Here is an 86270-nt window from a genome sequence, read left to right as displayed (position 1 = left end):
AACCCGCTCTGGGCGAACCTTTACTACATTGCCATCAACCGATCGAAGGCTGAAGTCAGCGCGCACTACATTCACTCGCACAGGATCTTTTCGCTGATTGTGTTTCCAGCCTCGACGGTCCTCGCGCTGGCCATGCCGGCGCTCGTGCCGATACTGTTCGGCCGCGAGTGGCTGGAAGCGATACCTTCCATTATGATCATGGTGCTTGCTACCCCATTCGGAAACCTCGGCGCCTTCCAAACAGCGGTTCTTTTCGCCCGGAATCGCGGAGGGCTCGTCGTTACGGGCCTGGGGGTTACGATGGTCTTTCGGATCCTCGTGGTTCTGCTCGCTTGGCCGTTCGGTATCTTCGGCCTCTCGGTTGGTCTGGCCGCCACCAACGTCCTTTACTTTGTGGGGACGATCGTTTTCATCGCGCCGATCGTCGGAGTCCCGCGGCTACCGCTCTTGCGGGTGATCGCATCCCCCCTTCTTGCAAGTGTCGCTTGCGGTGCTGCTTTTGCGGTGCTTGCGGGCCCTGAGGCAAGCTTGCTTCGCCTGATCGGTGCGGGCGCTCTTTCCCTGCCGGTGTACCTCGTGAGTCTGCTGCTTTTTGATTTTCGCTTGGCATTATCTGACCTGAAGTCGGCTGCTGGGATCCTCGGCTTCAACGGCAAGCTGCCCGTGGCGGGCGTTGAAACATGAAAGAATGGGCTGCCATTTTGCTGGCTGCCACTGCGAGGCAAAGCCGTAACCGGATGGCGGCATGGCCGTGTATGGCGACAGTTCTCTTCTAGCGGATGCTAGCCGAAGCGATATGGCCCTGGGAGCCGTCGGTGGTCGGCAGGAGCTCGCCGAAACCTACACTCTTGCAGTGCGGCGAGCTCCCTCCAGGGCTCCAATACAACCGTGCGGCAAAACACCGCACGCATTATGGCGCGAATTTTATGCCGCAGCGCCGGAGCCCAACAACCGCTCGCGACTCCGTTTACCGCTAAGCAAGGTTTTGCCGCTAAACGACCCTCGCGCAAAGGCCGGTCCACGCGCGATCCTCTTCACGGTGATCTTCCACCATGCACCAGTTTCGCATCCAGATTGCAAAGATTCGGGCGCTTCATCTGATCGCTGCGGCGGCTTTGGCAGTTTCGGTCTCGGTTCAGCTGCTCGCAGGCATTTTTCCCGGATCAGTTCTCAACGCCATTGCCATCGCGTGGCGCGTCGAGACATGGGGCCTGGTCATCGCATTGCTTGCCACTCTCGCCGGCGCCCATCGACTTGGTTGGACACGCCGGCAGGTCGAGGCGCGCGACGAGGCGCGTGCCCATCTGGTCGAAAGAGACAGCCTGACGAATGCTTACTCCCGCTATCGCTTCATGGAGCTTCTTGAAGAGAAGCTAAAACGAATCCGCAGCCAACAGATGGCCGGCCAGGCGCCGGGCGAATTCACGTTGATGCTGATCGATGTTGATCATTTCAAGAAGATCAACGACACCTTTGGTCATGCGGCCGGCGATCAGGTGCTCAAAACGGTCGTTCAGGTGGCGGCAGCAAGGACGAATTGGACCGTTGGCCGTCTTGGTGGCGACGAGTTCGCGATCATCATCGAGGACACGGATTATCGTCATATCCTTGGCGACACGACGAATTTCATGCAAAAACTAGCGGAATTGTTGCGCAAGGAAAATGAGAAGAACGGCTATGATGGCGTCTCGATCGGCCTTGCGCAGGCGCCCCTTCATGCTGGCCTCGCCGACGCCCTTCTGACATGCGCCGATATCGCGCTCTATCAGGCCAAACGCAACGGCCGCAATCAGTTTGCCTTCTTCGATTCAGATATGCAGCGCACGCAGATCAGGGAGCGGCTGGTGGCTCGGGAACTGCGCGCCGCCATTCTCCTCAACCATCTTGCCGTTTACTATCAACCGATTGTCGATCACGAAAATAGCATTGTTAGCGCCGAAGCGCTGGTGCGCTGGCACGATCCGGTACGCCGCGTGGTAATTCCGCCTAGCGAGTTCATCCCCATTGCGGAGCAATCCGGCCTCATCGACAGTCTCGGCGAATGGGTATTCCGGCGGGTTTGCAAAGACTACGCTCGAAGTGGTTTCAAGTCGATCGCCGTTAATGTCTCCGGGGCGCAGCTCATGCACGATCAGCTCGTGCCAATGCTGCGCGAGGTTCTGCGAGAAACCGGCTGCAGCGCTGAGAACTTCGTGCTCGAAATTACGGAGACGGTGGCACTGAACGCGACCCCGACGGTCATCAACACCGTATGCCAGTTGAAGGAAATGGGATTCCGGCTCTCGCTGGACGATTTCGGAACCGGCAACAGCGGCTTCGCCTTGATGCGCGAACTGCCTTTCGACATCATCAAGATCGACAAGAGCTATGTTCAGAAGCTCGGCGACGATGCGATCGCCCAGGTTTTTGTTTCCGGGATAGGCAGGCTCGGTGAGATGCTCGGTTTCGAAGTGGTCGCTGAAGGGATCGAGTCATCCGAGCACAAGCTCTTGGCGCGGGGCGCTGGTTCGACGCGCTTCCAGGGCTACCTGTTCGGCAAGCCCGAGCCGTTGCCCCAGGCGGAGCCGATCGCGGCTCAAGGATAGCCCACAAGAGAAAGCCGGATTGTCACCACGCGACCTGGGCGACGAGGTACGCTCGCAGGCGGCCCCCTTCGAAGAGATGCGGAGACTGAGATCGGGTGAGAATAAAGTGGTAGCTATACCTTTGGTCGCGTTGCTTTTCCATCGTGTTTGTATAAGCTTTTAAAGTATTGTTTTTCACAGCAACTGTGAACACGAGTAAAATGCGTAAGAAAATCCTGATCAATGGCAAGTTCCTGCTGGCGGCGCTGGAAGGCATGCCCCGCGTCGGGCGGGAAATAACAACGGGTTTCGATCAGCTGTTGGAACGCCCGGAATACCAGGATATCACCATAGAGCTTGTCGGCCCTAAGGGTACCGCATCGCAGGCAAGCTATCGCAACATCAAGATTGTCGAAACGGGGCGCTTCAAAGGTCCGTTCTGGGAACAGTTCACCCTTCCCTGGTATGCCAAGGGCACTTACTGCCTGAACTTTACCGGCACGGCGCCGCTCATCAAAAGCAACGGCTGCGTGGTGGTGCATGACGCCCAGTTCCGATCGACCAGCAAATCACACAGCCTGAAGAGCTTCGTGCTCTACAATCTGATCACCACAGTCGTCTCGCGTCGGTATAAGACGATCATCACAGTGTCGAACTACGCCAAACGGGAGATCCAGGACTTCAATGTCACCCGCAGGAGCGATATCCATGTGGTGCCCAACGGCGTTGACCACGTGCTGCGCTTTACCGCCGATCCGGGCGTTCTCGGCAAGTATGGCTTGGCTGATAAGGGCTATGCGCTCGCAAACAGCTACATCTACGCCCATAAGAACGTGAAGACCCTGCTGGAGGCGTTTTCCAAGGGGCCATCCGACTTTCCCTTGGTGCTCTTCGGATCCTCCAAGCGGGAAGATTATGATGCCCATGGCATCCCCGTCCCTCCGAATGTCAAATTCCTGGGCAGGATCTCCGACGTCGAACTTGTCTCGCTGATGGCGCGGGCGCGGATGTTCTTGTTTCCATCGACGACGGAGGGGTTTGGCTTGCCGCCATTGGAAGCCATGCAGCTCGGCTGTCCGACGATCTGCGCCAAGGCGGGCGCCATGCCGGAAAATTGCCGCGACGGCGCCCTTTATGCGGACCCGTTTTCAGCGGCCGACTGGGCCGACAAGATCATTGCGCTTTGGAACGATGAGGCGGAGCAGGCCCGCCTGTCCGCCGCCGGTCGAGTGGCAGCGGAGCGTTTCAGATGGCTTTCGGCTGCAAGGGACTATCTGGATATTTTGCGTCAGGATGCTTGATGGGAATGATTTCCGCAGTGCCTGGCTGATCCTTTGCCATGGCCATGAACGTCGGTTCGTCGATGTGAGGACCTGTGGGCATTTCGATCATGCGCCAGATCACACTGTTGACCGGCCACCACGCAAGATTCTTGACATAGTCGATGAATGTAAAGCGATAGCCATGTTGAGCCAGCGTGGCCAACATCTCGTCAGCCCGTTCCCTTTGCCCTGTCAGCCGCCAGCGGACCGTGAGCCGGCACATCTGGCCGAGCCAGTTTTGCAGGGATTGGCGATAGCCCTTATCATCGTCAAATGCTGCGCGCCCGTAGTGGTGTAGCACATGCATGTGGACCAGTTCACGTTTTATGCCCTTCTTCTTAAGCTCCTTGCCGGTGACGCTCTCGTCGTGAGCCCGGTTGTAGACCAGCGGCTCGGGAATGTAGGCAAACTTGCCGCGCAAGGCACAGCGCACCACAACATGCGGATCGGGTGACCAGTAGTCGTCAATGAGATTTCCGCGCAGGTCATCATGCATGCGTATGAAAAAATGGTGATAGGCGAGCCAGGCAGTTCTGCCACGCATCATTCCTTGAACGATTTCCCTGCCGTCGTGCACAAGTGTGCCCTGCGGCATGCGCGCCCGTCTCACGAGGTCGGCGAAGACATCCTGACACAGGACCACCTCTATTTCTGGATCGGACTGCGCGACGTCGACAAATCGCTCGATGCAATCCGCCCGCACAAGGTCATCGGCACACAGAAGCTTCGCATAGACCGCGTCGGCAGGTACATGCGAAAAGGCCTTGTTCCAATTTTCCGGCAGCGGCAGCACGTGCTCGTTAGTAAATTCCAACACGGGAATGCGCTGACCCTTGAAACTTTCGATGACCTTTGCGGAATCGTCGGTGCTGGCATTGTTGAGAACGACATGGACGATGTTCGGGTAGGTCTGCGCCTGAACGCTCGCCATTGCTCTGGCGAGATATTTGCCGCCATTGTAAACCGGGGTAACGATTGCCACGAGTGGCATGTTCGCCGGCGTCAGAGGTGCAGTCGTCGCGCTCATATTGCTCCTCACCTTTCACCCGTATACACTTCACAAACGAGGGCTCGTCGAACGATCGGCGACAGGCCCTCCGTTCACTTCACTCTGCCGCCTGCATGACCGGCAGCGGGAAGAACACTGCGTCCTGCTCCGCATAGAGCTGATCGATCAGACGTCCTTCGGGTCTGTCGATGTCGGCGAAGGTCAAGGGCTGATCCTTCGGAATAAACTTATTCACCGTACATCCAACTGCCAGGCCAATCGGAATGAGCCCTTCGGAGCGGACCGTTTCGATGTTTTCCAACATGCCGTAGGCCGCGTAACCGCCGAATTCGTCAATGAGGTCGCCGGGCGTAAGATCCTTCTTGGCCAGCGCGACTATTCCAACACTCGGGCCTGCTTTCGGTGCTAAAGTCGGATCCTCGAAGAGCACAGCGCGGGCGATCGACCCCGGCACCTCGAAATGGCAGAGATGATAGGGCGCGTAGAAGCAGTAGTAGGGGCCTGGGCCCATCTTGTAGTAATTGAGGAAGTGCGCCTGCTTTTGATCGCCATCGGTCTGTTTAGCCAGCACAAAGACCCCGGGCCCGGGGCGCGCGCCCATGACGTAATCGACGTAGCCCGGTCCGTCGCCTATCTGGTCGAGGTACTCACTGAAACCCGAAATCGTTTCTTCCAGCGGCACGAGTGGTTTATAGGGATCGCCGCCGGAAAAATCCGGCCCGATCATGCCGCGCTTGGCGACCTTCATGCCGGTTCCGTTGGCAATCACCGCCTGTTCGAAGGAAATCTTGGTGCCGTCGGCGAACGACGTCACCATGGCGGCCTTCAGTCCCCATTTAGCGGCAAATCCGGCCTGCGTCGCAGGCGTCCGGTACGGATCGTAAAGCCCCTTGATGTTTCCGCACAGCACAGCTTTCAAGCCGATCCCTTCGACATATCGAACAAGGTTCATCTGCGCACCGGGCTGATCACCATCAGCCGCCGTGTAGACGACACCCCGCTCGTCCGCTTTTTTCTTGAGGATCGGGCCGATCGTTCCGTCGAGTTCAGCATTGACTTGTACGATGTGTTTGCCGCCGTTGATTGCGGCAATGACCGCCCTTGCGGCAAATTCCATCGAACCGGTCGCCTCAACGAAGGCATCAAGGCCCGCCGCGTTGGCTATGAAGTCGGCATTGGTCGTGATGGCTGGCGTCCCGGCGGCAATCGCCGCGTCGAGCTCAGCTTGCGTCTCGCACCGGACCGGCTCGATGCCAAGATCGGTGAAGGCTTCCTCAGCATGTTCTATCGTGCGATTTGAAATCGCCGCCATGCGCATGCCTGGCGTGGAATTCACGATTGTCCGGGTAATCGCCTTTCCCTGGACACCCGCGCCGACCATGCCCACAAGGACCGGACGGTTTTCGGCCTCACGTCTTTTTAGAGCGTTATCAACGATAATCATGACACTTGATCCCCAGCCTGCAATTTCTGACCTAGTCGCGCCATACCTTCCATGGCGCTCCGCTTTGCCATTTCGCCTCCAAGGCCATTTTGTCCCGGAGGGTATCCATGCTTGCCCAGTAGCCAGTGTGGCGGAAGCTCGCGAGCTGGCCTGCCTTGATCATGCGAGACATTGGATCGTCCTCCCACATCTGATGATCGCCATCGATAACCTCGAAGACTTCTGGTTCACAGACGAAGAAGCCACCGTTGATCATACCGCCATCCGTGGCGCCCTTTTCCCGGAACGCCTCAACATGTGTTCCATGCTCGGATAGACGAAGCACGCCGTAGCGGCCCGGCTGCGACACCGCCGTCAAGGTGCACCACTTGCCCTGCTGTTTATGGAAGGCGAAAAGATCGTGGATGTTGACGTCCGACACGCCGTCCCCATAGGTCAGCATGAAAGTGTCTTCGCCGAGATACTTTCGGGCCCGCTTTATGCGGCCGGCCGTCAGGGTTTCGATCCCGGTGTCAATGACCGTGACCTTCCACTTCTCCGCTTTCGCCTCAAGCCATTCGACGCTGCCTGTTGCGAGGTCGATCGTGAAATCAGTGATGCTGGCGTAATACCTCAGGAAATAATCCCGGATGTAGTCGACCTTGTAGCCGCCAAGCACGACGAAGTCATTGTAGCCATAGTAGCTATAGATCTTCATGATGTGCCATAGGATCGGCTTGCCGCCGATTTCCGCCATTGGCTTCGGCCGGATGGATGTTTCTTCACTGAGCCTCGTGCCGAACCCGCCGGCCAGCATTGCGACCTTCACCATAACCCCACCCCTCTACGCCACTTATTGAGCCGCTCTCACGGTCTCGACGTTCTGCCACTCCAGGTCACGGTTGAGACGTTCGCTGGCGATATGCCCTTGCAGAACAACGAGACGGATCAGATTGGAGCTTCGGAAGTCACCGTCCTGGAAGTTCATGCGTGTCAGCCCGGCGATGAGATTTTGTACGGACTGATTTAGATCGACCACAGGCTGGTGCGATGGCGCGAGCTGCTCGTACAGGCTGAAATCAGCCTGGTACGAGCGGCTATCAACCGGTGCTTTGTGATTGATTGAAATCCTTGTTCCAGGAACGGCCGCGGCGACTGCCTCTGCCAAATCCTTGACTTGATAGTTGCTTCGGTTCGAGCCGGCATTCACCGCGAGATAACGTCCGCCGTTTTCTGCCACTCGGTCGATCGCCCATTCCATGGCGCGCGCCATGTCGGCAACATCGATCATCGGCCGCCAAGGCGTACCGTCCGAAAGAACGGTGATCTCGCCGCGAGTCAGAGCGCAGGCGACGTAATCATTGAGCACGAGGTCCAGACGCAGCCGGTCTGACATGCCACACGCCGTGGCGAACCTCAGGCACGTGATGACCATATCCGTCCGGAGATTTTCCAGCTCTTTTTCCGTACCGATCTTCGACTTGGCATAGGCGGTAATCGGATTGAGCTCGTCGGTCTCCTTGCGCGGCCCGCCTTGCGCGATGCCATAGACACTGCACGAGGACGCGAACACGAAGTTCTTCACGCCAACCTCTGCCGCATATCTGGCCACCATAACCGCGGAATCCTGATTGATTTCCTTGGTCACAGCCTCGAACTGGTTTCCCATCGGATCGTTTGAAATGGCGGCGAGCTGAATAACGGTATCATACCCTTTCAGCATGTCCTTGCTGATCGCTCGGACGTCACCATAAAACTGCTCGTCAAGGCTTCGTTCGGGAAGCACCGTCACGCCGGTTAGGCAGTGGGCGAAGTACGCATTGTCAAACCCGTGAATGACGGCATCAGGACGCGCCGTGCGCAGGTACTTTGCGACGACCGGCCCAACGTAACCCATATTGCCAATGATCAGTATTCTCATCGTTACCGAACTCCCGAGCCCTCAAGTGTGAAAATGCAAGCATCCATCGACGTGCCGCCGCTCCCCGGTGTTTGCGGGGGAAGACCATTAGTACACGCTACGTCATTCAAGTGAGAAAACTGTTCGATGAAGGCGACTATAGCAGTCATGACGCAACGACTCCCAACGCACTGCAATGTCAGTCGAAAAGATATAGCCAACCCCATTTTCCATCTTCAAATAAAAATTGGGTAATGGGTAGACTTTGTAATAGTAGTACATACAGCATTATTTTAGTCAACGGGAGCCCGTAGTAACTTTTTACTACAGTGAAAGTGGTATGTAACCTGATCCTATGTACATGAAATTTGTGAAAATCATGACGGTCAGTGCTGTTGGAGATTATATCGTCAATTGTTGTATAACTGAGACGTTGCCCGTTTTTTTAGAAACGGTGAGTAATATAGATGTGAGATTTTACAGTCAGTCGTGGAATGGCAAGATCCTGCTAACCACGTCTTCCGGCAGCGCTTGCGGTGGAGGCCCGGCCCCATACTCTTGCAACTCCAATCAGGAGTTCGAGAGTGTCCTCTGCCAAACATCAATCGGCCGCGCACCATCACGCCAGTGAAGAGAATGTCCCGCGGCGGCATCCGCTGATGGAGTCATTGCGCAGCCGGTCGGGACGCGCACTGCGGATCTTGGCGACACCAATTCTCCTTGCCATCGCGATCGTGGCCATATTCCGGCCGGATGTCTATCCCGACTTCCATGACGACGTCTGAGAGGCAGGCCGGCCGCCGCCGTGTAAATGCCATCGCCCTAACCCCCCAGACTTAATTAGCGAGTTGTTTAGTTCGATGTACTCGGCACTCACTCGGCCGGGTTCTTCGAGTATCTCACGTCTTTACGTATGTAAAAGTAAACGCGGTATCCAAGGCCGTCGGGCGAGTTTTAAGCCGTTGATCTGCGTGTTTTATCTATTTCAACGATAATAGAACAACTTAAAAGAACTTCAAAGAACTTCGGTGTGTTTGTTTCAAGGAAGGTGATTTCAGATCTTGTTATGAAGTCTTGTAGATAAAAAAATTTAGGAACCAAATCCTGAACTTTAGCCTACTTAACCAAAAATCATCTATACTACTTTCATTTCAACCGGTATTGTATTAACAATTAATTAGCCGCCAGGCGTCTCGCTCGAGATTAGTACGGTTGGTCTTTATGCGGGGCATTACTCGCATGAATCCTGAAGATAAACGGGATCGAGGTAGGTGATGCAGCAAAGGCATGTTGTTTTCGGTGGATCGGGATTTATCGGAACACACCTCATCCGCCATCTCGTGGCGGCCGGCGATCATGTTATTTCGGTCGATAAGAGGCCGCCGCGCCACGTCTTCGACGGAGTAGACTACAGGCTTGCTGACGTGCGCGACCTGTCCAATCTCGCGCTCGAGGGCCCGATTAACCGCTTTTACAATTTGGCGGCCGTTCACACGACGCCCGGGCATCCCACCCACGAGTACTATGACACCAACATCAATGGCGCACTGCAGGTTACAAAACTTGCGGAGCACTGCGGCGTCGACGAGATCGTGTTCACCAGTTCAATCTCGGTCTACGGCCCGAGCGAGGATATCAAAACAGAAGACAGCATTCCGGCCCCGGTTTCCGCCTACGGCTATTCCAAGCTCCTTGCTGAACATGTCCATGAAGACTGGCTTCATCGCAATGAGGCCAGGAAGCTGACCGTCGTTCGGCCGGCGGTGGTGTTCGGGCCCGGAGAAGACGGCAACTTCACGCGTCTCGCGAAACTCTTGCGGAAGGGATTTTTTGTCTATCCGGGCCGCAAGGATACGGTCAAAGCGTGCATTTACGTGGAAGATCTTCTGGAGGCGATCGCGTTCGCGCATCGGCGGCCGGAACGCTACGTCCTGTTTAACGCGGCGTATCCAAATAGATACACCCTCGAAGACATCGTAGGGACGCTTATTCGCAATTACTTTCCGAAGACGCGTGAGTTTCTGCTGCCCGGCGGCGTCGTCACGGTCGTTGCAGCAATGCTCAGGCCGGTAAGCGTGGCCAACGTTGGGATTCATCCCGACCGAGTAACGAAGCTTGTTCGGTCAACGAATATCTATCCCAAGTGGCTTGAGGGGAACAGTTTCAATTTTCCAAAGTCCCTCGATCCCGTTCTGGCTCGCTGGGAGAAGGAAACAGGGGGCACTTTCGTCTGAGCGAGTGGGGACCTCTCGCTTAAGGTGCAGAGCCGGTGGCAAGAATTCGGGAGAAGTGCAGGCGCAGCTAATTGGGGCGTAGTAGGGGGCGTAGTTGTTCGAGTATCAGATTTCTGCCGCTGCTTTCGAAGGTTCGGAGACATCGGGCGAACCGGTCAGGGTATGCGCGCGAAAATTCGCGGCGTCTGGTGATGCTTGGGATGATTTTGCCAAGGCCTGCGACGCCTCGTTCCGATGCAGCTTCACCGCAACCAGTCTTTGGCAGCTTGAGCATCATGTCCTTTCCAGACTTGAACGCTTCGAACTCATGCTGCAGGTCGGTCGGCACCCAATCAAGATAGGCCAATGTGCTGTCGGAAAAGGTCGAAGCCACATCATATTTGCCGACACCATTCAGCTGCTGCCTGCGTTTGAGAGCTTCTGGCCGGAATGCATGCAGGCATTATTGCAGTACCTGGGACCTGGGCGTTATCAGTATGGATCCGAGTGGACGCTGGCGCCATGCCGCGCCGAGGAAATTCGCGGGCTTGCCGGCGTCGGCAATCTGAACGCCCGGAGTGTCGATGTGCAGGCAATCGACTTTTCCCAATGGCCGACATTCGAGGATTACTACAAGTCCGTCAGTACAAACGCGCGGCGGAATGTCAAAAAGGCGGCGGCGACTTACGACCAGCTCGTGGTTCACGAGCAGAGGAGTGCTGGCGTCTTTGTCGACCTTTTTCCTCTTCAACTCCTGCGCTATCGGCTTTTCTGCCGCAAGGGCGTGAGAGCCTCTCTTGCTGGTCTGCTGCTCCGTTCCGCGTTTCGTACGTTGGCTACCGCCAGGTATACGTTTTCGGTTTGCCTTGCGAACAAATCGCTGCCGATCGCGCGTTATCTCGGCATCGAATTTGGCCGTAACAGCTACTACCTGGAATCGGCAGCCGAAGGGGCACATCCGACCGCCTCATCGCACCTGTTGAAACTTATGATCTCGCGAGCGTTCGAACATGGGGAAGGGCGGGGCAAGTTCGTGATGGGGCCCGATGATTACCGCCAGCATGGGCAAGCTGCTTGGGATGGTCTCGTGCGATCGCGTAAGCAGTGGAAAGCAACGCCCCATCCGACGTCGGTCGTAAGCTTCGTGTACGCACCGGTGCTTTGACCGCGCTGAACAGACTGGGACAGGGGCGTGCCTTCAAGCGGCAGCGATCATCTCGCATCCCGCCGGAAATACGCTGCCCTTGGCTTGAGGAGGCTAGAATGCAGCTTTCGACTTTGCCCGGCAAGATAACGCAATATGGCGATCACACTCTGATCATCATGGGCGACGGACGAACGCGTTACGTGGTTTGCGTATGGGGCGACGCGCATTTGATTCCCGCCGAAAGCCGGGGCGACGACTGTCTCGAACATCTCGACGTCATAGAGCAGATTGCGAGCCGAAAGGTTGAGAAGGGTGGAGTCGCCTTCGACGGCAGGGTCTGGATCACGGTTGCCGATCTTTCTGCCGCAACGGCAGAGAGTGCCACTTCGGCTTCAAGGCTGGGGCCTGACTAGCTAGAGCTCCAGGATCTTGCTTGGCTTAATATCGCCTTTGACGAGATCACAGAGCGCGCGGATATTTCCGGCAAGGCGGCCACGCCGGTCGACCCAGGGCTCGGGCCTGAAGACGTGTGCAAGGTTGGCCAGCAGATTGCGCAGGATCCCGGCCCAGGCGTGGCGCGAGGATACAGTCCCCTTGCGAACCAGATAAACGCGATTTGCGACTTGGGAGTAGCCCAGCCTGCGTCCCGGCGTGCGGCCAGAGCGCTTGAAGCCGAGATGTACTCCCCTTAGAGCAGAGGCACGGACGATCCGCCCGAACGGCGCCAGCTGACGTGAGAAATCGACATCTTCCCACCAGGCGTACAGGGGGAGATTTTCATCGAAGCGCAGAGAATTCGTTCTGACCGGCTCCATACGGATGATCATATTGCATCCGTATGCATTATGGACGTCGACAAATTCGTTTGTGATGGCTGTGGGTGCCTTCTCGAGTATTTCCTCGCCCTCGGCATAGTCCCAACCGGGGCCGAGGATACCGTCGGCGATCACTGTGCCGGTTGCCACGGCAATTCCAGGTACCTTGGCGAATAGCTGCGCCGTTTGTGCGACAAAGTCGGGTGCCGGTAAAAAATCGTCATCGAAGAAAATCACGATATCGGCATCGCATGCTTCGATGATTGTGTTTCTTTGTGCGGGCAAGCCAGGCGGGCCGCTCAGCACGCTAATCGGAATTTCCGATGAACGCAGCGCCACTTCATCGACATCCTCCGGCTTTCCGGGGCTGATCAAAATTTGATCCGGAAGGCGCGTTTGACGCGACAACCCGAGAACTGTCTTGGTCAAGATATGACGGCGGTTGGATGAGGCAAAACCTACGGCAATTCGCATGCCTTCCCCTCAGTGAGATCTACAGAAAACATTCCACTCACTCCGACATCGCTCGCCGCAGTCGGCATTTCTGTATTTATTGATAATGCAAAAGATAAAAAAGTCTAGATAAATTAGTCAGATGATAATTCGAATAAATATAATTGGACATATTCTGTAGATGATGATTATCTAGACTTAATAGCCGCGGCTGACGGTAAAGTATGGCGGAATACTACCTTTGTGAGAGTTCTTAGGTAAACTCCGGCACCAAGCGTTAGGGGTGAGCTTGCTTGCATGAAATGCTAAAGACGAGCTGCCGATTGTTTTGCCTTACTGACCAAAACACCTCAAAGACGCTGCCACGGATTGTTACAGCATGACACGGCCGATCTATATCAATGGTAGGTTCCTGGGCGCGCAGTTCTCTGGTGTACAGCGGACTGCCGTCGAGCTAGTCAAGGCGCTGGATCGTATTTTGGCACAATACAGCGCAGGCGGATGCCCGAACTTCTCTGTTGAGTTGCTCCATCCGCCGGGTATTAGAGCTGCGCCCGACTTTCGATTTATTTCCGTGCGCGAGGTCGGATCACGAAGCGGCCAGTACTGGGAGCAGATCGAGCTGCTGAAGGCATCCAGAGGCGGCACGCTTGTCAGCCTTTGCAACGCCGCGCCGCTTCTCAAGCGCGATGCCTTTACCATGGTGCATGATGCTCAAGTCTACACCGCCCCGGGATCCTATGGCGCATTGTTCCGCTTATGGTACAAGGTGGCGCAGCCGATCATGGGCCGTTTGCACCGGCGTGTTTTGACGGTCTCGCAATTTTCACTCAATGAACTCGTCGCCTTGAAAATTGCCCCGCGCGGCAAGATCAATTGCATTCCGAACGGTTGTGACCATGTCCTGTCACTCGAAGCAGATCCGTTTGTGCTTGAGAAGTTCGGGCTCCAGGAAGACAATTTCACGGTTTCTCTTGCCAATACCCAGCCGCACAAGAATATCGGTCTCCTTCTCAGGGCCTTTGAGGACGAGCGGCTCGCCGGGCACACTCTCGTCTTGTTCGGCTCGGCAAGCGCTGCCGACTTCACCGGGCGCGGTTATCGCATTCCCGCAAATGTCCGCTTTCTCGGCAAGGTGACGGACCGGGAATTGGCGGGTTTGCTGAAAAATGCCACAGCCTTTGCCTGCCCGTCGCTGACGGAAGGATTTGGGCTGATGCCCCTTGAGGCAATGGCGCTTGGCTGTGCCGCGATCATCGCCCCCTGTGGCGCGCTTCCGGAGGTCTGCGGCAATGCTGCGCTGAGTGCGGATCCGCACGTGCCTGGGGAGTGGGTAGCCCAGATTACGCAGTTGCTGGGCAGTCCAGTTTTGGCTGAGGAGCTTCGGCAAAAGGGATTTCGCCGGGCAGCGCTGTTTTCCTGGGACGCGTCCGCCAAGGCGCTTCTGGACCTTCTTGTCGATGAACGTAGAGATTAGGAGTCACGGTTGAACGAGAGCCTCCGCAAATCGATCCTGTCACAGCGCCTCGAAAAGCTTGCGCCGCGTGAGCTCGACAGTAACGACAACGCGCACATCGAGCGCTTCTTTGCCGTCGTGCGGCGCCAATGGCGCGTTGCCGCGATTTTCACGGTGTTGTTTGTGGCCGGCAGCATCTTTTATGTTAAGCGGGCAGAGCCGCTCTTTACCGCCTCCACGAGTGTCCTTATCGACAGGCAGGAGGGCAATCTCGTCGGCCAGCTGACAACAATCGGCACCTCGCTCGAAGATGACAGTTCAGTCATCAGTGAGGTCGAACTCCTAAAATCGAAGGCGATCGCCTACGCCGTCGTCGACAAGCTCGATCTCGCCGAGGATCCGGCATTTCTTGCGCAGCAGAAAGAGAGTTTGGCACGGGCTGCGATTGGCTCGATCGTATCGCTTGGCCGGGCGATCCACATTCTCGATCCTGCTCCAGCGACAGAAGAGTCTATAGAAAACCGGCGTCGCCGGGCCGTAGGCATCGTAGAACAGAACATGTCGGTTGCGCGCGTTGGCCGCTCTTACGTTCTCTCCCTTTACTACACATCGCCTTCACCCGAAATGGCGGCTAAAGTGGCGAGCACCTTTGCCGACGTCTATATGGTCGACAAACTCAACTCGAAATTCGAAGCGACAAGACGAACGAGCGATTGGCTGCAGGAACGCATCGCGGATCTCGGCAAGCTGGCAACCGACTCCGACCTTGCAGTGCAGATGTTCCGGGAGAAGAAGGGGCTCGTGACGTCGGATGGAAAGTTGGTCAGCGACCAGCAGCTGTCTGAGTTGAACAGCGCATTGATCGTCGCCCGTTCCGACACCGCCCAGGCGCGAGCTCGCCTCGAGCGCATCAGGGCTATCCTGGCGAAGGGAAATAGCGAGGGGATTGTCTCCGAGGTCCTGCAAAGTCCGATCTCGAACGATCTCAGAGCAAAATACCTACTCGCCTCGAAACTGGAAGCAGACATTGTCAGCCGCTTTGGGGAAGACCACTACCAGGCAGTGCGGCTGCGTCAGGAGATGGCTGAGTATCAACGGCTGATGTTTACGGAGCTTGGCCGAATTGCCGAAAGCTATGAGAGCGAACTGGGTGTCGCGGAAGCGCGCGAGCGCGAATTGTCAAACAGCGTCACTCAAGCCGAAAACGTTGCCACGGAAGCAAACAAGAACCAGGTCCAGCTGCGCGAGCTCGAGCGGCAGGCCGATGCCTACCGCAAACTGCACGAGACATTCCTGCAGCGGTATCACGAATCTGTCCAGGAACAATCCTTCCCCGCAACGGAGGCGCGCATCATCGAGCGGGCCGAAGTTCCGACGGCGCCGAGCCATCCGCAAAAGTCGCTGATTGTCGCGCTCGCCGGCTTCCTAGGGGCCATTTTCGGAACGGGAGTAGGGGCCATCCGCGAAGTTCGCGACCGCTTCTTCAGGACGGCGGAACAGGTGCGTGAGGAACTGGGCGTCGAATATCTCGGCTCGGCGCCCATTATTCCATCGCGTAAGGTCACGCGAACCATCTCTGACGACCAGAGGGACCGCGAAGACTCGGTACGTGAAATCCAATCGCTGAACTCGATCACGGAATATGCCACGAGCAACCCGATGTCGATGTTTGCCGAAACGCTCAGAAGTTCAAAAATCGCCATCGATCTTGCTGCCATGAACGACATCCGCAAGGTCGTAGGGTTCATATCAGCGCTGCCGGGTGAAGGAAAATCAACCGTTGCCATAAATTTCGCGTCGCTGCTGGCTTCGCAAGGCACAAAGGTTGTCTTGATCGATGCGGATTTGCGCAACCCCGGCTCGACCCGGCTTCTCGGCAGCGAAGCGGAAGTCGGTCTGGTGGACGTCGTCATGGACAACGTCCCAATCGAAAGAGCGCTTTTGACCGACCCCAAGACAGGACTTGCCTTTTTGCCTTCGGTCATCAAGCGGCGGATCCCCAATTCGGCCGACTTGCTAGCGTCGCCGGCAATGACAGCATTGCTCAACAAACTGACCAAACAGTACGAGTATGTCGTGATCGATCTGCCGCCCCTTGGGCCGGTCGTCGATGCCCGGGCGATCGCTTCGCGTATCAGCAGCTTTGTCTTGGTTGTCGAATGGGGACGGACATCAAGGCGCATGGTGAAGAGCGCGCTTCTTACGGAAACAGAGATTACCGGCAAATGTGTTGGTGCCGTTCTCAATAAGGTTGATACAAAGCGGCTTAAACTCTATCGCGCTTATGGATCGTCGGAATACTATTACTCAAGATATAACAATTATTACAGAAGCTGATCTGATAATAGGGAACAGTATGCATTGACTTTATCAAAGTGTATTGTAGTTTGCAGTCGCCTGAATATTTAGACTTCGTTGATGCATGCGGAAGGGGATCCGGTGCTTTGACGCCTAGTTTGTTTCCGGGGGGAGGGATGGGGCTCACCTTTGCCGTTGGCTCATTGGACGACGGCGAGGTGAGTCTCGCCGTGTGCCTGCGTAACGCCTTTTCTCTCGCTAGCAACAGGAGCGCGGTGGCCATGAAAAGTCTTGCGTCCAAGAAGCAGCGAATTAACGTATTTGTACACCTGGCTGCAGGACACGATGCCCACGAGTGGAACCGGCGCTGGAAGGACAAGACGCTTGTCGGGATCAACGACCCCTCTCCGTACGGCTATGCCCGGGCAAACCTCATGGGATGCGACGTCCGCTTCTCGAGCGCGGCGGCAGAGGGTTTTGCCAGTAAAGCTTTTCGCCTGGCGCTGCGGGTAATCCTTGGCTTCGACCTGATTCATGCCAGGCGTAACGCCAAGGCTATGCTTGCTGCGGACGTTGTGTGGACACATACCGAGTCCCAGTTTCTGGCAGTTTCGGCCTTGCTGAAATTCACGAGGCCCCCATCGGAAAAGCGGCCAAAGATCATCGGCCAGGCCGTCTGGCTACTTGACCGGTGGAGGAGGCTTCCGCGTCCGCATCGCATGCTTTACCGGTGGCTGATCCGTGAGATCGACCTCCTGACGGTGCATTCTCCTGAAAACGCAAAGATAGCGCGGGAATTGTTTCCCAACACGCGCGTGGAAGTCGTGCTTTTCGGGATACCGAACGAAAAGCGAATGCCGATCGAGATCAGGCCGGCCCACCCAATTCGTGTGTTAAGCCTGGGTAACGACCGGCATCGTGATTGGGATGTCGCGGTTCGCGCACTTGCCGGCCGATCCGATGTGGAACTGACGATCGTCTCCTCGACTGCCCGTCCGCAGATTTCCCCGGGCACGCGAAACGTGAGGATCCTCGAGGTCGCCGACAACCTGGAACTACAGCGCCTTTTCGAAGAGGCGACGCTGATGCTTGTTCCGTTGAAACCGAACAAGCATGCGAGCGGGATCACTGTTCTGCAGGAGGCGGCCCTGATGGGTTTGCCGATCATCGCAACCGACACCGGCGGCCTGCGGGCCTATTTCGACGACGACGCGGTCGTTTATCTCCCGCCGTCCGATCCCGCAGCCATAGCATCCGCCGTTACACGCGTCGGAAGACAGCCAAAACTGATGGAAGAGCTCGCGCTCGCTGCCCAGAGACGTGCCTCATCGGCTGAGCTCGGCTGTGGCTCCTACATTCGTCGCCACGTCGATCTAACCAAGGATTTGCTTCAGATCGCGAGCTAACGATCCATCATATCGCTTCAGTTAACGGGAGTATCTGACATGCGTTTCGGGAGTTTTGTGTTTCTGGCGTCCGTATCCATCGTTGCCGCCAAACCTGCCGCGTCGGCCGAAGCTGGGCATCTCGACCTTTGTCCGCTGGAGCCGGCATTCATGGAGGACTTCAACGACCTGAGTATCGCCGCATGGGACATCGGGGACAAACGCTGGATCGCGCATACGCCATGGAACGGGGACTTCGGTGACGCTCAGTTTACCGATCCGGGGGAGAATTTTCCGTTCACGCTCAAAGACGGTATCGCCTATATCACTGCCCGCAAGGACGATACCGGGAAATGGCGGTCCGGGCTCCTGGCTTCGGCAGACCCCAATACTAAGGGCTTCGCGCTACAATATGGATACTTCGAGATCCGCACGAAGCTTCCATCGGGTCCCGGCGTTTGGCCCGCCTTTTGGCTGGGCACCAGCGAGCCGCGCGATCGTCAGGAGCCGAGCTTGGAAGTGGATGTGATCGAGTACTACGGTCATGATCCCGCCTCCTTCCAATCCGCCTACCATATCTGGCACAAAAATCCCGTGCGCAGCGATCACGAGTTGCACCACACCAAAGTTGAACCGGAGAGCCTGACCAAGGAGTTTCACACCTATGGTGTCCAGGTCGATCCGGAAAATATTACCTACTATTTCGATCGAGGGGAGATCTGGAAGGTGAAGACCCCCGAGACTCACAAGATGCCGTTGCTGTTGATGGCGAACTTGGCGCTCGGTTCAGGCTGGCCAATTGATCAGACGCCGAACCCGTCTGTCATGGCGATCGATTATATTCATGCTTACAAGTTCAAGTCTGAGTCTGAAAGATCACTTTGCCCGCCAAGTTGAAGAATGAAGGCTAGTATTTAGCGCTATAGTCGAATAATATCGGCGTACGCCGATAGGATATATTATTCGCCAAAAGTTTCTTTTTAAAACATCTCCTCTTGCTATTGAACCGGCGGGAATTATCCTTGTCGTTAATGGAGAGAACTCTGCAGGGCAAGATGGAAACAACCCTCAACTCGAAACTCATCGATGCCATCGCATATGACGAGAAAACCCAAAGGCTGCGAATATTCATGTCCAACGGACAAAGGCGTGAATATCAGGACGTTCCAGCGAGCGTCGTGAAAAAATTGGCCGCGGCCAGGTCTCCCGGTCATTTTTACTCCAACGAGATCCGCGGAAAATATCGAAGTCTTTAACTTGGCGGATTCGTTGATGAGCCAATTCCCGTGCTTTTGAAGCAAATCGCGCGTGCATGGCTTGTGTATTCTGGAATAATTACAAGTATTACGGATTTATATCCGAGCCATCTCGCTAGATGAGTTACTTTCTTGCCATGTACGACGCAAAGCAGCCATTCGGTCGTAAATGTAACAAAGCAACGTAAAGCAGAAAATAATTCAATTTAAGCTTTGTAAAGTACTTGTTAATAGACTTTGTTTGTGAGACGTTAAACTGACAAATCTTTGGTTCGTCGGTCGTCACGGGTAGCGTGGATTCGGGGGGAAGATGAAAGTTGCGCTAGTTCACTATTGGCTAGTAGGAATGCGCGGCGGTGAAAAAGTCCTTGAAGAAATGTGTAGGCTTTTCCCCGACGCCGACATTTTCACACTTGTCATAGACAGGAAAGCGATCTCGCCGACAATTCTGCGTCACCCGATAAAAACTTCATTCCTGCAAAAGATCGGCGGCGCAAAGCATTATCAAAAAATGCTGCCGCTCATGCCCTTCGCCCTCGAGGCCTTCGATCTGACCGGCTACGATCTTGTCATTTCAAGCGAGGCAGGTCCGGCAAAATCCATCGTCACGCGGCCGGATGCCGTGCATATTTGTTATTGCCATTCGCCGATGAGATACCTTTGGGATTGCTCCCAGCAGTATCAGAACAATGCAGGAAGAGTGTCCCGGTTCGTCATGCAAATGACGTTTCCCATGCTACGCCAATGGGACCTGGCGAGCGCGACGCGAGTGGATCATTTCGTTGCCAATTCGGCCTTTGTCGCGCAGCGCATCCGGAAATTCTACCGCCGCGATGCATCGGTCATCCACCCTCCGGTCAGCGTCGAGCGCTTCTGCATCGCCCGCGAGGTCGATGACTACTATCTGTGCGCGGGCCAGATTACCCCGTACAAAAAAGTGGAGCTCGCGGTTGAAGCCTGCACAAAACTGGGCCGCAAGCTGATCGTGCTCGGTTCCGGAGCAACCAAACAGTTGAAAGCGAAAGCCGGCCCCAGCGTCACCTTTCACGAGAAGGTGGACGACGCGACGATGGAATATCACCTGTCGCACTGCAAGGCGCTGCTCTACCCGGGCATAGAGGATTTCGGCATTGTACCATTGGAGGCGATGGCGAGCGGCCGACCGGTGATTGCCTACGCCCGCGGTGGAGCTCTCGAAACGGTTATCGAAGGCAAGACCGGCTGGTTCTTCGCCGAGCAAACAAGCAGTTCGCTCTGCGAAGCGATTGTTTCCTTCGAGGCAAACCAGCACCTGTTCGAGCCGGAGGAGATCCAACGTCACGCGCAGTCGTTCAATACCGCGCGGTTCCGGCAGGAACTTACGATGTTCGTGAACAATGCCATGGATCGCTCCGAACTGGCGCCCGTCAAAAGGTTCAAGTTGCGCGACGATAGCGTCGGTGCGGTTATCGCGAAATTTCCGGTCCCGGCGAACCCCAAGAGCTTAAACTGAATTGGACAGTCTTCCGATCGCTATATTCTGGCTCGGAGCCGTGACCTGCATCGCAATCGGCCCGGTTGCGATCATTTATCTTCTTTTTATCTCCCTACCCTTCGGCGCGTTCGCGGTTGTTCCGCCCGCACTTTCGGCGGGCATGACCCTCACGCCCGCGCCCATGGCAGGACTGCTGCTGATTGCGCGCGTATTTCTGTCGTACAAGGCGATCGATTTCATGGCATCGATCGTGGTGAAGCCACAGCGCTTGACCGTTCTCCTCTTGTTCTGGCTCGTTGCATTGGTGACGACGATGTTCATGCCCCGGCTGTTCGCACGGCAGGTGGAAGTCATTCCGCTGAAAGTCGATCTGATTTCCACAGCCGCCTTTTTGGAGCCCACCAGCCAGAACATATCGCAACTGGTCTATATGACGATTTCAGTTCTGACGGTTTGTGCCTTCACCTTCGTCCTGCGCGAGCGCGCAGCCCGCCAACATGCTCTTCGGGCGCTCTGTATCGGGGGCGCTATCATGGTTGTCGCCGGCGCCCTCGATTTTGCCAGCCAGTACGCGCCAATCGGTCCGCTGCTTGAACCCTTCCGGACGGCGACATATTCGCTTCTGACCGATGCCGAGATCCTGGGCAGCAAGCGAGTCGTCGGGTTGATGCCCGAAGCATCCGCCTTCGGCGGCATGACGCTGACCTTCCTTTCGGCGATCTACTTTTTCCGGCGCGCCATGCCTCAGTCATACGTCCGCAGCGGATGGGTACAGGCTACCCTCGTGCTTCTTTTGGTGTTTATCTGGCTATCAACCTCATCGGCCTCCTATGTCGGTCTGTTTGTGTTCTTCGTGGCTGCAGGAATGGAATGGCTTTGGCGCGGAACAGTGATCGTCAGAGGATCGCGGTTGCGTCGCGGCATGACAGCCGAGTTGCTGGTCGTGACGGCCATTCTGGTGATCGTGGCGATCGTCACCGTCGTGGACACGGCAATATGGACGCCACTCCTTACCATGCTCGACGAGACGATCCTTCAGAAGAACACCACGAGTTCGTTCGAAGAACGGAGCATGTGGACGGCGACGTCCTGGCAGGCGTTTCTAAGCAGCTATGGGCTTGGGGTCGGCCTAGGGGGCACACGTGCTTCTAATTCCGTCGTATCGATGTTGAGCAATGTCGGCCTGTTTGGCGGCATGCTGTACTATGGCTTCGTCATGCTGACACTTCTCCACCCCTTGCCGCCCGACGACGATGAGGGGGCGGCGGTGCTGCATGGCGCGCGATGGGCCTTCATCGCACCGTTTGCGACTTCGGTATTGGGTGCTACCACGCCGGACTTCGGAACCTTCAACGCTTGGCTTTTCGCAATGGCACTCGCCGGATCCGCCAAAGTGGCAGATCCTGTACGAAAATATCCTCGCCTTGCCGGATAAGATTTATCCAGCAAACCCCAGCCAGAGCTCAATCCACTGCGCCGGTTCATCAGCCTCCAGCAACAGCGGCCGCCGGCGCGGTTCGTCGCCGCGGTGTCATCGTCGGAGCTTTCGGCCTGAAGCGGACCAGAACTTCGCGTCCGTCCGCCGAGGCCTGGGTGCGTTCCAGCTCGTCGCGCTCGCGAACGGCTTCCATCCAATGCTCAAGATCGCTGCCGTCCAGGCGTCCGCATTGTTCCCAGAGCGCGTAGGCACGCTGGGCGATCCATTCGTCCCTGTCTTGACCCTTCATTTTACTGTCCCTTTATTTTAATGCAGCGAGGCTGCTTCTGAAAACTGTGTTTCACCAAGTATTTCAAGGAGGTGGCTGCGCGCCCGGTTCACTCGGCTCTTGATGGTGCCGACCTCGCAATGGCAGATCACGGCTGCTTCCTCGTAACTCGTGCCTCCCACGACCAGCAGCAACGCATCGCGGTGCCGCGCGCCGAGCTTATCGATCGCAGCCTGCACCTCGCGGGCTCTCAGGGACCAGTCCTGTGTCGATTTCACCGGCACCTGACATTCGCTAAGATCGCCGACACAGCCGACAGGTTCGCGCTTGCGGCGCTTGTAGCTGCTGCAATAGGTGTTGCGCATGATTGTGAAGAGCCAGGATTTTAGGCTGGTGCCGTCCTGGAACTGTTCGAGATGGCAGAGAGCTTTTGAGACGGTCTCCTGCACCAGATCGTCGGCGTCGTTTTCAACGCGCTCGAAACGTCTCGAGAATGCTTTAAGTGCTGGAAGTAGCGAGATAATTTCCGCTTGGGAGGCGCGGTTCCGTTCGAATGAAGCCGTTGGCATGGCATTTCTCCTTCTTAGCTGGAGCAATGCCTGCGCAATAAGTGTGTTCCCGAGAAAGTTTTTGAGTACGTTAGCGTACAACCGCTATTACTGCTGACGCGAAAGCGGGGTTCCTATCAGTCGCAGGTATTCCTCTTCCGCAGCTCCGTAGGAGCCGTTGGCTTCCTCAATCAGGCCTTTGCGGTTGAGGATGGTGATCTGTCCTCGATTGGCGCGGATATAGCCTTTGCCCTCAAGGATGTGGACTGCCACGGTGACGCCCGGGCGCCTCACGCCCAGCATGATTGAGAGGAATTCATGCGTCAGCGAAATTGTGTTGCCATCCATGCGGTCGTGGACCATCAACAGCCAGCGCGCCAGGCGCTCCTCCAGCTTTGAGTGGCCATTGGCGAGGACCGTCGACGACATCTGCGCCATAAAGGCTTGAATATAGGCAAGCAGCCTGGCTCGGAGCGTCGAACTGGCGTCGATCGCCTCCTGGAGCTTCGTTGAGGAGATGCGAAAACCGGTTCCGGATACCTGCATGAATGTCATGTTCGGCGATTGCTCGCCGCCGAGCACGATGGCAGCCCCTGTCATGCCCTCGCGCCCGGCGATACCCACCTCGATGTCACGCCTGCCCGAAAGCCGGGCCACAATCGAGGCCAGTCCCGACTCCAGGAAAACGACATAGTCGGCCGGCTCATGCGCCTTCTCAATCTCGTAGGGAATATCGAGCGTCACGTATTCGAGGTGAGGAGCGAGAAGCGCCAGATCCCTTGCATCCATACTTTTCAGAAGTGCATTGCGGTATTGTCGGTCTTCAGTCGGCATTCGTTTCCCCTCGGCGGACAAGAATTGCCCGACTCGATGGAAATGGACCCTAGCGCCTTGAAATTACAGCACAACCGACTGTCTTCTATCGTACAAACTTCGTAGCGTGTTCGCGGGCGTCGTGTGCTGGGCAGAGCGGCATTCGAATGACAAGAGTGCCTGCTCAATCGGGCTAGGCTGGTGATCGTTTCAAAGCTCGAGCAGCGCATAGGGCCGGCCGGTCGGCTTTTCGATGTGCGCCGCCACGTTGAAGACTGGAGCTCCGCCGGGTGTGCGACCCTCGTAGGTGCCGCGATGAGCGTGGCCATGCACGACGGCATTCACTTTGAAGCGGTCGATCGTTTCGGCAAGGCGCGATGATCCGAGAAAGGGATAAATTTCAAGCGGTTCGCCGGTGACCGTCTCGACAATCGGTGCATAGTGCAGAATGACCACCGAGCGATCGGCGCGCACCTGGCGCATGGCATTTTCCAGCCGCATCGTTTCTTCGACGCTCTCCGCGACCATCGCCTTGATTGCGCTTTCCCCGAACGAGCCGAGCATATGCCGGCCGAAGCCTCCGACGAAGCCCTTGACGCCGACGAAGCCGACCCCCTCGATTTCCACTGTTTGACCGTTCAGAAGCTTCACTCCCGCATCCGTGAGAATGGAGCATATTTCCTCGACGTGACCGCTTTCGTGGTCGTGGTTCCCGAGAACTGCAACGACCGGCACCGAGCAATTCCGGAGGTCGACGGCAAGCAACTCCGCTTCCCTGGGTTTGCCCAGGTCGGTCAGATCGCCTGCGATGACCAACACGTCCGCAACAGATGAGATTTCGCCGAACAGTTCCTTATAGGACTTGCCGCCATCTTCCCTGACATGAAGATCGGCGACGGCTGCAATTTTGACCGTGTTGCCGCTATCACTCATCCTTCTTCTCCCAATCGCCGCGCAGTTCGCCTTCGCCGCCGACATCGGCGAATCCCCATTCCTTGACATCGATTTCGAAATCGGCCCGGGAATACATGCGGCCGCGGCAAATTCTCATCTGCGGAAGGGGCAGTTCGCGCTGAGCAGCCAGGCGGTCGAGCAATTCATCGAGCAGCCACTGCGGAATCTTGTCGCGCTCCGTCGGATAGATCCAGCGGAAGTTCAGGAGGTGGATAAGCAGCACCTCCCAGTGCACCTCCATGTAGCCGAGCAACTTGCGCCAATCGATCTTGTCGTGGGCGCGAAGGATCACATGGGCAACATCCGCTCCATCGTACCGATGGCGAAGCTGGATGAAGAACTTCGACCACAGCAATTCGGTCGGGCTGACGATCCAGACCGGGCAGCCGCACATCTCAACTTGCCTGGCATCCTCGAACCAGTCCTCGCCGACGGGCATGGTGCCATTGGAAGAGGCAAAGATCACGTCGAAGAAATGCTTGCCCTGAAAGATCTTGCCAAGCCACCGCTCGTCCTCAACCTCGACCGCATAGCCCCTTTCCTTGAAATGGCCGAGAATGCGGGCGTAGTCACCGGCCTTGCAGAAGATGTCGAAATCCTTGGTCTGGCGGGAAATACCGGTATAGGCGCAAACCGCGTAGGTACCGGCGACGAGGAAGGGAATCTTACAGTCAACGAGTTCTCTTATCGCCTCGGCGACGAAAGGCTCGGCATCGGGATCTATGAGTTGGGGCATCGCCCTGGCCTTCATGAGCGCAGGGTTGGGCCTGCCCTTCTTGGTCCCGGTCGAGGCGTTCATCGTTCATCCTTTTTCGTGAGACAGCCAGGTCCAGTATGCGGCTTGCGCGGTGTCATCGGGGGCTTCAGGACGGTTGCTTCCCTGCGTTCTCGCCTTCATCGTAATTCACATCCCAATCCTTCTCCGGCTTTTTGCTTCCCGGTGGGTTGCGATGCACGGTTGCGTCGTCGGAATGGGTGATAACGCGCGGTTTGGCGCTGCTGACGCCACTGTTTTTCGCGCCCTTGCGTGTCCGGGCGAATTGCCCTTCTGCGTCCTTGCGGATTTTATCCTTGTCGGTCATCGCCGGCTCCTTAAAGCACATGTTCAAGCCGCACCGGCGGACGGCGCTTGGCTGCCATCAAGAGGTCGAGTTCTATCGAAGACGGACCAAATCGCTTGAAAAGATTCTTCGCTTGGTCATCGTCGAGACCATATTTCTCAGCAAACTCATGGAGGCTGTAGGGACGCCCGCGCACAGTCCGGCTTCGGCGCGCGGTTTCGCGAATCTGCGTCATGGATTTCTCCCCAGGCTGTTGAGCAGGAAGAACCGCCTATTGCCCCAAAAAGTTCCGCAAGGCCTCAAATGCGCTTTCAAGAAGTATCGTCAACCGGGGCACTTTTCCGTGGAAGACTGCGCCGGCGACGGGAGCCCTAAAACCTCTCGCAGTTCGAGGCGTTTAGCAGCGTACTCGGGAAGCTATCCATGAAGAAAGTCATCGCCGTCGTCCTCGTTGTCATGCTCGTTGGAGGAGGGTGGATCTTCATGTTTGAACGCGACTCCGCTACGGTCCCGATCGAGCAAGGTTACGGCCCGTCGCCGACCTTGCCTGCGCCGAACCCTACGCTGATTCCGACGCTCAATGTGGCCGAGGCGTCGAGCTGGCCGGACGGGGTCACGCCAAAGGCCGCTGGCGGTCTGAAGGTGGAGGCCTACGCCAAGGGTCTCGACCATCCGCGCTGGATCCACGTGCTGCCGAACGGCGATGTGCTGATTGCCGAAAGCAACAGGCCGCCAAAGGGCGGTGACGTCGGCTTCAGTATCCGCGGCTGGGTCGAACGCGCGTTAATGAGGCGAGCCGGCGCTGAGGTGAAGAGTGCAAACCGTATTACCCTGCTCCGTGACGCCGATCACGACGGGACGGCGGAGATGCGGGCGACTTTTCTGAAGGGCCTCAACTCGCCGTTCGGCATGGCCTTTTCCAAGGGCACGCTCTACGTCGCCAACACCGACACGATCATGGCTTTTCCCTACGAAGAGGGGCAGACAGCGATCACTGCCCCAGGTGAGAAGATCGCCGATCTGCCCGCGGGCCCGATCAATCTCCATTGGACCAGGGATATCATTGCCGGCCTCGATGGCGCCAAGCTCTACGCCACCGTCGGCTCGAACAGCAATGTCGGCGAAAACGGTATGGATCTGGAGAAGAACCGCGCATCGATCCTCGAAATCGATCTTGCCACAAAAGCCGTTCGCGTTTTCGCAAGTGGCTTGCGCAATCCGAACGGACTTGCCTGGGAGCCACGGACCAACGCACTCTGGGTCGCCGTCAATGAACGGGATGAGATCGGCAGCGACCTGGTTCCCGATTACATGACCTCGGTCAAGGAAGGCGGCTTTTATGGCTGGCCCTACAGCTATTTCGGCCAGCACGTCGACAGCCGCGTGAAGCCGCAAAATCCCGATCTGGTCGCCAGGGCGATCGTTCCCGACTATGCCCTTGGTCCTCACACCGCCTCGCTCGGCCTTACCTTCAATACGAGCAACCTGTTCGGCCCGGAATATGTGGGCGGCGCCTTTGTCGGCCAACACGGTTCGTGGAACCGCAAACCTCGCAGCGGCTACAAGGTCATCTTCGTTCCCTTCTCCGACGGCAAGCCGTCCGGTCCGCCGCGGGATGTGCTGACGGAATTCATCGGCCCGGACGACAAGGCGCGTGGCCGTCCTGTTGGCGTCGCCATCGACATCAAGGGCGCACTGCTGGTTGCTGATGACGTCGGCAATACTATTTGGCGGGTTTCACCGGCTTCGGCGCAATGACGGAGCGCCCGACAGATAGGGCTCCCACAAAATAGCCGAACGTAGGGCTCCGCCTTGCTTTCCTTCTGGGCGCTTTGGCCCTATCCTAGGATATCTTTGTCAATATCATGAGCTTCTTTTGTTTCTGGAAATTGTAATCGTGGTCATGCTCACCGTTCTGAACGGTGTGCTTGCAATGTCCGAACTTGCCGTCGTTTCCTCCCGTCCCGCCCGCCTCCGGGTACTAGCCGATCAAGGCAGCCGCGGCGCTGCCCAGGCGATCAAACTTGCCGAACACCCAGGCCGTTTTCTCTCCACCGTTCAGATCGGCATTACGCTCGTCGGCGTCCTTTCGGGCGCCTTTTCGGGCGCGACCCTTGGCGGCCGCCTCGCCAATTGGCTGGCCACGCAGGGCCTTTCGCCGGCTGTCTCCGACGCGGTTGGCGTTGGTGCGGTCGTCGTCGCGATCACCTACCTCTCGCTGATTATCGGCGAACTGGTGCCGAAGCAGATTGCCCTGCGCGAGCCTGAAACGGTTGCCAGCAGGATGGCTCCGGCCATGGCCGTACTTTCCAAGCTCGCTTTGCCCCTCGTCTGGCTTCTCGACGCTTCGGGTAAGCTTGTGCTTACGCTTCTCGGACAATCGGGAAAGGGCAGCGATGGCGTGACCGACGAGGAGATCAAGACCGTGCTCGCCGAAGCACAGAGCGCCGGCGTGATCGAGAGCGAGGAATCCGCGATGATTTCCGGCGTGATGCGCCTCGCGGACCGGACGGCGAGAGCCTTGATGACGCCCCGTCGTGATGTCGAGGTCATCGATATCGAAGACAGCCTTGAGGAAATTCGCAAGCAGTTGCATCAGACGCGCCGCTCCCGCCTGCCGGTTCGCCGTAACAGTTCAGACGAGGTGCTTGGCGTCCTCTTCGTCAAAGACTTCTACGATGCGCTGCACACGCATGGTCATGCCAGCATTCAGTCGCTGACCCATGAAGTGCCGGTGATCTCGGATCTTTCGACCGCCACGCATGTCATTCAGGCGATCCGGAAATCGCCGGTTCACATGGTTCTTGTCTACGACGAATACGGCCATTTCGAAGGCATCGTTTCTTCCGGCGACATCATGGAGGCAATCATGGGTGCGCTGCAGGAAGGACCTGCCGACGAGCAGGCGATCGTCCGCCGCGCCGATGGCTCCTACCTTGTTTCGGGCTGGACCCAGATCGACGAATTCGCGGAATTCATGCATTTCAAGCTCGACGACGATATTGAATTCCAGACAGTGGCCGGCCTCGTGCTGGAGGAGCTGAAGCATCTGCCGGAACTCGGCGAAAGTTTTGTGAAGGATGGCTGGCGCTTCGAAGTCATCGATCTCGATGGCCGCCGTGTCGACAAGATCCTTGTTTCCCCGGAGCTTGAACAAGCCGCAGAGCGGACAGCATAGTTCCTCAGTCCAGCGAAGAGCAGTCGGTGGATCGCGCTTTGGCGCCACCCGCCGAGGCATCTGGTCTGACCAGCTGATCGTATCACGAAATCTCCGGGCCAGCGCCTGCGGCCTAGGGAACAGCGGTTGCTTGCGAATCTGCAGCACAAGTATCCTTGACAACAATCCTTCTTGAGTGTCTGGTTTGACCAGGTTGGGAGAAAATGGATGCTGCCAGCATGGCGGCTTTGCAGGAGGAGGCGTCAATGCTGAGATTTGCCGTCGTCGGAATCGACCATGGGCATACGTTCGATCATGTAAAGGGATTGCTTGCCGCGGGCGGGGAATTTGTTGGCTATTGCCCGAAGACGTCGGTTCCGGCGCTGCTCGAAAATTTCAAGAAGACATATCCGGACGCGCCGCAGATCGACCGTGAGACGATTTTCGCCGATCCGACCATCGACGTCATCTGCATCGCCGCCATTCCTCGCGATCGCGCCGGCCTTGCGATCCGGGCCATGAAGGCCGGCAAGGACGTGATGACGGACAAGCCCGGCGTCACCACCTTCGAGCAGCTCGAAGAAGTGAAAAAGACGGTCGCCGAAACCGGCAAGATCTTTTCGATCTGCTTTTCGGAGCGCCATTGCGTGCGCTCTGCCGTCAAGGCTGGAAAGCTGGTCAAGGAAGGGGCGATCGGCAAAGTGATCCAGACCCTCGGCGTAGGCCCGCACCGGCTCCAGCTGCCAACGCGGCCGGACTGGTTCTTCGATCCGGAGGCCTTCGGCGGCATCATTGTCGATATCGCCTCGCATCAGATCGACCAGTTTCTTTTTTATACCGGCTCGACGAGCGGCGAAGTGGTTGCAAGTTCCATCGGCAATTTCGGCATGCCGGAAAAGCCGGCGTTCCAGGACTTCGGCGAGGTGCTGCTTCGCTCGGACAAGGCCGCCGGTTACGTCCGCGTCGACTGGTTCACGCCCGAGGCGCTGCCGACCTGGGGCGACGGTCGCCTGACCATTCTTGGCACGGAGGGCTACATCGAACTTCGCAAATACATCGATATTTCCGGCCGCCCCGGCAAGGATCACCTGTTCCTCGTGAACGGCAAGGAAAACACCTACATCGATTGCAGCGGCGAGAAGCTCGACTATTTCGAGGCGTTCACCGCGGACGTGCGGGACCGCACGGAGACGGCGATGACCCAGGTTCATGTTTATGAGGTTTGCCGTCTTTCGCTCGAGGGGCAGACCAAGGCTGCGCGGATCGGCGGACGATAGGAGGAGATACCATGACGAACAAATTGCGCGTCGGCGTCATCGGTGCCGGTATCGCTTCCCGGCACCTGAGCGGTTTCGACTGGAACAAGGATCTTTTCGAAGTGCCCGTCCTGTGCTCGCTGGACGAAGACCGCGGGCGCGAACTCTGCGCCAAGCATGGCATTCCCGAATATACCCAGAACGTCGACGAGCTTTTCGCCCGCAATGACCTCGACATCATCGACATTGCGAGCCCGCCGGATTCGCATTTCGAGTTCTGCCGGAAAAGCATCGAATCCGGCAAGCATGTGATCTGCGAAAAGCCGCTCTTCGGTTCGATCGCCGAAGTCGATGAGATGAGCGACATCGTTGCCCGCTCGGGCGGCGGGAAGCTGATGCCGATTTTCCAGTACCGCTATGGTTCCGGCCTGCAGAAGCTGAAGCGGCTCATCGAACTTGGTCTCACCGGCCAGCCGTTCATGACGACGATCGAGACGCACTGGTGGCGCGGACCCGACTATTACGCGGTGCCATGGCGCGGCAAGTGGGCGAGCGAGCTTGGCGGCGGCCTGCTCGGCCACGCGATCCATGCGCATGACATGCTGAACTACGTGCACGGCGCCTGCGCCGAAGTCTTCTCCTATGGTGCGACCCTCGTAAATCCGATTGAAACGGAAGACACGGCGGTCCTTGCGGTCAAGATGCAGAACGGATCGCTTGCCGCGCTTTCGATGACGCTCGGCTCGCGCAAGGAAATCTCTCGCCTGCGTTTCTGCTTCCGCGATGTCGTCGCCGAAAGCATTCTCGAACCCTACACGATGGGCCGCGACCCCTGGACCTTCAATGCCGGGACCGAGGAGCACCAGAAGCGCGTCGACGACGCGCTGGCAGGTTACGAAGTCAAGGAAGACGGCTACACCCGTCAGTTCGAGCTCTTCCACCAGGCGATCGTGGAGGACAAGGAGCCGCCGGTGACGCTCCAGGACGCGCGCAATTCACTGGAACTGGTGACGGCGGCCTATCATTCGCAGCGCACCGGCCAACCGACGCCCCTGCCGATCACGGCCGAGCACCCGCTTTACCGCTCGTGGCTTCCTGAGGAGGAGCGGCGCTTGGCCGCCGGCCGCTGACCGCGGCGCAACAAAAATCGCGTCATCCGCTAGGGTGACGCGCTAAGGAGACCCTTCATGGAGGCAGCTCGACCTGCGCTCCGGCTTCAAGGCGAACAGCGACTCTACCAGGTCGTCGCACGCCGGATCTTGCGCATGATCGAGGCAAATGCCGGAAAGCCGGACTGGCATATGCCTTCGGAACGCGAACTGGCCGAAGAGCTGGAAGTGAGCCGCCCGGTCGTTCGCGAGGCGGTCATCGCGCTCGAGATGCGTGGCATCGTCGAGGTGAAGGGCAGGGCGGGCATCATCGTGCGCCCTGTTCGCGGCAAACAGGTTAATTTCGACATGCTCCCGACGGATGCCGGCCCCGGCCCGTTCGAGCTCCTGGAAGCGCGGCTTGCCGTGGAGGCGAGCGCAGCTGCCATCGCCGCCGAGCGCGCGACGAATTACGACATCGCCGTGCTCGAGGACTGTATCTCCCGAATGGAGCAGGAAACGGATGCCGTGGCGCTCACCGAAAAGGGCGACCGCGACTTCCACCTGACGATCGCCCGGATGACCGGGAACGCCGTCATCTTTTCCATGGTCGAAGCCCTGTGGACACAGCGCGATGAATCCCTGATGTGGAAAAAGCTGCACGAGCACATCCACGCGCCCAGCGTCCGTCCGCTCTGGATCGGCGACCATCATGCGGTGCTGGCGGCGTTACGCCTCCGCAATCCGGATGCCGCCTACAAGGCCATGGCCCGGCACATCCGCAATGTCAGCGCCGAGCTGATGGAGGCCGATGAACGCGGCCGGCTTGCGCCCGATCCGGAGAAGGCGGGCGAGGCAAAGGTATGATAACCGAAACGCCGCCTCCCTCACGCATTTAAGAGCAGGAAGACGGACCCGCGCCGTTTGGCGCAGGTCCTTCCAGCCGGTCAGGATGGTATTGCCCCCAGCGCATAGAGGATCCCGCGGAGCTCCGCCAGTCCGCGCATGCGGCCGATGGCGGGGTAGCCCGGGGTGACGGTCTTGTTGAGATCATCGAGCATGCGGTGGCCGTGGTCGGAGCGGAAGACGATTTCATCCTTCGCGCCGCGCTTGCGGTCTTCGGCCACGAGCTCCTTCAGGACTGCGACCATATCGACATCGCCCTCCAGATGAGCGCTCTCATGGAACGTCCGGCCATCGGCTTCGCGTTTGGTGGCGCGCAGATGCGCGAAGTAGATGCGCGAGGCAAAGCGGCGGGCGATTGCCGGCAGGTCGTTGTCGGCGCGCACACCAAGGCTGCCGGTGCAGTAGCACATGCCGTTCGCCGGCGAGGGAACGGCATCGAAGAGGGCGGCGTAATCCTCGGCGCTGGATGCGATGCGCGGCAGACCGAAGAGCGAACGCGGCGGATCGTCCGGATGCAAGGTCAGCTTGACGCCGCGCGCTTCGGCGGCCGGCGTGACGGCCTGCAGGAATTCGATGAGGTGCTGCCGAAGCTTGGCGGCGTCAATGCCTGCATAAGACACGAGCTTGTCGCGGAAGGCGGGAATGGTCAGTGGCTCGGTGGTCGAGCCGGGCAGCGCCGAGGTGATGTTGCGCGTAATGTCGTCAATCTCTTCTTGCGTCATGCTCTCGTAAACTTCGCGAGCACGCTTCTGGTCTTCTGCCGAATAGTCATCGCCGGCACTCTGGCGCTGTAGAACGAAGAGATCGAAGGCAGCGAAACGCTCGTGATCGAAACGCATCGCGGTCGCACCGGTCGATGTCACATAGTCGAGCTCGGTGCGTGTCCAGTCGACAACCGGCATGAAGTTGTAGCAGATGATCGGGATCCCGCAGGCGGCGACGGCTTCGAGGCTTGCGATCCAAGCTTCGATTTCGGCTTTGGCCTTCCCGCCTTTGCGCTTGACCGCATCGGGGATCGGGATGCTCTCCACCACGGACCATGTAAGGGACGAACGGCCGGGCGGGGTGGTCTCGATCATCGACTTGCGTTCGCCGACTTCACTTTCGGTCCAGGCGCGTCCGATCGGCACTTGATGCAGCGAGGAAACGATGTTCGTCGCGCCCACCTGGCGCACGTCGTCCAGGGTGACGGGAGCCTCAGGCCCGAACCATCTCCAACCTTGCCGCATCTGTCTCCTCCTTGTTTGTCTCTTTGCTTATTGATCAGCCGGATCCGCCTAGCAGAAATAATCGGGATGGCGTGCCCGAAGCTCGGCGACGTCAGGGATGACGGCGCTCAAATGGTGAAGCATGGCGGCTCGCGCTGCCTCCACGTCATGGGCTGCGATCGCGTCGCGGATCACCTTGTGCTCGTGAACGACATTGTCCATGCGACCCAGGGCCGGAAGCGTCAGCCGCCGGGCCCGGTCGATCTGTACCTTGACGGTCTTCAGGATGGACCAGATCCCTGGATAGCCGGCGATCTGCGTTATCGCCTCGTGAAACGCCTCGTCCTCTTCATGGAAGTTGGACGCATCGCCGAGAGCCGCGAGCGCGTTTTGCCGGGCGATAATGGAGTCAAGCTGCGCGATATGCCGCGGCTCGGCAATTCTGGCGGCACTTTCGACGGTCGTGCTCTCGAGCGCCTTGCGGATGACGACTGCCTCCGGGATTGCCGATACAGGGACGCGTGAAACGACCGTGCCTGATTGCGGAAAGATATCGACGAGACCGCCGTCGGAAAGCCGAAGCAAGGCTTCACGTACCGGTGTGCGGCTGACGCCGAATTCTTCGGCGATGCGCTTTTCCTGAAGAACCATGCCAGGCGCCATGCGCAGCGATACGATATCCGCATGCAGCCGCTCGAAAATGGCATTCGCTGTCGTCACGCGGCGCAGCTTCCGCGGTCTTTCCGGCAGAGCCGGAAAGTCGATCGCTTCGGAGCTGGATGCCTGCCGCATGAAATTTCCTTAACGTTGACTCTCTCGTGCATACTAGTATATCAATTCAACTGCATTGCCAAGACGCGCCGGAAGGAGCGGCGCTCTTGATAAGGATATTGGAGATTTCTGCAGATCTTGGGAGGCAGGCGTGGCTGGGGTTTTGCCCGGGTAACTGCCGCAGAGGAGGAGAGAACATCATGAAAATTACGCGCAGAACATTTGTCGGAACGGCGGCCGGCGTTGCCGTTGCAGGCATGCTGCCCACCCGGCTTTTCGCCCAGGCGAAGAAGCCGGCGAGCCCGGTGACCATTACCATTGCCGACGTCGCCGGCAATCTGGCGCTGACGCAGGGCATGTTTGAAGCCTATGCCTCGGAAAAGGCAGATTGGGTTTCAAGCTTCGCCTTCACCAAGGCTCCGGCACCCGAGTTGCCAGGCAAGATCAAGGCGCAGCAGGCGGCGGGCAAGGTCGATATCGATCTCGTGCTGACCGGGACGGATGCTCTTTCGGCCGGTCTCGACCAGGACCTGTGGATCGATCTCGCAGCCCACAAGGCCGAGCTTCCGAATCTGGAAAGTATTTTGCAGCCGCAGGCCTTCAAGATGCAGGCGCTCGCCAAGGATCATGGCGTCGTCGTCACCTACTATCCGTCAGGCCCCTTGCTCGAATACATGCCGGACAAGGTCGCGACTCCGCCGAAGACGGCACAGGAGCTTCTCGACTGGACGAAGCAGAACAAGAACAAGTTCCTCTATGCCCGCCCCGCCAATTCCGGTCCCGGCCGAACGCTGCTGATGGGCCTTCCCTACCTGCTCGGCGACAGCGATCCCCGCGATCCGGTCAACGGCTGGTCCAAGACCTGGGAGTATCTCGCAGCTCTTGGTGAAAACATCGAATATTATCCGACGGGTACTGCGGTGGTCTTCAAGGAACTCGGCGAAGGCACCCGCGACATGGTCGCGACCACCACCGGCTGGGATATCAATCCGCGTGCCCTCGGCATCGTTCCAGCGGAAGCCAAGGTGCAGAAGCTCGACGGCTTCCACTGGGTCACCGATGCGCACTACGCCGTCATTCCGAAGGGCGTTTCCGATGAGAAGATGGCCGTTCTCATGGATGTCATCAACTACATTCTGCAGCCGAAGCAGCAGGCGATTGCCTATGACGCCGGCTACTTCTATCCGGGCCCGGCAGTAAAGGACGTCACGATCGACATGGCGCCGCAGGAAAGCCAGGACGTGATCAAGGAGTTCGGCCGCGAGGAATATGCCGACTGGATCGCGAGCAATCCGCTCGAAGTGCCGCTGGAGCCGAAGCAACTCGTCGACGCCTTCCGCATCTGGGACGAAAAGATCGGCGCCAAGAAGGGCTGATCGAACAAGACGGCGCCGCCTCTTTTGGCCGGCGCCGCTCTTTTCTTACAGAGAATGGAGTTTGCGTTGAATTCGCCGGTTAACAACACAGCGCTGTCTTCGCGCAACAATGCCCGTCTCGAACTCGATGGCTTGCGCCGGTCCTTCGGGACGTACAACGCCCTCGACGGCATCGACCTGGCGATCGAGCCGGGTGAATTCATCGCCCTGCTCGGTCCCTCCGGCTGCGGCAAGTCGACGGCGCTCAATTGCATCGCGGGGCTGCTTGGGCTTTCGGGCGGCGAAATCCGCCTCGGCGGCAACCGCATCGACCAGCTGGAACCGGAAAAGCGCGGCTTCGGCATGGTGTTCCAGAGTTATGCGCTTTTCCCGCACATGAGCGTGCGCAAGAATGTCGGCTTCGGCCTTGCCATGCAGGGCATCAAGGGAGCGGAGGCTGACAAGCGCATCAATGACGCGCTGGCGCTCGTCCGGCTCGAAAGCCAGGCGGAAAAGTTGCCCGGCCAGCTTTCCGGCGGCCAGCAGCAGCGTGTGGCGATCGCCCGCGCTGTCGTCATCCGTCCGCCGATCGTCCTGATGGACGAGCCGCTTTCCAACCTCGACGCCAAGCTGCGCCTGGAGATGCGCGCTGAAATCCGAGGCATCCACGACCAGATCGGTTCGACGACCATTTATGTGACCCACGATCAGGACGAGGCGCTGTCGCTCGCCGACCGCATCGTGGTGATGAGCCAGGGACACATTCAGCAGATCGGTTCGCCGCAGGACCTCTACCAGCGGCCGGTCAACCTCAATGTTGCCGATTTCATGGGCTTTCGGACGCGCATCGCCGGACGTGTCGTTTCGGTTTCCGGCGACGAGGCTGAGATCGAGGCAGCCGGCGCCCGCTTGACCGGCACCATGCGGATGCCGCTTCAGGTGGGCGATGCGGCGGTGCTCTCCGTCCGCCCGGAAGATCTCGTTGCAACCTCGGACGGGGCGGGGATTCCGGCGACCGTGACCAGCATGGAATATCGCGGCCGCGCCTTCTTCGGCATGGCGACCGCGAAGGATGGATCGGACCTCTATTTCCGGGCCGATGACGTTCTGCCGCGGGGCGCATCCACCTCGCTGCAGCCGGTAACCGGCAGGGCGCTTGTCTTCAAGGGGGCCGCTAAGTGAGCGGGCCGTCGCTTCGCACCCGGCTTGCCGCCCGCGGCCTCGACGGCACGACGATGCTGGTGCTGCCGGGGCTGATCTTCATGATCGCGCTCTTTGTCTATCCGTTCCTCTACGGCGTCGCGGACTCGCTGACGCCGAAGGAGGGCGGCCCCTGGTACGCGAACTACGCAAAGTTCTTCACCGATCCCTTTCAGTACAACACGATCGGCGCGACGATGTGGCTCGCTCTTCCGGTGACGATCGTCAATCTTGCGCTCGCGGTTCCTATCGCCTTCCGCGTGCGACTCATGCGACGCCAGAGATTGCTGACGACGATCCTTGTTCTGCCGATCACGCTCGGCACGGTCTTCGTTGCAGACGGTCTTCTGACCTTCCTGGGGCCGCGCGGCTGGTTCAATCACGCGCTGCTCGTGCTCGGCATCCTGGATTCGCCGCTCAAGCTCACGAACAACTATTGGGGCGTCTTCGCCTCGTTGCTGATCACCGGCTTTCCCTTCGCCTTCCTGCTCACGCTTTCCTATGTTACCGGCATCGATCCGGCGATCGAACATGCCGCAGCCACGCTGGGGGCCGGTCCATGGCGGCGCTTCTACCGGGTTTTCCTGCCGCTCCTGGTTCCCGGGCTCGCCGTCACCTTCTGCCTTGCTTTCGTTCAGGCTTTCGCGGTGTTTCCGTCGGCCGTCTTGCTCGGCGCGCCCGCCGGGCCGACGCGCGTCATCTCGATTGCCGCTTACCAGGCGGCGTTCGAACAATATGACCATTCGCTGGGCTCGGCGATTGCCCTCATCATGGGCGGCGTCGAACTCTTTGTCGTGGTGGCTGTTCTCGGCTGCCGGTCTCTCTTCTATCGCGGCCCTGCCGGCGGCACGAAAGGCTAAGTGATGATCCGGGACCAAGGCCTTGCATCGAAGATCTGGCGCGTTGCCATCTGGGCGGCGGCCGGCCTTTTCATTCTGAACCTTCTGGCGGTGATTGCCGTCGTCATCATCAATTCCTTCGCGACGCGCTGGCTCGGCACGTGGCTGCCTGCCGGCTGGACGACGCGCTGGTACTTCAGCGCCTGGAAGGAGTTCCAGCTTTCGAGCGTCGTGCTCGTCACCTTCGAGATCGTCTTCACCGTCACGCTGATTTCCGGCATTCTCGGCGTCATGACCGCCTACGCGCTGGCTCGACGCGATTTTCCGGGTAAGCGCTTGATCGTGCTGCTCTTCCTCCTGCCGCTGTTGATCCCGCCTTTGACCTACGGCATCCCGCTTGCAACCGTGCTCTACCAGCTCGGCCTCGGCGGTACCTTCTGGGGCGTGGTGCTGATCAACCTCGTGCCATCCTTCCCCTTCGTCGTGCTCGTCATGATCCCTTTCATCGAGCAAATCGACCCGCGTATCGAGGCGGCTGCGCGCGTGTTCGGCGCGGGCACGACAAGCCTCTTCATCCGCATTCTGCTGCCACTGCTGCTGCCAGGGATGCTGGCTGCATTGCTCCTGGTGCTGGTGCGCACCATCGCCATGTTCGAACTCACCTTCCTCATCGCCGGGCCGACGACGCAGACGCTGGTCGTATCGCTCTACTATGCTGTCTTCGCTTCAGGCGTCCGCGCCGGTCAGTCGATCGACGCCATGGCTGTCGTCTATATGATCACGACGCTTGTCTGGCTGGTGCTTGCGCTGCAGTTCGTCAATCCGACGCAGATCGTCGCCAGAGCCAAACAGCAACCGGTGCACTAGCCGGTCAAGCGGTCTGACGTCGCCTTTGTGAAGAGCTGTCGCTGAACCAAGCATCGTCGTTGAGCCAGAAAGATGATCTCAGCGGGAACCCTGCTGCATGCTTGGGACAGGTTCCCAGCGACTGTTGTCCTTCCTTTACACGATAGCAATTGCCGCTACAGTCTTGGCGAGTCGTAGCGACATTCAGCCGAGGCGAGGGTGAAGAGGAACATCATGCCATTGCGATCAAGAACCAAGGTCGGCTTGGCTGGCAGAGCGATGGCGTGCCTGCTTCTAGCATTGTCGCCGATGATCGATATTGCCCGTGCCGACGACGCCAGTGCACCAACCTACGACCTGCGATCGCGCGCGACCGAAATCATCGCTCGGCTGCTGGACGATAAGGCCGATTTTGGCGATCGAAAGCGGCGCTTCGAGGAGGCGATGAGGGCGACCCCTCAGCCAACCCGAGTGCAGATACGCCAAGTCGATGCCGATGGCGTCGAAGGCGAGCTGATTTGGCCCGCTCGACTCCACCATCCACTTGGCAAGCGCGCCATCCTCTTTCTTCATGGTGGAGGCTTCTATGGCGGTTCCCTGCGTAGCCATCGCAATATTGCGGCTTCGTTCGCGAAGGCGACCTCCGCCGATGTGCTGTTGATCGAGTATCGGCTGCTGCCGCAATACCGCTTTCCGCGCCAGGTCAACGATGCGCTCACCGCTTTTCGATGGCTGCTCGAGTCCGGGTACGAAGCGGGAAACATTGTGGTGATCGGCGACTCCGTCGGCGGAACCCTGGCGCTCCAAATGTCCCTTCGCCAGATCGCTACGAACGCCGAGAAGCCTGCTGCCGTCATAGCAATCAGCCCGATCGTCGATTTCGAGGGTGCGGCGGTTCCAGCGGATGGCGAGGACGAGGTTTCCGTCAGCCGGGAATGGCTGCAGCAGGTGGGGAAGGAGTATGCGGGGAAGGCAAGCACCTCGCTTCAGCAAGTATCACCGATAAACAATGACTATACGGGGTTTCCTCCCGTCCTCCTGCAGGTCGGCGACAAGGAGTCTTTGCGGGGGGATGTCGAACGTCTTTTCGATAAGCTGAAGGCCGCAAACGTCGATACGCGGCTGGATGTAGTGCCGGGGCTTTTCCACGAGGCCTCGCTATTTCCGTTCTGGCTCGACCAAGCTCGGCGCTCCAACCAGCATGCGGCGGAGTTTGCCATGGCTCATTTTGCCGATAAACCAGCACAGTAAACCGAATTCCGTTCAACGGGCCTTTCCGATGCTTGCATACATGCCGGTGGTCCGGAATTCGGTCGGAGTGATGCCGTACACCCGCCGGAAGACTTTGGAGAAGTAGTTGGGGTCGTCAAAGCCGCACATGATCGACACCTCCTTGACCGGCAGGAAATCTGCTTTCGTCAATAGTTTCGTCGCCCGTTGCAGCCGCTGTTGAAGCACATATTCGGCAGGCGGGACGCCTTCGCTCTCCGCAAAGCTGCGGGAAAAATGCGCGCGGCTGAGGCCGACGATGCTCGCCAGCTCGCTGACCGGCAATGGCTGCTCAAGATTGGCGTGTATATGATCGATGACCGGCTGCATGGCGCTGAGGTCTGCCGCAAAAGCCGGTGAGCCGAAGACATCATCGTAGAGTGCCATCGCCGCCTCGTAGGCGATCGCGGAAGCCGCACCAGACGTGGTGGCTCCTTTGATCAGGCGAAGGCTGCAGTCGGCAAGATGGTCGATGGTCGATGGCTGCAGCCTTAGAATGGGACCTGCAAGACCAAGCACCATCTTGTGGATTCTGAGCGTCTCCTCGCCGTGCATCGAGATCCAGAAATATTCCCAGCGGTCACCCTTTTCGAGCCAGTAGCGGTGATTGTGCGGCACAAGCACCATCATTGTATCGCCGGCTTCAAGGTTGTGGGTCCTGTTCTGGTAACGAAGCCGGCCGCGACCGCTGATCGTGTGCTGAAGCACCGTAAAAGGTGTTTGTCCGCGCTTTCTGCCATCCCAGTCGTAGACTTCGTTCTCCCGCACCTCATAGCCCGCGCTGGTCGGCATGGCATGCAATCGCTGTCGGCCGCGAGGCAGAGAGACCGTCCTCATCGACTGGCCATTGGCGATCAAATTGTGCAGCACAAAATTACCCTCGAAAGCATAATACTTCTCTCGCCACCTTTGTGAATATGCGCATAATCCCTTTGCATAAGAGGAAGAGATCGCGGTCGAAAGGACGGCCGGGAGGAATACAGGCTCAATTTCTGGCATTTTCGGACGACATGCGCCAGCATGTGGCCTGTCTCCTCTCTCGCCTTTTTTACCTACCATCTGATTGGATCGAGGTGAAGGTTATGAGTTTCAAAATCGCTATCATCGGGGCAGGCAGCGTCGGCTTCACCAAGAAGCTGTTTACCGACATTCTATGCGTGCCGGAATTCAAGGACGTCGAATTCGCGCTCACGGATCTGAGCCAGCATAACCTCGAGATGATCAAGGCGATCCTCGACAAGATCGTCGAGTCCAACAGGCTGCCGACGAGGGTCACGGCAACGACTGACCGCCGCAAGGCGCTTGAAGGCGCGCGCTACGTCATCAGCTGCGTGCGCGTCGGCGGTCTCGAAGCCTATGCCGACGACATCCGCATTCCGCTGAAATACGGCATCGACCAGTGCGTTGGCGATACGATCTGCGCAGGCGGCATTCTCTACGGCCAGCGCAACATTCCCGTCATTCTCGACTTCTGCAAGGACATCCGCGAAGTCGCGGAGCCCGGTGCAAAATTCCTCAACTATGCCAACCCGATGGCGATGAACACCTGGGCGGCCATCGAGTACGGCAAGGTTGATACGGTCGGCCTCTGCCACGGTGTCCAACACGGGGCAGAGCAGATCGCCGAGGTGCTTGGCGCCAAGTCGCCGAAGGAGCTCGACTATATCTGCTCGGGCATCAATCATCAGACCTGGTTCATTGATCTCCGCCTCAACGGCCGGAAGATCGGCAAGGACGAACTCGTCGCCGCTTTCGAGGCGCATCCCGTCTATTCGCAACAGGAAAAGCTGCGCATCGACGTGCTGAAGCGCTTCGGCGTCTATTCGACGGAAAGCAACGGCCACCTTTCCGAATATCTGCCCTGGTATCGCAAGCGTCCGGACGAGATCACCAAATGGATCGACATGTCGGACTGGATCCACGGCGAGACCGGCGGCTATCTCCGTCACTCGACGGAAACCCGCAACTGGTTCGAGACCGAATTCCCGCAGTTTCTCGAATCCGCATCCAAGCCGATCGATCCGTCCAGGCGTTCCAACGAGCATGCGAGCCATATCCTCGAGGCGCTGGAGACTAACCGCGTTTATCGCGGCCATTTCAACGTCAAGAACAACGGTGTGATTACAAACCTACCGGCTGATGCGATCATCGAGTCACCGGGCTTCGTCGATCGCTTTGGCGTCAATATGGTCTCCGGCATCACCCTTCCGGAAGCCTGTGCGGCCACCTGCATTTCGTCGATCAACGTGCAGCGGATGTCGGTTCATGCGGCGATCAGCGGCGATGTCGATCTCCTGAAGCTCGCCGTGCTGCATGATCCGCTGGTCGGGGCTGTCTCCACGCCGGAGGAAGTCTGGCAGATGGTCGATGAAATGGTCGTCGCCCAGGCCCGCTGGCTGCCGCAATACGCCGATGCGGTCCCCGCCGCCAAGGAGCGCCTGTCGAAGGCCAGCGTGAAGACGCGCGACTGGGCAGGCGCTGCGCGGCGCAACGTGCGCTCGATCGATGAGCTGCGTGCTGAGAAGGAGGCTCTGAAACAGGCCGTTTGAATTTCGTGTAGAATGGGGTGCGGCGGGTTTCCGGGAGGGAAACCCACCGCGTCAAAACCCGGTTTCACGTCGTTAGAGGAGAAGCGGAAGCTGCCTGCGGGCGCTCCGAACAAGAGGGAGAGACGATGAGGAATTTTCGCAATCTTGGCATTCTGACCGCACTTTCGCTGAGCGTCTCGGTCGCGGCCTTGCATGCATATGCTGCCGAACCGACCGTCGCACCGGAACCAGCACCTTTCCCGGCCGAAGGGAAGATCAAATACGTGGCGCGCGATTCCATTCTGGAATTCAAGGCGCTGCCGGAATATCACGAGCCGGATTGGGTCACGAAGAAGTTCGTCGACACCGGCAAGCTGCCGCCCGTCAAGGACCGCCTTCCGAAGGAGCCGCTGGTTTACAAGACCGGCAACATGCCTGATGGCGTCGGCATCTACGGCGATACGATGCGGCACGTCATCGGTGGTCGGCCGGAAGGCTGGAACTATGGCGCGGGCCAGACACAGGGCTGGGGCGGCATCGATATCGGCCTGTCGGAATGCCTGACGCGCACCGGTCCGCTCTTCCAGGTCGAAGCCAAGGACACCGAACCGCTTCCGAACCTCGCCAGGAGCTGGGAATGGTCGAAGGACGGTCATAAATTGACGATGTACCTGATCGAAGGTGCGAAATGGTCGGACGGCGCTCCGTTCGGCGCCGACGACCTCATGTTTTACTGGGAGGACGAAGTTCTCGATCCGAACGTTTCGCCGTTGAACGGCGCGACGCCGGAAACCTTCGGCGCCGGCACGACGCTGAAGAAGATCGACGATTACACCGTGGAATGGACATTCAAGGAGGCGTTTCCGAAGCAGTATCTGTACGCGATGGCTTACGGAACCTTCTGCCCGGGTCCCTCGCATATCCTGAAGCCGCAGCATCCGAAATATTCGAAGAACACCTACGAGCAGTTCAAAAACGCCTTCCCACCGGAATATATGAACATTCCGGTGATGGGCGCCTGGACGCCGGTCGAATACCGGCCGGATGACATCATCGTCATGCGCCGCAATCCCTACTATTGGAAGGTCGACGAGAAGGGCAATCAGCTGCCTTATCTCAACGAGTTGCAGTACAAGCTCTCGACCTGGGCCGACCGTGATGTTCAGGCCGTTGCCGGCTCCGGGGACTTTTCGAATCTCGAGCAGCCGGAAAACTTCGTGGCATCGCTGAAACGCGCGGCGGAAAAGACGGCTCCGGCCCGTCTCGCCTTCGGACCCCGGCTTATCGGCTATAACCTGCGCATGAACTTCTCGGCCAATGGCTGGGGCAATCCCGACGAGCGGGGCCAGGCTATCCGCGAGCTCAACCGCAACGAGGATTTCCGCAAGGCCGTCACCATGGCAATCGACCGCAAGGCGATCGGCGACTCGCTGGTCAAGGGGCCGTTCACGGCGATCTATTCCGGCGGCATTTCCTCGGGCACGAGCTTCTACGACCGCAAATCCACCGTCTACTACCCCTTCGATCTTAAAGGTGCGAAGGCCGAACTCGCCAAGGCCGGTCTCAAGGATACCGATGGCGACGGCTTCGTGAACTTCCCGGCCGGAACCGCGGGCGGCAAGAATGTCGAGATCGTCATGCTCGTCAACAACGACTACACGACCGACAAGAGCCTTGCCGAAGGTGTTGTCGGACAGATGGAGAAGCTTGGGCTTCGTGTCGTCCTCAACGGGCTGAACGGCAACCAGCGCGATGCCGCCAACTATTCCGGCCGCTTCGACTGGCTGCTGCGGCGCAACGACACCGAGCTCTCCTCGGTCGTGCAGAACACCGAGCAGCTGGCCCCTGTCGGTCCGCGGACGAGCTGGAACCATCGCGCGCCGGAAAATGGCGAGGTCGACATGATGCCCTACGAGAAGGAGCTGGTGGACATCATCAACAAGTTCACCGCCACGCAGGACAATGACGAACGCGTCAACCTGATGAAGCAGTTCCAGAAGATCTCGACGGAGCATGTCTACACGGTCGGCCTGACGGAATATCCGGGTGCGCTGATCATCAACAAGCGCTTCTCGAACATTCCTGAAGGTACGCCAATCTTCATGTTCAACTGGGCTGAAGACTCCGTCGTCCGCGAGCGCCTGTGGGTGGCTGCCGACAAGCAGCAGAAATACGAACTCTTCCCTGAACAGCTCCCCGGCAAGCCGGGCGAGAAGGGTCCGCTAAACTAGAGCTCCCTCCCGGATGAAATGGGCTTCCGGCCGCGCGTGGCGCGCGGCCGGACATAACCAACTAGCCGGCCGCGCTGACGAAGAGCGACTGGCGGCAAGGAGAAGCGAACCGTCCGATGTTCCGATTCCTGCTCGTGCGCATAATGTCCGCGATACCCGTGCTTCTCATCCTGAGCGTGGTGACATTCGCAATCATCCAGGCGCCACCCGGCGACTATGGCGACTATATCCGTTCGCAGCTGATCAATCAGGGCGGTGCATCCTACGCGCAGGCCGAGGCGCAGGCGCAGGCCTATCGCGTCGAGCACGGGCTCGATAAGCCGATGGTCGTCCAGTATGTGAACTGGATCACGGGCATCGTCACGCGCGGCGACTTCGGCTACAGCCTCTATTACAACAAACCGGTGGCCGACGTTGTCGGCGAACGGCTGCCGCGGACGTTGCTTCTTGCGCTCGTCTGCCATCTCTTCGCCTCGGTGCTTGGCATCGGTTTCGGCATCTGGGCGGCAACAAGACAATATAGCTGGATCGACAGCCTGCTCTCCGGCATTTCCTTCCTCGGCATGACGGTGCCGCGCTTTCTGATGGCGCTGATCATTGTCTATCTGCTGGTATTCCAGTTCAACATCTCGGAGATCGGCAGCTTCTTCTCGCCGCAATATGGCGGTGCTCCGTGGTCCTGGACGAAGTTCGTGGATCTCGTCAGCCATGTCTGGCCGGTCGTGGCGATCGCCACCTTCGGCGGGCTCGCCTACAATATGCGTGTCATGCGCGGCAACCTGCTCGATACGTTGAACGCGCAATATGTCGAGACCGCCAAGGCCAAGGGCCTGACCGGTGGCGCAGTGGTCATGCGCCACGCCGTACCGAATGCCCTGCATCCGCTGGTCATGTATCAGGGCGTCGTTCTGCCCTACATGCTGACCGGCGAGATCGAGACGGCGATCATTTTCGCGCTTCCGACCGTCGGCCCCGCCATCGTCGGCTCCATGGCTGTCGGCGATGTCTACGTTACCGCAACCTTCATGATGGTTCTCTCCGCCACGCTGATCGTCGGCAACATTATCGCCGACATGCTGCTTGCCCTGCTTGATCCGCGTGTCCGCCAATATGGAGGAGCCTGAGATGTTCGCCTTCGACTCCTCTCCGTCATCGCCGCACGAAACAACCGTCAAGAAACCGTCGCATGGCAACGAAAGCTACATCGCGCTCGTCTGGCGCCGTCTGAGGCGGTCATGGACCGGCATGATGGGTCTGGTGCTTGTCGTCCTTCTGATCGTCATGGCGATCTTCGCCGACTTCTTTGCGCCGATGGACCCAAAGGCGACCGATGTCGGTTTTGCGCCGCCGCAGGTCATGAGCTTCCACGACAAGGACGGCAATTTCGTCTTCCGGCCACGTGTCTATGCGCTCGCCGATTCCGAGGAACTCGATCCGATCACCTTCCAGCCGATCGTCGGCCCCGACTATGACAATCCGCGCTATCTCGGCTTCTTCGTGAAAGGCGCGGAATACAAGCTCTTCGGCTTCATCCCCGCCAGCCGGCATTTCTTCGGTTCGATAGACGGCGAGCCGGTGCACTTTCTCGGTACTGATAAGTTCGGCCGCGACGTCCTTTCGCGTGCAATCATCGGCTCGCGTATTTCGCTGATGATCGCACTGACGGTCGTCTTTATCGTCACGATCGTTGGTACAACTGTCGGCATGGTCTCCGGTTACTTCGGAGGGACCTTCGATATCTGGGTCCAGCGCTTCGTCGAACTGGTGCTCGCCTTCCCGCAATTGCCGTTTTATTTGGCGCTGACATCGCTCATCCCGGTTACCGCACCCACCAACGTCTTCCTCGCCTTCGTTATTGTCGTCATGTCGGCACTTGGCTGGGCGCAGATGTCGCGCGAGGTGCGCGGCAAGACGCTGGCACTCGCGCGCATCGATTATGTACGGGCGGCGATGGCCGTCGGCGCGTCCGACCGGCGCATCATCTTCCAGCACATCTTTCCGAACGTGATGAGCCACGTGATCGTGGCCGTGACGCTGCATATTCCAAGCGTCGTGCTGCTCGAATCCTTCCTTGGCTTCCTGGGCTTTGCCGTGAAGCCGCCGCTGATCTCGTGGGGTCTGATGCTACAGGATACGGCGAATTACTCCGTCATTGGCACGTATCCCTGGATACTCGCTCCCGTCGGCTTCGTGCTGGTCACCGTCTTCGCTTTCAATGCGCTGGGTGACGGTCTGCGCGATGCGGTCGATCCATATTGAGGTGGTGAAGATGGCTCTTGCTCTTGTCAGTTCGTTCGCACCGCCCGTCCGGCACGACCACGACGGCCGCTCGGAAAGCCCGATCATCGACGCCCGCAATGTTGCGGTGAACTTCAAGGTCGAGGACGGCGTGGTGGAGGCGGTCAAGAATGTCTCGTTCCAGCTCTACCGCGGAGAGACGATTGCGATCGTCGGCGAGTCCGGCTCCGGCAAATCGGTGACTGCCCGCACGGTGATGGGGCTTCTTTCAAAGCGCGCGGTCATCTCGCCGAAGTCCACCGTCGAGTATGACGGCGCCAACATCCTGAAATTCTCCGAACGCGCCCGCCGCAAGCTGCGCGGCAACCGGATCTCGATGATCTTCCAGGAGCCGATGAGTTCGCTCAATCCGATCTATACGATCGGCAGCCAGATCGTTGAAGCGATCCGGGTGCACAAGAGGGTCGGCCGCCGGCAAGCCCAGGCCCGGGCGCTGGAACTGCTGAAACATGTGCAGATTCCGGACCCGGAGGCGCGGCTGAAGCAGTATCCGCATCAGCTCTCTGGCGGACAGCGTCAGCGCGTGATGATCGCAATGGCGCTCGCCAATGATCCGGATGTGCTGATCGCCGACGAACCGACAACCGCGCTTGACGTCACGGTGCAGGCGCAGATCCTCAATCTGATCCGCAACCTGCAGAAGGAGTTGCGGATGGCGGTGATCCTCATCACGCACGACCTCACCGTCGTCCGGCAGTTCTCAGATTACGTCTATGTCATGCAGCATGGCGAAATTCGCGAGCACAATACGACGGAGAGCCTGTTCGCCAACCCGCAGCATCCCTACACGAAGCATCTGCTCGCGTCCGAGCCGCGCGGCCAGGCCAATCCGCTGCCGGAAAATTCCGAGATCATTCTCGATGCCCGGGGCGTGCGCGTGTCCTTCATGCTGCGCCATGGCAGTTTCTTCAAGCCGGAATTGAGGGAGCTCATTGCCGTCGACAGCCTGAGCCTGACCCTTCGACGGCACGAAACGCTAGGCCTCGTCGGTGAATCCGGTTCCGGAAAGACGACCTTCGGCCAGGCGCTGGTCCGGCTGAATGATCCCGACAGCGGCGAGATCTATTTCGACCGCCAGCCGATTCATGGAAATTCGCGCTCGGAGATGCGGCCGCTGCGCTCGCGCATGCAGATCGTTTTCCAGGACCCGTTCTCTTCGCTCAATCCGCGCATGACGATCGGCCAGATCATCGAGGAGGGGCTGGTCGTCAACAAACTCGGCGCAACCAAGGCCGAGCGCATCGACCGGGTGCGCGAGGCACTGATTGCGGCCGGCATGCCGGACAATATCCTCTCGCGCTTCCCGCACGAATTCTCCGGCGGTCAGCGCCAGCGCATCGCGATTGCCCGCGCCATCGCGCTCGAGCCGGAATTCATCCTCCTCGACGAACCGACCTCGGCGCTCGACCTTTCCGTTCAGGCGCAGATCATCGAACTCCTGCGCAAACTGCAGGACGAGCGAGGCCTAAGCTACCTTTTCATCTCGCATGATCTCAAGGTCGTGCGTGCCCTTTGCCATCGCGTGATCGTCATGCAGCACGGCCGCATCATGGAAGAGGGACCCGTCAACGAAGTTCTTTCCAATCCCAAGACCGCCTACACGGAACGGCTCGTGAAAGCCGCTTTCGAAGTAGCGTGATTACCCAATGCCGGAGGTTATGATGGCACGAAATCCCAAAATCACTTTCATCGGGGCTGGCTCCACCGTTTTCATGAAGAACATCATCGGGGACGTTTTGCAGCGCCCCGCACTCTCAGGCGCCACCATCGCCCTGATGGACATCAACCCGCAGCGTCTTGAAGAAAGCGCCATCGTCGTCAACAAGCTCATCGTAACGCTTGGTGCCACGGCGAAGGCGGAGACCTATTCCGATCAGCGCAAGGCGTTGGCGGGCGCCGACTTCGTCGTCGTCGCCTTCCAGATCGGCGGCTATGAGCCGTGTACGGTGACGGACTTCGAAGTGCCGAAGAAATACGGCCTGCGCCAGACGATTGCCGATACGCTCGGCGTCGGCGGCATCATGCGCGGGCTTCGCACCGTTCCGCATCTCTGGAAGATCTGCGAGGACATGCTCGCCGTCTGCCCGGAAGCAATCATGCTGCAATATGTGAACCCAATGGCGATCAACACCTGGGCGATCGCCGAGAAATACCCGGCGATCAAGCAAGTCGGTCTCTGCCACTCGGTGCAGGGTACGGCCATGGAACTGGCGCACGACCTCGATATCCCTTACGAGGAAATCCGCTACCGCTCGGCCGGCATCAACCATATGGCCTTCTATCTGAAGTTCGAGCATCGCCAGCCGGACGGCTCCTACAAAAACCTCTATCCCGACCTCGTGCGCGCCTATCGCGAGGGCCAAGCGCCGAAGCCCGGCTGGAATCCGCGCTGCCCGAACAAGGTGCGTTACGAGATGCTGACGCGGCTTGGCTACTTCGTCACCGAAAGCTCCGAACATTTCGCCGAATACACGCCCTACTTCATCAAGGAGGGGCGTGAGGATCTGATCGAGAAGTTCGGCATTCCGCTCGACGAATATCCGAAGCGCTGCATCGAACAGATCGAGCGCTGGAAGGGGCAGGCAGAGACCTACCGCACGGCAAACACGATCGAGGTCAAGCAGTCGAAGGAATATGCTTCCTCGATCATCAACTCGGTCTGGACGGGCGAACCCTCGGTCATTTACGGCAACGTCCGCAACAATGGCTGTATCACCTCGTTGCCTTATAATTGTGCCGCGGAAGTTCCCTGCCTGGTCGACGCATCCGGCATCCAGCCGACTTTCATCGGCGACCTGCCGCCGCAGCTGACGGCACTGATCCGCACCAACATCAACGTCCAGGAATTGACGGTTCAGGCTCTGATGACTGAGAACCGCAAGCATATCTATCATGCCGCGATGATGGACCCGCACACCGCGGCCGAACTCGACCTCGACCAGATCTGGTCGCTTGTCGATGACCTTCTCGCCGCGCATGGCGACTGGCTGCCGGAATGGGCCAGAACGAGCAGAAAGGTGCAGGCGGCTTAAAAGAGAAAGGCAGCGGAGCCGTGATGCTCTCGCTGCCTTTCACCCCCCGGCTTACAAGGTGCGCCGGCTCCGCGCGCGAGCCGGCAAGATGCCGCGGTTACTTCTCTCCCGCCATCGCGCCGAGCAGCTTCGGAAGATCACCGAAGCGGGCGATCAGCCCAAAGATCAGGGCCGCGGTCACGACGAACAGGATGGTCACCGACGCCATGGTCGGCGTGTAGCCATAGCGCAGTGCGTTGAAGATCTTGATGGGTAAGGTCTCCATCGTGAAACCGACCGTCATGTAGGCGACGATGTATTCGTTCAGCGAGAGAACGAAGGCAAAGGCATAGCCGGAGATCAGGTATGGCCGGATCAGCGGCAAGACGACCGTCGTGAACACGGTCCGGTCATCTGCTCCCATCGTCGCTGCCGCCTCGACGAATGAGCGATCGATCGAGGTGAATCCGAGCGATAGCGTCACCAGCGGCAAGGTAACGAAGAAGATCGCGTGGCTGATCACAGCGGTCCATGGCGCGCCGTAAAAACCGGTGGTCGCCCAGAAGGTCAACATCCCGAGCGCGGTAATGACTGGCGGCAGCGTAAAGGGAGCGATTCCCAGCAGCTGAAAGATGTTCGCCCATGGCGCAATTCTTCGCCACAGAAACCAGGCGAGCGGCAATGCGATGAGGACAGCGAGCGCCGCTGAGAGAATGGCGAGAGTCAGCGAAGCAAAGAGCGCATTCCGCCACTCGGGATTGGCAAAGATCTCGCCGTACCAGCCGAGCGAAAAGCCCCGGGGCGGAAAGTTGAGACTTTGCTTCTCGTTGATCGATACGCCTGCGACGACGATGATGGGAGCAGCAAGGAAAAGGCCGATCAGCGCGAAGTAAAGACGGCGGAGAAAGGTGGTCATGCCATTTCTCCCTTGCGTCCGACCAGGACCGTCAGTCCCACCATCGCGAGCGTCACCAGCACCAGGAACACGGCCATGGCCGCAGCAAACGGCATGTTCGACTGGTAGACGGCCTGGTCCGTGATCAGCACCGATAGCGTCCAGTGCGACGGGCGGCCGAGGATCTGCGGCAGCAGATAGGAGCCGAGCGCGAAGATGAAGACCATGATCAGCGTTGCGATGATCGTGTTGCGCAATGCTGGCACGACGACCGTGAAAAACGCCTTGACCGGGGAAGCGCCGAGCGTTTGCGCCGCTTCCGTCAAGGTCGGATCGAGCCGGACGAGGGCGGGATAAAGGATCAGGATCGTGTAGGGCAGGGCCTGATAGACCATGCCCGCCAGAACCGCTTCGAAGCTCGGCGTCAACGGCACTGCCTGTTGCATGACGCCAAGCATGACCAGCAGGTTGGTGATGCCGGCCGTGCGCGAAAAAAGCGTCGACCAGGCAAAGCCGATGATGACTTCGGAAAGGGAAAGGATCGACAGCAGCGCCACCAGCCAGATCACCTGGGCCTTGCGCCCCACGCGCGTCAGCAGATAGGTGAATGGAATGCCAAGCACGACGCAGCAGACCGCGACGGCGATTGCGAGAAACAGCGAAAAACCCAGCACCTTGCCGAAAAACAGGCTGATGAAACGGGCGTAGTTGTCGAAGACGAAGGCCGGCGTATAGAAGCCGCCCTGCTGCCGCTGGAAGAAGCTGACGGCAACCATCGTTCCGAACGGGATGACGAAAAAGACCGTCAGCATTCCGGCTGGAAAGGCGAGCGGCCAGTAGTCGGCGATGTTCTGCGGTCGTTCGCGCCTCATTGCTTCAGCACCACGCAGATGTCGGGCGAGATCTTGACGCCGACCTCATCGCCGACGTTGACAGCCGGCCGTTCGCGCGGGGTTGAAACGGCGATGACCTGTGTTCCGGAAAGGTCAAGGAAGGTCTCGATCGTGCCGCCGAGATCGCGGATGAAAGTTACCCTGCCACCGATGGTGCTGCCGCCGGGTGCTGTCAGATGCACATCCTCCGGCCGTACCGACAGGGTTGCCCTAGTGAGGCCAGGCGGCAGCGAAACTCCCTCGATAACCTTGCCGAGGACGGTCGCCCGGCCGGCTGAGTCGGCTTCGACTTCGAGCAGGTTGGTGGAGCCGATGAAATCGGCGACGAAGCGATCGGCGGGACGGCGGTAGATCTCGATCGGGTTCGCCGCCTGGCGGATCTGGCCGCCATTCATGACGACGACAGTGTCTGCCATCGTCATCGCCTCGCGCTGATCATGGGTAACGACGATCGTCGTGATCCCAAGCTGCTGCTGGAGCTGGCGAAGCTCCACCTGCATCGCCTCGCGCAGCTTTGCGTCGAGCGCCGAAAGCGGCTCGTCGAGCAGGAAGAGCTTCGGGGAAATCGTCAGCGCCCGGGCGATCGCCACACGCTGGCGCTGGCCGCCCGATAGCTTGTTCACCGGCCGGTCGGCATAACTCGGTAGGTGGATGAGCGCGAGCAGTTCATCGACGCGCTTCTTCTGCGCGTCCTTTGCCGTGCCGCGGATGCGCAGCGGATAGGCAATGTTCTCGCCGACCGTCAGGTGCGGGAAAAGCGCGAGCGATTGAAAAACCATTCCCAGTTCGCGCTTATGCGTTGGGATGGCGGTAATGTCCTTGTCATCGAGCACGATGGCGCCGCCGGTCGGCGTGTCGAGGCCGGCAATCATGCGCAGCAGAGTGGTCTTGCCGCAGCCGGAGGGGCCGAGCATGCAGACAAACGTCCCGTGCGGAACGTTGAGCTGGACATTGTCGACGGCCGTGAAGGGGCCGAATTGTTTCGTGACGTTGTTGAGTGCCAGTCCGGACATAGATCCCCCGCGTGAGGCGCATGCGCACGAAGAATGCTCCGCATGCGCCTCGCCGTCAAAGGTGGAGGCGCACACAGACCGCTGCGGCGCATTCAAGCTTCAAATCTCAGCCGACGATGAGTTCCGTCCATTTCTGGTTCAGCCAATCCGACTTGGTCTGATAGAGGTCATAGCGCGGGATGATCGGCTCGATGGCCGAGGAAACCGCAGCAAACTCCTTATCGGTAAGGTCGAGCAACTCGCGCTTGAGGGTCGGAGCCGTGCCGACCTTGCGCGACATCAGCGCCTGAATGGCCGGCTGGCACATATAGTCGATGAAGATGTGTGCCTCTTCGGATTTCTTCGACGCGCGCGACAGCGCCCAGCAGCCGGAATCCTGGATGCCGCCTTCCTTCGGGAAGGTGGAACGGACCGGGAAGCCGTCAGCGGCTGCAAGTCCGGTGACGTCATGGTAGTACTGACCCATCGGAATTTCGCCGGATTTCAGCGATTGCTCGAACTGCGCTTCGTCGCGATACCAGAGGCGAACGTTCGGCTTCACTTCGGCAAGCTTATCGAAGGCTTTCAAGATGCCTTCCTCGGTGTCCAGCGCGTTCGTGCCGCCGAAATGCGTCTTGGCTGTTACTTCCAGCAGGAACGAGTTGGAGACGAGGGCAAGCAGGCCGAGCTTGTCCGCATTTGCAGGATCCCACAGCGCGGTCCAGGAGGTCGGCGGCTCCTTGTAAACGTCGGTATTGGTGACGAGTGTGATGTACCACGCCACGGCGCCGACGCCGGCGACGCGGCCGTCCGGATACCTGTTGACGAAGCGATCGATCAGGCCGGAAGCGTTCTTGATCTTCGTCATGTCGATGGGCGTCCAGAGCTCGGTCGCCTGACCCTTGAGCATCGCCACCTGCGACATCATCGAAAGGTCGGCGGGCGCCTGGCCTGCCTTGGCGGCCTGCTCCAGTTGCACCAGCCAGGCTTCGCCGGTCGGCTCGGCCACCGCCTCGACGGCGATGCCGGTCGCCTTGGTGAATTCCGGGAAGATGTTCTTGTCGAACGAATCCTTGAAGTAGCCGCCATAGACGCCGACCTTCAGCGATTTGTCCTGCGCGCGCAGGATGGACGGCATGGCAAGCATGCTGGTGGCCGCCAGGCCGCTTGCCAGCACGTTGCGGCGGCTGACCGCCGCTTCGAGTATCTTTTTCATGGTTTTGTTCCCTCTTTTGTTTGGTCTGTCATGAACTTGCAATTCCGGTGGCTGCCGGCGTCAGTCGCGCTTGTTGCCGATGGATGGGCTGAAGACCATCAGGCTCAGGATCTCGAACAGGACCTGAGCGCCGGCATGAGCAGTATTCGTCGTTGCGTCATACTGCGGCGCGACCTCGACAACATCGCCGCCGACGAGATTGACCCCTTTCAGGCCACGGATCAATTCCAGAACTTCGCGTGTTGTCAAGCCGCCGACTTCCGGGGTTCCGGTGCCGGGGGCAAAGCTTGGATCGAGGCTGTCGATGTCGAAGGTGAGGTAGGTCGGTCCGTCGCCGACAATTGCCTTCGCCCTTTCGATGATTGCCGGAATTCCCATGCCCGTCACCTCCTCGGCGTGGATGACGGTCATTCCCGATTCGTAGGAAAACTCCCAGAGATATTCGGCCGAGCCGCGGATGCCGATCTGCACCGTGCGCGTCGGATCGAGCACGCCGTCGAGAACGGCATTGCGGAACGGGCCGCCATGATGGAACTTCGTCTGGTCGTAAGCGCCGCCCGTATCGCAATGGGCGTCGATGTGGATCAAGCCGACCGGCTGCTTCTTCCCAACGGCCTTCAAGATCGGATGAGTTATCGAATGATCGCCGCCGACCGAAAGCGGCGCGACGCCGGCGTCGACGATCTGGTTGATGCGCTTTTCGATGTCTTCGTGACTGAGTTCCAGCCGGTAGCGGCTCTGGAAGGGCACGTCGCCGATATCGGCAACACGGAGGTCGAACACCGGCGCGGTGCCCAGCACATGGTTGTAAGGCCCGATACGCTCGATGGCGCGCAGCGCCCGCGGTCCGAAGCGCGACCCCGGCCGATTGGTAACGCCGAGATCCATCGGAATGCCGGTGATTGCGACCTGCAGATTGCCGAAATCCGGCTCGTCGGCCGCAACCGGCATGTAGGGGGCGCTCAAGAATGTCGGAACGCCTGCGTAAGGGGCCAGTCGCGTCCCGCTTTTGGAAAAAATCTTGTCGGCGACTTTGCGAAAATCGGGATCGAAGATCTCGCCGCCGTGGCTATCGGCAAATTTTGCGCGCAGTTCTTCGAGTTTCGTCTGATCCCAGGCCATTCCGGTTCACCTCTTTTTCTCCAAAGGCGGGGAACCGGCACGCATGCGGCTTGTCGTCGTTCCCCACGCTCTTCTTCTTATTTTCTTGCATTACCCAACAAAAATGATGGAAATGCAATTCACATTGTTATACCGCTCATCGTGAGATTTTTTCACAACAGACCGCCATGTTCAACCGATTGCCGCCGCTGAATTCATTGCGTGCCTTCGAGGCCGCGGCCCGGCGGGGTTCGGTCTCGGGCGCCGCGCGCGAACTGAACGTCACGCATGGCGCGATCAGCCATCAGATCAAAGCGCTGGAGGCTATCTTCGGCACACCGCTCTTCGAGCGTAACGGCAAACGGCTGAAGCTGACGCCGCAGGCGGCGCTGCTTTTGCCGGCACTCACGAGCGCGTTCGAGAGTATTGCGGCAGCGACGGCATTGGTGACGCGCCCGTCGACCAGCGGCAGCCTGAGGATTTCGTGTGTGCCCGCTTTGCTGTCTTTCTGGCTGATCCCGCGCATGCATCAATTCAGCGAACAGTTCCCGGATATCAGTTTGACGCTTGTCGCTTCGAACGATCCCGATCTGCTCTATTCGCCGGACCTCGATATCTGCATCCTTTATGGTGATGGCGCCTGGCCGGACTGCTGGGCGCGCCTTTGGACAAACCTGCAGCTGTTCCCGGTCGTCAGCCCGACGCTGATGAACAGCCGCGCGCTGCGTTCGGTCCGCGATCTGCGCGACCACGTACTGCTCCACGGCGACGATGGACGCGAATGGAACACCTGGCTTGCTGCGGCCGACGCCTTGGATATGCCGCGCGGCAGGCAGCATTTCATGAGCGATGCGCGCCTTTCGACCGAAGCGGCCTTGAGCGGGCAGGGTGTTGCGCTAGGCGACACGATCACGGCCGGAAGCCTGATTGCCCAGGGCGAACTCGTCGTGCCCTTCGATCTCTCCGTTCCGGCCAACGATGCTTTCTACGTCGGCTGCCGCAATGAAGTGCGCGCTGCGCCGATTGTCAAAGTCTTCCTCGACTGGTTCTTCGCTGCGCTCGAGAGCGATCGCGGAGCCGAACCGCAAGCCTCCGCCCGGCGTGTGATCCGGGGCCGCGCACGATTGGAGGCTCCGGCGGCTGCCGCCGAAAGCTTCACCCCCGTCTCTCGTGCTCGCGCCACCGCGCGAAAGCCGGCTAAACGCCGTCTGAAACCCTGAGGATCTTTGAAGGAACCGCGCATGTCCGTCGCCCGCCCAAACCCGCTTGTCGCCCGTTTGTCGCCTCCGCCGATTCCCTCCGTGCTTGCCTGGGCGCGCGAATATGACGGCAGCAGGGGGCCGCTGCTTGACCTGTCGCAGGCGGTGCCCGGCTACCCGGCGCATCCGGAAATGCTGCGGCTTCTCGGCGAGACGGCCGCTTCTCCCGCAATGACGGGCTATGGTGCCATCGAAGGTGAGGAGGTCCTGAGGAAGGCTTATGCGGCGCATATGTCGGATGTTTATGGCGCGAGCGTTTCCGCCGCCAACATCCACATTACGTCAGGCTGCAACCAGGCCTTCATGTGCTCCGTCATTGCACTCGCTCAGGCAGGCGAAACGATCGGGCTGACCAATCCCTTCTATTTCAACCACGAGACCACGCTCTCGATGCTGGGCATTGGTCGGGTGCTCGTCGAATGCGATGCCGCAAACGGCTTCCTGCCGGATCTGGCTTCCGCCGAACGGGCATTGTCGTCGGGCGCAAGGGCTCTTGCGGTCGTCACGCCGAACAATCCGACCGGTGCCGTCTACCCGCCGGCGCTGCTCCGCGAGCTCTTTCATCTCTGCCGAAAGCACGGGGCGTGGCTGATATTGGACGAGACCTATCGTGACTTCCTTCCCGCCGATCGCGGAGCGCCGCATGACCTGCTCTCCATCGACGGCTGGGAGGAGACGCTGGTCCTTCTCTACAGCTTCTCCAAGTCCTTCTGCATCCCGGGACACCGGCTCGGCGCCATCACAGCCGGCCCGCGCATCGTGGCCGAGATCGCCAAGATCATGGACAATATGCAGATTTGCGCCCCGCGAGCCGCTCAGGTTGCGGTCGCGACGGCGCTTCCCATCCTGGCGGACTGGCGCGCCGCAAACCGGCTGGAAATCACCCGCCGCGCCGACGCACTGAAAGCGGTCATGGCGGCAACGAACGGCTGGTCGATCGCCGCGATCGGCGCTTACTTCGCCTTCATCCGCCATCCGTACGGCGACACGCCTTCGGTAACGGTGGCGGAAAGGCTTGCGAAAGAAGCGGGCGTCGTCTGCATCCCGGGAAGCTATTTCGGCGAAGGTCAAGACGGCTATCTTCGGCTTGCCTTTGCAAATGCCGACGCCGATGCAATCGGCCTTTTGCGCGAGCGTTTCTGACCGATGACCTAGCCAAAGGCCATTGATTCCTTGATCGCGGCAATGGCGGTCTCCACTTCATTTTGATAGTCTCGGCGCGACGATCCGATGGAGTTTGGGAGAGGCACCGGATGAGGCGCTTCATGCGCAAGGCGACAGCCGGAAGACTTGCGCCAATGGCGGGCGCGTTCGTTGCCGCCTTGCTCGCCAGTCCGGGGTATTCCCAGCCCGAAGGGAAGCCTGCCCCGCCGGCATGTCTTTACTCTCTGGAGGCGGCCGCCGGCAGCCCCACCTTTTGCGTGCGAAAGGACAGCTACAGCGCGGATATCTGCACGGCCATCGATCACTTCGCGCGCGCCAACCAGCTTCCTCCGGATTATTTCGCGCGGCTGATCTGGCGCGAAAGCCGGTTTCGGCCCGACGCGCTGAGCCCAAAGGGCGCTGAGGGGATTGCGCAGTTCATGCCGGGCACCGCCAAACTGCGGGGGCTGGAGAACAGTTATGACGCGCTCAGCGCGCTGCAGGCATCGGCAGCCTATCTCAATGACCTGCGCAACCGTTTCGGTAATCTCGGCTTTGCCGCGGCCGCCTATAATGCCGGCGAGGATGGTCTGGCGGCTTTCCTCGATGCCGGCGCTTTGCCGTTCGAAACGCGGAGCTATGTCACCGCGATAACGGCGCACACCATCGAAGAGTGGAAAGACAGGCCACCAGAGAAACCGGCACCCGAACTCGACAAGGACAAGCCTTTCCTGGACGCCTGTATTGCCCTTGCCGAGAGCCGCCGTTTCAAGAGTGATCCCTGGCAGCCCGAAGGCGTATGGGCGCCCTGGGGCGCGCAACTCGCCGCTCACTTCGACCCATCGGCCGCCCGCAGTCTTTTCCTGCAGGATATCAGCAAGCTGCCGTCACCCTTGAACTCTGAAAGGCCACTCATTCTGCGCCAACGCGACCGCAGCTTCGGTTACCGGCCTCGATACGTCGCCCGCGTTGGGCGTCAGACACGGGCCGAGGCAAATCAGGTCTGCCAGGAGGTGCGCAAGAGCGGCGGCGTCTGCCTGGTGTTCAAGAACAACTGAAGATGGCTGCTAAAGAGCGGTACTCTTTCGTGCCTGGTCGGGATGGGCGGCGGCAAAGGCGGGCAGACGCCCGCATTTTTCCGCGATCGCCGTGGCGTGCGGGCAGGCAGAAAGATCGACCTTCCAGCGGCGGCCGTTGTAGATCTGCGGCACGAGGCAGAGATCGGCCATGGTAGGGCTGTCCCCGTGGCAAAATTCCCCGGTTTCCGGTCTGTCCAATATCCGCTCGAAGGCCTCAAGCCCCTCACGGATGAACTTGCCCATCCATGCTATCCGGGCAGCGTCCGGATCGTCCGACTGCTCCATGATGTGGGAAACGACGCCGAGATTGCAAACCGGATGAATCTCCATCGCGATGGCATAGGAAAGGGCTCTGACGCGCTGGCGGCCCAAGATGTCTGCAGGCAGAAAGCCAGCCTGAGGCCGCGTTTCCGCAAGATATTCGATGATGGCGAGAGACTGCGTTAGCATCTGTCCGTCGATCGAAAGCGTAGGGACCAGCCCTTGAGGGTTTCGCGCCAGATGAGCCGCCTGCTTGTGTTCCTTGGCCAGGAGATCGACAGCAACGGACCGGTACGGGATCGCCAGCATATTGAGCGCGATCCGGACGCGGTAGCTTGCCGAAGAGCGCCAATAGTCGAAAAGAACCGTTTCGCTCATCAAAGCCGCCTCAGTTTCTGTCATATCGCGTCACGGTCTGTTCGATGGCGCCGAAGATCGAGTGCCCGGCCGCGTCCTTCATCTCGATACGAACCGTATCGCCGAACATCATGAACGGTGTTACGGGTGCGCCGGTCTCGATCGTTTCGATCATGCGGATTTCGGCAATGCAGGAATAGCCGACGCCGCCTTGGCCCACCGGCTTGCCCTGCCTGCCGTCCAGCTTGTTGGAGACGGTGCCCGAACCGATGATGGTGCCGGCGCTGAGCGGCCGGGTCTTGCTGGCATGGACGATGAGCTCCCCGAAATCGAACGTCATGTCGATACCGGCATTGGCGCGTCCGAAGGGTTCGCCGTTGAGGTCGACGTGCAGCGGCAGATGGAGTTTTCCGCCGTCCCATGCGTCGCCAAGCTCGTCTGGCGTTACTGCGACCGGCGAAAAGGCCGAGGAGGGCTTCGACTGGAAGAATCCGAAGCCCTTCGCCAGCTCCGCGGGGATCAGCGCCCGCAGTGAAACGTCGTTGACGAGCATCACAAGACGGGTCGCGGCGCGCGCTTCGTCGATCGTCGCTCCCATAGGCACGTCATCGAGGACGACGGCGATCTCCGCTTCCATGTCGATGCCATAGGTATCGTCAGGCATGACGATCGGATCGCGCGGCGCGAGGAATGAATCGGAGCCGCCCTGGTACATCAACGGCTCGGTCCAGAAGCTTGCCGGCATCTCGGCGTTGCGCGCCTTGCGGACCAGTTCGACGTGGTTGACATAGGCCGAGCCATCCGCCCACTGATAGGCGCGCGGCAGTGGCGATGCGGCCTCGTGTTCGTGAAACCGTATGAATGGTTGCGCGCCGGTCTCCAGACCCTTCGCGACGCGCGCAAGACGCGGAGCCACATGGGCCCAGTCGTCCAGCGCCGCCTGCATGGTCCGAGTGATATGACCGACCTCGGAGCATCGGGTGAGATCCCTGGAGACGACGACCAGACGGCCATCTCGCGTAGAGTCCTTGAGCGTCGCAAGTTTCATCTTTTTCAAATTCCGTCTTGAATGATCAGCCGGAACGCCGGCCCCTCACGAACAGCCTTCACTTGATGCCCGGCGTCCCGTCGAACCTGCGCTCCAGCCCGTCCCAGCATTCGAGATAGTTGTCCTGCCGCGTCTCAAGCTCGGCTGCATATCGTGTCAGCTGCTGCGGAAAACGCGTCTCGAACATGAAAGCCATCGTATGGTCCAGCTTCACTGGCTTGAGCTCGGCGTTCGAGGCCTTCTCGAAGCCCATCGCATCCGGCCCGTGCGGCAGCATCATGTTATGTAGGCTCATCCCGCCCGGCACGAAACCCTCTTCCTTGGCGTCGTACTGACCATGGATCAGGCCCATGAATTCGCTCATGATGTTGCGATGGTACCAGGGCGGACGAAACGTGTGTTCGGCCACCAGCCAGCGCGGCGGAAAGATGACGAAGTCGACATTGGCGGTTCCCGCCTCTCCCGAAGGCGCCGTCAGTACGGTGAAGATCGACGGATCCGGGTGATCGAAGAGGATCGCGCCGACCGGCGCGAACGTGCGCAGATCGTATTTGAACGGCGCGTAGTTGCCGTGCCACGCCACCACATCCAGCGGCGAATGGCCGATCTCGGTCACGTAGAACTTGCCGCACCATTTGACGTGCAGCCGGCACGGCGTCTCCTTGTCCTCGTAGGCGGCGACCGGCGTCTTGAAGTCGCGCGGGTTGGCAAGGCAATTCGCCCCGATCGGCCCGCGATCGGGCAGCGTGAACTTGGCACCATAGTTCTCGCAGATATAGCCGCGCCATTCCCGACCGTCCCCGAGGCGGGTTACCTTGAAGATCATGCCGCGTGGGATAAGGCAGATCTCGGAAGGCTCGATGTCGATGATGCCCATTTCGGTGAAGATGCGGATGGCACCAAGCTGCGGCACGACCAGCAATTCCCCATCGGCATTGAAGAAGTAATCGTCGATCATGTCGGCATTGAAGACATAGGCGTGCGCCGCCATGCCGACCTGGGTCATGACGTCGCCGGCGGCCGTCATCGTCCTGAGGCCGGCAAGAAAGTCGAGTTCTTTCGCCGGCGAAGGGATCGGGCTCCACCGCAGTTGACCGAGCGGCAGCGAATGATCGTCAAGGCAAGGTGCCGATTTCCAGAACGGGTAATCCGCATTGGAAAAACGGCCGGTATGCCGCACGCTCGGGCGAATGCGATAGAGCCACGAGCGCTCATTGGTGCCGCGCGGTGCGGTGAAGGGCGAGCCTGACAATTGCTCGGCATAGAGACCGTAGTTGCATTTCTGCGGGCTGTTCTGGCCCTGCGGCAAGGCGCCGGGCAGGGACTCCGTCTCGAAATCGTTGCCGAAGCCCGGCATATATTGCGGCTCGTCCGCAACGGCATCGACCGCCGTGCTCCTCGCTTTGTCCAGCATGGCTTGCCTCTCCTCCGTCATCATGGTTACAAACGTAACTATCGATTTTGTAACTATCAAGGAAACCATGGACGCCCGCGAGTTCGATCTCGACCAATTCCTGCCGTTTCGGCTCAATCGGGCTGCGGAGTTTATCGCCCTGCGCTTTGCGGCGGCCTACAAGGCCGAGTACGGCCTGACGCGGCCGGAGTGGCGCACGCTTGCAGCGCTCGGAAGTTCCGGGCGCATGACGGCGACGGAGGTCGGCGTTCACTCCACCATGCACAAGACCAAGGTCAGCCGGGCGGTCTATGCGCTTGAGAAGCGCCGGTGGCTGAAGCGGACGCAAGACGAGCAAGACCGCCGTGTCGAGCACCTCGAATTGACGCCGGCGGGAAGCAAAGCCTATCGCGAATTGACCGTTCTGGCAGGCCGATACTCGGCGGAACTGGCGTCGCTTCTCGGCGAGGACGGTCTTCGGGCGCTTGCTTCCGGTCTTGCGGCCGTTGAAGCCGTCATGACCAAGCGGCACCGCTGAGCCCGGTCACTGCCTGCTGCGCTGACGCACCGGCAGACCCTGAAAGTCTTTCAGCGTTTGAAGCACGATCGATGTCTTCACATGCTGAACGCTGTCGTGCGGTAGCAGCACGTCGTTGACGAAATGCGAAAGCCCGGCGAGATCAGGTGTTACGACCTTGAGATGGTAGTCCATTTCGCCGGTCAGGGCGAAACATTCCAGCACCTCCGGCAGGTTGGCAATCAGTGCCGCGAAACGCTTGGCGTTGTCGCGATTGTGGGTGGCGAGCGTGACGGCGATGACCACCATAAGATCGAATCCCAGCCTGCCGCGATCCAATACCGCCCGGTAGCTTTGGATAAAGCCTTCCGCCTCCAGTCTCGCGCGCCGGCGCGAGCATTGCGAGGGCGAGAGCGCGATCAATTCGGACAGCTCATTATTGGTCAGGCGGCCGTCACGCTGCAATTCCGCGAGAATTTTCAGGTCATATCCGTCAATCTGTTCCATCTGTGCGCATTTCCTTCATTCCATGCATGAACCGTGTATTGAAATGGCGGAAGTCCGCGGGAATGCAAGTACAATGCATGCGAACTGCGCCATAATTGTTCAAAATCCATCTCGGAGGAGAGAACAATGGGCCCTTTCCCGCATGACGCACCGCCGACAGGCATTACCGCCGACAACCCGGCCGGCACGGACGGCTTCGAGTTCGTCGAATTTGCCCATCCCGAGCCGGAAAAGCTTCGCGAGCTCTTCGCCCGCATGGGGTACATTTGCGCTGCCAAGCACCGCACGAAGGACATCACCGTCTGGCGCCAGGGCAGCATCAACTATCTGATCAATGCCGAGCCCGGCAGCCATGCGATGCGCTTCGTCGACAAACATGGCCCCTGCGCGCCGTCCATGGCCTGGCGCGTTTCTGACGCAAGGCATGCGTTCGAGCATGCGGTGTCAAAGGGTGCTACGCCCTATGAGGGCGAGGACAAGACCATCGACATTCCGGCAATCGTCGGGATCGGCGGTTCGCTGCTTTATTTCGTCGAGACCTACGGCGAGAAGGGATCGCTTTATGACGCGGATTTCGAATGGCTGGGCGAACGCGATCCGAAGCCGCAGGGGGTCGGCTTCTACTATCTCGATCATCTGACCCATAACGTCTATCGCGGCAATATGGACAAGTGGTGGGATTTCTATCGCGAGCTATTCAATTTCAAGCAGATCCACTTCTTCAATATCGACGGCCGCATTACCGGGCTGGTGAGCCGGGCGATCACCTCGCCCTGCGGCAAGATCCGCATTCCGCTGAACGAGTCCAAGGACGATACCAGCCAGATCGAGGAGTATCTGCGGAAATACAAGGGCGAGGGCATCCAGCACATCGCCGTCGGTACGGAGGAAATTTACGACGCGACCGACAAGCTGGCCGATAACGGCCTGAAATTCATGCCCGGCCCGCCGGAAACATACTACGAACTCTCGCACGACCGCGTGCACGGCCATGACGAGCCGATCGAGCGGATGAAGCAGCACGGCATCCTGATCGACGGCGAGGGGGTGGTGGATGGCGGCACGACCCGCATCCTGCTGCAGATCTTCTCGAGAACCGTGATCGGCCCGATCTTCTTCGAGTTCATTCAGCGAAAGGGAGACGAGGGCTTCGGCGAAGGAAACTTCCGCGCCCTGTTCGAATCCATCGAGGCCGATCAGATCCGGCGCGGCGTGCTTCGTCCCACCGCCGCCGAATAAAACGCAACTCCGGCTGGGGAACGACTGCAAAAGCGGCGATCAGGGATCGCCGCTTTTGCATGGTCGGCGGTGCAGGATGGGTCAGATCGCCACACGCCGATTAACCGAGGGAGAGATCATGTATGCTGCGGTCCATTGATCTCGAAAAGGAACTGCCATGGCCACCGTCAAGCTGCTTACCGATGCGGAAGTAAACGCAGTGCCGGCATTGAAGGAAGTCTTCGATGATATACGGACAACCAGAAAATCAGATTTTGTGAACAATTTCTGGCGCGGTCTCGCCAATGACCCTGTTCTGTTGAAGCGGACCTGGGAAGGACTGAAGGCTGTCATGACAGCCGAGGGTGCTTTAGATCCCCTTACACGAGAGATGATCTACATCGCCGTCTCGACGGCGAACGGTTGCACCTACTGCGTCCATTCCCACACGGCAGCGGCAAAGGCGCGCGGAATGACGGAAGCTCAGCACGCAGAGTTGCTTGCGGTCATCGGGTTGGCGGGACAGACCAATCACCTAGTCAACGCGATGCAAATTCCCGTCGACAAAGAGTTTTTGGTCTAAGCCGAACCCTCAACGAAGGGCACGCTCTGCCCGTTCGGCAACCAAACCCACTGCGGTCAAGTCACCGCAGTTAACAGGCACAAACAATGCAGAGGTCCCGCGTTGACTTGGAAGCAACCAACAACACCGCCCGAAATCAGCTGTTTTAGGTCAGACTCACGCGTTCTGGGTCAAATTCATTGGTTTCCAGAACCTCCTATAGCCTGCCACTTGATTTGACCCAAAAATTCGAAAAACCGGGGTTTTTGGCGACATGAAGTCCGCTTTGAATTGGCCCAAATGACAGCTTGTTATGTCCCCAAAATTTATGGGCGCGGAAAGCTCCCAATTTTCGATACGGGTGCGATCGGGCGAGGCATCGCAACGGCAGTCCTCGGAGCCTAACGAGATGAGATTGGCTATCGTGCCAATTAGCGTCTTATATCGTCGACCCCGCCGGCCCCTCTTGAGGGTACGATGTGGAAGACGCCCCCGTTCAGCGACGGGCTATAGCCGATAGTCGAGAGAGCCGAGCGCGAGTACCTATCGTCACTGTACGGCTCCCGAGCCGGAGCAGCAGACTCCTCGTCCGGCACACGGGGGAAAATCAGGTGGACCGCGGTTCCGACGCCTAACTCGGACTGCAAGTGAATATATCCCCCATGGCGCTCGACAAACGCACGAACTTGGGAAAGTCCCAGGCCGGTTCCGACGCCAACCTCCTTCGTCGTGAAATACGGCTCGAAGGCGCGCCCCATGACCTCCTCGGTCATCCCTGAGCCGTTGTCGCGGACTGTGATTGCGACCATTCCATCGTGCCCGTCCGATTGGGCAGCTACATTCGCGGCGGAGACAACGATCAGGCCGTCCTTGCGCGTGGCTGCATCAGCGTTTCGACACAAATTCAGCAACGCAAAATAGAGCTCATCGGCATCAGCGTTTACCGGCCACAGGCCGGCTTCGATCTCTATTTCCATCAGTGTGTCCGCGCTCAACGACGAGCGCAAAGCCTCAATGGCGACAGACAGCTGTGTAGGCGTCGTGCCAGCATAGCCGCGACGGGCTAGACTTCCATGGTCCAGGAGCCTTCGCGTTAAAATTGCGCCTCTGTCGACTGCGCGGCGCAAGCGGGTAAAGATCGCCCTGCGGGTATCGGCGTCGCTTTGGTGTTCCAGAAGGCCAAGGCCGCCGTCGATCACGGCCAGGAGATTGTTCATATCATGCGCAACAGAGTTTGTAACCTCGTCGCTGGAGCCGCGCCGGGCCGATTCGAGGTGCGCCGAGAGGGCGCCAAACTCAGCGACGGGCAGGACGCGGCGCAGAATTCCCGAGACCTCTCCGTTGGGGCCTACTAACGGGATGTCAACAGACCGGAGCGCGGGCGTCGATCGGTGCTGTTCGCGACGCGCGCGAGGGCCCACCGAGGCGGCGAAGAGGCGCCCCTGCCCGATAGCCACGCCCGCACCATCCGCGAGTACTACGATGTCTGGCGGAAGAAACTCGACAACGGGAGGGCTTTCGAGCATGGGGCGGTCGCCTTCCGTCCATCCGCATTCTGCATATCAACCTCCTTTTCCGTGATCCGAAGCCATCCGTTTGGAGAACGTGTCGCTTTTTGGCGTGGCGTCGAATGGCAGAGTGGGTTCCCACGCTCCGAAAGGGAAATCACCTCTCGCCATAAAATCGATAGCCTGCCGTTATTGGAGTCCCTTCGCGCTCGATCCGAGCTCGAAGGTCAGTGACGTGGACCGCACGGCCGATTTTGACGGTTACGAGATCTTCTGCCGGGAAGCCGGTGATGGGGCGAAACCGATGTCGTTGGTGCCGCCGGTGCCCAGGACACGTGAGGGCCGTCGCGAGCATTCCCCGCCGCTATGGAAACGATACATCTCAGCTATTGGAAAACTTCGTCCCGCCCTGCGAGAACTAATTACCTTCGTCGGAGATCTCATCGAGGGACGCCGAGGAACGCTTCTGGTTCACCAACATAGGAACATTGCCATGAGAATCGTCATTGCCTTGGGCGCTGCCCTGGCAGGATTGTCCGTGATCGGCGCCGGCGCCGTTACGACCTATGCGCAGATGGATAAGCACTCGCGATACGAAGGAACGGCTGCGGCTGTTGTCGACGACAAGGGAAATCTGCACGTGCCTTCCGACTATCGGACCGCTTATCAGGTGCTGGGCAGCTGGGCAGTGGCTAAAGACGACGGTCCGGGCTCAAAACAGTTGCACGTGGTCTATGCGTCGCCCGGAACCATCGCCGCATATCGCAAGGACGGACACTTTCCCGACGGCGCCGTTCTCGTGAAGGAAGTATTCGATACGACTACCAACGATATGACAACCGGAACCGTAAGCAGTGCCGGCACCCTAGCCGGCTGGTTCGTCATGGTGAAAGACAGCGCCGGCCGATTTCCAGGAAACAAGCTTTGGGGCGACGGCTGGGGTTGGTCCTGGTTCGACGCAGCTGATCCCCAGAAGACCACATCCACCGACTACACGGCGGACTGTCAGTCCTGTCACGAGCCGGCGCGACAGTCAGACTGGATCTACACTGACGGCTATCCGGTCCTGAAGCAATAAGCGGAGCGTGGCATGAAAATCCTCCATATTGATTGCAGCCCGCGTCCAGAATCGCACAGCCGCCAGCTTTCGGCGGCGATTGTCAAAAAGCTCCTTGAGGTTGCGCCCGGCGCGAGCATCAGCCGGCGCGACTTCGGCGCTTACCCCCTGCCGCACGCCGCACCCGACTACGCGACGACCCTGTCGTCGCCGGCCACCTTGGCGGCCCCGCTGAGCGGCGCGCTTGATCTTTCCGAGGTGCTTATTCAGGAAGTCGAGGCGGCCGATGTGATTGTCATCGGAACGCCCATGCACAACTTAACCGTTCCCTCGGTCCTCAAAGCTTGGATCGACCAAATCCTTCGCGCCGGTCGCACCTTCAAGTCGACGCGAGCAGGGAAAGTGGGAATGCTCTCGGATCGTCCGGTGTTCGTCGGTATCGCTTCCGGCGGCGTCTTCGCCGGCGAGAAAGCCAATCAGCCCGATTTTCTCACGCCGTATCTGTCGGCAGTGCTGGGCTCCACTGGGCTGAAAACCCTGCAATTCTTCGCCATGCAGGCCACCGCGTTTCTCGACCGGGACCAGGCCATATTAGCGAGGGACAAAGCGCTTGCTGCGATCGACCTGACGGTCATGGGAGAGGTTCCATGTCCGATCGAGTAACGGGCGTTGCCGCATCCGAGATGAATGAACCGAGGAGACAATTATCATGAAGGCAATCGTGGTAACGGATCAGGCTGCTGGAACGGCCGGGATGAAGCTGACGGAGCGGCCCGAGCCGCAGGCGGCGATAAACGACGTCATCGTTCAGATTCATGCGTCGGGATTCGTCCCGACCGAGCTGACATGGCCCTCGACCTGGACCGATCGCCGCGACCGTGACCGGACACCGTCGATCCCTGGCCACGAGCTGGCCGGAGTGGTCACGGCCCTCGGCTATGGCACGACGGGTCTGTCGGTGGGACAGCGTGTGTTCGGCCTCGCCGACTGGCATCGCGACGGCACCCTGGCCGAGTTTGTGGCCATCGAGGCACGCAACCTTGCGCCGCTGCCAGGCGACGTCGACTTCACGGTGGGCGCCAGCTTGCCGATCTCGGGCCTGACCGCGTGGCAGGGACTGTTCCAGCACGGCCGTCTTCAGGCGGGGCAGAGTGTCCTTGCGCACGGCGCGGCCGGCGCAGTCGGGACGATGGTGACGCAGCTCGCGCGTGAGGCCGGCGCCTACGTCATCGGCACCGGACGCGCCGCCGACCGTCAGAAGGTCCTCGACTTCGGCGCGCAGGAGTTCGTCGACCTCGACAATGACGTCCTCGAAGACGTCGGTGGCGTCGATCTGGTGTTCGATGTCATCGGCGGCGACATCCAGGAGCGGTCCGCAGGGCTTGTTCGAGCCGGAGGAACACTGGTGACCATCGTCGGACCAGCCGAGGCGCGGCCCGCCGATGGTCTGGCGGTCGACTTCGTTGTCGAGTCCGATCGTGCTCAACTAAGCGAGATCGTCCAGCGGGTGCGGGACGGACGACTGCGGACGAACATCGGCAACGTCGCGACCCTCGACGAAGCCGTCGCCGCCTTCAACGCGACCGAGCGACGCTCGGGAAAGACGGTCATCCGCGTTCGTCCGTGAACGGCGCGCTCTCATTGATCCACGCAGCCGGCCGACCGCTGTCATGTCGGCGGGCTGCATCCTATCAGCCCCAGCCACCGAGAGGCATGCATGGCTTTCACGCTAAAGATCAACGGCACACCCCATGAGGTCGACGTCGACGGCGACATCCCGCTTTTGTGGGTGCTGCGCGACGTACTCGGCATGAACGGGACCAAGTTCGGCTGCGGCCAGGGGCTGTGCGGCGCCTGCACCGTGCATCGCGACGGCCAGGCGGTCCGCTCGTGCCAGACGCCAGTCGACAGCGTCGGCGACAGCGCGGTCACCACGATCGAGGCGATCGGCCAGACACCGCAGGGCGCGACCTTGCAGAAGGCGTGGCTGGAGCTGGAGGTGGTGCAGTGCGGCTACTGCCAGTCCGGCCAGATCATGTCGGCGGCGGCGTTACTGAAAGACACGCCGAAGCCGACGGATGACGACATCGATGCCGCCATGTCGGGCAATGTCTGCCGATGCGGCACCTATCAGCGCATCCGCGCTGCGATCAAGCACGCTGCCGGAGTTTGAAATCATGGATGAGCTTGTTCTGAAAAAGCAGATTGTCGATGAAACAGCGATGCCGCGGCGCGCCTTTCTTCAGGGCGCAGGCTTGCTGCTTGGTTTTGCGCTAACCGGTGCAAGCACGGAGTCCGTCTTCGCGGCGCCTGCTTCGCAGGTGGTCGAAAACGAGGTCACGGGTACTTTCGCGCCGAACGGATTTATACGGATCAATCCAACCGGCGCCGTGACCCTGATCATGCCGATGGTCGAGATGGGGCAGGGGGTTTATACGTCGCTGTCGATGCTTCTTGCCGAAGAACTGGAAGTGAAGCTCGACCAGATTCAGGTTCAGCATGCGCCGCCAAATCATGCGCTTTACGTCAATTCGATCATAGGCATTCAAAATACAGGTGGTTCCGCCTCTGTGCGCGCCTTCTGGACACCGCTGCGTCAGGCAGGGGCAGTGGGTCGTAATCTGCTGATTGCGGCAGCCGCAAAGCGCTGGAATGTCGATCCAGCGACTTGCCGCGCCAAGGACGGCGTTGTGTTCGATGCGTCAGGCTCGAAGCATCTGAGCTACGGCCAACTTGCGAAGGCCGCGGCAAAATTGCCTGTGCCGCCTGCGGCAAACGTCAAATTGAAGGACCCGAAGGATTTCACCCTGATCGGCACGCGCGCCAAGCGCGTGGATTCCCCGATAAAGGTCGATGGGCGCGCGCTCTACGGTATCGATACGCGACTGCCGGGTATGAAGGTTGCAGCGGTTGCTATTTCGCCCGTGCTCGGTGGCAAGGCGAAAACGGTGGACGAGAAGGCCGCGCTGGCAGTGAAGGGCGTCCGGCGAGTGGTCAACATCGATGAAGCCGTTGCTGTGGTGGCGGATCACACGGGCGCGGCGAAGAAGGGGCTCGAGGCCGCCGCCATCACGTGGGACGACGGGCCGAACGGCAAGGTCAGCAACGCCGATATCGTCAAGCAATTGGAGGAGGAATCCCAAAAGCCGGGCGTGGTCGCCCGTAACGTCGGTGATGCAGGGAAGGCTCTTGCGGAGGCCGCGCAACGGGTAGACGCCATCTATCAGGTGCCTTTCCTGGCCCACGCGGCGATGGAGCCGATGAACTGCACCGTTCATCTGCAGAAGGATCGCTGCGACATCTGGGTCGGGACACAGGCGCCTACGATCACGCAGTCTCAGGTGGCCGAACTCACCGGCCTGCCAAAGGATGCAATCAAAATTCACAATCATCTGATTGGCGGTGGCTTCGGCCGAAGGCTGGAACCCGATGGCACGATCCTCGCCGTCAAGATCGCCAAGCACGTCGATGGTCCGGTGAAGGTGATCTGGAGCCGCGAGGAAGACATCCAGCACGATATGTATCGGCCGTACTATCTCGACCGGCTGTCGGCCGGACTTGATGCGGCCGGCAAGCCGGTTGCCTGGACGCATCGGATCGCCGGCTCCTCGGTCATGGCTCGCTATTATCCCCCTTACTTCAAGGACGGATTGGACCCCGATGCCGTAGAAGCGGCGGCCGAGCCGCCCTATGCGCTGCCCAATATCCACGTCGACTATGTCCAGGTCGAGCCCCCTGGTGTCCGGACCTCTTGGTGGCGCGGTGTCGGACCCACTCACAATGTTTTTGTAGTCGAAAGCTTCATAGATGAGCTCGCGTATGCCGCGAAACAGGATCCCGTCGCTTATCGCAAGGGATTGCTCGGCCACAATCCGCGAGCGCTTGCTGTTCTGTCGCTTGCCGCGGAAAAAGCTGGGTGGGGATCACCACTCCCCGCACGGCATGGCCGCGGGATTTCGGTCCAATTCGCATACGGAAGTTATACGTCGCAGGTCGCGGAGGTCGAAGTGGCGGCCGATGGCTCTGTCGAGGTCAAGCGGATCGTCTGTGCGATTGACTGCGGCATGTACGTCAATCCGGATACGATCGAAGCACAGATTCAAGGTGGAACGCTTTTCGGGCTGACCGCTGCGCTGCATGGCTCGATCACCTTCAAGGATGGACGCGTCGAGCAAAGCAATTTCGACAGCTATCTGCCGATGCGTATCGACGAGGTGCCGGTGGTGGAGACGCACTTGATTAAGAACGCGGAAGCTCCAGGTGGCGTTGGCGAAGCTCCGACAGCGATTGTCAGTGCTGCAGTGACAAATGCGATCTTCGCCGCGACCAGCAAGCGTGTGCGCAGCCTGCCGATCGATACAAATTTGCTGAAGTCGTCGTCATAGTCCTTGCGCGTCATCCCGTGCACCTCGCGGCGCGCAGGGGATGACAGTCCGGAGCCCATGAGCGCCTCGACACTGGCCGGACTAATCGTGTCCGAGAGCGCCGTGCGGCGACCGGCTATAACGATCGTCTATCGACTCTATGGCAAGAGGTGATTTCCCTCGTCGGCGTTGCAAGGTCATTCTCCGAAGCATTGCCGTACCAAATACTTTCAGTACCGCGATCGACACGCGGAACACGATGCTAGATTGAAAAGCTAGGAGGGTCGCTATGCAAAGCAACGAGGTAATTGAAGTCATCACGCCTCGGATTTTTCACACCGACGTCCGGCATCTATCATCGCTTGAGTGCGACATCGCCCCAACCGTGAGGAAGGTCGAGATCTCTGCGCTTGGCAGAGATCGTGAAATTTCCGGCGTGATGTGCCGCAATTTACCGCCGGCTAGTGCCTCGCACTCTATTCCGCTGACGCAAGATCAAGACCCCGCCGCCATAGGCGAGGCCGCCAAAGCGATTCTGCACGACATCACAAACCTCCTTGCCACGATCGATTGTGGGCTGCGGCTCTGGGAGCGCCAGACGGAGGTCGAGGGAAGGAAACGGATTGTCGACCAAATGCGGCACGCAGTGCAGCGCGCCGCGGTTTCGAGTCGCAAACTCTTAGGTGGAAATTTTATTGAACAAAATGGACATGCGAACATCACGACTCGGCGGGACCTTGTCGCGGCAACGGAGGATTTGCGGCACGCCATCGGTCCCGGTCGGTCACTTCGCACTGAGATTGCCCAAGATCTCTCCGATTTTGCCACCGATCCAGAGGACCTTTACTTCGCGCTTCTCAACTTGTGCCGTAATGCGAGCGCGGCGCTGCAAGACGGTGGCGAGGTCGTAATCTCCGCGAAGAACAGCGTCCCGCGTCCAGGAGCGGTAACTGGGGCGGTAGAAATCATCGTCGCGGACAACGGAAGCGGCATGACAGACGACGTGCTTAGGCGAGCGTTCGACACCAATTTCACGACGAAGCCCGTTGGGCAAGGTTCGGGTCTCGGTCTCGGCCAAGTGCGGCAATTCGTTCAAGAGAGCGGCGGCGCTATCGAGATCGAGTCCGCAGTCGGTATCGGAACAGCGGTGCGAATGATGATGCTCCCTGCGACGTGGTCCGGCGTGGCTAGTCATCGACGGCGGACCGGCCATGTCGCGTTAACGTGAAGGGCCGGCACCTCGCAAACGTGCAGACCCAATTTCGCAAAACTGCTTGTTCGGAGCCATCCCGCGACGAACACCAAGACTGCATCAAACCTGAATGAGGGATCAAAATGAGTATGGAAGACACGAGAAAGCGGCGCGAGGCGCCGCTCGACACACCGAGCAATCTCGGCTCCAATGCCACCAAGGATATTTCGGCCGCTCTCACTGTGCTTCTGGCGGACGTGTTCGCGCTTTACGTCAAGACCAAAAACTTCCATTGGCATATATCAGGCCCGCATTTCCGGGATTATCACCTCCTTCTCGACGAACAGGCCGCGCAGATTTTCGCGATGACGGACGAAATCGCGGAAAGAGCGCGCAAGATCGGCGGCACAACGATCCGCTCGATCGGCCACATCGCCAGGGAGAAGCATATCGAGGACAATGATGCGGATTTCGTCACACCCGAAGACATGCTGGCCGAGCTGAAGGAAGACAACCTGGTGCTTACCCAACGCCTGCGGCAGACCCACAATGTCTGCGACGAGCATGGCGATGTCGCCACGGCCAGCCTGATGGAAAACTGGATCGACGAGGCCGAACGTCGCACATGGTTCCTGTTCGAGACGACCAGGAGAGCTTAACCCCGAGCGCGCGCCCACCCGCGCAGCGCGGGTGGTTGCATGCGCTCCCGCAAAAAATCCCCTCTTGAGCTTTGACATTGGGTTCCCTTGGATTGGCATTTTGTTGGCGGTTACAGAACGTTCTGTTCTGTCCATCGATAAGCGGAAGTCCAGCATGAGCTGCCATGTTGCGGACTCTATGCCCGATCCATCGGCTCGGGCGATCTGCGACCGGCTCATGACGGGCTGATTAAGTCGAAGTTGCCGATGACCGCTATTGAGAGAAGCCTTATCGACCGGCTCGGGCATTGAAACGCGAGCTGTTCGGAATACAGGACGCCGGAAATGAACACTGATATCACGATCGCCCTAGCGCAGGCCGCGGAATACCTGAAGGCCTCTGGCCAAACCGAGAACGCATTAGCCGCCGGACGACGCGTACCGGACTTCTCTCTACCCAACCAAGATGGCGTAGAGACCTCCTTGGCATCGATATTGCGCCACGGTCCGCTCCTTTTGGTTTTCTATAGCGGCGGCTGGTGTCCCGGTTGCATTCGCGGCTTAAGGGCGCTCGAAGAGGTCCGCCCATTAATCGAGGCACGTGGAGCTTCGCTGGTCGCCATATCGCCGCAGACAATTGAGGAGAATGCAAGGACCCGAAGGACCAAGCAGATAACGTTACCAATCTTGTGCGATAAAGGCGGGAAGGTCGCGCTGCAGTTCGGTGTTCGTTGGCGCATCCCCGAACTGCTCCAGACGTTGCATCTGAAGAGCGGAATCGATCTGCCACGCCTTCACGGGGAGGATAGTTGGACGCTTCCAATCCCGGCGCGGTTCGTTGTCGATCAAAGCGGAGTTATCGCTTACTCGGAAGTCGATCCGGATCAAACTCACCGCTCAAACCCAACGGACCTCCTTCCAATCCTGGATCGGCTCTGGAGCGCACGTGTGTAGTCACCTGAGCGGCATAGGTGTCTGCGCTTGGCGTGTCATATACGTCGATTGGCCACACATCGTTGACGCGCCTTTCTATCATTGCGCGATGAGTGTTCGAGCGTCCTGTCGCCGCGCCGTTGCCGGCGGTTAATCCTCTCAATAAATGAGAGACAATGTCTCTGTTCGCGGGTATTATCTTCGCGGACGAGAGGTGCCATTTTGGTCCCCGGACCCAGCGGGGAAATAGGAGTAAGATAGAGAAGCGATGAACGACCGACTTACAGCGCTGAAATTGTTTGCCCGCGCAGGTCGCGTGGGCAATTTTTCGAGTGCCGGTCGTGAACTCGGTCTCTCTCAGGCCTCGGCCTCACGCCTTATCGCCGCGTTGGAAGCCGATGTTGGTGCGACGCTCTTCAGCCGGACAACCCGTGCGGTCACGCTGACGGACGCTGGAGCAACCTATTTGATGCGTGTGGAGCCGATCCTAGCCGCGATCGATGAGGCCGACCACGAGGCTCGCGGCACCGGAGAGCTGCGAGGGGTCCTTCGCATCGGCACGCCGGTAAGTTTCGGGCTCAGGGAAATCATTCCGCGGCTTTCCACGTTTATGAAGCAGCACCCGGCGCTGAAGATCGAGCTCCGGGTGACTGACCGCTACCCAGACATCGTGACTGAGGGCCTCGACGTGTCGTTCCAGTTCGGCGCCCTCCGCGACTCGAGCGCGACGGCGCGCAAACTCCTCCACCAGCCGAGGATACTCGCGGCCTCCCCAAACTACCTCCGGGAGCGTGGCACGCCCACGATGCCGTCAGACCTCGCGCACCACTCGGTGATCCTCAGTCCAGCGCATCCCTCGCCGACTTTGTCGTTCCGCAAGGACGGGCGTGTTGTATCCGTGCGCGTCGACGGCCAGCTCGCTATCACCATCAACGAAGGCGCGACAGCAAGCGCCGTCGCCGGGCTGGGAATCGCCGCGTCGAGCGAAACAAGCGTGCAGGCAGAGATCGAGACCGGGGCGCTCTTGCGGGTGCTGCCTGACTGGGACTTCGGCTCGATGGAAATCAGCGCATTGTTCGTGAGCGGAAATATCATCAAGCCCGCCGCGCGCGCGTTCACGGATTTCCTCTTCGCGGAGCTTCGACGCTGACTTCGCCGAGCATTCCTGCCTGTTATGGATACGATAGCTTTACCCGAATGGTCGTCGAATTTAATTATTGAACGCACCGGCTGGGCGGATGCAGCGCTGAGATCTACCCTGAATACCAAGTCTTACTTTGCGCTGCTACCCACCTGCGCATTCGTCCAAGCCGGTGGACCAATCATTCGAACGCTCGGGACCTCATCGTGAAGAAGGCACCCGTAACGCCGCAAAGGAGCTCGCTATGGTGACCAGAGGCTTTACCAGCCGAAATTCGGGAGAAGACCAGCTGGATCGAATTCCGCCGGGCCAGCACCTTGTCGAGCACTTCCCTGTCCTGACAGCCGGGCCGACCCCGCGCGTCGAGACAGCGGATTGGAAATTTACCCTCAAGATCGGGCCGAGGCCCATCAAGGCTTGGAACTGGAGTGAGTTCAACGCTTTGCCCAAGACCAAGATGACGAGAGACATTCATTGCGTCACATCGTGGTCAAAACTCAACACCGCCTGGGAGGGCGTGATCGTCGACGACATCCTTGCCGATGCCGGCGTTGAGCGTCCCACTGATTTCGTGCTCGCACACTGCTACGATGGCTACTCCACAAATGTTCCCCTTGCAGATCTTGCGTCCGGAAAGGCCATGGTTGCTCTGAATTACGAGGGGCAGCCGCTTCCCCGCGATCATGGCGGCCCGGCACGACTCCTCGTCCCACACCTCTACTTCTGGAAGTCCGCCAAGTGGGTAAACGGGCTCCAATTTACCGAACGCGACGAGGCAGGCTTCTGGGAATTGCGCGGATATCACATTTACGGCGACCCGTGGCGCGAGCAGCGGTACACCAATGACTGAGGGTGGCCCGCGACCGGCGTCTTGGCAGACATGCATCATCGCCGAGATCATTCAGCAAACGCCAAGCATCAAAAGCTTCTTCCTGCGACTCAGCGAGCCATTTGCGCATATCGCCGGTCAACACGTTGATGTGCGATTGACGGCTCCGGACGGCTACGTGGCGATGCGGAGTTATTCGATCGCCTCCTCACCGAGTGCCTCGAATATCATTGAGCTTGCGGTCGAACGCCTCCCGGACGGTGAAGTCTCTCCGTTTTTCCATGACATTGCGGCTGTGGGCGACGAAATCGAACTGCGTGGCCCGCTCGGCGGCCACTTCCTGTGGCCCGAACGTTCAACCGCACCGGTATTGTTGGTCGGGGCGGGGTCTGGTGTCGTGCCGCTGATGGCGATGATCCGGCGACGCGGCGACCTGGCGCAGACTGTGCCGACAGCGCTGCTCGTGTCATCTCGGACACAGCGCGACGTGCTGTTCGCCGATGAGCTGTTCTCATTGGAAATGGCTGACCCGACATTCAAGTTGGCGCTGGCGATTACTCGAGAGGCCCCAGCGCGCGCCTGTGACTTTGCGCGACGCATCGATAACGCGATGGTGGCCGAGTTAATTGCCCGGCTCCATCACATGCCTGCGCATGTATTCATCTGCGGATCAAACCCCTTCGTCGATATCGCGGCCGATGGAGCGTTAATGGCAGGGTTGGACGCCGCGGTGATCAAGACCGAACGATATGGCGGCTAGCGACGCCGCTTTCATGACACGCTCACACAATGGAAGGAAAGCTCTATGACATCGCAGGATAACGCACCTAAGCTCCGCGAAGTTGTCGTCGCGAGCGACCCCACCAACCATGGCGCAATGGTTGGTCATGTCGACACATCTCAGTTTGCTATCGGCGGTCCAGATGGAGTCGGCTACGTATCTCCCGGTCCCAATCCTTATGACCTTCTTAGCGCATCTCTCGCCGCATGCACCGCTATGACCGTTCGTTTTCAGGCTCGGCGCCATAAACTTCCGCTGGAGCACGTGGAAGTGGGCGTCAGCTTCTACCACGGCGCCCAGGGCGAAAGGGATTCGTTCCAGCGCACTCTCGTGCTAGACGGAGAACTCGACGCGCAACAGCGCGCATTCTTGCTGGAGGCCGCAAACCTCTGCCCCGTTGGCGAAATTCTCGGCATTAGTGCGGATATTCACACACGCGTGGACGCCACTACTTCCGGCCCCAACGCGAGCGCTCAGGCTAGCTATGAGGATGTTCTGGGTGAACTACAGATCCCATATGTCGATGCGGATTGAGCTTACTCATGCCGTCGATCACCGCACTTGGGACGAAACGAGGATGACCTACCGCTCACCCCAATAATAGGTTAATCAAGCAGACGGCCTCTCGAAAAGTGAGAGAAGATGGATCGTTTGGAAGCAATGGAATATTTCATCGCCGCGGTTGAAGCCGGGAGCTTCTCCGCGGCTGGGCGCCAGCTGAACGTTCCTCTTCCCACGGTCAGCCGCAAGGTTGCTGATCTCGAGGCTCATCTCAACACCCAGCTCCTTGTTCGCTCGACACGAAAGCTGGCGCTGACGGAGGCGGGAGTTTCCTATCTAGCCGCATGCAAACGCATTCTCGATCAGGTTGACGAAGCCGAATCTCAAGCCGCTGGAGAGCATAGCGTTCCGCGCGGCGGTCTTAAGATCACGGCTCCGATCGTCTTCGGTCGGCTTTATGTCGTCCCGGTAGTGACCGCGTTCTTGGCCGAATATCCACAGATAAGTGTCTATTTGACGCTGTCAGATCGTACGCTTGACCTCGTTGATGAGCACGTCGATCTCGCCGTTCGGACCGGGATGTTGTCTGATAGTACGCTCGTCGCGACTAAGGTTGGTGAAATTCGTCGGGTCGTGTGCGGCAGTCCCGCCTATTTTTCGGCGCACGGAACGCCGAAGACGCTGGACGATTTGGCGAAGCATATGTGTGTCACCTACACAGCGCTCGCCTCAGGGTCGACCTGGATTTTCAACCCTCGAGACGGCAAGCCGAGCCGTGGAGTCCGTCCTCAGTGCCGATTGAAGATCAATACTGCGGAAGCGGCGATAGACGCTGCCGTTGCGGGTATCGGGGTTACGAACGTCCTCTCATATCAAGTCGTCAAGCCAGTCTCCGAGGGGAAGCTGTCCCTCATCCTCCAAGATTTTGAGCCCGAACCGACTCCGGTCAATATTATTTACGCCCGGCAGGCGCTCTTGCCATTGAAAATACGCCTCTTCATCGATTTCGCCGTTTCGTATCTGCGCAAGTCCCTGGACGACGATCTCGCAAAGCTGAGATAAGGTCGTGGAAGCGGCATGAGTCTAGGATTGGCGTTGAGCGATGGAATCTCGCTCATGTCGTGTGAGAATATGTGAAATTTGCATTTCAGCACTACCGCCACACCGCCGCCACGCCCAGTGTCGATAAGGAGCCCGCCGAAAACGGTGAGGATAACCACAATGCGACTCCAGGACGAACTCGACGCGCTTAGGGACAGGGATCACGAAAACACCCCCCCGCATATTTGGCGTGTCCGCCAGGAGGCTATCAACGATCTGGTCTCCTCGGGTATCGCCGAAAGAGCTATTCACGCCGGAGACCAAGCTCCAGGATTCCGCCTGCGCGATCCCGATGGCAACGTGATTTCATCCGACGACCTTCTAAACAGGGGTCCAGTTCTCATTGTTTTCTATAGGGGCGGATGGTGCCCCTATTGCAGCCTCAATTTGCGCGTGATCCAGACTGTCGCGTCGCAACTCCACTCATTGGGGGCGTCGATCGTCGCGATTTCTCAACAGTCCGCGCACGAGAGCCGCTCTACTGAGCGAATGAATGGCTTATCGTTCCCCAGCCTCGTCGACCGCGGCGGGAAGGTAGCTCGCGCGTTCGGCCTGCGTTGGAAGCTGTCCCCAGAGTTGCGCGCCACTGAAATAGAATCCGGTCTCGACCTCGCCGCCGTGAATGGGGAGTCGAGTTGGACACTAACGATGCCAGCTCTGTACGTAATAAGACCAGATGGGATCGTCGAGTACGCCGATATCAGCCCCAACTACACCCGACGCTGCGACCCAACCGAGCTCTTTCCAATCCTTAGCCATATTCGCGCATGCCTGATGCACTGATCCTCGACGCTTAGCCCGCTCTGGATTCCACAAAGCGTGTCCGCCCGTCCATGGATGCCCGACGCGGGTTTCATCGCGACGGCACCGGTGGCAACGTAGCTTTCGGATATAGCGCCCCCGCGTGATGCTGCATTGCCATCGCGCGGGCTCAGTAGTGACCGAAACAGTTGACGGTGAACACCAATGGAGCTCCACCAGGTACGGTACTTTCTAGCTGTCGCAAGCACGCGCAACTTCACGCGTGCTGCGGAGATGTGTAACGTCACGCAACCGGCACTGACCAAGGGCGTGCAAAAGTTGGAGCAGGAACTTGGGGGCGAGCTCATCTACCGAGAACGTCAACTTACCCACCTCACTGACTTGGGCAAGGCGGTGCTGCCCATGCTTGAGCGCGCACTTGCATCGACTGAGGCTGTTCGACGCCGAGCGCGTGAGTTTCAGCAAAAGGAAGTAGCTCCCTTAACGATCGGTCTCGCCCCATCCATTTCCGCATCGCTCGTTCTCGAGCCCATCGCTGAGATTCGCAAATTCGTCCCCGGCCTCCATGTCGAGCTTCGAGAAGAGCAGCCAAGCCGCCTTGTCGAGCTTCTGCTGGAGGGCGAAGTAAATGTCGCCTTGGTTGGTGATCTCGACGAGAGACCAGAAAGAATCGACGATTGGGCGCTGTTCGAGGAGCGCTATGTCGCCGTTCTCGCTTCGTCGCATGAACTTGCCGATCTTCCGGAGATCGGAATCGAAGCGCTTCGCGAAGCCATTATCCTTGAGCGCACCTATTGTGACGTGGCTCCGAAATTTCGCCGTCTCTGCTTTGCCGACGCGCCGCCGCCGCATCCCAACCATCGCAGCTGCCACGACTTGCACCTGCAGCATTTGGCAGAGGCGGGATTCGGGATAGTCCTCGCTCCCGAGCATATGCCGCGGTTACCCTCCCTAAAGGCGCTTCCGATCGAGGGAGATCCGGTATGGCGAGAGGTCCGGCTTCTTGCGGTGCAGGGCCGACGCTACTCACCCGCGCTTGACGCCTTCGTAAAGGTCGCGCGGTTGCGCGACTGGTCTCTTCACACGGGATCGCCTCTCCAAACCGAGCGTCACAGCCACCTCGAAGCGACCGGTATGTCCGCATGAGTCCACATATTGCCCATTTCTTAAGATACCCGGTATGCCGATGACCGTCGAATTGATGTCTGACCACTTAACCAGGACCCTCAATCAAGTCCGTAACGAGCTCATGGACGGGTTCAGTGACGCCGACCGGGAATCCTACCTCTTTCTCGTCGATTGGCTCCGCAAGGCAGACATCGCGTCGCACGCATTGCAGGTTGGCGACGCGGCGCCGGATTTTCTTCTACCCGACGCAAATGGACGCCTTCATTCGTCCGAACAGCTTCGTGGTGAAGGGCCGCTTGTGGTTAGCTTCTACCGGGGGGGATGGTGCCCATTCTGCAACGCTGAGCTTCGCGCTCTTCAGGCGGCCAAGGCCCAATTTGATAGTCTGAAGGCGAACCTTGTCGTGGTGTCTCCCGAGACCCGTGATCTGCCGAGGCAGCTGAAACGGCAGTTGAACCTCGACCTGACGATGCTCGCGGACGTCGACCATGGCGTGGCAATATCTTACGGCGTCCTATTTCGTGTCCCTGACGAAACCAAGGCACACTACGCGGGGCAGGGTTACGACTTCGGGCACCGTCATGGATCGACGGAGTGGATGCTGCCAATTCCGGCGACTTTCGTGATCGATCAAGACGGCATAATCAGAGACTCCTTCGTCGAGCCTGATTTTACGATCCGCCAAGAGCCGTCCGACATCCTCAACAGAGTTCGCCAACTTGCCGGATCTCAGGTTGAGGATGCTTCCGCATCCGACGAATGATGTCGCCCAGAGCTCCCGAACCGCCATACTAGCTAAGCAGCACTCCATGAAAATCGATTTGTCGGGCAAAACCGTAATCGTGACCGGCTCAACGAGCGGTATCGGTCTTGCCATTGCCAGGCGGCTTGCGGGAACGGGCGCGAGCGTCGTCGTGAATGGTCGGTCGGAAGCCCGCGTGGACGCCGCGGTCGTGTCGATCACGAAGGTCGTACCGTTTGCTAGGGTGCGCGGGGTCGCCGCGGATGTGTCGACGGCATTGGGCTGCGCGAAGTTGGTTGAAGCGGTGCCGAGCACCGACATCCTGATCAACAATTCCGGTGTTTTCGAGCCGAATAATTTCTTCGACATCACCGACGAAGACTGGACGGGCTTCTTCGAAGCGAACGTGATGTCGGGTGTGCGTCTGTCACGCGCTTACATCAAGGGGATGCTCCAGCGTAATTGGGGACGTATCGTTTTCGTCCCGTCGGAATCCGCGCTGAACATTCCGACGGAGATGGTTCAATACGGTGCAACCCAATCCGCGCAGCTTGCTATCTCGCGGGGGCTTGCAGAATTGACCAAAGGTACGGCGGTTACCGTCAATTCTATGTTGCCGGGGCCGACTTCGTCTGAAGGCGTCGAGACCTTCGTGAAGGAACTCGCGAAAGAGAATAGACAACCGGAAGAGGAAGCCGTAGCGCTCCTCGTCAAGCAGCATCGTTCGACGTCGTTGATCCAACGCTTCCCAGTCGTCTGATTGGTCGGCCGGGCAGCGACGGCGCCAACAGCCGATACTTTCAAACTCGCTCCGGGTCACTGGCCATCTCCTGTGAGTGTGGTGTGTTTCAAAAAAGCCGGAAACAACGCCGGCGCTTTCATCGCGATGGGCATTTAACCCGGATCGACGCGCGCGAAAGCGGCTCCGTTGTCGGGCATCGCGGTTCGCCGCATGGCGTCAGCCGTCGAATCCCGACCCAGCGGCACATCCGCTTCGCGATGATCTGCTCCGCCGTAATCGATGACGTTCGATAACCTTCAATGCCCATCCGCCAACGCTCCTTTCGACGCGAGAAGCAGACGTCTGTACCGCGCCGTTGATTTTTTGCGCACCAGGTCGGTGGCATCAATTCCATAGCCAAAGGTCATTGGACCATCGCGTTTCGCCGGTCCTATTTTCGCTCGTCTGCAAAGGAATTCGGAAGATGAAGACCTACTACACAGGCAGGTGGACGATGAGGGCAATCTTTGTGACGGACCAGGTGGCGGGAACGACCGGCCGGCGCTGTCCAGATCGGCCGGTCGCGTCCTATCAGCCGTGCCGAGGGCAATCCGGGAACCTACCCATGGCTCCTCGCATGTGATGTCGAACGGGCTCCATCCCTGCAGCATTCCCAGCAAAGAGAGCGAAAACACTTTTGTACGTCAACCTATCCTTTCATCCAGAGGAATCTCCATGACCAACGGAATTACCATGACCAACGCCGTCATCGAAACTATCCTGAGCCGCAGGGCCACCAAGTATTACGACCCTGCCGCCACCTTAAGCGACGACCAAATCCGCGAACTGGTGCGGATCGGCACTAGTGCGCCGACATCGTTCCACTTGCAGAACTGGCGTTTTATCGCCGTACGCACGCCTGAAGCCAAGGCTCGGCTCAGTCCTATTGCTTGGAGCCAGCCGGCGATCACTGAAGCGGCCGTGACCTTCATCGTCTGCGGCCAGCTGGTCGAAACCAGCGTAATACCAGACCGCCTGGCACCGGTCGTGGAAGCGGGCATCATGCCGGCAAGGTTGGTGCCCGATTGGGAAATCCCCGCACGCGATCTGTACATGGAATACCCGCAGCGCCGTCGCGACGAAGCAGTGCGCACCGCCACCTTTGGCGCCGCGGCGATGATTTATGCAGCCGGCTCGATTGGCCTGGGTTCGACGCCGATGATCGGTTTCGATGCCGCCGCGGTGCACCGCGAGTTCGAACTGGCCCATGACGAAGTACCGGTCATGCTGTTGTCCATCGGCGCGGAACGCCCTGGAAACTGGCCGCAGAAGCCGCGCCGTCCCGTAGCCGATGTGCTGGACCTCGTTTGATTATCAGTAAATCCAGCAATTTACGGAGGCTACGATGCCAAGATCTGCAGCTCTAAAGCCGGAACAGGTGCCGGCCGATTCGAAACCCACTCTCGATGCATTCACCAAGAACATTGGGTTCACCCCAAATATGATGGCGACCTTCGCGGCGAGCCCGATCGCGTTCAACGCATGGGCCGCCCTGTTCGGCTCCATGAGCAAGGCGCTCGACGTGAAGACGCGCGACAGCATCGGTCTCGCTGTCTCCGAAGTGAATGGCTGCAACTACTGCCTGACGGTTCACAGCTTTACGGCTGAGCATATGGCCAAGCTGCCGGCTGATGAAATCATTCTCGCGCGGAAGGGCCATGCCAGCGACCCGAAGCGGGACGCCGCCGTCCAGTTTGCGCGCAAGGTCATCGAGACCCGAGGACAGGTCAGTGACGCCGATCTGAAAACCGTCCGCGATGCCGGCTACACGGATGCGAACATCATAGAGATCGTCGCGCTGGTGGCCATGTACTCCCTGACGAACTTTTTCAATAACGTAGTCGATCCCGAGAAGGACTTTCCGGCCGTTAGGCCGGCCGGCTCGATCTGAACTCTATCCGGTAGCGTACGAAAGCCCGGATGCACCCAGGATTCTTGGGAACGCGTCTGGGCTTTTCGTATGTGCCGACAAGGTTAGGACACTCTATTTTCCGGGGTAAAAGCATGAACAAGTCACAGAAGGTTGTTGTCGTCACCGGTGCGTCACAAGGCATCGGCGCTAAACTCGTAGAGGCATTCCGAAAGCTCGATTACCGCATTGTCGCAACCTCACGTTCGATCAAACGGTCGGACGACGAGAACATCCTGAGCATTGCCGGTGACATCGGCGATCCCACAACCGCCCAACGTGTCATTTCCGAAGGTATCGAACGATTTGGCGGGATCGATACGCTGGTGAACAACGCCGGCATCTACATCGGAAAGCCTTTCACCGAACACACCGCCGAAGACTATGCCGCCGTGATGAATGTGAACATGGCGGGCTTCTATCACATCACGCAACTCGCGATCGCCGAGATGGAAAAGCGTGCGAGTGGCCACGTGGTGAGCGTCACGGCCAGCATAGGCCCCACTCCAGTCAGTGGGATCTACTCGGTCTTGGCGGCTATGACGAAGGGTGGCCTCAACGCTGCCACGAAATCACTGGCGATCGAATACGCGAAGAAGGGCATTCGCGTGAACGCCGTCGCTCCGGGGATCATAAAAACGCCGATGCACGCACCTGAAACTCAGGAAGCACTGGGAGCTTTCCACCCTATCGGACGCATGGGTGAAACAAGCGAAGTCGCCGACGCAATCCTCTTTCTCGACTCGGCAACGTTTATCACTGGAGAGATCCTGCACGTCGACGGTGGGCTAAGTGCCGGTCGCTGAGATGGGCCGCTCACCTAGGAGGAAGCAAGTGATCGCCGGCTTCGACCGCTTTCTTCATGTGCAAGCGCGGTTTGACCGCGGCCCCGCGCGTCCGGCGGTGCAGCGCGGGCTGGAAGTGACGGCGGTCTAGAATTTCAGGAGCATGCTATGCAATCAGTCGAGATCAAAGCCATTGATAGCAACGATTTTGATATTTGGCTTCCGCTGTGGAAAGGCTATCAGCGATTTTACAAAGTGGATATCCCTGAGTCCGTGACGCTCGAGACTTGGGCACGCTTCTTCGACCCAGTCGAGCCGATGCATGCGGCGCTTGCCATGGTGGGCGAAGAAGCATTGGGGCTGGTGCATTCGATCTATCATCGATCCACCTGGACGACGGACGACTACTGTTATCTTCAAGACCTGTTTGTTGCCAACGATGCGCGTGGCAGCGGCATTGGCCGCGCGCTGATCGAACATGTCTATGCGGATGCGAGACGTCGCGGGGCGTCCCGAGTGTACTGGACAACAAACGAATCCAACCATAGCGCCATGCAGCTTTACGACCGTCTCGCTGACCGCTCGGGTTTCATCCAGTACCGAAAGCTATTTGCGTGACACGCTGGGTGCGGATCCGTCCTCAGGCCTCGTGCGGCGCATCGCTGTCCTCCACGACCCTGGCAAGGTAGCGATAGATCTGCCGTGGAGTAGTCCTGGCAGTCCGCGCAAGAAAAGCTCGCCGCGCCGGGTTTTGAAGTGTGGCCGGCCAGTCCCCGGACAAGTTTGCTCGTTATGTGTCCAATCAGCTCGCACACAGGGCTATGTGGCGCGTATAACCGGCGTGCAACTACGATAAGATGCTTGAGCGTTTCAAGTTCCCGAGGTCCCTATGTCCGAAGTCGATTGGCTAAGCCATCTCTTGCAAATCATCACCGTTACCGGCCAGCTCGAGGTCCGCTGCGCCTACGGTGCGCCGTGGCGCGTTGCCTGGAGCCAGGCTGCGGCGAACGAGATCCCCTACCACGTCATACTCAAGGGCCGGGCGATTATGGAGGATCCGGAGGCGAGGACGGCGAGGGAGCTGGTGAGTGGAGATATCGTACTGCTGCCTCACGGTGCGGCGCATGTGCTGCACGACGGCAGCGGACAAACGCCAATCCGTACACACGAGAGCCGAAACTCCGCCGGATGGACGCTGAGCGAGAACGATGGCCAGGGCGAGCAATTGGATCTGCTGTGCGGGCGATTTTTCATCGAGCCGCCCCATGATCGACTGATCCGTAACTACCTGCCCACAAATCTGGTGGCGCGGACTATGGACCACCATGGAGAAGACGGCATCGGGCCTGCTTCCAACCAACTGGTCAGTCTGGTGGGGTTGATGCGAACTGAGTCCTCCGGCGACCGAGCGGGAGGGCGCGCCGTTCTCAACGCGCTTTCTTCGGCCCTGTTTACACTGGTACTACGTGCGGCGAGCGAATCCGAGAAAGCCCCCGAAGGCTTGTTGGCGCTCGCCGGCCATCCGCGCCTGGCTCCAGCCATTGCGGCGATATTCGCCGATCCAACGCGGTCCTGGAAACTCCCTGATCTGGCGGACTTGTGCGGCATGTCGCGCGCTACGTTCATGCGGCACTTTCAAGACAGATTGGGTTGCTCCGCCCTCGATTTGTTGACCGATCTCCGCATGAGTCTGGCAGCCAACGAGTTGAAAAAGCCAGCAGTCAGCACCGAGGCTGTCGCCGAGACGGTCGGGTATCAATCGGTTTCGGCATTCCGCCGTGTGTTTGCCGAAAGAATGGGAATGACGCCGGGGGAATGGCGCCGACTGGCGCACAATGGTGGCTAGACGCGCGCCTGAGATTGCGATGCCTCAATTTGATCCTTTCGCGCATCATATTGAGAAAATACAGTCTCGAT

The 86270-nt window shown here is 59.1% G+C and carries 82 protein-coding genes and 1 pseudogene; 58 read left to right on the top strand and 25 right to left on the bottom strand.

Features of this window, described 5'->3' with window-relative positions:
* From ACPYOI_RS03790 to ACPYOI_RS03780, 3 genes are all read left to right on the top strand, one after another.
* A partial coding sequence (locus tag ACPYOI_RS03790) for an oligosaccharide flippase family protein (RefSeq protein ID WP_481422553.1) occupies nucleotides 1–684 on the top strand: 684 nt, incomplete at its 5' end.
* Between the two features lie 368 nt (nucleotides 685–1052).
* A complete protein-coding gene (locus ACPYOI_RS03785) occupies nucleotides 1053–2585 on the top strand; it encodes a putative bifunctional diguanylate cyclase/phosphodiesterase (RefSeq protein WP_481417318.1) in 1533 nt (510 codons plus the stop codon).
* Between the two features lie 200 nt (nucleotides 2586–2785).
* Nucleotides 2786–3865 (top strand): glycosyltransferase family 4 protein, encoded by a 1080-nt coding sequence (locus ACPYOI_RS03780; RefSeq protein WP_481417319.1) that lies wholly within the window; start codon nucleotides 2786–2788, stop codon nucleotides 3863–3865.
* Here ACPYOI_RS03780 and ACPYOI_RS03775 read toward each other — a convergent pair.
* The 4 genes from ACPYOI_RS03775 to ACPYOI_RS03760 all read right to left on the bottom strand — a co-directional run bounded on the left by ACPYOI_RS03775 (nucleotide 3810) and on the right by ACPYOI_RS03760 (nucleotide 8239).
* A complete protein-coding gene (locus tag ACPYOI_RS03775; RefSeq protein WP_481422555.1) occupies nucleotides 3810–4877 on the bottom strand; it encodes a glycosyltransferase family 2 protein in 1068 nt (355 codons plus the stop codon). The genes ACPYOI_RS03780 and ACPYOI_RS03775 overlap by 56 nt on opposite strands.
* A gap of 115 nt (nucleotides 4878–4992) precedes the next feature.
* A complete protein-coding gene (locus ACPYOI_RS03770) occupies nucleotides 4993–6339 on the bottom strand; it encodes an NAD(P)H-dependent oxidoreductase (protein ID WP_481417321.1) in 1347 nt (448 codons plus the stop codon).
* A gap of 31 nt (nucleotides 6340–6370) precedes the next feature.
* On the bottom strand, nucleotides 6371–7147 hold the full coding sequence (gene rfbF, locus ACPYOI_RS03765; protein WP_481417335.1) for a glucose-1-phosphate cytidylyltransferase: 777 nt from the start codon (nucleotides 7145–7147) through the stop codon (nucleotides 6371–6373).
* 24 nt (nucleotides 7148–7171) lie between these two features.
* The gene (locus ACPYOI_RS03760) at nucleotides 7172–8239 is read right to left on the bottom strand and encodes an NAD-dependent epimerase/dehydratase family protein (RefSeq protein WP_481417322.1); all 1068 of its coding nucleotides are present in this window, start codon (nucleotides 8237–8239) and stop codon (nucleotides 7172–7174) included.
* Nucleotides 8240–8802: 563 nt separating this feature from the next.
* Between ACPYOI_RS03760 and ACPYOI_RS03755 the strand changes: the two genes are divergently transcribed.
* The 4 genes from ACPYOI_RS03755 to ACPYOI_RS03740 all read left to right on the top strand — a co-directional run bounded on the left by ACPYOI_RS03755 (nucleotide 8803) and on the right by ACPYOI_RS03740 (nucleotide 11991).
* Nucleotides 8803–9003, top strand: a complete 201-nt coding sequence (locus tag ACPYOI_RS03755; protein ID WP_481417323.1) for a hypothetical protein — start codon at nucleotides 8803–8805, stop codon at nucleotides 9001–9003.
* Nucleotides 9004–9492: 489 nt separating this feature from the next.
* Nucleotides 9493–10452 carry an NAD-dependent epimerase/dehydratase family protein gene (locus ACPYOI_RS03750; RefSeq protein ID WP_481417324.1) on the top strand — a complete coding sequence of 320 codons (960 nt, stop codon included), beginning with the start codon at nucleotides 9493–9495 and terminating at the stop codon, nucleotides 10450–10452.
* A gap of 94 nt (nucleotides 10453–10546) precedes the next feature.
* The gene (locus ACPYOI_RS03745) at nucleotides 10547–11596 is read left to right on the top strand and encodes a hypothetical protein (RefSeq protein WP_481417325.1); all 1050 of its coding nucleotides are present in this window, start codon (nucleotides 10547–10549) and stop codon (nucleotides 11594–11596) included.
* A gap of 98 nt (nucleotides 11597–11694) precedes the next feature.
* Nucleotides 11695–11991 (top strand): hypothetical protein, encoded by a 297-nt coding sequence (locus ACPYOI_RS03740; RefSeq protein ID WP_481422552.1) that lies wholly within the window; start codon nucleotides 11695–11697, stop codon nucleotides 11989–11991.
* Here the strand turns inward: ACPYOI_RS03740 and ACPYOI_RS03735 are convergent, their stop codons facing one another.
* Nucleotides 11992–12867, bottom strand: a complete 876-nt coding sequence (locus ACPYOI_RS03735; RefSeq protein WP_481417327.1) for a glycosyltransferase family 2 protein — start codon at nucleotides 12865–12867, stop codon at nucleotides 11992–11994. It lies immediately after the preceding gene.
* A 358-nt stretch (nucleotides 12868–13225) separates the two neighbouring features.
* Between ACPYOI_RS03735 and ACPYOI_RS03730 the strand changes: the two genes are divergently transcribed.
* From ACPYOI_RS03730 to ACPYOI_RS03700, 7 genes are all read left to right on the top strand, one after another.
* Nucleotides 13226–14323 carry a glycosyltransferase family 4 protein gene (locus tag ACPYOI_RS03730; protein WP_481422551.1) on the top strand — a complete coding sequence of 366 codons (1098 nt, stop codon included), beginning with the start codon at nucleotides 13226–13228 and terminating at the stop codon, nucleotides 14321–14323.
* Nucleotides 14324–14332: 9 nt separating this feature from the next.
* The gene (locus ACPYOI_RS03725) at nucleotides 14333–16639 is read left to right on the top strand and encodes a polysaccharide biosynthesis tyrosine autokinase (protein ID WP_481417329.1); all 2307 of its coding nucleotides are present in this window, start codon (nucleotides 14333–14335) and stop codon (nucleotides 16637–16639) included.
* Between the two features lie 242 nt (nucleotides 16640–16881).
* Entirely contained in the window at nucleotides 16882–18006 is a 1125-nt protein-coding gene (locus ACPYOI_RS03720) for a glycosyltransferase family 4 protein (RefSeq protein WP_168829705.1), read from the top strand.
* A gap of 39 nt (nucleotides 18007–18045) precedes the next feature.
* Nucleotides 18046–18882 (top strand): glycoside hydrolase family 16 protein, encoded by an 837-nt coding sequence (locus ACPYOI_RS03715; RefSeq protein WP_481417330.1) that lies wholly within the window; start codon nucleotides 18046–18048, stop codon nucleotides 18880–18882.
* A gap of 134 nt (nucleotides 18883–19016) precedes the next feature.
* Nucleotides 19017–19241, top strand: a complete 225-nt coding sequence (locus ACPYOI_RS03710) for a KTSC domain-containing protein (RefSeq protein WP_481422550.1) — start codon at nucleotides 19017–19019, stop codon at nucleotides 19239–19241.
* Between the two features lie 346 nt (nucleotides 19242–19587).
* The gene (locus tag ACPYOI_RS03705; RefSeq protein WP_481417332.1) at nucleotides 19588–20733 is read left to right on the top strand and encodes a glycosyltransferase; all 1146 of its coding nucleotides are present in this window, start codon (nucleotides 19588–19590) and stop codon (nucleotides 20731–20733) included.
* 1 nt (nucleotide 20734) lies between these two features.
* Nucleotides 20735–22150, top strand: a complete 1416-nt coding sequence (locus ACPYOI_RS03700; protein ID WP_481422549.1) for a hypothetical protein — start codon at nucleotides 20735–20737, stop codon at nucleotides 22148–22150.
* Between the two features lie 49 nt (nucleotides 22151–22199).
* Here the strand turns inward: ACPYOI_RS03700 and ACPYOI_RS03695 are convergent, their stop codons facing one another.
* The 7 genes from ACPYOI_RS03695 to ACPYOI_RS03665 all read right to left on the bottom strand — a co-directional run bounded on the left by ACPYOI_RS03695 (nucleotide 22200) and on the right by ACPYOI_RS03665 (nucleotide 26032).
* Nucleotides 22200–22442 carry a DUF2934 domain-containing protein gene (locus tag ACPYOI_RS03695; RefSeq protein WP_481419025.1) on the bottom strand — a complete coding sequence of 81 codons (243 nt, stop codon included), beginning with the start codon at nucleotides 22440–22442 and terminating at the stop codon, nucleotides 22200–22202.
* A 17-nt stretch (nucleotides 22443–22459) separates the two neighbouring features.
* A complete protein-coding gene (locus ACPYOI_RS03690) occupies nucleotides 22460–22990 on the bottom strand; it encodes a sigma-70 family RNA polymerase sigma factor (RefSeq protein WP_481419026.1) in 531 nt (176 codons plus the stop codon).
* Between the two features lie 87 nt (nucleotides 22991–23077).
* Nucleotides 23078–23803 carry a Crp/Fnr family transcriptional regulator gene (locus ACPYOI_RS03685; protein ID WP_481419027.1) on the bottom strand — a complete coding sequence of 242 codons (726 nt, stop codon included), beginning with the start codon at nucleotides 23801–23803 and terminating at the stop codon, nucleotides 23078–23080.
* A gap of 189 nt (nucleotides 23804–23992) precedes the next feature.
* Complete coding sequence (locus ACPYOI_RS03680; RefSeq protein WP_481419028.1) at nucleotides 23993–24715, bottom strand: metallophosphoesterase family protein; 723 nt, start codon at nucleotides 24713–24715, stop codon at nucleotides 23993–23995.
* On the bottom strand, nucleotides 24708–25535 hold the full coding sequence (locus ACPYOI_RS03675; protein WP_481419029.1) for a nucleotidyltransferase family protein: 828 nt from the start codon (nucleotides 25533–25535) through the stop codon (nucleotides 24708–24710). The genes ACPYOI_RS03680 and ACPYOI_RS03675 overlap by 8 nt, the downstream gene beginning before the upstream one ends.
* 64 nt (nucleotides 25536–25599) lie before the next feature.
* The gene (locus tag ACPYOI_RS03670) at nucleotides 25600–25818 is read right to left on the bottom strand and encodes a hypothetical protein (RefSeq protein WP_481419030.1); all 219 of its coding nucleotides are present in this window, start codon (nucleotides 25816–25818) and stop codon (nucleotides 25600–25602) included.
* Nucleotides 25819–25828: 10 nt separating this feature from the next.
* Nucleotides 25829–26032: a hypothetical protein gene (locus tag ACPYOI_RS03665; RefSeq protein WP_481419031.1), complete on the bottom strand. Its 204-nt coding sequence runs from the start codon at nucleotides 26030–26032 to the stop codon at nucleotides 25829–25831.
* Between the two features lie 248 nt (nucleotides 26033–26280).
* Here ACPYOI_RS03665 and ACPYOI_RS03660 point away from each other — a divergent pair, with 248 nt between their 5' ends.
* The 5 genes from ACPYOI_RS03660 to ACPYOI_RS03640 all read left to right on the top strand — a co-directional run bounded on the left by ACPYOI_RS03660 (nucleotide 26281) and on the right by ACPYOI_RS03640 (nucleotide 32165).
* Nucleotides 26281–27555 carry a PQQ-dependent sugar dehydrogenase gene (locus ACPYOI_RS03660; protein WP_481422554.1) on the top strand — a complete coding sequence of 425 codons (1275 nt, stop codon included), beginning with the start codon at nucleotides 26281–26283 and terminating at the stop codon, nucleotides 27553–27555.
* Between the two features lie 118 nt (nucleotides 27556–27673).
* On the top strand, nucleotides 27674–28975 hold the full coding sequence (locus ACPYOI_RS03655; protein WP_481419032.1) for a hemolysin family protein: 1302 nt from the start codon (nucleotides 27674–27676) through the stop codon (nucleotides 28973–28975).
* Between the two features lie 245 nt (nucleotides 28976–29220).
* Nucleotides 29221–30231: a Gfo/Idh/MocA family protein gene (locus tag ACPYOI_RS03650; RefSeq protein WP_481419033.1), complete on the top strand. Its 1011-nt coding sequence runs from the start codon at nucleotides 29221–29223 to the stop codon at nucleotides 30229–30231.
* Nucleotides 30232–30242: 11 nt separating this feature from the next.
* A complete protein-coding gene (locus ACPYOI_RS03645) occupies nucleotides 30243–31340 on the top strand; it encodes a Gfo/Idh/MocA family protein (RefSeq protein ID WP_481419034.1) in 1098 nt (365 codons plus the stop codon).
* A 57-nt stretch (nucleotides 31341–31397) separates the two neighbouring features.
* Complete coding sequence (locus tag ACPYOI_RS03640) at nucleotides 31398–32165, top strand: FadR/GntR family transcriptional regulator (protein WP_481419035.1); 768 nt, start codon at nucleotides 31398–31400, stop codon at nucleotides 32163–32165.
* An 80-nt stretch (nucleotides 32166–32245) separates the two neighbouring features.
* On the opposite strand, the gene uxuA is transcribed toward ACPYOI_RS03640, so the two are convergent.
* Nucleotides 32246–33433: a mannonate dehydratase gene (gene uxuA / locus ACPYOI_RS03635; RefSeq protein WP_481419036.1), complete on the bottom strand. Its 1188-nt coding sequence runs from the start codon at nucleotides 33431–33433 to the stop codon at nucleotides 32246–32248.
* 48 nt (nucleotides 33434–33481) lie between these two features.
* On the bottom strand, nucleotides 33482–34204 hold the full coding sequence (locus ACPYOI_RS03630) for a GntR family transcriptional regulator (protein WP_481419037.1): 723 nt from the start codon (nucleotides 34202–34204) through the stop codon (nucleotides 33482–33484).
* A 179-nt stretch (nucleotides 34205–34383) separates the two neighbouring features.
* On the opposite strand from ACPYOI_RS03630, the gene ACPYOI_RS03625 reads away from it, so the two are divergent.
* From ACPYOI_RS03625 to ACPYOI_RS03605, 5 genes are all read left to right on the top strand, one after another.
* A complete protein-coding gene (locus ACPYOI_RS03625; protein WP_481419038.1) occupies nucleotides 34384–35559 on the top strand; it encodes an extracellular solute-binding protein in 1176 nt (391 codons plus the stop codon).
* 54 nt (nucleotides 35560–35613) lie between these two features.
* A complete protein-coding gene (locus ACPYOI_RS03620; protein ID WP_481422548.1) occupies nucleotides 35614–36720 on the top strand; it encodes an ABC transporter ATP-binding protein in 1107 nt (368 codons plus the stop codon).
* 53 nt (nucleotides 36721–36773) lie between these two features.
* Nucleotides 36774–37598, top strand: a complete 825-nt coding sequence (locus ACPYOI_RS03615) for an ABC transporter permease (protein ID WP_481419049.1) — start codon at nucleotides 36774–36776, stop codon at nucleotides 37596–37598.
* A 3-nt stretch (nucleotides 37599–37601) separates the two neighbouring features.
* Nucleotides 37602–38444, top strand: a complete 843-nt coding sequence (locus ACPYOI_RS03610; RefSeq protein ID WP_481419040.1) for an ABC transporter permease — start codon at nucleotides 37602–37604, stop codon at nucleotides 38442–38444.
* Nucleotides 38445–38657: 213 nt separating this feature from the next.
* Complete coding sequence (locus tag ACPYOI_RS03605; protein WP_481419041.1) at nucleotides 38658–39674, top strand: alpha/beta hydrolase; 1017 nt, start codon at nucleotides 38658–38660, stop codon at nucleotides 39672–39674.
* Nucleotides 39675–39686: 12 nt separating this feature from the next.
* Here the strand turns inward: ACPYOI_RS03605 and ACPYOI_RS03600 are convergent, their stop codons facing one another.
* The gene (locus tag ACPYOI_RS03600) at nucleotides 39687–40562 is read right to left on the bottom strand and encodes a helix-turn-helix domain-containing protein (RefSeq protein WP_481419042.1); all 876 of its coding nucleotides are present in this window, start codon (nucleotides 40560–40562) and stop codon (nucleotides 39687–39689) included.
* 212 nt (nucleotides 40563–40774) lie between these two features.
* On the opposite strand from ACPYOI_RS03600, the gene melA (ACPYOI_RS03595) reads away from it, so the two are divergent.
* From melA (ACPYOI_RS03595) to melA (ACPYOI_RS03570), 6 genes are all read left to right on the top strand, one after another.
* Nucleotides 40775–42241 (top strand): alpha-galactosidase, encoded by a 1467-nt coding sequence (melA, locus tag ACPYOI_RS03595; RefSeq protein ID WP_481419043.1) that lies wholly within the window; start codon nucleotides 40775–40777, stop codon nucleotides 42239–42241.
* Nucleotides 42242–42366: 125 nt separating this feature from the next.
* Complete coding sequence (locus tag ACPYOI_RS03590; protein WP_481422547.1) at nucleotides 42367–44451, top strand: ABC transporter substrate-binding protein; 2085 nt, start codon at nucleotides 42367–42369, stop codon at nucleotides 44449–44451.
* A gap of 116 nt (nucleotides 44452–44567) precedes the next feature.
* Nucleotides 44568–45575 carry an ABC transporter permease gene (locus ACPYOI_RS03585; RefSeq protein WP_481419045.1) on the top strand — a complete coding sequence of 336 codons (1008 nt, stop codon included), beginning with the start codon at nucleotides 44568–44570 and terminating at the stop codon, nucleotides 45573–45575.
* 1 nt (nucleotide 45576) lies between these two features.
* Nucleotides 45577–46710, top strand: coding sequence for an ABC transporter permease (locus ACPYOI_RS03580; protein WP_481419046.1), 1134 nt, complete (start codon nucleotides 45577–45579; stop codon nucleotides 46708–46710).
* A 10-nt stretch (nucleotides 46711–46720) separates the two neighbouring features.
* Nucleotides 46721–48388, top strand: a complete 1668-nt coding sequence (locus ACPYOI_RS03575) for an ABC transporter ATP-binding protein (RefSeq protein WP_481422546.1) — start codon at nucleotides 46721–46723, stop codon at nucleotides 48386–48388.
* A 22-nt stretch (nucleotides 48389–48410) separates the two neighbouring features.
* Complete coding sequence (melA, locus tag ACPYOI_RS03570; protein ID WP_481419547.1) at nucleotides 48411–49781, top strand: alpha-galactosidase; 1371 nt, start codon at nucleotides 48411–48413, stop codon at nucleotides 49779–49781.
* A 97-nt stretch (nucleotides 49782–49878) separates the two neighbouring features.
* Here melA (ACPYOI_RS03570) and ACPYOI_RS03565 read toward each other — a convergent pair whose 3' ends face one another.
* The 5 genes from ACPYOI_RS03565 to speB all read right to left on the bottom strand — a co-directional run bounded on the left by ACPYOI_RS03565 (nucleotide 49879) and on the right by speB (nucleotide 54878).
* Nucleotides 49879–50676 (bottom strand): ABC transporter permease, encoded by a 798-nt coding sequence (locus ACPYOI_RS03565; RefSeq protein WP_168829680.1) that lies wholly within the window; start codon nucleotides 50674–50676, stop codon nucleotides 49879–49881.
* On the bottom strand, nucleotides 50673–51527 hold the full coding sequence (locus ACPYOI_RS03560) for an ABC transporter permease (RefSeq protein WP_481419548.1): 855 nt from the start codon (nucleotides 51525–51527) through the stop codon (nucleotides 50673–50675). Before ACPYOI_RS03560 ends, ACPYOI_RS03565 begins: the two co-directional genes overlap by 4 nt.
* Entirely contained in the window at nucleotides 51524–52561 is a 1038-nt protein-coding gene (locus ACPYOI_RS03555) for an ABC transporter ATP-binding protein (protein ID WP_481419549.1), read from the bottom strand. Before ACPYOI_RS03555 ends, ACPYOI_RS03560 begins: the two co-directional genes overlap by 4 nt.
* A 106-nt stretch (nucleotides 52562–52667) precedes the next feature.
* Nucleotides 52668–53756 (bottom strand): ABC transporter substrate-binding protein, encoded by a 1089-nt coding sequence (locus ACPYOI_RS03550; RefSeq protein WP_481419550.1) that lies wholly within the window; start codon nucleotides 53754–53756, stop codon nucleotides 52668–52670.
* 60 nt (nucleotides 53757–53816) lie between these two features.
* Nucleotides 53817–54878: an agmatinase gene (gene speB / locus ACPYOI_RS03545; protein WP_481419551.1), complete on the bottom strand. Its 1062-nt coding sequence runs from the start codon at nucleotides 54876–54878 to the stop codon at nucleotides 53817–53819.
* 167 nt (nucleotides 54879–55045) lie between these two features.
* On the opposite strand from speB, the gene ACPYOI_RS03540 reads away from it, so the two are divergent.
* The 3 genes from ACPYOI_RS03540 (at nucleotide 55046) to ACPYOI_RS03530 (ending at nucleotide 58317) form a co-directional block, all read left to right on the top strand.
* The gene (locus tag ACPYOI_RS03540; RefSeq protein ID WP_481419552.1) at nucleotides 55046–56077 is read left to right on the top strand and encodes a LysR substrate-binding domain-containing protein; all 1032 of its coding nucleotides are present in this window, start codon (nucleotides 55046–55048) and stop codon (nucleotides 56075–56077) included.
* A gap of 21 nt (nucleotides 56078–56098) precedes the next feature.
* Nucleotides 56099–57259 carry an aminotransferase gene (locus ACPYOI_RS03535; protein ID WP_481419553.1) on the top strand — a complete coding sequence of 387 codons (1161 nt, stop codon included), beginning with the start codon at nucleotides 56099–56101 and terminating at the stop codon, nucleotides 57257–57259.
* Between the two features lie 110 nt (nucleotides 57260–57369).
* The gene (locus tag ACPYOI_RS03530; RefSeq protein WP_481422545.1) at nucleotides 57370–58317 is read left to right on the top strand and encodes a lytic transglycosylase domain-containing protein; all 948 of its coding nucleotides are present in this window, start codon (nucleotides 57370–57372) and stop codon (nucleotides 58315–58317) included.
* Between the two features lie 9 nt (nucleotides 58318–58326).
* Here ACPYOI_RS03530 and maiA read toward each other — a convergent pair whose 3' ends face one another.
* The 3 genes from maiA to hmgA are packed head-to-tail and all read right to left on the bottom strand — an operon-like array spanning nucleotide 58327 to nucleotide 61418.
* Complete coding sequence (gene maiA / locus ACPYOI_RS03525) at nucleotides 58327–58977, bottom strand: maleylacetoacetate isomerase (protein ID WP_481419555.1); 651 nt, start codon at nucleotides 58975–58977, stop codon at nucleotides 58327–58329.
* A gap of 10 nt (nucleotides 58978–58987) precedes the next feature.
* Nucleotides 58988–60004 carry a fumarylacetoacetate hydrolase family protein gene (locus ACPYOI_RS03520; protein WP_481419556.1) on the bottom strand — a complete coding sequence of 339 codons (1017 nt, stop codon included), beginning with the start codon at nucleotides 60002–60004 and terminating at the stop codon, nucleotides 58988–58990.
* A gap of 58 nt (nucleotides 60005–60062) precedes the next feature.
* On the bottom strand, nucleotides 60063–61418 hold the full coding sequence (gene hmgA / locus ACPYOI_RS03515; protein ID WP_481419557.1) for a homogentisate 1,2-dioxygenase: 1356 nt from the start codon (nucleotides 61416–61418) through the stop codon (nucleotides 60063–60065).
* Between the two features lie 67 nt (nucleotides 61419–61485).
* Here hmgA and ACPYOI_RS03510 point away from each other — a divergent pair, with 67 nt between their 5' ends.
* Complete coding sequence (locus tag ACPYOI_RS03510; RefSeq protein WP_481419558.1) at nucleotides 61486–61935, top strand: MarR family winged helix-turn-helix transcriptional regulator; 450 nt, start codon at nucleotides 61486–61488, stop codon at nucleotides 61933–61935.
* Nucleotides 61936–61941: 6 nt separating this feature from the next.
* On the opposite strand, the gene ACPYOI_RS03505 is transcribed toward ACPYOI_RS03510, so the two are convergent.
* Nucleotides 61942–62421, bottom strand: a complete 480-nt coding sequence (locus ACPYOI_RS03505) for an Lrp/AsnC family transcriptional regulator (protein ID WP_481419559.1) — start codon at nucleotides 62419–62421, stop codon at nucleotides 61942–61944.
* Between the two features lie 126 nt (nucleotides 62422–62547).
* Between ACPYOI_RS03505 and hppD the strand changes: the two genes are divergently transcribed.
* A complete protein-coding gene (gene hppD, locus ACPYOI_RS03500; RefSeq protein WP_481419560.1) occupies nucleotides 62548–63660 on the top strand; it encodes a 4-hydroxyphenylpyruvate dioxygenase in 1113 nt (370 codons plus the stop codon).
* A 157-nt stretch (nucleotides 63661–63817) separates the two neighbouring features.
* The gene (locus ACPYOI_RS03495) at nucleotides 63818–64222 is read left to right on the top strand and encodes a carboxymuconolactone decarboxylase family protein (RefSeq protein WP_481419561.1); all 405 of its coding nucleotides are present in this window, start codon (nucleotides 63818–63820) and stop codon (nucleotides 64220–64222) included.
* A 410-nt stretch (nucleotides 64223–64632) separates the two neighbouring features.
* Here the strand turns inward: ACPYOI_RS03495 and ACPYOI_RS03490 are convergent, their stop codons facing one another.
* Complete coding sequence (locus ACPYOI_RS03490) at nucleotides 64633–65658, bottom strand: sensor histidine kinase (RefSeq protein ID WP_481422544.1); 1026 nt, start codon at nucleotides 65656–65658, stop codon at nucleotides 64633–64635.
* Nucleotides 65659–66202: 544 nt separating this feature from the next.
* On the opposite strand from ACPYOI_RS03490, the gene ACPYOI_RS03485 reads away from it, so the two are divergent.
* The 22 genes and pseudogenes from ACPYOI_RS03485 (at nucleotide 66203) to ACPYOI_RS03380 (ending at nucleotide 86199) form a co-directional block, all read left to right on the top strand.
* On the top strand, nucleotides 66203–66787 hold the full coding sequence (locus tag ACPYOI_RS03485) for a cytochrome P460 family protein (protein ID WP_481419893.1): 585 nt from the start codon (nucleotides 66203–66205) through the stop codon (nucleotides 66785–66787).
* A 12-nt stretch (nucleotides 66788–66799) separates the two neighbouring features.
* Nucleotides 66800–67429: an FMN-dependent NADH-azoreductase gene (locus tag ACPYOI_RS03480; RefSeq protein WP_481419894.1), complete on the top strand. Its 630-nt coding sequence runs from the start codon at nucleotides 66800–66802 to the stop codon at nucleotides 67427–67429.
* Between the two features lie 46 nt (nucleotides 67430–67475).
* On the top strand, nucleotides 67476–68393 hold the full coding sequence (locus ACPYOI_RS03475; RefSeq protein WP_481419895.1) for an NADP-dependent oxidoreductase: 918 nt from the start codon (nucleotides 67476–67478) through the stop codon (nucleotides 68391–68393).
* A gap of 90 nt (nucleotides 68394–68483) precedes the next feature.
* Complete coding sequence (locus ACPYOI_RS03470; protein ID WP_481419896.1) at nucleotides 68484–68939, top strand: (2Fe-2S)-binding protein; 456 nt, start codon at nucleotides 68484–68486, stop codon at nucleotides 68937–68939.
* Nucleotides 68940–68943: 4 nt separating this feature from the next.
* Nucleotides 68944–71151 (top strand): xanthine dehydrogenase family protein molybdopterin-binding subunit, encoded by a 2208-nt coding sequence (locus ACPYOI_RS03465; RefSeq protein WP_481419897.1) that lies wholly within the window; start codon nucleotides 68944–68946, stop codon nucleotides 71149–71151.
* Between the two features lie 268 nt (nucleotides 71152–71419).
* Nucleotides 71420–72358, top strand: coding sequence for an ATP-binding protein (locus tag ACPYOI_RS03460; protein ID WP_481422543.1), 939 nt, complete (start codon nucleotides 71420–71422; stop codon nucleotides 72356–72358).
* A gap of 107 nt (nucleotides 72359–72465) precedes the next feature.
* Nucleotides 72466–72981, top strand: a complete 516-nt coding sequence (locus tag ACPYOI_RS03455; RefSeq protein ID WP_481419899.1) for a Dps family protein — start codon at nucleotides 72466–72468, stop codon at nucleotides 72979–72981.
* A 324-nt stretch (nucleotides 72982–73305) separates the two neighbouring features.
* The gene (locus tag ACPYOI_RS03450; RefSeq protein WP_481419900.1) at nucleotides 73306–73914 is read left to right on the top strand and encodes a peroxiredoxin-like family protein; all 609 of its coding nucleotides are present in this window, start codon (nucleotides 73306–73308) and stop codon (nucleotides 73912–73914) included.
* A gap of 247 nt (nucleotides 73915–74161) precedes the next feature.
* Nucleotides 74162–75043 carry a LysR family transcriptional regulator gene (locus tag ACPYOI_RS03445; protein ID WP_481419901.1) on the top strand — a complete coding sequence of 294 codons (882 nt, stop codon included), beginning with the start codon at nucleotides 74162–74164 and terminating at the stop codon, nucleotides 75041–75043.
* A 235-nt stretch (nucleotides 75044–75278) separates the two neighbouring features.
* A complete protein-coding gene (locus tag ACPYOI_RS03440) occupies nucleotides 75279–75884 on the top strand; it encodes a sulfite oxidase-like oxidoreductase (RefSeq protein ID WP_481422542.1) in 606 nt (201 codons plus the stop codon).
* Nucleotides 75877–76623, top strand: coding sequence for a ferredoxin reductase (locus ACPYOI_RS03435; protein WP_481420093.1), 747 nt, complete (start codon nucleotides 75877–75879; stop codon nucleotides 76621–76623). Before ACPYOI_RS03440 ends, ACPYOI_RS03435 begins: the two co-directional genes overlap by 8 nt.
* A 45-nt stretch (nucleotides 76624–76668) precedes the next feature.
* The gene (locus ACPYOI_RS03430; protein WP_481422541.1) at nucleotides 76669–77178 is read left to right on the top strand and encodes an OsmC family protein; all 510 of its coding nucleotides are present in this window, start codon (nucleotides 76669–76671) and stop codon (nucleotides 77176–77178) included.
* 108 nt (nucleotides 77179–77286) lie between these two features.
* Nucleotides 77287–78207 (top strand): LysR family transcriptional regulator, encoded by a 921-nt coding sequence (locus ACPYOI_RS03425; RefSeq protein WP_481420095.1) that lies wholly within the window; start codon nucleotides 77287–77289, stop codon nucleotides 78205–78207.
* A gap of 159 nt (nucleotides 78208–78366) precedes the next feature.
* Complete coding sequence (locus tag ACPYOI_RS03420) at nucleotides 78367–79029, top strand: peroxiredoxin-like family protein (protein ID WP_481422540.1); 663 nt, start codon at nucleotides 78367–78369, stop codon at nucleotides 79027–79029.
* Between the two features lie 183 nt (nucleotides 79030–79212).
* A complete protein-coding gene (locus tag ACPYOI_RS03415) occupies nucleotides 79213–80154 on the top strand; it encodes a LysR family transcriptional regulator (RefSeq protein ID WP_481420097.1) in 942 nt (313 codons plus the stop codon).
* Between the two features lie 34 nt (nucleotides 80155–80188).
* Nucleotides 80189–80899, top strand: coding sequence for a peroxiredoxin-like family protein (locus ACPYOI_RS03410; protein WP_481420098.1), 711 nt, complete (start codon nucleotides 80189–80191; stop codon nucleotides 80897–80899).
* Nucleotides 80900–80945: 46 nt separating this feature from the next.
* Nucleotides 80946–81635: pseudogene (locus tag ACPYOI_RS03405) on the top strand (SDR family NAD(P)-dependent oxidoreductase); the annotation flags it as partial.
* Nucleotides 81636–82334: 699 nt separating this feature from the next.
* Nucleotides 82335–82970 (top strand): nitroreductase family protein, encoded by a 636-nt coding sequence (locus tag ACPYOI_RS03400; RefSeq protein WP_481422539.1) that lies wholly within the window; start codon nucleotides 82335–82337, stop codon nucleotides 82968–82970.
* Between the two features lie 34 nt (nucleotides 82971–83004).
* Nucleotides 83005–83550, top strand: a complete 546-nt coding sequence (locus ACPYOI_RS03395) for a carboxymuconolactone decarboxylase family protein (protein WP_481422538.1) — start codon at nucleotides 83005–83007, stop codon at nucleotides 83548–83550.
* Between the two features lie 113 nt (nucleotides 83551–83663).
* Nucleotides 83664–84374 (top strand): SDR family NAD(P)-dependent oxidoreductase, encoded by a 711-nt coding sequence (locus ACPYOI_RS03390; protein ID WP_481420201.1) that lies wholly within the window; start codon nucleotides 83664–83666, stop codon nucleotides 84372–84374.
* Nucleotides 84375–84521: 147 nt separating this feature from the next.
* A complete protein-coding gene (locus ACPYOI_RS03385) occupies nucleotides 84522–84971 on the top strand; it encodes a GNAT family N-acetyltransferase (protein ID WP_481422537.1) in 450 nt (149 codons plus the stop codon).
* A gap of 271 nt (nucleotides 84972–85242) precedes the next feature.
* A complete protein-coding gene (locus ACPYOI_RS03380) occupies nucleotides 85243–86199 on the top strand; it encodes an AraC family transcriptional regulator (RefSeq protein WP_481420199.1) in 957 nt (318 codons plus the stop codon).
* The last annotated feature ends 71 nt before the right edge of the window (nucleotides 86200–86270 follow it).

Source organism: Rhizobium sp. SVR5-2C, assembly GCF_056755115.1.
The sequence above is the reverse complement of the archived record's forward strand: the minus strand, read 5'-3'. Positions and strand labels throughout refer to the sequence as shown.

Bases quoted from the DNA above. Each gene is read 5' to 3' on its own strand.
- ACPYOI_RS03785 (WP_481417318.1), top strand. From the start codon at position 1,053: ATGCACCAGTTTCGCATCCAGATTGCAAAGATTCGGGCGCTTCATCTG.
- ACPYOI_RS03780 (WP_481417319.1), top strand. From the start codon at position 2,786: ATGCGTAAGAAAATCCTGATCAATGGCAAGTTCCTGCTGGCGGCGCTG.
- ACPYOI_RS03775 (WP_481422555.1), bottom strand. From the start codon at position 4,877: ATGCCACTCGTGGCAATCGTTACCCCGGTTTACAATGGCGGCAAATAT.
- ACPYOI_RS03770 (WP_481417321.1), bottom strand. From the start codon at position 6,339: ATGATTATCGTTGATAACGCTCTAAAAAGACGTGAGGCCGAAAACCGT.
- ACPYOI_RS03760 (WP_481417322.1), bottom strand. From the start codon at position 8,239: ATGAGAATACTGATCATTGGCAATATGGGTTACGTTGGGCCGGTCGTC.
- ACPYOI_RS03750 (WP_481417324.1), top strand. From the start codon at position 9,493: ATGCAGCAAAGGCATGTTGTTTTCGGTGGATCGGGATTTATCGGAACA.
- ACPYOI_RS03740 (WP_481422552.1), top strand. From the start codon at position 11,695: ATGCAGCTTTCGACTTTGCCCGGCAAGATAACGCAATATGGCGATCAC.
- ACPYOI_RS03735 (WP_481417327.1), bottom strand. From the start codon at position 12,867: ATGCGAATTGCCGTAGGTTTTGCCTCATCCAACCGCCGTCATATCTTG.
- ACPYOI_RS03730 (WP_481422551.1), top strand. From the start codon at position 13,226: ATGACACGGCCGATCTATATCAATGGTAGGTTCCTGGGCGCGCAGTTC.
- ACPYOI_RS03720 (WP_168829705.1), top strand. From the start codon at position 16,882: ATGAAAAGTCTTGCGTCCAAGAAGCAGCGAATTAACGTATTTGTACAC.
- ACPYOI_RS03715 (WP_481417330.1), top strand. From the start codon at position 18,046: ATGCGTTTCGGGAGTTTTGTGTTTCTGGCGTCCGTATCCATCGTTGCC.
- ACPYOI_RS03710 (WP_481422550.1), top strand. From the start codon at position 19,017: ATGGAGAGAACTCTGCAGGGCAAGATGGAAACAACCCTCAACTCGAAA.
- ACPYOI_RS03705 (WP_481417332.1), top strand. From the start codon at position 19,588: ATGCGCGGCGGTGAAAAAGTCCTTGAAGAAATGTGTAGGCTTTTCCCC.
- ACPYOI_RS03695 (WP_481419025.1), bottom strand. From the start codon at position 22,442: ATGAAGGGTCAAGACAGGGACGAATGGATCGCCCAGCGTGCCTACGCG.
- ACPYOI_RS03690 (WP_481419026.1), bottom strand. From the start codon at position 22,990: ATGCCAACGGCTTCATTCGAACGGAACCGCGCCTCCCAAGCGGAAATT.
- ACPYOI_RS03685 (WP_481419027.1), bottom strand. From the start codon at position 23,803: ATGCCGACTGAAGACCGACAATACCGCAATGCACTTCTGAAAAGTATG.
- ACPYOI_RS03680 (WP_481419028.1), bottom strand. From the start codon at position 24,715: ATGAGTGATAGCGGCAACACGGTCAAAATTGCAGCCGTCGCCGATCTT.
- ACPYOI_RS03675 (WP_481419029.1), bottom strand. From the start codon at position 25,535: ATGAACGCCTCGACCGGGACCAAGAAGGGCAGGCCCAACCCTGCGCTC.
- ACPYOI_RS03670 (WP_481419030.1), bottom strand. From the start codon at position 25,818: ATGACCGACAAGGATAAAATCCGCAAGGACGCAGAAGGGCAATTCGCC.
- ACPYOI_RS03665 (WP_481419031.1), bottom strand. From the start codon at position 26,032: ATGACGCAGATTCGCGAAACCGCGCGCCGAAGCCGGACTGTGCGCGGG.
- ACPYOI_RS03660 (WP_481422554.1), top strand. From the start codon at position 26,281: ATGTTTGAACGCGACTCCGCTACGGTCCCGATCGAGCAAGGTTACGGC.
- ACPYOI_RS03650 (WP_481419033.1), top strand. From the start codon at position 29,221: ATGCTGAGATTTGCCGTCGTCGGAATCGACCATGGGCATACGTTCGAT.
- ACPYOI_RS03645 (WP_481419034.1), top strand. From the start codon at position 30,243: ATGACGAACAAATTGCGCGTCGGCGTCATCGGTGCCGGTATCGCTTCC.
- ACPYOI_RS03640 (WP_481419035.1), top strand. From the start codon at position 31,398: ATGGAGGCAGCTCGACCTGCGCTCCGGCTTCAAGGCGAACAGCGACTC.
- uxuA (WP_481419036.1), bottom strand. From the start codon at position 33,433: ATGCGGCAAGGTTGGAGATGGTTCGGGCCTGAGGCTCCCGTCACCCTG.
- ACPYOI_RS03630 (WP_481419037.1), bottom strand. From the start codon at position 34,204: ATGCGGCAGGCATCCAGCTCCGAAGCGATCGACTTTCCGGCTCTGCCG.
- ACPYOI_RS03625 (WP_481419038.1), top strand. From the start codon at position 34,384: ATGAAAATTACGCGCAGAACATTTGTCGGAACGGCGGCCGGCGTTGCC.
- ACPYOI_RS03620 (WP_481422548.1), top strand. From the start codon at position 35,614: ATGGAGTTTGCGTTGAATTCGCCGGTTAACAACACAGCGCTGTCTTCG.
- ACPYOI_RS03615 (WP_481419049.1), top strand. From the start codon at position 36,774: ATGCTGGTGCTGCCGGGGCTGATCTTCATGATCGCGCTCTTTGTCTAT.
- ACPYOI_RS03610 (WP_481419040.1), top strand. From the start codon at position 37,602: ATGATCCGGGACCAAGGCCTTGCATCGAAGATCTGGCGCGTTGCCATC.
- ACPYOI_RS03605 (WP_481419041.1), top strand. From the start codon at position 38,658: ATGCCATTGCGATCAAGAACCAAGGTCGGCTTGGCTGGCAGAGCGATG.
- melA (WP_481419043.1), top strand. From the start codon at position 40,775: ATGAGTTTCAAAATCGCTATCATCGGGGCAGGCAGCGTCGGCTTCACC.
- ACPYOI_RS03590 (WP_481422547.1), top strand. From the start codon at position 42,367: ATGAGGAATTTTCGCAATCTTGGCATTCTGACCGCACTTTCGCTGAGC.
- ACPYOI_RS03585 (WP_481419045.1), top strand. From the start codon at position 44,568: ATGTTCCGATTCCTGCTCGTGCGCATAATGTCCGCGATACCCGTGCTT.
- ACPYOI_RS03580 (WP_481419046.1), top strand. From the start codon at position 45,577: ATGTTCGCCTTCGACTCCTCTCCGTCATCGCCGCACGAAACAACCGTC.
- ACPYOI_RS03575 (WP_481422546.1), top strand. From the start codon at position 46,721: ATGGCTCTTGCTCTTGTCAGTTCGTTCGCACCGCCCGTCCGGCACGAC.
- melA (WP_481419547.1), top strand. From the start codon at position 48,411: ATGGCACGAAATCCCAAAATCACTTTCATCGGGGCTGGCTCCACCGTT.
- ACPYOI_RS03565 (WP_168829680.1), bottom strand. From the start codon at position 50,676: ATGACCACCTTTCTCCGCCGTCTTTACTTCGCGCTGATCGGCCTTTTC.
- ACPYOI_RS03560 (WP_481419548.1), bottom strand. From the start codon at position 51,527: ATGAGGCGCGAACGACCGCAGAACATCGCCGACTACTGGCCGCTCGCC.
- ACPYOI_RS03555 (WP_481419549.1), bottom strand. From the start codon at position 52,561: ATGTCCGGACTGGCACTCAACAACGTCACGAAACAATTCGGCCCCTTC.
- ACPYOI_RS03550 (WP_481419550.1), bottom strand. From the start codon at position 53,756: ATGAAAAAGATACTCGAAGCGGCGGTCAGCCGCCGCAACGTGCTGGCA.
- speB (WP_481419551.1), bottom strand. From the start codon at position 54,878: ATGGCCTGGGATCAGACGAAACTCGAAGAACTGCGCGCAAAATTTGCC.
- ACPYOI_RS03540 (WP_481419552.1), top strand. From the start codon at position 55,046: ATGTTCAACCGATTGCCGCCGCTGAATTCATTGCGTGCCTTCGAGGCC.
- ACPYOI_RS03535 (WP_481419553.1), top strand. From the start codon at position 56,099: ATGTCCGTCGCCCGCCCAAACCCGCTTGTCGCCCGTTTGTCGCCTCCG.
- ACPYOI_RS03530 (WP_481422545.1), top strand. From the start codon at position 57,370: ATGAGGCGCTTCATGCGCAAGGCGACAGCCGGAAGACTTGCGCCAATG.
- maiA (WP_481419555.1), bottom strand. From the start codon at position 58,977: ATGAGCGAAACGGTTCTTTTCGACTATTGGCGCTCTTCGGCAAGCTAC.
- ACPYOI_RS03520 (WP_481419556.1), bottom strand. From the start codon at position 60,004: ATGAAACTTGCGACGCTCAAGGACTCTACGCGAGATGGCCGTCTGGTC.
- hmgA (WP_481419557.1), bottom strand. From the start codon at position 61,418: ATGCTGGACAAAGCGAGGAGCACGGCGGTCGATGCCGTTGCGGACGAG.
- ACPYOI_RS03510 (WP_481419558.1), top strand. From the start codon at position 61,486: ATGGACGCCCGCGAGTTCGATCTCGACCAATTCCTGCCGTTTCGGCTC.
- ACPYOI_RS03505 (WP_481419559.1), bottom strand. From the start codon at position 62,421: ATGGAACAGATTGACGGATATGACCTGAAAATTCTCGCGGAATTGCAG.
- hppD (WP_481419560.1), top strand. From the start codon at position 62,548: ATGGGCCCTTTCCCGCATGACGCACCGCCGACAGGCATTACCGCCGAC.
- ACPYOI_RS03495 (WP_481419561.1), top strand. From the start codon at position 63,818: ATGGCCACCGTCAAGCTGCTTACCGATGCGGAAGTAAACGCAGTGCCG.
- ACPYOI_RS03485 (WP_481419893.1), top strand. From the start codon at position 66,203: ATGAGAATCGTCATTGCCTTGGGCGCTGCCCTGGCAGGATTGTCCGTG.
- ACPYOI_RS03480 (WP_481419894.1), top strand. From the start codon at position 66,800: ATGAAAATCCTCCATATTGATTGCAGCCCGCGTCCAGAATCGCACAGC.
- ACPYOI_RS03475 (WP_481419895.1), top strand. From the start codon at position 67,476: ATGAAGGCAATCGTGGTAACGGATCAGGCTGCTGGAACGGCCGGGATG.
- ACPYOI_RS03470 (WP_481419896.1), top strand. From the start codon at position 68,484: ATGGCTTTCACGCTAAAGATCAACGGCACACCCCATGAGGTCGACGTC.
- ACPYOI_RS03465 (WP_481419897.1), top strand. From the start codon at position 68,944: ATGGATGAGCTTGTTCTGAAAAAGCAGATTGTCGATGAAACAGCGATG.
- ACPYOI_RS03460 (WP_481422543.1), top strand. From the start codon at position 71,420: ATGCAAAGCAACGAGGTAATTGAAGTCATCACGCCTCGGATTTTTCAC.
- ACPYOI_RS03455 (WP_481419899.1), top strand. From the start codon at position 72,466: ATGAGTATGGAAGACACGAGAAAGCGGCGCGAGGCGCCGCTCGACACA.
- ACPYOI_RS03450 (WP_481419900.1), top strand. From the start codon at position 73,306: ATGAACACTGATATCACGATCGCCCTAGCGCAGGCCGCGGAATACCTG.
- ACPYOI_RS03445 (WP_481419901.1), top strand. From the start codon at position 74,162: ATGAACGACCGACTTACAGCGCTGAAATTGTTTGCCCGCGCAGGTCGC.
- ACPYOI_RS03440 (WP_481422542.1), top strand. From the start codon at position 75,279: ATGGTGACCAGAGGCTTTACCAGCCGAAATTCGGGAGAAGACCAGCTG.
- ACPYOI_RS03435 (WP_481420093.1), top strand. From the start codon at position 75,877: ATGACTGAGGGTGGCCCGCGACCGGCGTCTTGGCAGACATGCATCATC.
- ACPYOI_RS03430 (WP_481422541.1), top strand. From the start codon at position 76,669: ATGACATCGCAGGATAACGCACCTAAGCTCCGCGAAGTTGTCGTCGCG.
- ACPYOI_RS03425 (WP_481420095.1), top strand. From the start codon at position 77,287: ATGGATCGTTTGGAAGCAATGGAATATTTCATCGCCGCGGTTGAAGCC.
- ACPYOI_RS03420 (WP_481422540.1), top strand. From the start codon at position 78,367: ATGCGACTCCAGGACGAACTCGACGCGCTTAGGGACAGGGATCACGAA.
- ACPYOI_RS03415 (WP_481420097.1), top strand. From the start codon at position 79,213: ATGGAGCTCCACCAGGTACGGTACTTTCTAGCTGTCGCAAGCACGCGC.
- ACPYOI_RS03410 (WP_481420098.1), top strand. From the start codon at position 80,189: ATGCCGATGACCGTCGAATTGATGTCTGACCACTTAACCAGGACCCTC.
- ACPYOI_RS03400 (WP_481422539.1), top strand. From the start codon at position 82,335: ATGACCAACGGAATTACCATGACCAACGCCGTCATCGAAACTATCCTG.
- ACPYOI_RS03395 (WP_481422538.1), top strand. From the start codon at position 83,005: ATGCCAAGATCTGCAGCTCTAAAGCCGGAACAGGTGCCGGCCGATTCG.
- ACPYOI_RS03390 (WP_481420201.1), top strand. From the start codon at position 83,664: ATGAACAAGTCACAGAAGGTTGTTGTCGTCACCGGTGCGTCACAAGGC.
- ACPYOI_RS03385 (WP_481422537.1), top strand. From the start codon at position 84,522: ATGCAATCAGTCGAGATCAAAGCCATTGATAGCAACGATTTTGATATT.
- ACPYOI_RS03380 (WP_481420199.1), top strand. From the start codon at position 85,243: ATGTCCGAAGTCGATTGGCTAAGCCATCTCTTGCAAATCATCACCGTT.